Genomic DNA, 113317 nt, shown 5'->3' on the forward strand with positions numbered 1-113317 from the left:
GGAAAGGCCAGCGATACAGGGTGATAGCCCCGTACATGAAAACGACCTTGAAGTGAAATCGAGTAGGGCGGGACACGTGACATCCTGTCTGAATATGGGGGGACCATCCTCCAAGGCTAAATACTCCTGACTGACCGATAGTGAACCAGTACCGTGAGGGAAAGGCGAAAAGAACCCCTGTGAGGGGAGTGAAATAGAACCTGAAACCGTGTACGTACAAGCAGTGGGAGCCCTTCGGGGTGACTGCGTACCTTTTGTATAATGGGTCAGCGACTTACATTTTGTAGCGAGGTTAACCGTATAGGGGAGCCGTAGGGAAACCGAGTCTTAACTGGGCGTCTAGTTGCAAGGTGTAGACCCGAAACCGGGTGATCTAGCCATGGGCAGGTTGAAGGTTGAGTAACATCAACTGGAGGACCGAACCCACTAACGTTGCAAAGTTAGGGGATGACCTGTGGCTGGGGGTGAAAGGCCAATCAAACTCGGAGATAGCTGGTTCTCCCCGAAAGCTATTTAGGTAGCGCCTCGGACGAATACTACTGGGGGTAGAGCACTGTTTGGACTAGGGGGTCATCCCGACTTACCAACTCCATGCAAACTCCGAATACCAGTAAGTACTATCCGGGAGACACACGGCGGGTGCTAACGTCCGTCGTGAAGAGGGAAACAACCCAGACCGCCGGCTAAGGTCCCAAAGTTCTGGTTAAGTGGGAAACGATGTGGGAAGGCTCAGACAGCTAGGATGTTGGCTTAGAAGCAGCCATCATTTAAAGAAAGCGTAATAGCTCACTAGTCGAGTCGGCCTGCGCGGAAGATGTAACGGGGCTCAAACCAGGCACCGAAGCCGCGGATTCACACTTATGTGTGAGTGGTAGGGGAGCGTTCTGTAAGTCTGCGAAGGTGTGTCGAGAGGCATGCTGGAGATATCAGAAGTGCGAATGCTGACGTAAGTAACGATAAAGGGGGTGAAAAGCCTCCTCGCCGGAAGACCAAGGGTTCCTGTCCAACGTTAATCGGGGCAGGGTGAGTCGACCCCTAAGGTGAGGCCGAAAGGCGTAATCGATGGGAAGCAGGTTAATATTCCTGCACGACTTGTAATTGCGATGGGGGGACGGAGAAGGCTAGGTGGGCCAGGCGACGGTTGTCCTGGTGAAAGTGCGTAGGTGGTGTTTCTAGGCAAATCCGGAGACACAACACTGAGACACGAGACGAAGCCACTACGGTGGTGAAGCCATTGATGCCCTGCTTCCAGGAAAAGCCTCTAAGCTTCAGATTACAAGTCATCGTACCCCAAACCGACACAGGTGGTCGGGTAGAGAATACCAAGGCGCTTGAGAGAACTCGGGTGAAGGAACTAGGCAAAATAGAACCGTAACTTCGGGAGAAGGTTCGCTCTTGACAGTGAAGTCCCTTGCGGATGGAGCAGTTGGGAGTCGCAGTGACCAGATGGCTGGGACTGTTTATCAAAAACACAGCACTCTGCAAACACGAAAGTGGACGTATAGGGTGTGACACCTGCCCGGTGCCGGAAGGTTAATTGATGGGGTTAGCGCAAGCGAAGCTCTTGATCGAAGCCCCGGTAAACGGCGGCCGTAACTATAACGGTCCTAAGGTAGCGAAATTCCTTGTCGGGTAAGTTCCGACCTGCACGAATGGTGTAACCATGGCCATGCTGTCTCCACCCGAGACTCAGTGAAATCGAATTCGCCGTGAAGATGCGGTGTACCCGCGGCTAGACGGAAAGACCCCGTGAACCTTTACTACAGCTTGGCACTGAACATTGAACCTACATGTGTAGGATAGGTGGGAGGCTTTGAAGGCGTGACGCCAGTTGCGCTGGAGCCGTCCTTGAAATACCACCCTTGTATGTTTGATGTTCTAACGCAGGGCCCTGAATCGGGCTCGCGGACAGTGCCTGGTGGGTAGTTTGACTGGGGCGGTCTCCTCCCAAAGAGTAACGGAGGAGCACGAAGGTTGGCTAATCCTGGTCGGACATCAGGAGGTTAGTGCAATGGCATAAGCCAGCTTAACTGCGAGACGGACAGGTCGAGCAGGTACGAAAGTAGGTCATAGTGATCCGGTGGTTCTGAATGGAAGGGCCATCGCTCAACGGATAAAAGGTACTCCGGGGATAACAGGCTGATACCGCCCAAGAGTTCATATCGACGGCGGTGTTTGGCACCTCGATGTCGGCTCATCACATCCTGGGGCTGAAGTCGGTCCCAAGGGTATGGCTGTTCGCCATTTAAAGTGGTACGCGAGCTGGGTTCAGAACGTCGTGAGACAGTTCGGTCCCTATCTGCCGTGGGCGTTGGATGATTGAAGGGAGTTGCTCCTAGTACGAGAGGACCGGAGTGAACGAACCTCTGGTGTTCGGGTTGTCACGCCAGTGGCACTGCCCGGTAGCTAAGTTCGGAATCGATAACCGCTGAAAGCATCTAAGCGGGAAGCGAGCCCTGAGATGAGTCATCCCTGACCCCTTGAGGGTCCTAAAGGGCCGTTGGAGACCACAACGTTGATAGGTGGGGTGTGTAAGCGCGGCGACGTGTTGAGCTAACCCATACTAATTACCCGTGAGGCTTAACCATACAACACCCAAGAAGTGTTCTGGGCCTTGTAGCAAGTGTATGAACTACTAACTAATTCAGTGATAGTGATGAAGCCACGAGCGACATCATTACTCACGTCAGCTTTCTAGATTAAGAATTTGCCTGGCGGCCATAGCGCCGTGGAACCACCTGATCCCATGCCGAACTCAGAAGTGAAACGCGGTAGCGCCGATGGTAGTGTGGCATTCGCCATGCGAGAGTAGGACACTGCCAGGCACCCAATTAAACAGTTGTGCACACATTGCATGATTGGCCGAGAGGATGACACCTCGTTGAAACGGCAGACAATTTAGCAAAATGCTAACCAGACAGCGGAGCGGTAGTTCAGTCGGTTAGAATACCGGCCTGTCACGCCGGGGGTCGCGGGTTCGAGTCCCGTCCGCTCCGCCACTACTTAAGAAGCCCAGTCGAAAGACTGGGCTTTTTTTCGTTTCAAGCTCCCCCGAAACACCACAGTCATCATTAAATATCAGTGAATTGCCACATGGCCTCTATTTGTCACCACGGCTCACACGGCTTCCCTGGACACTCCTCCACGTGCATACGAAGTAGAGGGAGGAGCAACTGTCCACTCAACAGACTTGGCTGCTCGGTGAATGAAGAAGTGATGAAGTTGTGTCACTCTGGCGGGCTGAGGTGCTCTGCTTTTCTGCCCTGGGCAATGGATGTTGATTTCGGTCCTGGTGGCCAGGGTCGTCAACGAGGTGCGCGGGAGGCTTCTCGTGCCTGAGGGTGAGGCGATTCAAGCAACAGCTCCGGGGCTGCGCGCCTGGGATGAGCTGAATCGCTGGAGTGCATATAAAGAAAAGGGGACGGCGTTTGCCGTCCCCTCAAGTCATCTCGTCCAGTCCCTGAACTGCCATGCTCCCTGCAATCCTTGACTCTATCCTTTCCTTTGGAATTTCCCCTTCCCATTCCATTGGGGTGTCCTGTGGCCATCCTAGCCTGGCAATCACTCCTGATTGCTTCACCGTCTCCATCCTGGAGGTGTCCATTACCACATCCCGTGGTGTTCCTTGCGTCATCCAGACAGATAACCATCCCGGTGATCTCGCTTCATCCTGAAGCTGTTCCTGCCGCTCCTGCGGGGTTCCTATCATCCTTAAGAGTGACTATCCGTGCCACTCAGCCCCATCCCGAGGTGTCCTGCGACCGCATCCTGCGGTTGTCCTGTCATTCCTTGTGATAACCATCCGGGTTATCAACCTCATCCTGAGGTGTCCTGCCACGTCCTGCGGCTTTTCCTATTTATGCGCTGTTCCTGCATCCTGCCGAACCAGCCGTCCTTGTGAAACTAATACTAAGGCAATCGTGGGCAGGAACAAGGCATGAGAGGCCATCAGATAGCGTCGGATGATAAAAAGGCATCAGCTTTAAATCTGAATTTATGTTATTTATCAGCATGTTATTTAGTTTCTCAGGAAAGCATGAGGCTCTCGGGATAGCTTCACGTACGGCTCGACACTGAGGGGTCTTACAGGAGGAATGGCGGATCTCTCACAACCAAAAACAGGGAGGAAAACGATGGTACAGAAGGTTCAATAAAGGATGTAAGAGTTAAAAATTAATTGAATAATTATGTGTTAAAAACAGACAGAAGCCGAGCTCATGCTCGGCTTCTTATCATTTATCCGATTGTGCTCAGCTGACCCGGGTACCCGGTGTCGGATATGCCTTGCGCAGGGACTCCGGGGCCAATACTTCCAGGTTGCCACTCATGTTGTTCAACCAGGAGCGGAACTCCGGCGTATCCTGGACCTCGGTCTCCACCACCACGCTGCGCTTGTCGTAGCGGGTCATGCGCGGGTTGTGGCCCGGGATCTGCCCATCGATCAGGGTGGGGCAGTTGGCATCGATGCGTCCGACGAAGCGGATCGGGCCGCTGACGTCCTGATAGCCCTGGTCGCGGATCAGCTTCTGGACGTTGAAATCCTTCGGCTGGGTGGCGCTGAAGTTGGTCAGTTCCACGTTCTTGATGTGATCGAACGGGATGCCATAGACCTTGGGATCCAGCTCGGACAGGGTGCAGAGCAGGATGGGGCCATCGGGCTGGTTCAGGATCCCGAGCGGATTGATGCGGTCATAGCAGAGCCACACTGTGCGCTCCTTGATGACACGCTGGATCTCGGCGCTGAACTTGCGACCACGCCAGAGGGCGTCGCGGATCAGGGTGCTGCGGCGGATCTCCGGGTTGCCGGCAAAGGGGCGTGGCGACTGATGCACGCTCTCGAGCCAGCGTTCCGCCAGTTCGCTTTGGCTGTCGCGGATCACCTGGCTGGCCTTGTCGACCAGGGGGTTCAATTCGGTCAATACACTCGCCGGTAGCAGTTGGCTCGCCTGATCACTCCAGGTTTTCAGGGCCACCGCCAGGGAGAGCGGCATGATGTTGGCAAAGTCGTTGAGACCGTGGCGCTCGAAGCACCAGCCGTGTGGTTTGCTGCGCTCATCCGAGGTGAGGTCGAACAGTCCCATGCCGGACATCTCTTCCAGGTCCCGTTGCACGGTACGCAGACTGACGTGAATACCTTCCTCTTCCAGTTTTACCTGGAGTTGGCTGGCGGTCAGCTTGTAAGGGCGGTGCGGGATGCAACGCGCCAAGGTCAGTTGTCGTAACAGCTTCTTACTCATGGTGCATGCCTTCACTGGTTTAGCGTTGAGTGTATCCTAGCCATGGTGTGCGACAGTCTATGTCGCAAGTTTTGCTGCGACAACTGTCGCCATTTTCATACATAACAAGATAAGTAATTGATAAATATCGTTAAACAAAATATGAATGGAGCTTTTTGGAGCCTTATTTTGCCAAAATAAAGTGCTCTTCGTATTTCCCGGTTGTCACGACAGGGGAGAAAAGTGTAGAGAGCCAAGGGAGAGGGGGGCGTTCAGCAGGGGGAAAGAGGTGAGGGGCTGGCCCCTCACCGGCAAAGAGGACGTTCAGGCCAGCCAGGACCAGGCTGACTTGGTGATGGCGGCGCCAATCATGTAACCAAATACCGCGAGGGCGGCAACCCCGGCGACCAGCTTCTGGCCTTGGGCAGGGCGCTTGAGCGCCATGACGCCGAGGCCTATGTAAACCACCAGTGCGATCAGCTTGGCCATCAGCCAGGGTTGCTGGCCCGGGCTCATCTGCAGGGTGACCGCCAGCAGCACGCCAAACAGCAGCAGCAAGGTGTCGTTGATATGGGGCAACACCTTGAGCCACTTCTGTTGCAAGCGCCCGCTGCCAGCCAGCGCCAGGCTCCAGCGGTAGATGAAGAGCAGCAGGCTGACCATGGCCAGGGTCATGTGCAGGTGTTTGAGCATGGGGTAATAGGCAATCATATTGCTTCCTTGTCGTTGTCGGGCAGACCGCTGTTCCAGTTGTGAGCGTGGGTACGCTCCTGTCCTTCCTCGTCGTCTTGCAGCAGATCGGAGAGGATCTCGCGGTATTGCAGGCTCTTGTTGATATAGGTGTGCTCGTCATCCAGGTAGTTGACCTGTTCCCGCAGCAGCCGGTTGTCATACTGCTTGAACACCTGACCCGCACGCCAGGCCTGGTTGGCCCGAAATCCGAGCTGGGTCAGGGCCTCTACACCCAGATCCACGGCCGATCCCAGGGTTTCCCGGTGCACGCTGTCGACTCCGTGACGGAGGATCTCGTGGGCATGGGGCCTGTCCTGGGCGCGGGCCAGTATCTTGAGGTGCGGGAAGTGTTTCTTCACCATCTCGATCACCTCGAGGGAGGTCGCCGGATCGTTGATGGAGAGCACCAGCAGCTTGGCCTTGTGGGCCCCGGCGGCATGGAGCAGGTCGAGCCGGCTGGCATCGCCGTAGAATACCTGATAGCCGTACTTGCGCAGCATTTCTATCTGGCTGGCGTCCTGCTCCAGTATGGTGGTGCCTATGCCGTGGCCGTGCAGCAGGCGCCCCACTATCTGACCGAAGCGGCCGAAGCCGGCGATGATGACGGGGTGCTCGACCAGTTCGGGTTGCTCGTGTTCGGGCTGGTCGGCCTGGTTGCGGTAGTCGAACCAGGGCTGGATCACCCGATCGTTGAGGATCAGCAGGAGCGGCGTCAGCGCCATGGAGAGCGCCACCACCAGGGTCAACAGCGAGATGGTGTCACCGGGCAGCACCTTGTTCTGGGCGGCAAACGAGAACAGCACGAAGGCGAACTCCCCCCCTTGTGCCAGCGCCAGGGCGAAGGTCCAACGCTGGCTCGGCGAGATGCGAATGATCAGGCCGAGCACCATCAGCACCCCCCATTTCAAGAGCATCAGCCCTATCACCAGGGATGGAATGAGCAGGGGATGGGCGGCAAAGAGGCCAAAATCGATGCCAGCCCCCACCGACATGAAGAAGAGGCCGAGCAGCAGCCCCTTGAACGGCTCTATGTCCGCCTCCAGCTCGTGGCGATACTCGCTGTCTGCCAGTACCACGCCGGCGAGGAAGGAGCCAAGGGCGGGGGAGAGCCCCACCGACTCCATCAACACGGCGATGGCGATCACCAGCAGCAGGGCGGCGGCGACGAAGATCTCCCGCATGTGGGACTGGGCTATGGCACGGAACACCGGCCGCATCAGGTAGTGGCCGCCCAGCACTATGCCGGCGATGGCGGCGACCACCAGCAGGCCGTGCTGCCAGCCCGCCAGATCCGGATTGCCGTTGCTGGCGACCGGCGCTATGGCGAGCAGCGGCAGGATCGCCAGTATGGGGATGACGGCGATGTCCTGGAACAGTAGCACCGCGAAGGCGGAGCGCCCGCTCTCGCTCTGCATCAGTTTGCGCTCCTGCAGGCTCTGCAGCACTATGGCGGTGGAGGAGAGCGCCAGAATAAGCCCGATGGCCAACCCCTGTTGCAGCGGCAGACCGATCAGGTGCGCCACGCCAGTCAGGGCGGCGGTAGTGAGCAGCACCTGCAGGCCGCCGGTGCCGAGGATGGGGCCCTTCAGCTGCCACAAGAGGGCCGGACGCAGCTCGAGGCCGACCAGGAACAGCATCAGCACCACCCCGAACTCGGCGAAGTGCATCACGTCCTTCTGCTCCCCCACCAGCCCCAGCAGGAAGGGGCCTATGATGATGCCCGCCAGCAGGTAACCGAGCACTGAACCCAGCCCCCAGCGCTTGGCCAGCGGCACCGCTATCACCGCCGCCGAGAGATAGATCAAGGCGTCAAACAACAATCCGTGCCCCATCAGCCGGCCCTCCGTTCGTCTCTGTTCGTCAGGGCCGGCTGCGCAAGCCCGATGAAAATCCAGCCCGTCGTCATGACAACTCCCCCAGCAGATCCCGCAGATAGGTGCTGCCCGCGAGCTGGGCCGGGGTCAGCCGCTCATCGCGCAGGGCGCAGATCAGCTGGCGGTACTCCTGGCCACAGCGGCGCAGCGCCTCCGGATCCTTGAGCTTGTGGAAGGAGTGCAGCACGAAGGGGGGCAGCCACTGCATGCCGCACAGCTGCGCGGTCTGCTGGAACGGCAGCAGGAAGTCGAGCAGCGGGCGCTGGTTGTAGCCCTCGCTGCAATATGATTCGGGAGCACCCCCCGTGGTGATGGCAGAGAGCCACTGCTTGCCGCTGAGGGCGTGGGCCTCTGGACCGTAGGCGTAGCCGTACTCCAGCACCAGATCCATCCACTCCTTCATGATGGCCGGGCAGGAGTACCAGTAGAAGGGGTGCTGGAAGACGATGATGTCGTGCTCCGACAGCAGGGCCTGCTCCCGCTTCACGTCGATGAACATGTCCGGGTAGTGGTGGTAGAGGTCGTGCAGGGTGATGCCCTCCAGGCCGTCGAGTGCCTGCAGCAGCTGCCTGTTGGCCCTGGAACTCTGCAGGGCCGGATGTGAAAAGATGATCAGAATGCGTTTCATGGGGTCCTAGCCTGAAGAGGGGCCTGGTGCCGATAAAAAAGGGCGGTGAGCTGCGACGTTATCAAGAAGCACCCCGGCTCGCCAGTTCCGGGATCAGGTCGCGCAGCGCCGGATTCAGGGTCTGGTGGGCGGGATAACAGAGCCCGATGCGGCGGAACATCCGGGGTCCGTTCACCGCCACTGTGCGCAGACCCGGCTCATCTTCCACCAGACCGTCGGGCAGGAAGCTGATGCCCACCCCCGCCAGCACCAGCGCCATCACCAGCCCCTTGCTCTCGGCCTTGGCCACCAGATTGAGAGTGAGCCGGTCACAGGCCAGCAGGCCTATGGTCTGCTGATGAGCCTCACAAGGAGGACATTCAATAAAATCATGATGTTGCAGCTCTGCCAGCGGGATCCTCTCGCGACTGGCAAGGGGATGGTCGACCGGGACGCAGAGCACATAGTCCTCCTCCCAGAGCGGCAGGAAGATCTCGTCCTCCCGGCGCAGGGCATCCAGGGTCAGCCGGCAGTCGGCAGGGGTGCCGTAGTCGGAGAGGGTGAGATCCAGCTCCGGCAGCACTCCCTGCACCCGTTGCAGCAGCCCGGCCAGCCGGCGGCGGCTCAAGTCCGGCATGATGGCGATGTTGAGCCTGGCGCGCGTCGCTTTCTGGCGAAACAGGGTCGGCAGGCGGCGCGCCTCCTCCACCAGCTTGACTGCGTGGGGATAGAGATAGTGGGCCGGGTCCTTGGCCTCAACCCCCTTCTTGCCTCTGATGAAGAGGCTGTCACCGAGGGCCTCCTCCAGCTGGCGCAGGCCCGCCGAGAGGGAGGGTTGACTGACGTGGCAGCGTGCCGCCGCCGCCGTGATGTTCTTCTCTTCATAGATGGCGATGAAGAAGCGCAGCAATCTCAGGTCCAGCATAAAACCAACCATAGTTTTTTCAGATGATAACCAGCGGAAAACAATATTTATCACCGATAGATGTGGCGACTATAGTGATTGAGTCCCGTGCTGGCCAGCCCTTGTTTGACTCAGTTCCTCAATGAATCAGAAGGAAATACCCATGTCCAAGTCCCTCGTCGTGATCACCGGTGCTTCCGCTGGGATAGGTGCCGCCATCGCCCGCGCCTTCTCTGCCGCCGGTCACCCTCTGTTGCTGCTGGCCCGCCGTGTCGAGCCCATGCAGGCGCTGAACCTGCCCGATACGCTCTGTGTCGGGGTCGACGTCACCGACACCGCCGCCATGAAGGCAGCCGTCCAGCAGGCGGAAGCCAGATTCGGCCCTGTGGGCTGCCTGGTCAACAACGCGGGCGTCATGCTGCTGGGTCAGGCCGACGTGCAGGATCCCGCCGAGTGGCAGCAGATGCTCAACATCAATGTGATGGGGGTGCTGAACGGCGTGCATGCCGTGCTGGCCGGGATGAAGGCGCGCCGCAGCGGTACCATCATCAACATCAGCTCCATCGCCGGTCGCAAGACCTTCCCGAACCATGCCGCCTACTGCGCCACCAAGTTCGCTGTGCACGCCCTGACCGAGAACATCCGGGAAGAGGTGGCAGACGTCGGCGTGCGCATGGTGACCATAGCCCCGGGGGCGGTGGAAACCGAGTTGCTCAGCCACACCACGGACGAGAGCATCAAGGCCGGCTACCACGGCTGGAAAGAGGAGATGGGAGGCGTCATCGCCCCCGAGGTGATCGCCGAGGCTGTGCTCTATGCCTGGAGCCAGCCCGCCAACGTCTGCGTGCGCGAGATAGTGCTGGCAGCCACCCGCCAGCAACCCTGATGACCATGACGGCGGGGAGGGCTTGACCCTCCCCCTGGGCCAAGGGTTACCATAGGCCCTCTTCGATCACTGAGTCATCCCATGGTTCTGACCCGTCGCCAACTCGCTCGCGCCCGCCGCTGGCTCCCCCTGTGGAGTCTGCTGATGGTGCTGATGTCGTTTGGCAGCCGGGCGGCGACCGATCTCTGTACCCTGACTCCCCATTGCAGCCAGAGCGAACGCACCCTGGAAAAAGCCATGCCTTGCGGCAGCTTCACCTCGGCGCTCGCCATGACGGTGCTCACCGGCGACAGCCTGACGGTGGCCTGGCTTGAGCCCGACATGCCAGCGTTCATTTCCCCCTCCCTCTTCATGCCGGAGGCGCCGCTGGAGCGGCTCGAACGGCCCCCTCGCCAGACAGCTTGAGTCGAGTTACCCGTTTTTTGGGCATTTCTTCTTATCCGAGGTGAGTCATGTACAAGTCTCTGTTACTGGCCGTGCTGGCCGGTACCGTCAGTTTTTCTGCTCTGGCAACCGAGCAGATGACAGTCTACAAGTCCCAGTATTGCGGCTGCTGCAAGACCTGGATCAAGCACATGGAAGAGAACGGCTTTGCGGTCAAGGTCGTCGAAACCGAGCAGCTTGAACCCGTCAAGCAACAGTACGGCATCACTCCGCAGCTGGCTTCCTGCCACACCGGGGTGGTGAACGGCTATGTGGTGGAGGGACATGTGCCCGCCGCCGACGTGCAGAAGCTGCTCAAGGAAAAACCGGCGATCCGCGGTCTGACCATTCCGGGCATGCCCCAGAGTGCGCCGGGCATGGATATTCCGGGTCAGCCCTATCAGGTGCTGAGCATCAGCGAGGAGGGCGCGACCAAGGTCTGGTCGAGCTATCCCGGCTGACGAACACTGGTCATGAGCCGGCACCACTCCATCATGTGAGGCACACCTGAGCGAATCCGTGCCGCTCATGGCCAGAGCAGGAGGGCCACCCTTGTGAGAGGGTGGCCCTTTTTCATGGTTTGGGGCCGAATGTCCGGGGATCACTTGCAACCCAGGGCGACAAGGGGCAGATTGATCGCCAATTTATTTTCTCAGGGGCGATGTTCCGGTTTGCCAGCCTTGTTTCCGCACCGGCGGAGTGAGCGGCGGCGGCTTGATCGTCAATTCATGGCGCTCCCCGCGAGCCTGCCTGCCCTGTTACAGCGCAAAGGATGCGACATGTTCATCTTTCCCCGAGGGTTGCTGCTGCTGGCTTGTCTGGCCGCCGTGCCCTGTACCCATGCCAATGAAGAGCCCGTCATGCCGACAAGCGAAACTCCCATCCTGCCTCCTGTGGCCCCCAAGCACCCCCATACCCTGAAAAAGCACGGGGACGTCCGGATCGACAACTACTACTGGCTGCGTGACGACGAGCGGCAGAAGCCCGAGGTGCTGGATTATCTCAAGGCCGAAAACGCCTACACCGAGGCCATGCTCAAGCCAGTCCAGCCGCTGCGCGACCAGCTCTACAAGGAGATGGTGGCCCGCATCCCCCAGCAGGACGAGTCGGTGCCCTATGTGAAGAACGGCTACCGCTACCAGACCCGCTATGAACCGGGCAAGGAGTACGCCATCTACTCCCGCACCAAGGTGGTGGAGAAGGACGCCAGCCTGATGCTGGACAGCAACCAGCGCGCCGAAGGCCACGAATTCTATGCGCTAGGGGCCCTGGAGGTGAGCCGCAACAACCGCTGGCTGGCGGTGGCGGAAGACTTCCTCTCCCGCCGTCAGTACCAGATCCAGTTCCTCGATCTGGAGAGCGGCACCTGGGCCGCCGACAAGCTTGAGAACACCTCGGGCAACCTGGTGTGGGCCAACGACAGCAAGACGGTGTTCTATGTGCGCAAGCACCCCAAGACATTGCTGCCCTATCAGGTCTATCGCCACGAGCTGGGCAGCGACCCCGCCAAGGACAAGCTGGTCTACGAGGAGAAGGATGACAGCTTCTACGTCAGCCTCTATGCCACCACCTCGGAAGACTTCATCGTCATCGCCCTCTCCAGCACCACCACCAGCGAGGCGCGCCTCATCGACGCCAACACGCCGGTCCAGGCGCCGCGCCTGTTCCTGCCCCGTCAGGTGGATCACGAATACAGCCTGGATCACTACCGCGGCCGCTTCTATGTGCGCTCCAACAAGGACGGCAAGAACTTCGGCCTCTACGAGACCAGGGAGAGCCCGGTGGATCGCTGGAAGGCGGTGATAACCCCCAATCCGGACGTGCTGCTGGAGAGCTATGCCCTGTTCAGGGACTGGCTGGTGCTGGAGGAGCGCAGCAAGGGACTGACCCGGCTGCGCCAGATCAACTGGCAGAGCGGCGAACAGAAAGAGATCGCCTTCGACGATCCGGCCTATGTCACCTGGCTCGCCTACAACCCGGAGCCGGAGACCAGCGCCCTGCGCTATGGCTACTCCTCCATGACCACGCCGTCCTCCACCTATGAGCTGAACCTGGACAGCGGCAAGCGCACCCTGCTCAAGCAGCAGCCGGTGGCGGGTTTCAAGGCCGACAAGTATGCCAGCGAGCGGGTCTGGGTGACCGCCCGCGACGGGGTGGCGGTGCCTGTCTCCCTGGTCTATCGCAAGGATCTGTTCAAGAAGGAGGGCAAGAACCCCCTGCTGGTCTATGGCTACGGCTCCTACGGCGCCAGCATGGATCCCGACTTCAGCAGCTCGCGCCTGAGCCTGCTGGACAGGGGCTTCGTCTACGCCATCGCCCATGTCCGGGGCGGCGAAGAGCTGGGGCGCCCCTGGTATGAAGACGGCAAGCTGCTGAAAAAACAGAATACCTTCCACGACTTCATCGACGTGACCGAGGCGCTGGTGGCCCAGGGCTATGGTGCCAGGGATCAGGTCTACGCCATGGGAGGCAGCGCCGGCGGCCTGCTGATGGGGGCCATCATCAACCAGGCGCCAGCGCTCTATCGCGGCGTGGTCGCTCAGGTGCCCTTCGTCGACGTGGTCACCACCATGCTGGACGAGTCCATCCCCCTCACCACAGGGGAGTACGACGAATGGGGCAACCCGAACCAGAAGCGCTACTACGACTACATGAAGAGCTACAGCCCCTACGATCAGGTCAAGGCGCAAGCCTACCCCAACCTGCTGGTCACCACGGGTCTGCACGACTCCCAGGTACAGTATTGGGAGCCCGCCAAGTGGGTCGCCAAGCTGCGGGAGCTGAAGATGGACGACAACCAGCTGCTGCTCAGCACCGACATGGATGCCGGTCACGGCGGCAAGTCGGGGCGTTTCAAGGCCTACGAAGACATAGCTCTGGAATTCGCCTTTATCCTGGAGCTGGCCAAGCCGAAGGCATAAGGCGGTGGATGAGCCGTTGTGACCGGCCGCAGGCAAGTCGGGCTGTTGCAAGGCCTACGAGGACATAGCCCTGGAGTTCGCCTTTATCCTGGAGCTGGCCAAGCCGAAGGCATAAGGCGGTGGATGAGCCGTTGTGACCGGCCGCAGGCAAGTCGGGCTGTTGCAAGGCCTACGAGGGCATAGCTCTGGAGTTTGCCTTTATTCTGGAGCTGGCCAAACAGAAGGCATAAGGCTGGGTTAACCGCTTGTTGCTGAACCGCGATCCGGGCGCCAGGGATGGCGCCGATTCGCAGATGAGATCAGGCCGGCGAGGGCAACCCGCCGGCCTGTGTCTTGCCCCCTATCCTGACCCTGTCTCGGGCCGCCCTCAGCCAGATGGCAGCCCTTGCCAGTCAAGGGCTACAAAAGAATCCACCCCCTCCATTTCCCCGCTGCCTGCGCACACAAAACCAATTAATCCACGACCGATGAATTGATGATCCAGTTCAAATTTCTCGCTATTTAAATCCACCGTTTTGCCATTTTGTTTGATTTATGTTGGCACTCTGTGCCTAATCAAGGGGTTACAACTTTTGATCCGGCTATTTTGTGGTCGAATCACCCTCAGTCGGCATGACGCTGATTATCTCACCGCAGGATGATGGTGGCTTCTGGAAGGGCGTTCGCCGCTCGACCATTTCCTCGTACGAGGCTGTATAGGCAGACCCAGTCTTGATGCGGGTCCGTCTCATATTCACCCGGGAATCGGGTGAGATAAATCAATGAAAAGGATGAAGAACATGAAAGGATTATCCTTGGCGTGCGCCCTGTCGGCGGCTCTGGTCGGTGCTACTTTCGGTGGTCCGGTGCAAGCGCAGGAGCGCTTCGTGACCATAGGCACCGGCGGTCAGACCGGCGTCTACTACGTGGCGGGCCAGTCCATCTGTCGTTTCCTCAATCGCGGCGCCGCCGATCACCAGATCAAGTGCAACGCGCCGGCCAGTGGCGGTGGCGTGGCCAACGTCAACGGCATCCGCAGCGGTGAGTTCAACTTCGGCATCATGCAGTCCGACCACCAGTACAAGGCGATGAAGGGGCTGCCCCCCTTCCAGGCCGAAGGGGCCATGGATGACATGCGCGCCGTCTTCTCCCTGCAGAGCGAGGTGTTCACCATTCTCGCCCGCCGCGACGCCAAGATCGCCAGCTTCGACGACCTGAAAGGCAAGCGCGTCAACATCGGCAACCCGGGCTCCGGCCAGCGCGACACCATGGAAGAGATCATGGCGGTCAAGGGCTGGAAGAAGGGCGACTTCGGCCTGGTCTCCGAGCTGAAACCGGCGGAGCAGGCCTCCGCCCTGGGTGACAACAACATAGACGCCATGAGCTACTTCGTCGGCCACCCGAACGGTGCCATCCAGGAAGCCTCCACCACCACTGACGCCGTGCTGGTGCCGGTGACCGGCGCCGACATCGACAAGCTGCTGGCCGAGAAGAGCTACTACACCAAGGCCGAGATCCCGGGCGGCATCTACAAGGGCAGCGACCAGCCGACCCCGTCCATCGGTGGCAAGGCGGTGCTCTCCACCAGTGCCAAGGCCGATCCTGAAGTGGTCTACCAGCTGGTGAAATCTGTGTTCGACAATCTGGACCGCTTCAAGCGTCTGCACCCGGCCTTCGCCGATCTGAAAGAGGCCGACATGATCAAGGTGGGTCTCTCCGCGCCCCTGCATGAAGGCGCCGCACGTTACTACAAAGAGCGTGGCTGGCTCTGATTGAAGGCCTGCCGGCCTTCCATCGTTCTCTTCGACACCCGCCCGCCACACCGGCAGCGGGTGTCGTGTCGTTGTACTCGCAGGCAAAAGTTAACCCTATGCAAGAAAAACAACTCTCTACCGAGGAACTGATCGCCCAGGACGTGGGCGCCCGGCTGCCGCTCGGCCTCATGGGCTGGCTGATCACCGGGCTGGCGCTGGCCTGGTCCCTGTTCCAGCTTTGGATCGCCTCTCCGCTGCCCTTTATGCTGGGATTTGGCGTCCTCAATGACACCGAAACCCGCGCCATTCACCTCACCTTCGCCCTGCTGCTGGCCTATCTGGTGTTCCCGGCCTTCCGGCGCTCCCCCAGAGACAGGGTGCCGCTCGGCGACATCGCCCTCGGCCTGATCGCCGCCGGTGCCGCCGCCTATCTGTTCGTCATGTATGAGGCCCTGGCCCAGCGCCCCGGCAACCTCACCACCGCCGATCTGGTCACCGCCTGCATCGGCATACCGCTGCTGCTGGAGGCGACCCGCCGTGCCCTGGGCCCGGCCCTGGCGGTGATCGCCCTGGTGTTTCTCGCCTACAGCCTGGCCGGTCCCTGGATGCCGGGGCTGCTGGCGCACCGCGGGGTGAGTTTCACCGCCCTGGCGAATCACCAGTGGATCACCACTGAGGGGGTGTTCGGCATCGCCCTCGGGGTCTCCACCAGCTTCGTGTTCCTGTTCGTGCTGTTCGGCGCCCTGCTGGAGCGGGCCGGTGCCGGTCACTACTTCATCCAGCTTGCCTTCAGCCTGCTCGGCCACCTGCGTGGCGGCCCGGCCAAGGCGGCCGTGGTGGCCTCGGCCCTGACCGGGGTCATCTCCGGCTCCTCCATCGCCAACGTGGTGACCACGGGCACCTTCACCATCCCCATGATGAAGCGGGTCGGCTTCTCCAAGGAGAAGGCGGGGGCGGTCGAGGTGGCCTCCTCGGTCAACGGCCAGATCATGCCCCCCGTGATGGGGGCGGCGGCCTTCCTGATGGTGGAGTACGTGGGTATTCCCTATGTGGAGATCATCAAGCACGCCTTCCTGCCGGCGGCCATCTCCTACATAGCGCTGCTCTACATAGTCCACCTGGAAGCGCTCAAGCTCGGCATGCAGCCCATCGGTGGCCATCAACCCAAGCCCTGGCTGCGCCGTCTGACCGGCTTCGCCTTCGGTGCCACCCTCATCAGCGGCCTGTCGATGGCGGTCTACTATGGTCTGGGCTGGCTCAAGCCGGCGCTGGGGGACTACGCCCTGCCGGGGATCTCCCTGTTGCTGGCGGCCGTCTATCTGGGTCTGCTGAAGATAGCGGCCAGCAATGCGCCGCTGCCTGCCGAGGATCCGGAGCAGCCCCTCACCGAGCTGCCGAACACCCGCGCCGTGCTGCTCTCCGGCCTGCACTTCCTGCTGCCCGTGGTGGTACTGGTGTGGTGCCTGATGGTGGAGCGCCTCTCGCCCGGGCTGTCGGCCTTCTGGGGCACCGTCATGCTGGTGATCATCCTGCTGACCCAGCGGCCGCTGCTCAACTGGCTGCGCACCGACGGCAAGCATGACTACGGCTCGGCCCGCGACGGTCTGGTGGACTTGAAGGAGGGCCTGGTGGCCGGTGCCCGCAACATGATCGGCATCGGCATCGCCACCGCCACCGCCGGCATCATAGTCGGTGCCGTCTCCCAGACCGGGGTTGGCCTGGTGCTGGCGGATCTGGTGGAGATGCTCTCCATGGGCAACCTGCTGCTGATGCTGCTCCTCACCGCCCTGCTGAGTCTGATCCTCGGCATGGGGCTGCCCACCACAGCCAACTACATAGTGGTCTCCAGCCTGCTGGCCCCCGTGGTGGTGACGCTGGGGCAGCAGAACGGCCTCATAGTGCCGCTCATCGCCGTGCACCTGTTCGTCTTCTATTTCGGCATCATGGCGGACGTGACCCCGCCGGTGGGGCTGGCCTCGTTCGCGGCGGCCGCCGTCTCCAAGGGGGATCCCATCAAGACCGGGATCACCGCCTTCTACTACAGCCTGCGCACCGCGGCGCTGCCCTTCCTGTTCATCTTCAACACGGATCTGCTGCTGATCGATGTGGACTTCGCCCACGGCGTGCTGATCTTCGTGGTGGCCACGGTCGCCATGCTGATCTTCGCCGCCGCCACCCAGGGCTGGTTCCTGGTGAAGAGCCGCTGGTACGAGAATGTGCTGCTGTTGCTGGTGGCCTTCACCCTGTTCCGTCCCGGTTTCTGGATGGACATGGTGCACGATCCCTATCGTGAGACGCCCCCCGCCCAGCTGGCCCAGACCCTGGGCGAGGTGGAAGCGGAGAGCACGCTGCGACTGCGGATCCAGGGGGAGGATGCGGTGGGCAAGCTGCGTCAATCCACAGTGCTGCTGGCGGTACCGGCCGGTGCCGATGGCGAAGCGCGATTGGCTAGCCTGGGGCTGGCCCTGTACGAGCAGGACGGCAAGACCCTGATCGACAACGTCACCTTCGGCAGTCCGGCGGCGGCGGCCGGCATGGAGTTTGACCAGGAGATCCTCTCCGTCAAGGCGCCGACCGAGCGCTGGCACAAGGAGCTGATGTGGATCCCGGGCTTCCTGCTGTTCGGGGCCGTGGTCTGGCTGCAACGGCGACGGGCCATCCGCTCATAGACACCACCAATAAAAACGGCGCCTCGATGGCGCCGTTTTCAATACCGGGCAGGCTAGTTTGACTGGGTCTGCTTCTGCTTTTGCAGCTGATCCAGGGTCTGTTGTTCCTGCGGGCTCAGACCAAGCTGTTCGCACGCTTGTTCGAAGCTGATCCCCAGGTGGCACATCATGATGTCGATGGCTGGCAGGTAGTTGGTCATTGCGTCTTCCATGGTGATCTTCCAGAGCTGTCTCTTATGCCCGAGCCGCGAGCAGGGGGCAATTAGACTTTAGGTGTAGGGTGTCATCTGCTTCACACCCCTGCCACTGGGCGGGGGAATTTGCTACTCTTGCGGGCACTAAAGAGGTTGCCGTGTGACCGCGAGCAATCGGTGAGGAGCAGGGCATGTTATTGAGTTTCTTGATCATCGCATCTGGCTGGTGGCACATCCGCGCGGCTTATGGCTCAGACTCCCGTCAGTTCTACATCAGCAAACCGCTGACCATGCTGTTCATCATCGCCCTGGCCTTTGGCTACCAGAGCGATGACCACAACGGTTCCCACGCCTGGATCCTGCTCGGCCTCTGCCTGTCGCTGGCCGGGGACGTGCTGCTGATGCTGCCACGGGATCGCTTCATCCAGGGATTGGCGGCATTTTTTGTCGCGCACCTCTGCTACATAGTCGGTTTCGCCCAGGGCCCCCTGGTGCTCAAGCTGGTGGATGGCCTGCTGCTGTTGCTGGTGGCCGGCATGGTGTTCGGCCTGTTGTGGGGCAAGCTTGGGGAGATGAAGATCCCTGTGTTCTGCTACATGCTGGTGATCATCGCCATGGCCTGGGTCGCCGCCGGCGCCTGGCACGCCTCTCTCACCGCAGGTTCTGCTGCGGCCCTGGTGGGGGCGCTGATGTTCCTCTTCTCCGACAGCATGCTGGCGCTAGATCGCTTCCGCCGCCCCTTCCCCCATGCCACGGCCTGGATCATGAGCAGCTACTTCGCCGCCCAGTTCCTGATCTCCGCCTCCCTGGCGGGATGAGCAGGCTTCGTCGACCATAAGAAAACGGGCCTAGCGGCCCGTTTCTGATTTCTGGCTTACGCCTCCAGCGGCTCGGCGTCCGAGTTCCTGGGGGCCGGTTGCCTGAGCAGCAGCATCAGGGCGCTGGCGATGAGCAGGAAGATGCCCATCACGTAGAACACCTGGTTGTAGGCCATGATGGCGGCCTCCCGGTTGATGGTATTGGACAGCATGGCCCTGGCCTGCTGTTGGGCGAGCGCGGGATCCGAGCCCTGGGCCATCATGGTCTGGGCCAGCTGCAGCAGGTAGCTCTGTCCCTCTATGCTGGTGGCGGCCAGGGTGCTGCCTATCTGGCTGGCATGGATGCGGGTGTCGTTGTCGATCAGGGTGGCTATGATGGCGATGCCGAAGGCCCCCCCGAGGTTGCGCAGCACGTTGAGCAGGGTGGAGGAGGAGGGGATCTCCTCCGGGGTCAGGCTGGCGGTGGCTACCAGGGAGAGCGGCACCATGATGAAGGGCTGACCCAGGGCCCGCACTATCAGCGACTGGATCAGCTGGGGGCCGGCGTAGTCGGCGCTCATGTTGACGTTCATGAAACAGCTGATGGCAAACACCAGGAAGCCGAAGCTCACCAGGTAGCGCGGATCTATCCGGGTGACCAGCCTGGGCACCAGGGGCAGCACCAGCAACTGGGGCAGGCCCATCCACATCAGCACCTCGCCAATCTCCAGGGCGTTGTAGTTGTGGATCTGCGCCATATAGAGCGGCAGCACATAGATGGACCCCATCAGCGCCATGCCGAGCACCAGGTAGGCGAAGCAGGCCAGGGCGAAGCGCGGGCTGTGCAGCAGCCGCAGATTGACCAGGGGATGGCGGCGCAGCAGCTGGCTGATGACGAAGAACACCAGGGCCACCACAGAGATGACGGTGAGCCGCACTATGAAGCTGGAACCGAACCAGTCCTCCCGGTTGCCCTCCTCCAGCACCACCTCAAGCAGACCCAGCCCCACCGCCATGGTGAGGATGCCGACCAGATCCACCCGTTTTATCACCTCCCAGTCCACCGGCTTCCTGTCCAGACCGTGGGCCAGCATGGCCATCACCAGCAGGCCGGGAGGCACGTTCAGGTAGAAGATGTAGTGCCAGGAGAGCTGCTCCGTCAGCCAGCCCCCGAGGGTCGGACCTATGGCGGGGGCGAAGGTGGCACAGAGGCCGAACAGCGCCATGCCGGTGGCCCGCTTGTGCAGCGGCAGCAGGCTGACGATGAGGGAGAAGGCCATGGGGATCAGGGCCCCGCCGGTGAAGCCCTGCAATGCCCGGAAGACGATCATGCTGGTGAGGTTCCAGCTGAACGAGCAGAGCACGGAGGCGACGATGAAGGCCCCCGTGGTCCACAGCAGGTAACGGCGCACGCTCAGGCCCCGGCTCAACCAGCCGCTCAGGGGGATGGCGATCATCTCCGCCACCAGATAGGAGGTGGAGATCCAGGAGCTCTCGCTCAGGGTGGCCGAGAGGGCCCCCTGAATGTCCTTCAGGGAGGCGTTGGTGATCTGGATGTCGAGTATGGCCATGAAGGCGCCGATGAGGCCCCCCATGACCGCGATCCAGTTGCGACGTGGAATGGGTTCCATCAGTTGGCGGCGACCATGGGCTCAGGATTGCGGGTATCCACTATCACCTCGCTGGAGAGGCCAGGACGCAACTTGCCTGCCAGTGCGCCCGGCTCGGGGATGCGGATCTTGACCGGCACCCGCTGCACTATCTTGGTGAAGTTGCCGGTGGCGTTCTCCGGCGGCAGCAGGGCGAACTTGGCGCCGGTGGCGGGGGCCAGGCTGTCGATGATCCCCTCGACCGGCTGATCCGGATAGGCATCCAGGATCACCTCCACGCGCTGACCCGGTTGCATGTGCTGCAGCTGGGTCTCTTTGAAGTTCGCCTCGACCCACACCTGTTGCAGCGGTACCAGGCTGGCCACCTGCATGCCGGACTGCACATAGAGCCCTTCCCGCAGGCTGCGTTTGCCTATGATGCCGTCCGCCGGGGCCCGCAGCTCTGTGTAGCCGAGCTCCAGCCTGGCCTGTTCGAGCTGGGCTTCACTCAGTGCCAGCCTGGCCTGGTTCTGCTTGGCTTCGGCGTCCAGCACCAGCAGGCGCTCGCGAGCGGCCTGCAGGGCGGCTCTGGCCTCCTGCTCCTGGGCCTGATTGACCTGCAGACCGGCGCGCACCTCGTCCAGACTGTCCTGGGAGCTGTAGTTGCGCTGATTGAGCTGGCTGACCCGGCGCACCTGCTGCTGGGCCCGCACCTGCTCGGCATTGGCCGAGGTGACCCTGGCCTCGGCCTGACGAATGAGGCTCAGCTGCTGGGTACGGGTGGCGGCCAGGTTCTCCGCAGTCGCCTGATTGAGGTGCAGATCGGCCTCGGCCTCGAGCACCCGGGTTCTGTACTCCCTGTCGTCCAGTCTGGCGATGAGCTGGCCGGCCTTGACCTCCTGGTTGTCGGTCACCAGCACCTCGCTGATATAGCCGGGCAGCTTGGAGCCTATGCCGGTCACCTCGCTCTGCAGATAGGCGTTGTCGGTGCTCTGGAAATGGCGGCCGTGCAGATACCAGTAGGCGGCAAACAGCATGCCGAGCAGGGCCAGCAGCAGGGCTGCCAGCAGGGGGATCTTCTTGTGTTGACTCATGATTTTTGCTTTTCCTGAACTGTGGCGGGCAGGCTAACATCGGCAGACTGTTTCGATTAGTATCCATTCATGAGATATACAGTTTCACTGGTGAGACAATGGACTTGAACGCAGCCTTGATTCTGGTGCGCATCGTCGACAAGGGCTCCTTTACCGCCGCCGCCCAGGAGCTGGGCATGACCAAGGCGACGGTGAGCCGCCGCATCGCCGAACTGGAGCAGCACCTCGGCGTGCGGCTGCTCTATCGCTCCACCCGCCAGCTCACCCTGACCGAGGCCGGAGAGCAGTATTACCTGCGCTGCAGCAAGGCGGTGGAGGAGCTGGCCCAGGCCGAGCTGATGCTGAGTGCCAGCCAGCAGGAGGTGACAGGCACCCTCAAGCTGGCGGTTCCCATCGAGACTGGGCAGCTGGTGGTGGGTCGGCTGGTGGCTCACTTTCTGCAAGCCTATCCGGGGCTGCGGGTGGATCTGGAACTGACCAACCGCATAGTGGATCCCATCAGCGAGGGGCTGGATGCCATAGTGCGGATCGGCGACATGAGCGACTCCAACCTGGCGGCACGGCGTCTGTGGAGCACTGGGCGCCTGCTCTGCGCCAGCCCGGATTATCTGGCGCGCAGCCCGGCGATCACCCGACCCGAGGATCTGGTGCGCCATGAAAGGGTCGCGGTGAGCAGCGGTTTTCTCGCCTCCCACTGGTGTTTTGAACTGGATGGCCGGGAAGTGCTGGTGGATCCGCCGTCCCGTTTCCAGGTCAACAACATCACCTGTGCCAGAGAGGCGGCGAAGGCCGGGCTGGGGCTCGCCTCCCTGCCCGCCATGTTGTGCCATGATGAGCTGGCCGACGGCTCTCTGGTGGCTTTGCTGCCGGACTGGCAGCAGCCCAAGGTGCCCATCTATCTGTTGTTTCCCGAGCGTCGGCTGATGCCGCGCAAGTTGAGGGTGTTTATCGATTTTCTGGTGGCCAATGGCCCGACTTACGGCATCGACAACCTGCTGTGAGCGGCAAGGGGTCATGCGGAGGAAGTGTGATGGTCCGTGGGCCGGCGTCGCCGGTGCATCGACTAGGGGTTGCGAGGAGAGGATATATGGAGCAGTGGATTAACTTGTATCGGGCCTCCCACTCGCTGGAGGCGCATGCCTTGAAAGGGGCGCTGGAAGTCGAAGGGGTGCGGGTGCGGCTCAGCGGGGAGGGACTCTCGGGGGCGTTGGGAGAGTTGCCCGTGGATCTGCTGCAGGTCACCCTGATGGTGTGCGAGCAGGATCGCCGGCGGGCAGGCAGGATCATAGAGCGCTACCAGCAGCGCCAGGGCAATGGCTGGCTGTGCGGTCAGTGCGGGGAGGAGAACGGCGCCAACTTCGATATCTGCTGGCGCTGCCATCACGATCCCCAGGATCACTGAGATCTTTCCCTCCCGTCACCCTCAGCGCAGGGTGAAGTCGATGTCCTCCCCCGCGCTGGCATCGTGATAGATCGCCAGATCCAGCTCCTTCTCGCTGCGGGCGATCAGCACCGACACCAGGATGTCGCCGGATACGTTGACAGTGGTACGGGCCATGTCGAGGATCCTGTCTATCCCGGCGATCAGCGCCACCCCTTCCAGCGGCAATCCCACCGCGGTCAGCGTCAGGGTCAGCAGCATGAGCCCGGTGCCCGGCGTGCCGGCCGTGCCTATGCTGGCGAGGGTGGCGATGCTGATGATGGTCAGGTAATCCACCACGTGCAGATCCACCCCGAACGCCTGGGCCACGAACAGCGCCGTCACCCCCTGATAGAGGGCGGTGCCATCCATGTTGATGGTGGCGCCAATCGGCAGCACCTTGGCGGTGATGGCGGGGGAGACCCCCAGCCGGCGCTCGGCGCAGGCCAGGCTGATGGGCAGGGTGCTGCTGCTTGAGCTGCTGGTGAAGGCCACCGCCTGGGCGTCGACGATGCTTTTGAAGTAGTGCAGCGGATTGAGGCGGGCCAGCAGGATCAGCAGGCTGCTGTAGACCCCGAGCACGTGCAGCAGGCAGCCGAGGTAGACGGCGCCTATCACCTTGAGCAGGGGCAGCAGCAGGCTCACCCCGTATTTGCCCGTCATCCAGGCCATCAGGGCGCAGACGCCATAGGGGGCCAGCGCCATCACCATCTGGGTCAGCTTGAACATCCCCTCCGCCAGGGAGGTGAAGAACAGAATGGCAGGGCGACCGCGCCGGCCACTGGCATTGAGGGCCAGGGCGAGGGCCACCGCAAAGACGATCACCTGCAGTATCTTGCCATCCACCATGGCCTGCACCGGGTTGTGGGGCACCAGATGGCTCAGCACGCTGGCCAGGGTCGGCTGCACCATCACGCCGGTCCGTTCGTAGGGCCCCATGTTGGCGCCCATGCCGGGTTCCAGCAGCCAGCCCATCACCAGGCCGATGCAGATGGCGACGGCGGTGGAGCAGAGGTAGAGACCTATGGCCTTGCTGCCGATCCTGTCCAGGGTCTTGCCCTTGAGCAGGGCGGTGAGGCCGGCGATGACGGAGCAGAAGATGAGGGGCACCATCAGCATCTGTATGGTGTTCACGAACAGGACGCCGATGGGCTTGAGCAGCATTGCCTGCTCGCTGAAGCAGAGTCCTAGCCCGATCCCGGTCAGCATGCCGAGCAGTGTCTTCAACCAGAGCGGGCGGCGGGTCCAGATCCGCCAGGGCTTGAAGACCAATCCATGGAACAGCATGACGCCAATGTCCTTATTTTCTGTCTGCGATGGCAAAGGGGCGCTAGTGTAGCCATCCCCCGATCAGGTTGCCACATTATCGACAAAGCGACGCTCGCGGCCAGCCCGGGGAAGTTAAAAAAGGCGTTTTGTTGGCTTATATCAAGATCGGGGGCCGGGGTTCAGGCTCTAATGGACATCTGACATGATGATTAAAGAGGTTTGAGATGTCCCAGTCGATACACGGTCACGAAGTGATGGAGATGATGCTGGAAGAGGGTGGCCATTTTACCCGGGCCAGCCTCAGGGAGGCGATTGAGGCGCGCTTTGGCGCCGATGCCCGCTTCCATACCTGCAGCGCGAGCGAGATGGATGCAGAGGCGCTGATCAGCCTGCTGGCCAAACGCGGCAAGTTCATCGAGTCAGAGCAGGGCTTCCAGACCCGGGCCGACAAGATCTGCAACCACGGCTGATCCCGCGGCGAGCGTACCGAGGCGCTCGCCGAATCCCGCCTCCTTTGTTATATTTCGCCCTCTCCCCCCTCTGTTAAAGGCTTGGCCTGGGCAACGCCCGGGAACCTGTATGGATACTTTCTCCGCTGCCGTCATGTTGTTTCTGATCATGGATCCGCTGGGCAACCTGCCGGTCTTCCTCTCCATACTGCGTCATGTCGATCCCAAGCGGCGGCGCAAGGTGATGATGCGCGAGCTGCTGTTCTCCTTGGCCATCATGCTGGGCTTCCTGTTTGCCGGTCAGCAGATCCTGAGCTTCCTGAACCTGCGCCAGGAGGCGGTCAGCATCGCCGGGGGCATCATATTGTTCCTCATCGCCATCAAGATGATCTTCCCGAGCCCGGGGGGCGTGACCGGGCTGGCGGCGGGGGAGGAGCCCTTCCTGGTGCCCATGGCCATCCCCATGATAGCGGGCCCCTCCATCCTGGCCTCCCTGCTGCTGCTGGCGAACCAGGAGCCGACCCGGATGGCGGACTGGTCCCTGGCCCTGCTGATGGCCTGGGGTGCCAGCGCCGTGATCCTGATGTTCTACGAGCTGTTCAACAAGCTGCTGGGTGAGCGAGGACTCACCGCCGTGGAGCGGCTGATGGGCATGCTGCTGGTGATGATCTCGGTGCAGATGCTGCTGGATGGCGTGCACCACTATCTGGCGGTGACGGGCAAGGGGTAAAAAGAAAGGGGCTGCCAGGCAGCCCCTTTCTTATTGTGCGTTCATGACGGCCAGCGCCTCGTCCGGGCGGGACGGGGCCTCCAGCTTGCCCATGATGAGGGTGAGCAATGTCTCCCGCAGCCAGCGGTGTCCCGGATCCTCCTCGTGGCGCTGATGCCAGATGAGCAGGTGGGAGATGCTGTCCAGGGCGATGGGCAACGGCAGCGGCACCAGCGGATAGACCTGGGTCGCGTGGCGGGCATAGAGCCGTGACAGGGTCACTATCATGTCCGAGTGCATGCCCATGCGCAGTGCCGCCTCGAAGGAGGGCACAGTCGCCTCGATCCGGCGGTAGAGATCCTGCTCCGCCAGCTTGTGATCCAGCATCCAGCGATCCCGTCCCTCGCAATAGGTCTGCACATGGGGATGGGCCAGGTAGCGGGGAAGATCCCACTCGGGTTCGCGCAGGGCCGGGTGATCCCGCTGCACCAGGCAGGTGAGGTCATCGATGGCGAGCAGTCGCTGGCAGATGGCGTTGGGCAGGGTGTCCAGCCTGAAATCCGAGTTGATGCAGTTCTCCCGCACCGTGAAGGCGATGTCCACCTGACCCTGGCTCATCTCGGTCAGGCTGTGCTCTGTCCACTCCTCGTAGCGCAGCCGGATCCCCGGTGCCTGGCGCTTGAGCTCGCTCAGGTAGAGCGGCGCGAACAGGGTGAAGGCGCTGTCCATGCTGGCGATGACGAATTCCCGCTCTGTGCTGGCGGGATCGAAGGCGGGGGGCTGGATCAGGTTGTCCAGGGAGAGCAGTATGGGTTGCAACTGCTGCTGCAGATCGAGGGCGCGCGGGGTGGGATCCAGCCCGTAGGCGGAGCGGACGAACAGGGGATCGTCGAAGGTCTCCCGCAGGCGACCCAGGGCCTTGCTGACGGCCGACTGGCTCAGATGCAGGCGACGGGCGGCCCGGCTGCCATTGCGCTCCTCCAGCAATACTTGCAGGATAATCAACAAATTAAGATCTATGCGCCCGAGCTGTTCCAGCAACATGATATGAATCCTCTTCAATTCTTAGATGAATTTATACCATTTGTTTTCATATCTTGGCGACCCTATGCTCGACCTGTCTCTCGCCTTCATGGCGACTGGTACAGGATGTAGCGGTTGAGGGGACAAGTAGCACCGACTCATACGGCGGCCAAAGGTCGCCGTATCTTTTTATGTTTTTTGACGATTTTCCTGCCAACTTGCGCCTGCCTTGATTTTGCCCAACAATCGTTGCGCCTTCTTTTGATACAAACAACGGGTATCTATCTGTCAGGAGTCGCCCTATGGGACTTGGTGGAATTCATATCTGGCATCTGTTGATCCTGCTGGTGGTGGTCGTCGTGGTGTTTGGCAGCAAACGCCTGGCTGGCGCCGGTGAGGATCTGGGCACCGCCATCAGGGATTTTCGTAAAGCCTTGCGTGACGATGAAGTACATCCGAAATGAGTAGGAGTGGAAGTATGTCTGTAGACGAAAAAGTGGAATTGAATGAAACCTGCGACAGCTGCGGCTGTTTCGCCGAGATCGGCACCATCATAGGTGAAGGCGACGATGTGATGGAGCTGGTGATCGAGGCCGCGGCAGAAGCCGACGCCCGCGCCAAGCTGGCAGCCTATGAGGCGCTGGCCAAGCAGGTGACCGCCGAAGCCGTGATCGACAGCGAACTGACCCAGGGCGCCAACGGCGTGATCCTGAAGGCCCGCCTGCAATTCACCTGCACCGCCGAGAAGTTGATTTTCGAGATGCGTGCCCGCTCTATCTGAGCCCCCCGATGAGACGGCAGGCTTGCCTGCCGTATTGCTTTGCCCCTCGCCTTTTCCCTCTCTTTGCGTTGTATAGTGAGTTATCCCACGGACGATCCGGTTTCAGTCCGGTACCAATCGTTCCGCTGCAGGAAGGTGCCATGATGGCACCCCGTCATGAGTCCCGCGTGTCGGGCCTTGTCCTGCCGAGAATCTCAAGGCGCGAGTCGACCAACAGAAGGTGGCTACCTCATGATGCGATGGATTTGGGCCATGCTGGTCCTCTGTTCTCTCCCTCTGCTGGCGACGGATCTCGGTTCCCAGCCTGGTGATGCCCCTTCGCGCGCCGCGGACGTCAAGCCCAAGCTCCTGCCCCAACCCGGGGATCTCGAACACATACTGCAAAAGAAGGAGCTCAGGGCACTGGTGGTCTATGAACGGGGTTTCTTCTTCTTCGACAAGGGGGCCCAGTACGGCATCCTGGTCAATCAACTGCAAGGCTTCGAGCGCTGGCTGAACCAGACCTATCTCCCCAAGGAGAAGCTCAAGCTCAAGATCATCTATATCCCGGTGCGTCAGGACAAGCTGCTGGACTACCTCACCGAGGGGCGGGGGGATCTGGTGGCGGCCAACCTGACGGTGACGCCGACCCGGCGCGAGCAGGTCACCTTCTCCCAGCCGCTCATCTCGCCCATCGAGGAGTGGGTGGTGAGCCAGCGGGAGCTGACGGGTTTCAACCGCATCACCCAGCTCTCCGGTCGGCGGATCTGGGTGCGGGCCAGCTCAAGCTATTACGAGAGCCTGCATCAGCTCAACTGGCTGTTCCGCGAGCTGGGGCTGCCCCCCGTCTACATAGAGACAGTGCCTGAGTACCTGCAGGACGGGGATCTGCTGGAGATGGTGGCGGCCGGCATCATACCGCTGACCGTCACCGACAGTTTCAAGGGGCGGATCTGGCTCGACATGATAGGGGGCCTCAAGGCCCACAAGCTGATCCCGCTGCGGGACAAGGGGCGCAGCGCCTGGGCACTGCGCAACAACAGCCCCGAGCTGCTCAAGGCGGTGAACGCCTATATCTCGGAGTCGAGCAAACGCACCCTCTACAGCGACATGACCCTGCGTCGCCTGCTGGCCCAGAGTGACAAGATGAGCAACATACTGGCGCCGGATCCCCTGGGGCGGTTGTCGACCATCCGCAAGGTGCTGGAAACCCAGGCCGACAAATATGAGCTCGACTGGCTGATGCTGGCGGCGCTGGCTTACAAGGAGTCGGGGCTCAATCCCAATGTCCGCTCCAACCGCGGGGCTGTCGGCATCATGCAACTGCTGCCGAGCACGGGGGGCGAGGTGGGGATCCGCGGCGCCAGGCTCACCAGCCTGGAAGGCAGTGTGGAGGCGGCCTGCCGTTACATGCGGCTCATTCTCGATACCTACTTCAACGATCCCGGGATGGATAGGCTCAACCGTCACCTGTTCGCCCTGGCGGCCTACAACGCGGGCCCGAACCGGGTGCAGGCGTTGCAGGCCAAGGCCAGGGAGAGGGGGCTGGATCCGAATGTCTGGTTTGGCAACGTGGAGCAGCTGGTGGCCAACGAGGTCGGCCAGGGCCCCATCAACTACGTCGGCACCATCTACAAATACTACGTGGCCTACCGCTTCAGCCTGCCTCAGGTGGAGGGCAAGACAGAGGCCATGGAGGCGGTCCAGCCCTGAGTGCTCAGTGCCGGTCGGGCAGGCCATCCTCGGGGGTAAAGGGGAGGGCTTCCCAGCCCTGATCCCTGTGCTGCCGGTACCAGGGGGTCAGCAGCCTGGCGGGAGTGGGATCCGGCTGACTGGCCTGGGGTCTCTGGCTGAGGCAGGGGTGGTCGCGCACTTCCATCATCGGCTCCTTGACACGCCGCAATCGGGGCTGTTGTCTGGGTTATGCCACCGTCTCATGACAAGGAGATGACCCTTGATCCCCGCCGAATTTGCCTTGCTCGATGATCCCGGCGCCGCTCTCAAGGCTCGCTGCCAGCTGATCCGCGGCGCCCGCAGCCGGATCCAGGCCCAGTATTACAGCTGGGAGGAGGACAGCAGCGGCAAGCTGCTGCTGGCCGAGTTGCTCCATGCGGCGCGGCGCGGGGTCCGGGTCCAGCTGCTCATCGACGATCTCTATGCCGGCGACAACCGCTTCCTGGAGGTGGTGGCGGCAGAGCCTGGCATCGAGGTGCGGCTGTTCAATCCGTTCTGGCTCAGGGGTTGGCGCCCCCTGACCCTGCTGCTGGAAGGCCTGCTCAGCTTCCGGCGCATCAACCACCGCATGCACAACAAGCTGCTGCTGGTGGATGGCCACGAGGCGGTGATCGGTGGCCGCAACATCGGCGATCCTTACTTCGGGCTGGGGGCGTTCCCTCACTTCGTCGATCTGGATCTGGTCTGCCGCGGCCCCCTCTGCCGCCAGGCCGAGCAGGGCTTCGAGCTGTTCTGGCGCAGCCGCTGGAGCCACCCCATCCGGCGCCTGTTGCGGCGCCCCCTGCTGCCCGCCGAGATCCGCGCGGTGAACGACTTCCTGCTGACCCTGACCGACCCGGCGGTGGCCATGGTCTACGATCTGCCCGCCAGCCTGTTTGATGACGCGCCTCTCCCCCTGCGTTGGCATCCTGGGGTCGGGGAGTGCTGGTTTGACAGGCCCGGCAAGGGGCTTATCTCCCGGCCGACCACGGCGCCCCGGCTGGGACGCAAGCTGGCTGGCAACCAGGGGACGCTGCGGTTGGTGAGTCCTTACCTGATCCTGACCCGGAGCCTGCGCCGCCATCTCAAGCGGCTGCGTCAGGCCGAGGTCGGCATCGAGATCCTGACCAACTCCCTGGCCAGCACAGACGTGCCCCTGGTGTATGGCGCCTATCGGCGCCACCGCCCCTGGCTGGAGCGGCAGGGCATAGTGCTGGCCGAGCTGTCGGATGAGGGGCGCAGTCTGCACGCCAAGCTGATCCTGATGGGGGAGGAGGAGGCGCTGCTCGGCAGCTTCAATCTGGATCCCCGCTCCCTGATGCTCAACACCGAGCTGATGCTGCACCTGAGCTGCCCGGCGCTCTGTGCCGAGCTGCGGCACTGGCTCTGCGGTTGGCAACGGGCGGCGGTCCATCCTGTGGTGGCGCCCCCCTCGACGCTGCGGCGCCTGCTGGCGCGACTGAGCGACTGGCTGCCGCTGCGCCGCTGGCTGTGAGTGGGGCCCAGCTTGTGCGAGATCTCGCAAAGCCTTGTGCGCCTTCGAGGATAACGTTTGCCATCCAAAGCCGGATTGAGATTTTATCGTATTGTTTTTAATCACTTTATGTCGATAGGCGATACCTGATGCAGCGCCCTCGCTTGCATACAGGGCCGCATATAACGGTTTTTTATTTTATTTAACTGCGTAGTATTTCGGTTGCAAGGACAAACACGGCGGCTGGTCTGCCGTGTGGGTGAGGGCAGCAAGGGAGTGGGTCGGCCAGCGTGTTCTGGCTGGCAGTGCGGATCGGGAGCGGAAACCCGTGACGCGCATCAGCCCCGTTATTGCCGGATCCCAATATGGAACATGCTATTTGCGAGGGGGTGACATGCGAATGTCGCCCCATTTTTTTATGCCAAAAGATCGCCAGACGCCCATGAAAAGACCGCCAGCGGGCGGTCTTGGGCAATCAGGTCTGTCGGTCAGCCGCCTCAGGCGATGCCGGCCAGCAGGCGACTCCAGTTGCGCTTGGCAACGAGGAAGCCATCCCGCAGGTTGCGATACTCCAGCTGCAGCTTGAGCCTGTCGTAGCGGGCCAGCGCCTTGCGCTTGCGCTGCTCCAGCAATAGCTTGCGGCTGGCGTAGTAGTGCTGGATCTGCAGGCTCAGCTTGTCGTACTCCTCCTGCAGCAGCGCCTGCCACAGCTCCCTGTCCTCTGCCTTGCGCAACCTGGCCTGGGCGCGTTTGAGCTGCATCTCCAGCCTGGCCTGCTCGATCCGCTCCTCAGGACAGGATCTGAGATCCCCGGCCAGCCCGCACCAGGCGGCGGTGCGGATCAGCCACTTGGTGGGGTCGAACTGCCACCAGTGGATGCCGTTGCGGTAGTCGTTCTCGAACAGGTGATGGAAGTTGTGATACCCCTCGCCGAAGGTGAAGAAGGCCAGGATGCCGTTGTCCCGCGCACTGTTGCGATCGGTGAAGGGCTGGCTGCCCCAGATGTGGGCAAGGGAGTTGATGAAGAAGGTGGTGTGGTGGGTCATCACCATGCGCAGCACCCCCGCCAGCAGCAGCATGCCGAGCAGATCCCCATGGATCAGGCCGAGCAGCAGCGGGATGCCGATGTTGGTGGCCAGGGTCAAGGCCAGATAGTGCTTGTGCTGGAAGGCGACCACGGCGTTGTTCTGCAGATCCCGCACATTGCTGTAGTCGTGGTAGATCTCGCGCTGGTATTCCCGCAGCATCCAGCCGATGTGAGAGTACCAGAAGCCGCGGCCCGCGCTGTAGGGATCCTTCTGGTTGTCATCCACGTGGCGGTGGTGACGGCGGTGATCGGACGACCAGTGGAGTGCCGAGTTTTGCAGGGCGAGGGCGCCGCCGATGGCGAAGATCCATTGCAGGGCAGGGTGTGCCTTGTAGGCCTTGTGGGACCAGAGTCGGTGATAACCGGCGGTGATGGAGATGCCGCAGTAGCAGAACAGCAGCAGGAAGCAGCCCCACTGCCAGAGGTCATAGCCATGGGTCAGGCCGTACCAGGGTACCGCAATCAGTGCCGTCAGCCCGGAGAGGGCGAACAGCAGGGTGTTGGTCATGATGATCGGGGGGCGGTCCATTTCACTCGGCTCCATTCAGCGAACAGCTGTCCACTATTCTCCATTGAGCCGGAATGCGGGTCAATGGTAAAAAAGTCGGAGACAAACCTGATCCAGGCCCCGCCTTCGGGTTATCATCTGGCCTCGCTAATCTCAAGGTGACTGTTTTCGTGGGTATTCGCGCGCAACAAAAAGAAAAGACCCGGCGTACGCTGATCGAAGCGGCGTTCAGTCAACTCTGTGCCAACCGCAGCTTCTCCAACCTCAGTCTGCGGGAAGTGGCCAGGGAGGCGGGCATAGCGCCGACCTCCTTCTACCGTCATTTCCGCGACATGGAAGAGCTGGGGCTGACCCTGGTGGACGAGGGCGGCCTGACCCTGCGCCAGTTGATGCGCCAGGCGCGCCAGCGCATCGCCGGTGGTGGCAGCGTCATCAGCACCTCGGTGCAGACCTTCATGGAATTCGTCGAAAACAACCCGAACATCTTCCGGCTGCTGCTCCGTGAGCGCTCCGGCACCTCTGCGGCCTTCCGTCAGGCGGTGGCCCGCGAGATCCAGCACTTCATCGCCGAGCTGACCGATTATCTGGAGGCGACCACGCAGGCGCCACGGGAAGAGGCCTACATCCAGGCCGAAGCCATGGTCACCATAGTCTTCAGCGCCGGTGCCGACGCCCTCGACATGACCCCCGAGGAGTGCCGGGCCCTGTCGGAGCGTACCATCAGCCAGTTGCGGATGATCGCCATGGGCGCCGAGGTCCAGAACCGCAAGCGCCGCGAATCTCTCTCTTAAGTCAAGGATGGACAGTCCCATGCATGAATCGAACGCGATCCCGAAGAAGCCCCTGTTGCTGGCCCTGCTCATCGGCATCTGCGGTGATGCCTTCCTGTCGGTGTTGACCGAGTCGGTCGTGCCCTTCTCCTTCTTCCCCCTGATCGCCCTGCTGCTGGCGGCCTACCAGCTCTATCAGCACTATCGCCACGAGCCCATAGTCGGCAACACCCCCAGCTGCATCCTGCTCTGCTTCTTCATCGGGGCGTTCGGGCACACGGCGCTGCTCAAGGTGCAGTACCCCGAGCTTGGCAGCAACTTCTTCTCCCTGATTGCCATGCTGCTGCTGCTCGCCGTGCTCTCCATCAAGCTCGGCATCAGCCTGGGGAAAAAAGTGAAGGAGTGACATGTCACTCCTTCAGGTTCGATCTGGCGGTCTCGGGTCAGTCAGCCCGGGGCGGGGTTTCTCCCCTCTGCCTGGCGTCTATGATGGCCTGCAGCTTGGCGCGGATCTCCATCATGCCGAACACGCCGAAGATCAGCACCTGGGTGAACTCGAGGCGGGTGATGGCAAAGTAGGGCTTGCAGGCGGCCTTGATCATGCTGGCCTGTACCCAGTGCATCAGTATCACTATGACGCCGCACACCGGCAGAAAACCGTTCAGTTTGCCCGGCAGTGTGCCGAGCAGGGCGAGCACCACGCCGAGCCAGAAGAACAGCAGCACGCCCATCGCCAATAGATTAAACACCCGCTTCATCGCTTATCTCCCGTACATAGAGTTGATAGCAGACCTGACCGGCCTGCTTGTCCTTGAGTTGTTGCTGTTGTCCAAGTTGACAGGGAGTGGCAATCGTTCATTTCCCCTCCCGCCTGGCACTCAAACCGCGGCGTCATCCTTGGTGTCCCGCAGATAGAGCTGGTAGCAGACCTGACCCGCTTGTTTGTCCTTGAGTTGTTGCCAGCTGCCAGGCAGGGGGAGATCGCTCATCTCCTTTTCCCGTTCAAGATAGATGAGGGCATCCGGCGCCAGCCAGCCGCGCTGCTCCAGCAGCTCGCACACCTGGGGCAGCAGTTCACGGCGAAACGGCGGATCCAGGAACACCAGATCGAAGGGGGTGGCCGGGCCTTGCAGCCAGCTCACCGCATCGGCCTGGATCACCTCGCCCTGCTGACTGCCGAGGGCGGCCAGGTTCTTCCTGAGCTGATCGGCGGCTCCCTTGTCCATCTCGACCAGGGTCACCTGCTCGGCGTAGCGCGACAGCGCCTCCAGCCCCAGGCCGCCGCTGCCGGCAAACAGGTCGAGGCAGCGGGCACCGCGGACATGGGGGGCCAGCCAGTTGAAGATGGTCTCCTTGACGCGATCCGTGGTGGGTCTGAGTCCGTCAACATCCCTGACCGGCAGTTTGCGGCCCTTCCACTGGCCGCTGATGATTCTTACCACGCCCGCTCGCCCCTGGGGGGCTGGGCTCTTGCTCGGGCTGTTACGGCTGGATTTCACTCTGGGCATCGCGTTTCGTCGTCAGAAAATAAAGTGGTAGTATAAGGCGGTTCATTTTTATGCCGACCCGCCGAGGGACGGCTATCTTAGCAGTCAGCCAACGAAGTGAGTATTTTTTAGATGGCAAAAGGTTTGTTTTCCTGGCTGGGTTTCGGCCGCAAGAAAGAAGAGGCTGAGGCCGTCCAATCACAGGCCCCTGACGCCACCCCGGCTGTCGCCGAGTCCGAGGCCACCGTTGCCCCCGCTCCCGTCGCTGATGTTTCCCTGACCGAGGCCCCTGCTGTACCGCACGAGGCGCCCCTGGCGACCCCTGACGAAGGCCCTCTGGTGGTGGAGGAACCTGCCTCCGAACTCGAGCCCGTCATCGTCAATGAGGCGCTGATCGCCGCCGAAGCCGAGGCCCAAGCTGCGGAAGCCGCCCGTGTCGCCGCTGAAGCACAAGCCGTCGAAGCTGCCCGTATCGCCGCCGAGGCCCAGGTTGCCGAAGCTGCTCGCGTTGCCGCCGAGGCAGAAGCTGCCGAAGCCGCCCGTGTTGCCGCCGAGGCACAAGCCGCCGAAGCCGCCCGCATTGCCGCCGAGGCAGAAGCTGCGGAAGCTGCCCGTGTTGCTGCCGAGGCACAAGCTGCGGAAGCTGCCCGCATTGCCGCCGAGGCACAGGCTGCGGAAGCCGCTCGCGTTGCCGCCGAGGCAGAGGCTGCGGAAGCTGCCCGTATTGCTGCCGAGGCACAAGCTGCGGAAGCTGCCCGCATTGCCGCCGAGGCAGAGGCTGCGGAAGCTGCCCGCATTGCCGCCGAGGCACAAGCCGCGGAAGCCGCTCGTGTTGCCGCCGAGGCACAGGCTGCCGAGGAAGCCCGTATCGCCAAAGAGGCCCAGCGAGCGGAAGATTTACGCCTGGTCGCCGAGATGGAGGCAGATGCCGCCGCGCTGGCAGCCCTGCCCCTGGCCGCCAAGGTGGACGACGATACTCAGGACAAGCCGCAGCGGGAGGGCTTCTTCGCCCGCCTCAAGCGCAGTCTGGTGCGTACCCGGGAGAATATCGGCTCCGGTTTCTTCGGCCTGTTCCGTGGCAAGAAGATCGACGACGAGCTGTTTGAAGAGCTGGAGACCCAGCTGCTGACCGCCGATCTCGGCGTGGATACCACCAGCCGTATCATCGAAGGGCTGGTGCAGCACGCGGATCGCAAGCAGCTCAAGGATGCCGAGGCGCTCTACGGCCTGCTCAAGCAGGACATGGGGGCAATGCTGACTCAGGTCGAGCAGCCGCTGGTGATCGACACCAGCAAGAAGCCTTACGTGATCCTGATGGTCGGCGTGAACGGCGTCGGCAAGACCACTACCATCGGCAAGCTGGCCAAGCAGTTCCAGGCCGACGGCAAGAGCGTCATGCTGGCGGCGGGGGATACCTTCCGTGCCGCCGCGGTCGAGCAGTTGCAGGTGTGGGGTCAGCGCAACAACATCCCGGTGATCGCCCAGCACACAGGTGCCGACTCCGCCTCCGTCATCTATGACGCCATCGAGGCCGCCCGCTCCCGCGGTGCCGATGTGCTGATCGCCGACACCGCCGGTCGCCTGCAGAACAAGAGCAACCTGATGGAAGAGCTCAAGAAGGTGGTGCGGGTGATGAAGAAGCTGGATGAAGAGGCGCCCCACGAGATCATGCTGACCCTGGATGCAGGCACAGGCCAGAACGCCCTGAGCCAGGCCAAGCTGTTCAGCGAGGCGGTGGGCCTGACCGGCATCACCCTCACCAAGCTGGATGGGACCGCCAAGGGCGGCGTCATCTTCGCGGTGGCCGACAAGTTCCAGATCCCGATCCGTTATATAGGGGTGGGCGAGGGGATCGACGATCTGCGTCCCTTCGTTGCCAACGACTTTATCGAGGCGCTCTTCAGCCGCGAGGAATGAGTCCGGCCGCGATGAGTCAGCTCAGCCGTGATGATCAAGTGTTCCATGCCCCGACTCAGGTCGGGGCTTGTCACTGTCAGGGTATGATTCGTGTCGACCAGGCCGCCAAGGTGCGTGGCTGCGGATCGGCCATTTCATCAAGGGCTTATGTCGCCGCGAAGAGTCAGTGTGCCATGCTTCGATCCCGGTCGGGGCTTGTCACTGTCAGGGTATGATTTGTATCGACAAGACTGACAAGGTGTATTGCTGCGGATCAGCTATTTCATCAAGGCCTGGTGTCGCCGCGAGGAGCCAGCGTGCCATGCTTCGATCCCGGTCGGGGTTGGTCAATCTCAGGGAACCGTTATGATTCGTTTTGACAAGGTCAGCAAGGTATACAGCGGTGGCCATCAGGCGCTGCAGAAGGTCAGCTTCCACCTGCGCAAGGGGGAGATGGCCTTCCTGACCGGCCATTCGGGGGCGGGCAAGAGTACCCTCCTCAAGCTCATCAGCGTGATGGAGCGGCCGACCGATGGTCGCGTCTTCTTCCATGGCGATGACGTCAGCCAGATCCAGCGCAGCCAGATCCCCTATGTGCGCCGCCAGATCGGGATGATCTTTCAGGATCACCGGTTGCTGATGGACAGAACCGTGTTCGACAACGTGGCCCTGCCCCTGGTGATCGATGGCTACAGCCATGCCGACATCAACAAGCGGGTGGCGGCGGCGCTGGACAAGGTCGGCCTGCTCGGCAAGGAGCGTTACCAGCCGCGCATGCTCTCCGGTGGTGAGCAGCAGCGGGTCGGCATCGCCCGCGCCATCGTCAACAAGCCGCCCCTGCTGCTGGCGGATGAGCCAACCGGCAACCTGGATCCCCAGCTCTCCATGGACATCATGCGACTGTTCGAAGAGTTCAACCGCTTCGGGGTCTCTGTGCTGATTGCCACTCACGATCTGGGGCTGATCGCCCGCATGCGCTATCGCACCCTGACCCTGAAGGCCGGGCGCATGTATTCCCAAGAGCAGGAGGAGAGCTGATGGCCATAGTTCGTCATAAACAGCCCCCTCTGTGCCCTCTGATGATGGTCACTCGGATGGATCAGGTCGCCGATATTCGACAGGGGAGGGAGTGCTGATGGCTATTGTCCGTCATAAACAGCCGCCGCTGCGCCGTCTGATGATGTACGGCGTGGATCACGTGCGTCAGGCCTTTGCCAGTCTGGGAGAGCTGTGGCGCAATCCGCTCGCCTCCCTGATGACGCTGGCGGTGCTCGGGGTCAGTCTGGCGCTCCCCTCCTGCTTCCACGTGCTGCTGAAAAACGCCGAAGTGGTGGAAGGGAGCTGGCAGACCAGCTCCCAGATCTCCCTCTATCTGCGCAAGGATCTGCCGGAGCAGAGCATCCTCGACATGAAGCAGCGGATCCTGCTCTATCCCGAGGTGGAGTCCGTCACCTACATGAACCGGGACGAGGCGCTCAAGGAGTTTCGCGAGATCTCCGGCTTCGGCGATGCTCTCGACTACCTCGACAGCAACCCGTTGCCGCCTGTGCTGAGCGTGATCCCGGATCCGCGCTGGCAGAATCCGGAAGGGGCCGCCGAGCTGCTCGCCAAGCTGGAGAATGAGCCCGGCATTGAGCAGGGCAAGCTGGATCTGCAGTGGCTGACCCGGCTGCAGGGGATCATGAATCTGCTGCGCCACACCATCACCGGCATAGCGGTGCTGCTGCTCTCCGCCGTGCTGCTGATCGTCGGCAACACCCTTCGCCTCAATATCCTCAACCAGAGATCCGAGATCGAAGTGCTCAAGCTGGTGGGGGCGACCGACGCCTTCATTCACCGTCCTTTCCTCTACACCGGCATCTGGTTCGGGGTCATCGGCGGCATGCTGGCCTGGTGGCTGACCGAGGTCATGGTGATCTGGAGCGAGGGGGTGGTGAAGGAGCTGGCGGGGCTTTACAACAGCAACTTCCGGCTGGTAGGGATGGGGGCGTTCGACGGCTTCAATCTCATACTGTTGGGGGCCTTGCTGGGGCTGATTGCGTCCTGGTTCTCGGTTCACAGGCACATTCGCGACATAGAACCATCCTGATTAATTTGTCAGCATTTTAAAGCGCTGGATTTTGCGAACTGGATCAAGTAAAAGAGTGGCCCGTTTCTGGCACGGGCTACTTTCTCAGAGTAATCTGAATGAGGCCTGCACCAAGGATCATATTTGGATCCTGTGAACCTTTTGATTTATAAACAGTCTATCTAGTGCAACAGAATTTATACGGGTGTGGCCCCTCTGCCTTGCTCGTCTGACTTGGCAAGCATGTGAAGGTTGCGAGCTCCGCAACAATGGACTTAGCATGCTACTTTTCAGGGGTCCTTCACTGTGACCCCTTTTTTTTGACCGTTCATTTATGATTCATCCCGTCAGCCTAAGATAGCCCGGGTTCATGCTGGGGCCGATGTTTGACTTATGTTTGATGTGGGCCGCAGAATGACCCCCGGTCGGTAGACAGGCCCTCTCAGGGTGTTAGACTGATTCGATTGAAAAGTAAGAGGTAGAACATGGGAACTTCATTGCAACGCACTATGGCTCTGATTCCGCAAGGTAGTCTGGAAGGCTATATCCAAGCCGTCAACTCGATCCCCGTGCTGAGCGCGGAGGAAGAGCGTGAACTGGCGATGCGTTTGCAGCAGGGTGGCGATCTCGAGGCTGCCCGTCAGCTGGTCATGTCGCATCTGCGTTTTGTCGTTCACGTGGCCAAGAGCTACTCCGGCTATGGCCTGCCTCAGGCCGATCTGGTGCAGGAAGGCAATATCGGCCTGATGAAGGCGGTCAAGCGCTTCGACCCGAGCGTCGGGGTGCGTCTGGTCTCCTTCGCCGTGCACTGGATCAAGGCCGAGATCCACGAATATGTGCTGCGCAACTGGCGCATGGTCAAGGTGGCCACCACCAAGGCCCAGCGCAAGCTGTTCTTCAACCTGCGCAAGTCCAAGAAGCGTCTGGGCTGGCTGAATCACGAAGAGGTGCAGGCCGTTGCCGCGGATCTCGGGGTCTCTGCCGCGGACGTCACCGAGATGGAAGCGCGCATGAGCAACTACGATCAGGCCTTCGATCTGGTCGGTGACGATGAGGATGAAGGTGGCTTCGCCCCCGTCCATTATCTGGAAGACAAGTCTTCCGATCTGGCCGCCACCATAGAAAACGACAACTGGGACAGCCACGCCACCCGTCGCCTGAGTGCGGCCATGGCCACCCTGGACGAGCGCAGCCAGCACATCATCCGCGCCCGCTGGCTGGATGAGGAGAGCAAGACCACCTTGCAGGAGCTGGCCGACAACTACGGTGTATCCGCCGAGCGTGTGCGTCAGCTTGAGAAGAACGCGCTCAAGAAGCTGAAGGATGCGATGGCCGCCTGAGGACATTCGCCGAGCCTGTGAACCGCTCAAGAAACTGAAAGACGCCATGGATGCCTGAGGGCATTCTCTTGTAGAAAACAGGGCCTGATGGCCCTGTTTTTGTTTCATCGGGATCTGGTCGGCCTTGCCTTGGTTACCCTTGTGTATGGTATGTTGCCGCCACTGCCACAGTTAGGGAGAGCAGAAGTGAAACTGTTGAACGACCTGTTTACCAATAACCGCGAGTGGGCGGAACGGATCAAGGCCGAAGATCCCGATTTCTTCGCTACCCTCTCCGCCCAGCAGGCGCCCGAGTACCTCTGGATCGGTTGCTCCGACAGTCGGGTTCCCGCCAACCAGCTGATGGGCCTGCTGCCGGGGGATGTCTTCGTCCACCGCAACGTCGCCAATCTGGTGGTACACACCGATTTCAACTGCCTCTCGGTGCTGCAATACGCGGTGGAGGTGCTCAAGGTGAAGCACATCATCGTCTGCGGCCACTACGGTTGCGGCGGCGTCAAGGCGGCGATGCAGAACCAGGAGCTGGGCCTCATCGACAACTGGCTGCGCAACATCAAGGATGTCTATTTCAAGTACGGCGAACAGCTCGAAGCCATCGAGGATGAGCACGAGCGCTTCGACTACCTGTGCGAGCTGAACGTGGCCGAGCAGGTCGCCAACGTCTGCCACACCACCATCATCCAGAATGCCTGGCGCAAGGGGCAGGAGCTGGCGGTGCACGGCTGGATCTACGGCATCAAGGATGGTCTGCTGCACGATCTCGATCTCTGCATCAGCGGCCCGGATCAGATCCCGGACGTCTACCGTGCCTGGCCGGACATGCGTCCGCCTCACCGTCGTCGCTGAGGAACCCATTGGTGGCACCCGCCCTCTATCTGCAGATCAAACAGCACATCCTGGACGGGATCCGCGAACGCCACTATCAGGCAGGCGACAGGATCCCGACCGAGGCCGCCCTGTGCGAGCAGTTTGCCGTGAGCCGGATGACGGTCAACAAGGCGCTGCGTGAACTGGTGGCCGAGGGCTGGCTCAATCGCACCGCCGGCTCCGGCAGCTTCGTGGCGGACAGGCGTGCCGAGTCGCCGCTGCTGGCCATTCGCAACATAGCCGACGAGATCGCCGAGCGGGGCAGCCAGTACAGCGCCCGGGTGATCCGCCTGCAGCGCCAGGCTGCGGACGAGAAGGTGGCGGTGCGACTGGGTTTGCGGGTCGGGGCGCCCACCTTCCACAGCCTCATCGTCCATCAGGCAGATGGGGAGCCGCTGCAACTGGAGGAGCGTTTCGTCGATGCCGAGCGCCTGCCCGGCTATGGGGAGCAGGACTTCACGAAACAGACGCCGAACAGCTATCTGATGGAAGTCTGCCCCCTCTCCGAGATGGAGCACGTGGTGGAGGCTGTGCTGCCGAGCGCCGGCGAGGCAGGCTTGCTGCAGGTGAGGGTCGATACCCCCTGCCTGCTGCTGCATCGGCGCACCTGGTCGGATGGCTTCCTGGTCTCCTACGCCAGGCTGCTCTCGCCAGGCTCCCGCTACAAGCTGAGCTCCAAGACCCGATTGACTTGATTGTATATACATATCTTGTTTTAAGAGCCCACCCATTGGTGGGCTTTTTTGTGCTTAAACTCTAATGAAACCGCTGTTATCAAGATGTGAACTTGATCCTTTCTTTCTCGTCAGAGATCGGCTATAAATTATTGTATATACATTTAGAGGTCGGTATGAACAAGGAACTGTTGAACTGCGAGCGGGTCTGGCTCAACGTGACACCCGCCACCCTGCGCTCCGATCTGGCGGACTACGGTCTGCTGGAACCCCATGCCCTCGGCGTGCATGAAGGCAGGATCCACGCCCTGGTCCCCATGCAGGATCTCAAGGGACCCCATCCCGCCCACTGGCGTGACATGAAGGGCAGGCTGGTGACTCCTGGCCTCATCGATTGCCACACCCACCTCATCTTTGCCGGCAGCCGGGCCGAGGAGTTCGAGCTGCGCCAGCAGGGCGTGCCCTACAGCGACATCGCCCGCAAGGGGGGTGGCATACTATCCACCGTACGGGCCACCCGCGCGGCCAGCGAGGATCAGCTCTATGAGCTGGCGGTGCCGAGGATCAAGTCCCTGATCCGGGAAGGGGTCACCACTGTGGAGATCAAGTCCGGCTATGGCCTCACCCTGGCGGACGAGCTCAAGATGCTGCGGGTCGCCCGTCGCCTGGGGGAGGCGCTGCCCATCCGGGTCAAGACCACCTTGCTGGCCGCCCATGCGGTGCCGCCGGAGTACCGCGACGATCCCGATTCCTGGGTCGAGACCATCTGCCAGGAGATCATCCCGGCGGCCGCCGAGGCGGGTCTGGCGGATGCGGTGGACGTCTTCTGCGAGCATATCGGCTTCTCCCTGGCCCAGACAGAGCAGGTCTATCTGGCGGCGGGTCAATACAACCTCGCGGTGAAGGGGCACATGGAGCAGCTCTCCAACCTGGGGGGAAGCACGCTCGCCGCCAACTTCGGTGCTCTCTCGGTGGATCACCTGGAATATCTGGATCAGGACGGGATCCAGGCGCTGGCCCACCGTGGCGTGGTCGCCACCCTGCTCCCCACCGCCTTCTACTTCCTCAAAGAGACCAAGCTGCCGCCGGTTGCCGCCCTGCGCAAGGCGGGCGTGCCCATGGCGGTCTCCTCCGACATCAACCCGGGTACGGCCCCCATCGTCTCCCTGCGCATGGCCATGAACATGGCCTGCACCCTGTTCGGCCTGACCCCGGTCGAGGCCATGGCCGGGGTGACCCGTCACGCCGCCCGGGCGCTCGGCGAGCAGGAGCGTCTGGGGCAGTTGAGAGTGGGCATGCAGGCCGATTTTCTGGTCTGGAATTGTGCCCACCCCTCGGAGATCAGCTACCTGATCGGGGTCGATCAGCTGGTCAGCCGGGTTCTCAACGGGGAGGAGACGCTCCATGGATAAGTTCAACGTGGCCGACATGTCGGTCTGGCAGGGGCGCCAGGATCCGGAAGATGGTGAACTGGCCCTGCGCTGGCACAACAAGGTGCAACCCTGGCAAGCCGACAGTGAGCCCGGCGTGGTGCTGCTCGGTTTTGCCTGTGACGAAGGGGTGCGCCGCAACAAGGGGCGGGTCGGCGCCGCCGCTGCCCCGCTGGCGGTGCGCAAGCTGCTCGCCAACACCGCCTGGCACCTGGGTCGGCCCGTCCATGACGGCGGCGACGTGCGCTGCGAGGACGGCGATCTCGATGCCGCCCACGACCGTCTGGCGGAGCGGGTCGCCCGTGCGCTGGATCTGGGCCACTTCCCGCTGGTGCTGGGAGGTGGTCACGAGGTGGCCTTCGGTAGCTGGAGCGGCCTCAACCGTCATCTGGGTGGCAAGGGCCGGGTCGGCATCATCAACTTCGATGCCCACTTCGATCTGCGCATGAAGCAGGAGCAGGCGAGCTCGGGCACCCCCTTCTTCCAGATCGCCGAGCAGTGCGCCGCACAGGGCACCCCCTTTACTTACGCCTGCCTCGGGGTGGCCGAGACCGCCAACACGGCGGCGCTCTTTGCCCGCGCCGAGACGCTGGGAGTCTGGCATGTGCTGGACGAGGAGATGACCCAGGCCGAGCTGCCGGTGTTGCTGGCGGGGCTGGACGCCTTTATCGCCCGCTGCGATCACCTCTATCTCACCATAGATTTGGATGTGTTACCCGGCGCCGTCATGCCGGGGGTGAGCGCCCCCGCCGCCCGCGGCGTCGAGCTGGCCGTCATCGAACCCCTGATCGCCCATATCCGGGCCAGCGGCAAGCTCAGGCTCGCCGATCTGGCCGAGTACAACCCGAGTCTGGATCTGGACAACCGCAGCGCCCGCGTGGCCGCCCGGCTGGTCCATCAACTAACCAAGTAGCCGGCCGACTCGCCAGGGGCACTGTGCCCCCGCATGGCGGCTGCATTGATAAACAAGGAGTGTCTATGTCTGTGCAACACCAGGATCCCCGTCACGACCCGAGCCGGGTAATCCGTGCCCCCCGCGGTACCGAGCTGACCGCCAAGAGCTGGCTGACCGAGGCGCCCCTGCGGATGCTGATGAACAACCTGGATCCGGAAGTGGCCGAGCATCCCCAGTCCCTGGTGGTCTATGGCGGTATAGGCCGCGCCGCCCGCAACTGGGCCTGCTACGACAAGATAGTCGAGGTGCTGACCCGTCTCGAGGAAGACCAGACCCTGCTGGTGCAATCCGGCAAGCCGGTCGGGGTGTTCCAGACCCACAAGGACGCGCCGCGGGTGCTGATCGCCAACTCCAACCTGGTGCCCCACTGGGCCAACTGGGAGCACTTCAACGAGCTCGATAAGAAGGGCCTGATGATGTACGGCCAGATGACCGCCGGCTCCTGGATCTACATAGGCACCCAGGGGATAGTGCAGGGCACCTACGAGACCTTCTTCGCGGTGGCGAACCAGCACTTCAACGGGGAACCGAAAGGACGCTGGATCCTCACTGGCGGTCTGGGTGGCATGGGCGGCGCCCAGCCCCTGGCCGCCACCATGGCTGGCTTCTCCATGATTGCCGTGGAGTGCGACGAGACCCGCATCGATTTCCGCTTGAAGACCCGCTACGTCGACAAGAAGGCCCACAGCCTGGATGAGGCGCTGGCCATGGTCGAGGAAGCCAAACGTAGCGGTACCGCCATCTCCGTCGGCCTGCTTGGCAACGCCGCCGACGTCTTTGCCGAACTGGTGGCCCGTGGCATCACCCCGGACGTGGTGACCGACCAGACCTCGGCCCACGATCCCATCCACGGCTACCTGCCCCAGGGCTGGAGCGTCGCCCAGTGGCGTGAGCTGCAAAAATCCGCCCCCCAGGAGGTGAACCAGGCGGCTCGTCACTCCATGGCGCGCCAGGTGGAAGCCATGCTGACCCTGCAAGCCCGCGGTGCAGCCACGCTCGATTACGGGAATAACATCCGCCAGATGGCGCTGGAAGAAGGGGTGAAGAATGCCTTCGACTTCCCGGGCTTCGTACCGGCCTATATTCGCCCGTTGTTCTGCGAGGGGATAGGTCCCTTCCGCTGGGTGGCTCTGTCCGGGGATCCGGAAGACATCTACAAGACCGACCAGAAGGTGAAGGAGCTGATCCCGGACGATCCCCACCTGCACAACTGGCTCGACATGGCCCGCGAGCGCATCGCCTTCCAGGGCCTGCCGGCGCGGATCTGCTGGGTCGGGGTCAAGGATCGGGTGCGCCTGGGCCTGGCCTTCAACGAGATGGTGAAGAATGGCGAGCTGAAAGCGCCCGTGGTCATAGGTCGCGATCACCTGGACTCCGGCTCGGTGGCGAGCCCGAACCGGGAGACCGAATCCATGATGGATGGCTCCGATGCCGTCTCCGACTGGCCGCTGCTCAACGCCCTGCTGAACACCGCAGGTGGCGCGACCTGGGTCTCCCTGCACCACGGTGGTGGCGTCGGCATGGGCTTCTCCCAGCACTCCGGCGTGGTGATCGTCTGTGACGGCAGCGACGACGCCGCCAAGCGGGTCGGCCGGGTGCTGCGCAACGACCCGGCCACAGGCGTGATGCGTCATGCGGACGCTGGCTACGAGATTGCCATCAACTGTGCCCATGAGGCGAAACTGGATCTGCCGATGCTGAACACAGCTGGCAAAGGGGTGAAATAAGATGTTTGAACTCAATCTGCAACCGGGCAAGCTCTGCCTCGCCACCCTGCGCCGCGTCAGCCGCGAGCCTGTCCATCTCAGCCTGGACTCGTCCGCCCTGCCTGGGATCCACGCCTCCGCCGCCGTGGTCACCAAGGTAATCGAGCAAAACCGCGTGGTGTATGGCATCAACACCGGCTTTGGCCTGCTGGCCAACACCCGCATCCCGGTGGAGCAGCTGGATGAACTGCAGCGCTCCATAGTGCTCTCCCACGCCGCCGGGATTGGCGAGTACATGGATGACGCCACCGTGCGGCTGATGATGGTGCTCAAGGTCAACTCGCTGGCGCGGGGCTTCTCCGGCATCCGCCTGACAGTGCTCGAGGCCCTGATGACCCTCATCAACGCCGAAGTCTATCCTGTGGTGCCGAAGAAGGGCTCCGTCGGCGCCTCCGGCGACCTGGCGCCCCTGGCCCACATGAGCTGCTTGTTGATCGGGGAGGGCAAGGCCCGCCACAAGGGCGAGCTGATCGACGCCGCCACTGCACTCAAGATTGCGGGTTTGGAGCCCATCGCTCTGGCACCCAAAGAGGGGCTGGCGCTGCTCAATGGCACCCAGGCCAGCACGGCGTTTGCGCTGGAAGGCCTGTTCCACGCCGAGGATCTGTTCGCCGGCGCCATCACCATAGGTGCCATGAGCGTGGAGGCCGCCCTGGGCAGTCGCCGCCCGTTCGATGCCCGCATCCATGAGGTGCGCGGTCAGCGCGGCCAGATCGAGGCCGCCGCCTGCTACCGCCACCTGCTGGTGGATGGCAGCGAGATCGGTATGTCCCATCACAACTGCGAGAAGGTGCAGGATCCCTACTCACTGCGCTGCCAGCCCCAGGTGATGGGGGCCTGTCTGGCCCAGATCCGCCACGCCGCCGAGGTGCTGGTGTGCGAGGCCAATGCGGTCTCCGACAACCCTCTGGTGTTTGCCGAGGATGAGGAGATCCTCTCCGGCGGCAACTTCCACGCCGAGCCGGTGGCCTTTGCCGCCGATAACCTGGCCCTGGCCATCGCGGAAATTGGCTCGCTGTCCGAGCGACGCATGGCGCTGCTGATCGATTCCCGCATGTCGGGCCTGCCGGCCTTCCTGGTCAACAACGGCGGCGTCAACTCCGGCTTCATGATCGCCCAGGTCACCTCGGCGGCGCTCGCCTCCGAGAACAAGACGCTAGCCCACCCGGCCTCGGTGGACAGCTTGCCCACCTCCGCCAACCAGGAGGATCACGTCTCCATGGCCACCTTCGCCGGTCGCCGTCTGGCCGACATGGCGGAGAACACCCGCGGCATACTGGCGGTCGAGCTGCTCGCCGCCGCCCAAGGGCTGGACTTCCGCGCCCCCCTGCGCAGCACAGAGCTCATCGAGCTGGCCAAGGGACGACTGCGTGAAGAGGTCAGCTTCTATGACAAGGACAGGTACTTCTCGCCGGACATCGAGGCCGCCGCCGCCCTGCTGGGTCGAGCCAGCTACAACGATCTGATCCCGGCCGGGGTGCTGCCGAGTCTCTAAGCGGCTATCCGCCCATAACAAAAGACCGCCCGATGGGCGGTCTTTGCGTTTCTGGCATTGGTTGGATGCGGTTATTCGTGTTCGAACATCAGTAACAGCTAGACCACGAACAGCATCGCTGGGCGCTGGCGCCGGCTATTCGTGCTCGAACATCAGGAACAGATAAACGACGAACAACACCAGGTGGGTGGCGCCATGGAGCACATTGGTGCGGCCACTGCTGAAGGTCACTTTACAGACCATGAGAGTGGTGATGAGCAGCACCATGTCGGCGGCGGAGAGGCCGAGGCGCACCTCCTGCCCGAGCAGGGAGCCGATGAACAGCACAGAGGGGACCGTCAGGGCTATGGTGGCCAGCACGGAACCGAAGTAGAGGTTCATGGCGCGCTGCAACTGGTTGTTGAAGGCGGCCTTGATGGCGCCGACAGCCTCAGGCGCGAGCACTATACAGGCCACGATGAAGCCGCCCAGGGCCGCCGGGGCCTCCAGCACATGGACCCCGTAGTTGATGGGGATCGCCAGCGTCTTGGCCAGCAGTATCACCACCACCAGGTAGGCGAGCAGCAGCAGGGTGTGATAGACGTTGCTGCGTAGTATGCCGTGGTGTTCCTCGTGGTCCTCGTGGTCGCTGTCGACGAAGAAGTGGCTGTGGCTGCGGGTCTGGATCAGCAGGAAGACGCCGTAGAGCAGGACCGAGATGATGATCAGCATCCAGGACATGGCGCTGGACATGCTGCCCAGGGTACCGCCCCGGGTGAAGTTCGGCAGCACCAGGCAGAGCAGGGCCAGGGGAATGATGGCGACCAGGTAGGATTTGACCCCGTCCAGATTGAAGTTCTGGGTGTGATAGCGCCAGCCGCCAAACAGCAGGGTGAAGCCCACCAGGCCGTTGGTCACCAGCATCACCACGGCGAACATGGTGTCGCGGGCCATGGTGGGGTTGGGGTCGCCGGTCAGCATCACGGAGGAGATCATCACCACCTCGAGGGAGATGACCGACAGGGTCAGGATCAGGGTGCCGAAAGGTTCACCCAGCTTGATGGCCAGGGCGTCGGAGTGACGCACGACGGAGAAGATGGCCCAGGTGACGATGGCGAACAGGGCCAGTGACACCGGCAGGTAAACCGCAAGGGGGGTTGCTTCTGTCAGCAGGTCGCTGCCCAGGGTCTTGAAGAAGAGCAGGGTCAGCAGGCCAACGGGCAGGGCAATCTCTTGCCGGATAAATGACTTCATAGGCAGTGGTTCTCATCTCGGGGCGGCCGTGGCCGACGGGTAGGGAGACAACAGGTCGCGCCACGGGGGTGGCGCGCCAGTCCATGATAAAGGGAGTTGTCCCGTCAGAGGAGAATCATTTTGTTGCAAGAGATGAGGATCCCTAGGCGGGGACCCTGATGTTGCTCTCTCACTGCCCGCCGGGCTGGCTCTGCCGCCATGCCAGCAGCCAGATCTTCAACTTGGTCAGGGCCATGGGTTTGGCATAGACATAGCCCTGGATCAGGTGGACTCCATGGCGGTGCAGGTAGTCGACCTGCTCCAGAGTCTCGACCCCCTCGGCTATCATCTCCATGTCGGATTCGTGGCCGAAGGCGATGATGGAGTCCAGCAGGGTGCGCTTGAGATCGTCCGTGCCTATGGTGTCGACGAACATCTTGTCGATCTTGATCTGGCGGATGCCGAGGCGCTGCAGGTAGGCGAAACCGCCATAACCTGTGCCGAAGTCATCCAGCTTGAAGTGATACCCCTTCTCCTGGAGCTGCGCTATCTCCCCCATGGCCGCCTTGATATCGGTGATCGGCTTGCGCTCGGTCAGCTCGAAGGTGAGCCTGGCCGGGGAGGGCCAGTCGTGGCGCTGCAACAGGGGCCGCAGATTGGGTTGCTCCAGGTGGGCGGCCACTATGTTGACGCTGACCCACTGGGTCGGCTCCAGCCAGGGCAGGTCCGCGATGACCCTCTCCAGCAGTTGCTCCGTCATGGGCAGGATCAGCCCCTGCTCCTCCGCATAGTCGATGAAGGTGCCTGGGGGCACCAGCTCCCGACCCCGCTGCCAGCGCAGCAGCGCCTCGAAACCGACCACCTTTCTGCTGCGACTGTCCACTATGGGTTGATAGAAGGGGACGAACTCGCGCCGCACCAGGGCTGCCTGCAGCAGCCCCTTGAGGGAGCGGCGGTAGTTGCGCAGCACCCAGTAGGCGGCGACCAGCAGGAGTCCCAGCGCGCCGCCATACAAGAGGCCATAGTGGCGGGCCTGCCGCTTCGCATACTCCTCCAGCGCCTTGCCCGCCCACAGGGTCTGCCTGATCTGGGGATCCGGATCGAAGAAGCTCAGGCTCTGGTTGCCAGGCTCCTGCTTGATGGACTTGTCGCCACGGGGGAAGAAGGTGGTGACCTTGCCCGGACTCTGCTGGCCAAACTCGAGATAGAAGCAGCCCGGACAGGGGGATTGCAGCTGATCGTGGCTCCAGCTGTTGTTCAGCACCCAATAGGCGACATTGCCACCCTTCCTGTAATAGGCGACGACCTCCTGCTCGGTGTTGAAGCGGGGCTGGGTGGCCGCGAGACCAAACTGCTCCTGCTCGGGATAGGGGGGCAGCTCGACAGTGGCCAGGGGGAAATCCTCCCCCAGACTGGAACAACCGCCGCCGGAGGCGAGCTTGAGCCCCTGTAGCCGGATGTGGCGGCTGTAGAAACGGGGATCCCGCAGCAGGGCCATGTCTGCGGGGCCGCAATCGAAGGCGAACCTGGAGAGCTGGGAGCGAATGCTCTGATCCAGCGCCTCGTGGCGCTCCGCCAGCGCGGCCTCTATCTGCGCCTTCTTCTGTTGCAGCAGCTGGTGGGCCAGGGGGTTGCCCAGCAGCTGGCTGAGGGGCAGGCTCGCCAGCACGGGCAGGCAGAGCAGCAGCAGACTGATCCAGAAGGGAGAGGCTCGTCGCAAGGGGTACCTGCCTGATGGGTGCATGGGATACAAATGGATGGCAACATCATAGCATTAGCTGCATCAATTTGAGTTGTATCGGTCACACTTGGAACAACATTCATAATTCATTGATAAACAACAATATGACAAAACGAGTGGTGAAGATTCAATCGCTGACCTGTCATAAATGACAATTGTCCAGCTTATCTGAAATGGCTAGAGTAGCGGTGCGGTTTGACTCACCGTGTGTTCAATACTCCTGTATCTATTTTTGTCAGTAGCACAGAGTGTTAGTTTTGATATGAGTGTTTCTTTTGGTCCCCGCAGTGGGACCATTTTTCTGTCCGCTGCCCAGCTGGCGGCCCGATTTTCCCCTCCCCCGAGTCTTTTCCCTCACAAGCGGCCCGCCCCCGGGCATGAAGGGCCCTGACGCTTATTTGCAGAAGCGGGATCTTCAACCGTAGGCGGGGTTTGGCCAAGGCTGATACCATGAGGCCTTATGGATGCTGTCGGCTACGGAAAGGCACATGAAACTGACCACTCAACTCGTCTCTTTTATTACGCTGTGCGTGATCTCGGCCATGGCCGTGGTGATGCTCGGCGGGGTATTCAGTTTCCGCCAGATGGGGATGGAGCTGCAGCAAAACCGGGTCGACTCCCTGGTGGAGATCATCGACAAGCAGCTGGGGGTGACCGATGACCAGCAAGCCCTTGCCCGCTGGCTGCCCTCCCTGCTGCGGGCCTCCCACGTGGTCGAGCTGGAGATCCGCCAGGACAGTCAGCGGGTCTACTGGTTTCGCGATGTGCAGCAGCAGACGGACGAGAGTCTGCTGATCCCCTACAGCAAGGCCATTCCCAATCAGGCCGGCATGCAGGCCGAGTTCAAGCTGGACAGGCCCTTCAAGGAGTTCGAGTACTCCATGCAGGCCATGTTCGGCATCTCCCTCGGGGTCTTCATAGTAGTGTTCGGCCTCTGGTACTCCATCCGCTGGCTGCGCCAGCAGTTGCGCGGTGCCGAGCTGCTGGCGGAGCGCGCCCAGCTGATCCTGGATGGCAAGCTGACCAAGCTGGCCCATGATCCCGCCGACGAGTGGCCCCTCTCCGCCAGCCAGGCCCTCACCCATCTGCTGGCCGAACTGGCCGATGCCCGCAAGGAGCGCAGCCGGTTCGACAACTTCATCCGCAGCAACGCCTTCGTCGACAAGACGACCGGCATAGGCAACCGCCTCTTCTTCGACAACCGGCTGGAAAACGCCATCATGGAGGCAAGCGTGATCAGCGGCGGCGTCCTGCTGATCGAGCTGGCGGGGTTGGAGGAGCTGGATCCCGAGCTGAGCGGACGCCCGAGCCAGGATCTGCTGATGGAGGCGAGCGCCTCCATCGGTACCTTCGTGCGCAAGCACAGCGGCGCCCTGCAGGCCCGCTACGCCGGCCAGGTTTTTGCCGTGCTGCTGCCCAACATGTCCGAGAGCGAGATGGTGGATGGCGCCAGCCAGCTGCTCAAGAGCCTGCAACGGCTGCACTGGCCCGAGTCGGTCAATCTGGACACGGCCGTCTACCTCGGCGCCGTCTGTTATCAGGCAGAGGACTCCCTGCTCAAGGTGCAGGAAGAGGCCGAGCTGGCCCTCAAGAGCGCGCGGCTGCAGGGCCACAGCGGCTGGTTCCTCTACGAGAAGTCCCTGGACGAAGAGGCGAGCAACAAGGGGACAGTGCGCTGGCGCACCCTGATCAACCGCCGCATCGAGGAGCAGGGGATCTCCTTCTATCTGCAATCTGTGCAGCAGGAGCGAGATCAGGTGGTGCTGCAACAGGAGCTGCTGATCCGCCTCCATGACGAGCAGGGGCGGGAGTTGCAGGCGGGGGTCTTCATGCCCATGGCGGAGAAGGCCGGCCTGCTGCTGCCGCTGGACCGGCTGGTGATCACCCAGACCCTTCGCCTGCTGCGCCAGCGACCTGAGTCGAGCTGCCCCGTCAGCCTGTCCCTCAGCGCCCAGAACCTGCTCAACCGGGAGTTCCAGCGGGAGCTCTTCTTCGAGCTGTTCCAGTTGCCGCGCAGCATCAATGAGGGGTTGATACTGCAACTGTCCGAGTCCCAGGTGACCCGTCACTACGAAGCGCTCAAGCGGCCACTGCGGGCGCTGCGCATGCTGGGGTGCCGACTGGCCATAGATCACGCGGGCCAGGATGTGGTGAGCACCCAGTACATCAAGGAGTTCGAGATCCACTTCCTCAAGCTGCACCCCAGCCTGGTGCGGGAGATCCACCTTCGTCAGGTCAACCAGATGGCGGTGCGCAGCCTGGTGGGGGGCTGTGCCAATACCCAGGCCCGGGTGATTGCGGTGGGGGTGGAGAGCGGCGACGAGTGGAAGATGCTGCGCCACCTCGGCGTGCACGCGGGCCAGGGGCCCTGGTTCGCCGAACCTGAGCGGCTGGTGATGCCCACATGACGGAGCCTGTCCGCCGCTAAGGGCCTGACTTCCTGCCTGCTGGGCAGCCCCAGTCCCAAGGGCGACCGAATGGCCCTGGCTTACAGCCTGCCCTGCTCCCTGAGACCCGCCAGCCCCTGCAGGCCGCCGGTGTGGATGAAGACGACCTGGCTGCCGCGGGGGATCCGGCCTGCGGCCAGCTCCCGAAACAGTCCCCACATCGCCTTGCCACTGTAGATGGGCTCCAGCGGCAGGCCTGTGTGGGCACTGAAGGCCTGCACCCATTGCCACAGGGCCGGGCTGAACCTGGCGTAACCGCCGTCGTGGTGCTCCTGGGCTATCCGCCAGCCGCCGGTGGTGGCCGCCGCCGGATTAAGCCGGCACACCTCATCGTGGAGGAAGGCGCCCCCCTTGAGCACGGCGATGGCGAGGATCTGCTCCCGTTCCCGCTTGCCCGCGATGAGCCCCGCCAGGGTGCCGCCGCTGGCACAGGGCAGCACCCAGAGATCCGGCGAGAAGGGCACCTCGGCCACCAGCTCGGCCACCCCGGGGATGGCGAGCGGGCTGCTGCCCCCCTCGGGGACGATCAGGGTGTCCGGCGCCTTGAACTGGGCCAGCCAGTCCGGATCCTGGCGCCGCCGATAGCTCTGGCGGTCCACAAAAACGAGACCCATTCCCCAGCCTTTGGCCGCACTCAGGGTTGCGTTGCTGACGGTGTCGGCTTCACCGCGTATGATGCCCGTGGTGCGCAGCCCGGACCTGAGTCCGGCCGCTGCCAGGGCGTGGATGTGATTGGAGTAGGCCCCCCCAAACGACAGCAGGTGGGTCTTGCCCTGCACCTGCGCCTGTTGCAGGTGGTACTTGAGCTTGCGCCACTTGTTGCCGGAGAGGGTCGGGTGGATCAGATCATCCCGCTTGCACCAGAGCCGCACACCCTGGGCATCCAGCAGAGGATGGTGGACGGGGTGCAGGGGCGAGGGGAGCTGAGCGGGGGCCAGGATGGCATCCCCTAAGGACGCCCTCTTGGCGGTCAATGCATCGTTTGTCATAAATATGGAGGCTAATGGCCTGTTTATGTTAAGGTTTAGTCCGTTTCATGCGGTCAGGTCCAGGTCTCGATGAAGTCACTTTTCCGACGTTCGCCCCCCAGCCATCAGGTGGGACTCCTGCTGGCCAGCGATCGCATCCTGCTGGCTTGTGTGGAACCCGTCCCCATCTTTACCAGTCGCGCCATCAATGGTCCCCACGACTGGCCCAAGGCCATGGGGGAGCTGTTTGCCCAGCATGGCCTGGCCAAGTCTAAGGTGCGGGTGGCCCTGGCCGCCAGCCTTTATCAGCAGATCCAGATCGACAAGCCCGCCGTGCCCGACGCCGAGATGGCGGGGGCCCTGCCCTGGGCCATCAAGGATTTCGTCAACGAACCCGTGTTGCAGCTCGCCATGGATTATGTGGATCTGCCGACCCCCCCTGCGGGCCGGCCCAGGATCAACGTGATCTGCGTTCCCAAGAGCCGGGTGCAGCAGCTGGCGGACGCGGTCAACGGCGTGGCGACCCTGGAGGCCATCGTCAGCGACGAGCTGGCCATGACGGCCCTCTACGAGGCGGACCAGACGGTGCGCATGCTGCTCTGGCAGCCCAGGGGGCAGGAGCTGCAACTGCTGGTCTTTTATCGGGGAGGTCTCTGCTTCTCGCGCCCGCTGCGCGGCTTTGTCAGCCTCACCGGTGCCCATGAGCCCGATCAGGGGATGCTCGACGGGCTGACGCTGGAGATCCAGCGCTCCCTCGACTACCTGGCGGGTCAGCTCAAGCTGCCTGAGCCGGGCCAGATGCAGCTCGCCATCGGCTCCCCCTTCATCGGCACCCTGGTGCGCCACCTGGAGCAGGCGTTCGGCTTCCCTGTGTCCGCCATGGCCAACAAGGCGGTGCTGGCCGGCGTCGAGTATCTCTCCGCTTACGGCGCCGCCCTTGGCAGGAGCGAAGGATGAAACACCATATCAACCTCTATGGCGCCGAATTCAGGCCAAGGCGCCTGTGGGCCAGCCTCAATCAGATGGCCCTGGTCTGGGGCGGCTGTCTGCTGCTGCTGATTGCGGCCACCTTTTTCTATGGCTGGCAACAGAGGGGCGTCGACCGTGAGCTGGCCCAGGTACGTGCGGTGCTCGATGTGCAGCGCAGTGAGGCATCACGGCTCGATGCCGCGTTGGCGCGCCATCAGGCGGACGGTCAGCTGCAACAGCAGCTGGTCAACAAGCGTGAGGAGCTGGCCGCCAAGCAGGCGCTGATACGCCAGCTCGGCAGCCTCTCCCTGCAAAAATCCCAGGGCTACGCCAGCGTGATGGCGGATCTGGCCCGTCTGCGGGATGCCCGCCTCTCCCTGCAACGGATCGAGATAAGTGACGGGCACATCAACCTCTCCGGGGTGGCCGAGCGCAGTCAGGATGTACCTGCCTGGGTGAACCGCTTCAAGCAGACCCCGTCCCTGGCGGGCAAGCAGTTTGGCGAGCTGACCCTGAGCCGGGACAAGGCAGGCCAGCTGGCCTTCCAGCTCAGCGGCATAGCACGGGAGGCCCCATGATGGAGATGACGGCACAGTGGCGGGCCTGGGCACAGCGCGTGGCGGCCCTCAGCCTGCGGGAGCGGGTCTTGATCCTGCTGACGGGCACCATACTGCTGGGGGCGGCCGGGATCTACGGCTGGCTGGATGCTGCCGATACCCGGCTGAGCCAGGAGCGGCAGGCGCTGACGGCGGCGCAACGGGATCTGGAGATCCTGATCCTGGAGAACCAGGGCAAGCAGGCCCGGCTGGGGCGGGATCCCAACGCCCAGGTGCGCCAGCAACTGGCCGGCGTGGAGGCGTCCCTCGGCCGGCTGGACGCCGAGCTCAAGGCCCAGACGGTGGATCTGATCCCGGCCCACGAGATGCCGGCCGTGCTGGAAGCCTTGTTGTCTCGCTCCGCCAACCTGCATATGCTGGCGCTCACTTCCCTCAAGCCCGAGCCGCTGATGGCCGGCGAGCAGAAAGCCAACCTGTTCAAGCACGGGATCCGGCTCCAGCTGGAGGGGGGCTATTTCGATGTCTACCAGTACCTGAAGGCGCTGGAAGCACTGCCCCGCCACTTCTACTGGAAAGGGTTCGACTACAGGGTGGTCGAGCACCCCAAGGCGGCGGTGGAGATGGAGATCTACACCCTGAGCACCAGCAAGGAGTTCATTCGTGGCTAAGTGGCTGACATTGTTGTGCTGCCTGCTGGGCCCGCTGGCCCAGGCGGAGGTGTTGCAGGATCCGACCGCCCCTCTGGCCGGCAGTGGCGCGGCGGCGAGCCCCAGCAAGGGGGCCGGTCTGCCCAGGTTGCAGAGCGTCATCCTGGGTAACGGACCGGCGCTGGCGGTGCTCAACGGTCAGAGCTATCGGGTGGGCCAGCGGATAGACGGTTTCCTGCTGGTGGGCATCAGCGCCGATGCCGTGGTACTGGAGAAGGCGGGCAAGCGTCAGACACTGACCCTGTTTGGCAGCAAGATCCGGATGTGAAGTCGGTTCCGCGCGGGATGCTGCGGGCCAGGTTTGTCGAGTTTCATTGCGAGTCAGGTGCACCAATAACATGAAAAAACACCATTTCTGTCTGCTTCCCCTCGCATTGGCGGTGGCGGCTTGTACCAGCTATCAGCACCCCGAACCGGTGCAGGCCAAAGACGCCCTCAAGCAGGCCATGAAGGAGCAGACCCCGACCGCGCCGCTGACCACTTTGCCTCCCTCGGTGCAGAGCGAACTGCTGCAGCTCAATCGTCCCCAGCAGCCCCTGGCCGTTCCGGAGAAACGGCTGCGCATCGCGGCCCATGATGTCGATGCGGTGGAGTTCTTCGGTTCCCTGTTCAAGGGCTCCCGCTACAGCGTCGCCGTTCATCCCGGGGTGGCCGGTGCCATCTCGGTGGAATTGAAAGACGTGACCCTGCAGGAGGCGCTGGCCACGGTCGGCGACATGTACGGCTTCGACGTGCAGCGCAAGGGCAATGTGTTTCACGTCTATCCGGCGGGCCTTCGCACCGAGACAATCCCGGTCAACTACCTGATGATGGCCCGCCGCGGCCTCTCCCGTACCTCGGTCAGTACCGGCGGGGTGACGGCCAACGACAACAACAATAACGGCAACAACAACTTCGACAGCAGCGGCAACAATAACAACGGCAACAACAACCTCGGCTCCTCCAACGGGGACAACGGCAACAGCAACAACAGCAACGGCACCCGGATCGAGACGGACAGCAACAACGACTACTGGAGCGATCTGCGGGACGCCCTGCAGACCCTGATCGGCACAGGCGAGGGCCGGGCCGTCATCACCAGCCCCCAGGCGGGTCTGGTCACTGTGCGTGCCTATCCGAAGGAGCTGAAAGCGGTGCGCGAGTTCCTGGATCAGTCCGGTGAACACCTCAAGCGCCAGGTGGTGCTGGAGGCGCGGATCCTGGAGGTGGCCCTCAACGAGGGGTACGAACAGGGGGTGGACTGGAGCGGTCTCTCCGCCAGCTGGGACGGCAACAAGGGCATCACGGGGGGCGGCTCCCTGCTCGACAGCCCCATCGCCTCGACCCCCAACCAGATCTTCAGGGCCCTGGGGGGCGGCGCCGGCTTCACCATCTCCGATGGCAACTTCAACGTGGCGGTCAGCCTGCTCAAGACCCAGGGGGACGTGAACACCCTCTCGAGCCCGCGCGTCACCGCCACCAACAACCAGAAGGCGGTGATCAAGGTGGGGACGGACGAATACTTCGTCACCAACGCCTCGACCACCACCACCACCTCGGGCAACTCGGCGCCCATAGTGACGCCGAACGTGGAGCTGACCCCCTTCTTCTCCGGCATAGCCCTGGACGTGACCCCGCAGATCGACGAGGCCGGCCGGGTACTGCTGCACATCCACCCCTCCGTCATCGACACCGAGGAGCAGAGCAAGACCATCAACGTCGGCACTGCGGATCCCCTGGTGCTGCCGCTGGCCAAGAGCTCCATTCGTGAATCGGATACCGTAGTGCAGGCCAACAATGGCGACATCATCGTCATCGGCGGCCTGATGAAGACCGACAAGCAGGAGATCGTCAGCAAGGTGCCGCTGCTGGGGGACATTCCCTGGGTCGGCGAAGCCTTTACCAACCGCCGGGAGAGCACCAAGAAGGTGGAGCTGGTGATCCTGCTCAAGCCGACAGTGGTGGAGAAAGACACCTGGCAGAAAGAGCTGCAACGCTCCTCCGAGCTGCTCGACAAATGGTATCCGCCCAAGGGCTAAGCCATGATGCTTAATCGGTCTATTCCCGGTGTTTCCCTGCCGCGAGCCTCTGAGCTCTGCCTGGGGGGGGCGTCCTCATGTACCTGAACCATGTTGTTTTGCAGGTGTTCTCCTTCGGCCTGATCGGCGTTGGCCGTGACGGGGACTGGGAGGGGATATGTACCTGAACCATTTCGGTTTGCAGGAGGCCCCCTTTGGCCTGACCCCGAATACCGGCTTCTACTACGGCCTGCCTCCCCACGAGGAGGCCATGCAGGTGCTGAACTGGGCGCTGGCCCAGGGGGAGGGTTTCATCAAGGTGACCGGCGAGGTGGGCACCGGCAAGACACTGCTCTGCCGCAAGCTGCTGAGCGAGCTCGGCTCCGAGGCGTGCCCGGTGCGCCTGGCCTGGCTGCCCAATCCCCACCTCACCCCGGGTGAGCTGCGCACCGCCCTGGCCCTGGAGCTGGGACTGGCGGTGCAGGGGGGCAGCGAGCTGGATCTCACGGATCGCATCCATCGCCACCTCATCGCCCTGCACCAGCAGGGGAGCCGGGTGGTGGTGCTGATCGACGAGGCGCAGGCCCTGCCGGACGAGACCCTGGAGGCCATCCGGCTGTTCGGCAACCTGGAGACCGAGTCCAGCAAGCTGCTGCAAATCGTGCTGTTCGGCCAACCCGAGCTGGATGTCCGGCTGGCCAGACCCCACTTGCGCCAGCTGCGTCAGCGCATCGGCTTCTCCTACTGCCTGCGCCCCTTGCGGTGCGACGAAACCCGGGCCTATCTGGAGCACAGGCTGCACGTCTCGGGTTATCGCGGGGCGACGCTGTTTGGCGGCCTGGCCCTGCGCCTGCTGTGGCGGGCATCCCGCGGCATTCCGCGGCTCATCAACGTGCTGGCCCAGAAGTGTCTGATGCTGGCCTACGGCCGCGGGACGCGGCGGATCGACAGCGCCCTGGTGCGCCTCGCCATTCGCGATACCGATGACGCCCGCGGTGGCTCATTCGTACGCTGGTGGCCCCTGTTGTTGTTGCTGGGCACTGCCCTGGCCTATGGAGTCTGGTCATGAGCGTGATCAATCAGATGCTCAAAGATCTGGAGCAGCGCCAGCCAGGATCCGATGGCGCCGCCGTCTATGTGGCGCCGACGCGTCAGCAGGGGTGGTGGATGCTGGTGCTGACCCTGCTCTGCACCCTGGCGCTGGTCATCCTCGGCTGGCGCACCTGGATCTACTGGCAGCAGAGCCAGCGCACGGCGCAGCCGATGGTTCAATTGACGACCGAGCTCGCCCCGGCGAGCCAGGCGCAGACGCAGTCTGCCTCCTCTGCCACCGAGGTGGTCGCGGCGCCCCCCGAGCCCCAGGGGGCCGCCTCCGGGGCTGTCGCTCTGGATGTTGCCCCAGTGGCCGCCATGGCAAGGGCCAGCGCGCCCGCCGGGGTGGCAGAGGGATCTTCCGCGACCGAGGTGCTCGCCGACGAGGCCCCGGTGTCAGAAACCCTGGCCGAGACGCAGCCGGAGGATGAGGTCACGCCGAGCGACGAAGAGTTGCAGCCGGATCTTTATGCCGAGCTGGCGGCAGAGCAGGAGGCGGCCCCCCAGGAGGTAGCCGCTGCTCCCCGCAAACCCGGCGTGCTGAAGATAGAGACGGTGGATCTCTCCGAGCCCGAGCTGGCGGCCCTGGCCGAGCGCAAGGCGACTACCGCCATGGCCAAGGGGCAGATGCGGGAGGCCCAGGACAACTATTACCAGGTGCTGGTCCATGATCCGCACAATCAGGGGGCGCGCGAGCAGCTCGCGGGCCTGCTCTACGGCGAGGGTCGGCTGACCGAGGCCAGCCAGGTGCTGGAAGAGGGGTTGAGGCTGGATCCGGCGCAGGCCGATCTGCGGCTGCTGCTGGCCCGGGTGGCCATCAGCGGCGGCGATCGCCAGAAGGCGCTGGATTGGCTCACCGGCTATCAGCCGGATCTGGCCGCCAATCTGGACTATTACGCCACCTGGGCGGGGCTAGCCCAGGAGCTGGGCCAGCCCGCCCAGGCGTCCGAGCTCTACGTCAAGTTGTTGCGCCAGCAGCCGGATCAGGGGCGCTGGTGGCTGGGGCTGGGGGTGGCCGAGGATGGTCAGGGCCACCGCCAGCGGGCGCTGGACGCCTATGGCAATGCCCAGTTGCACGGGAACCTCGGCGAGGCATCGACCCGCTGGCTGGAACAGCGGATCGCCGAGCTGACGCCTTGACACAACAACCCCTTCCCGGCCTCCCCCTTCGAAAGGGGGAGGAGTAGTTCGCTCCCTCCCCTTACCAAGGGGAGGGCTGGGGTGGGGTTGTTGCGACCCCTGGGTTCGATTAGCCGCGCAGCGGCGTAATCGGACGAGGTGACGGATTCTGGTACCCAATTCGCCATCGAATGTGGCAACAGGTTTGAATGACGTGCAATCACAGGAATCGGAGTAACAATGGCACAACCCAGACTGAAAATGCGCCTCGGCGACCTGCTGGTACAGGAGCAGATCATCTCGGATGATCAGTTGCAGCTCGCCCTGCAGCAGCAGCGTCAGACCGGGCGCAAGCTGGGGACCACCCTCATCGATCTCGGCTTCATCAGCGAGGTGCAACTGTTGCAGTTCCTCGCCCGCCAGCTGGACGTGCCCTTCTTCGATCTCAACAACCTCACCATAGACGCCTCGGCCGTGACCCTGTTGCCCGAGGTGCAGGCCCGCCGTTATCGTGCGCTGGCGGTCAACCTCAGCGACGACAAGGTGACTGTGGCCATGTCGGATCCCGCCGACCTGAGCGCCCTGGATGCCATAGCTGCCCTGCTCAGCCCCCGCGAAATGGTGCTGGCGGTGGCGCGGGAAGGCCAGCTGTTGGAGTATTTCGACCGCCTCTATCGCCGTACCCGGGAGATAGAGAGCTTCGCCGAGCAGCTGCACGAAGAGTATCAGGACGCCGGCTTCGAGCTGGGTGCCGGCAATCTCGGGGCCGGTGACGAGGGGGAGGCGACGGTGGCCAAGCTGCTGCGCTCCCTGTTCGAGGACGCTGTGCAGGTGGGGGCCTCCGACATCCACATAGAGCCGGACGAGAAGGTGCTGCGCATTCGCCAGCGCATCGACGGCGTGCTGCACGAAAACATACTGAACGAGGTACGCATCGCCCAGGCGCTGGTGCTGCGCCTCAAGCTGGTTGCCGGGCTCGACATCTCCGAGAAGCGGCTGCCCCAGGATGGCCGTTTCGCCATGAAGGTGCGCGGCCGGGACGTGGATGTGCGTATGTCCACCATGCCGGTGCAGTACGGTGAATCCGTGGTGATGCGACTGCTGGATCAATCCTCCGGCATCTTGTCGCTGGCGGAAACCGGCATGCCACCGGCGATCCTTGCGCGGTTTCGCCGCCAGCTCAAACGCCCCCACGGCATGATTTTGGTGACGGGCCCCACCGGCAGCGGCAAGACCACGACGCTCTACGGCGCCCTCTCCGAGCTCAACCAGGCCAGCCACAAGATCATCACGGTGGAAGATCCTGTGGAATACCGGCTGCCGCGGGTCAACCAGGTGCAGGTCAACCCCAAGATAGGGCTCACCTTCTCCCAGGTGCTGCGCTCCACCCTGCGTCAGGATCCCGACATCCTGCTGGTGGGGGAGATGCGGGACAACGAGACGGTGGAGATAGGCCTGCGCGGCGCCATCACCGGCCACCTGGTGCTGACCACATTGCACACCAATGACGCCGTCACCAGCGCCCTGCGTCTCATCGACATGGGGGCCCCCGGCTATCTGGTGGCGAGCGCCCTGCGGGCCGTGGTGGCCCAGCGCCTGGTGCGACGGGTGTGTGAACACTGCGCCTGCGAGACGGCGCCGGACCAGGGGCAGGCCACCTGGCTCACCATGCTCTCCGGCGAGGCACCCGGCCAGCATGTCTATCGCAAGGGGCGTGGCTGCCAGAGCTGCAACTTCACCGGTTATGCGGGCCGGATCGGGGTCTACGAGCTGCTGGAGCTGGATCAACCCATGATGGATGCCCTGCGCCGCAACGATGCGGAGGGCTTTGCCCGGGCGGCGCGCGAGCACGAGCACTACAGGCCCCTGGCCCTGACGGCACTCGATTATGCCCGTGAGGGGATCACCTCGGTGGATGAGGTGCTCAGGCTGGCCGAGGATCTGGGATAAGCCATGGGCAGCTTCAACTACAAGGGGCGCGACAGTCAGGGCCAGGCCGTCAGCGGCATGGTGGAGGCCGCCAGCGAGCTGGCCGCCGCCGAACAGCTGATGCGCCGTGGCGTGATGCCCACCGAGCTCAAAGCGGGCAAGGCCAAGTCTGCCGGCATCGACTGGTCGCTGCTGCTGGAGGGGAGCGTCAAGCTGGAGGAGCTGGTGGTGTTCAGCCGCCAGATGTATGCCCTGACCCGGGCGGGCATTCCCATACTGCGCGCCATCGCCGGGCTGGAGGAGAGCGCCCACAGCAAGCCCCTCAAGCGGGCACTGCACGCCTTGGGGGAGGATCTCGGCAACGGGCGGCCGCTGTCGAGCTCGATGCAGGCGCACCCCAAGGTGTTCAACAGCCTGTTCGTCGCCATCATCCACGTCGGCGAGAACACAGGCCAGCTGGAGGAGGCCTTCCTGCAGCTCGCCAACTATTTCGATCTGGAGCTGGAGACCCGCAAGCGGATCAAGACCGCCATGCGCTACCCCAGCTTCGTGATGATTGCCATCGGCATCGCCATGGTGATCCTCAACATCATGGTGATCCCTGTCTTCGCCGGCATGTTTGCCAAGTTCGGGGTCGAGCTGCCGCTGGCGACCCGGATCCTGCTCGCCACCTCCCACTTCTTTGTCCACTACTGGTGGCTGCTGCTGGCCATCCTGGCGGGCATGGTGTTTGGCTGGCGCCGCTGGGTCGCCAGCACCCAGGGCAAGCTGACCTGGCATCGCTGGCAGCTCAGGCTGCCCATAGTCGGCACCATCATAGAGCGCTCCCTGCTGGCCAGATTTGCCCGCAGCTTCTCCATGATGCTCAAGGCCGGGGTGCCGCTCAACACGGCGCTGACCCTGGTGGCCGATGCGGTAGACAACGCCTATATGGCGGGGCAGATCCGCGACATGCGGGCGGGCATAGAGCGGGGGGAGAGCCTGCTGCGCACCGCCGGTGCCAGCGGCCTGTTCACCCCCCTGGTGATGCAGATGATTGCTGTGGGGGAAGAGACGGGCCAGGTGGACGAGCTGCTGCACGAGGCGGCCGAATACTACGAGCGGGAGGTGGATTATGACCTCAAGAGCCTCACCGCCCGCATCGAGCCCATCCTCATCGGCATAGTGGCCGTCATGGTGCTGGTGCTGGCGCTCGGTATCTTTACGCCCATGTGGGACATGATGCGTGCCGTTCGCGGTCAGTGACAGGCCACCGCATCCTCACTCCCCTGATGGTGGGGCATGATGAAGCGTGCGGTTTGCGGTAGACAAGATGCGGGAGAGGCATGAGCAGACAGTCCGAGCAGGATGAGCGCTGGCTGGGAGGCTACAGGCGGATGGTCGCCTGTCTCCTGCTGCTGGTCATCCTTGCCACCCTGGCCCTGAGCTATCGCAGCCACAGGGAGGAGGCGCTGGCGGTCAGCCTGAGCCTGCTGGGGGAGCAATTTGCCGAGCGGGCCCAGCGACTGCACGGGCGCTGGCTCGATGAGCGGCGCCCCGAGGTGCTGCATGCAGAAGGGGTGGCCTGGCAGTTCGATGGGCGGGGCTGGCCGCTGGCGGTGCTGCCGCTGCAGTCACCCTCCGCCAACTGCCGTCAGCTCTGGCTGAGGCTGATCGGCCCCGAGGATCCGGGGTTGCCGTCCTGGCAGGCTCTCGCCAGCCAGCATGGGGACGGCTGCGAGTTTGGTTGGGAAGGGCACTGGCTGTTCTACCGTTTCAGCGATGGCCGGGTACTGACGAAGCCTTGAGTCGATCTCTCAAGTACTTCAGCGACATGATTTTTTTCTATCTGCATGAAATAATGCGGAACATTACGGAGGCAGCATGGCAGCAAAGAGAGTGAGCGCCGGCCAGGGACCAGGTCAGATGACCGGTTTTTCCCTGATCGAGCTGGTGATCGTCATCGTGATTCTGGGGATCCTGGCCGTCACCGCCTTGCCCCGTTTTCTCGACGTGACCGACGAGGCGAAGAAGGCCAGCGTGGAAGGGGTATCGGGCGGCTTCGCCACAGCGGTCTCCCTGGTGCGGGCCCAGTGGGAAGCCGAGGGGCGTGCCAAGCAGGACAGCCTCAACACTGTGCTGTACGACGGTTCCCGTTTCTATCTGACCACGCCGACCGACAGCCAGGTCAGCAATGGCGAGCTCTCCCCCGGTTATCCCATGGACACGGCGGCGAGCGGCGCTCCCGATGTGGATCCGGCCAATCTGACGGCGGCCCGCTGTCTCAATATTTGGGAGGGCTTGTTGCAGAATCCTCCCAAGGCGACTGCCAACTTTGACGAGGTGCGCGGTAGCGGCAATGACCTGAAGTTCTATGCCACGGTGAGCAACAATGGACTGGATTCGGTCTGCCGTTACTATCTGGTCAACAGCCTGAGCAAGGGAAGTGATGGGCGCTATCAGGACCCGCAAGGGAGCACCGATGCCTACATGAGTTTCAGTTACCGCCCGGCCTCCGGCCAGGTGACTACCAATATCAATTGATAAACAGAGGAAAATGTAATGAAAAAGCAGGCGGGTTTTACCCTGATCGAACTGGTGATCGTGATCATCATCCTGGGCATTCTGGCGGTCACCGCCGCGCCCAAGTTCCTGAATCTGCAGGATGATGCTAAGAAGTCTGCCGCGCAGGGCGTGCAGGCAGCGTTGTCCAGCGCTGCCAATCTGGTCTATAGCAAGGCAGCTCTGAATGGGCAGGAAAAGGCATCTGCGGCAGGTGGTACAGACTTGACTGGGATGACCGGTGTCAAGGTTATCTATGGCTACCCGACCGCTGATACCATTTCCGCTGCTGTAACCCTGGACGGCTGGGTTGCAGCTTCTGGCGCAACTGCTCTCGAGTCAACTTTTGCCCCTGCTAATACCAGTGGCAATACTTGTACCGTAAAATACACAGCCGCAACCAGTGATACTGTTCCTTTCAAAACCGAGTTGCAAAACTGTAAGTAATACGTGTTGACAAGCGAGGCTTCGGCCTCGCTTTTTCATTATTCAATGAGCAACCAAATGCCGAGAAACAAGGGCTTTACCCTGATAGAACTGGTTATCGTAATCCTGTTGCTCGGGATTCTGGCCGCCTTTGCCGTGCCCAAGTGGCTGGGCAAAGGCGGCTTTGAAACCCATACCCTGCGTGACGAGCTGGTGACCCGGTTGCGGCTGGTGCAGACCATGAACATGCATGAAGGGGAGGCGCGCTGCACCCAGCTGGTGCTGGAGCAGAGTCGCTTCGCTCACCTGACCCAGACGGGCAGCTGTGCGCCCGGGTCCATCATAGATAAATGGAGTGCAGACGAGCGGAGCCGGGGGCGCGTTGTCACGGCCTCCGGCGACATCTCCCTGCCGCAAGGTAGCTTCTCTTTCGACAAGCGCAGCGGCCGTCCACTCTCACCGTCCACCTGCGTCAATGGCTGCAACCTGGTGGTGAGCAGCGGGCAGGAGAGCGCCCGACTGCGCATAGAGCCGGAAGGTTATATCCATGCCCTCCCTTAAGGCCCGTCGCGGCTTCACCCTGATCGAATTCGTGGTCGGCATTGTGCTGCTGGCCATCGCCCTGACCGGGATCCTGGGGCTTCTCATCAATCAGGCCCCCCAGGGGGTGGATCCGGTGCTGCAGGTGCGGGGCGCCCAGCTGGCCCAGCGGATCCTCGGCGAGGTGCTGCAAAAATCCTTCGATGAACACTCGGATCACAATGGCGGCCGTTTTCGCTGCGGCGAGACGGTCGGCACCCCTGCGGTGACCTATCCCGCCTGCACCCCGGTCGCCGATTACGGCCCGGATGGCGGCGAGACGCGCCCCTACGAGTTCAACGACGTGGATGACTTCGATACCGCGGGCAACTGGGTGGACGCCAACCAGTTTACCCAGACGAATGCCGAGGGCGTCAGCGACGAGGAGTATCGCCACTATCAGGTCAGGATCGCCGTCACCCCGGATACCCTGTTCGGGAGCTCAGGCCTGGGGGCCGAGTCCATCGGCAAGCGCGTCGCCCTGACAGTGCGCCTGCCGGACCAGAGCGAGCTGGCTTTCACCCTCTACCGGGGGAATTACTGATGGACAAGCCGCATTCCCGTTATGCCGCGTCCGATGACGCATCCGTTACCACAACCCGTTACCGCGTCCGACCTGGGCGGGCACGAGGCTTCACCCTGGTGGAACTGGTGATGGTGATCTTGCTGCTCGGGGTGATGGCCACCTTTACCAGCCAGTTTATCGGCATCGGCACCCAGATTTACGGGGATGCCAGCCGCCGGGAGCAGCTGATGAGCGATGCCCGCTTCGCCCTGGAGCGGCTCAACCGCGAGCTGCGCGATGCGGTGCCTGGCTCGGTGCGCATCGAGGATGCGGCGGGTAACCCTCTGGATCAGGGGGCCTGCCTGCGCTTCTGGCCCATTGCCACCGCCAGCCGTTATCTGGGCTCAGCGGCCAGCGGCGGGCTCACCATAGTGGAGCCCGAGATGCTGCCCCGGGAGGAGGACCAGGCCATCGTCTACCCCCTTGCCGATCCGGCTCTCAACCTGGAGCAGGGGTGCCTCCATGGCAACTGCGTGGCCAGGGTTATTTCGGTGGGCAGCCCTGTCTCGGGAGCCTTGCCGCTGACGGTGGATGGCGCCTTCACCAAGGAGTCGCCGGGGCAGCGCATCTATTTTTCCCGCCAACAGGTGCGCTACTGCGTGACGAATGCAGCCCTGACCCGGGCCAGCGCCGCCATAGGCACTGACTTTCACGAGAGCACGCCGGCCCTGATGGCCGAGCATGTCCGCCCTGCGCCCTATTATTTCTACCGTGAGCCAGCCGCCTTCAGCCAGAGCGAGGTGGGGCTGCGGATGGAGCTTGAGCAGCGCGGCGAGCGCGTTCTCTTCAACCACAAGCTGGAGACGCTCAATGTTCCCTAGGCCTCCCCGCAGGTTGGCGCCCCAGCGCGGCAGCGCCATCATGATCGCCCTCTTCGTCATTGTAATCATGGCCCTGCTGGCGGCGGCCATGGGCCGCTTCCTGGTGGACAGCGGCGAGAAGAATACGGTGGAGGTGCGCGGGGTGCGTGCCCTGATGGCGGCCCAGAGTGGGCTGGAAATCGCCCTCTATCAGCTGTTTCCCAATCGCAGTGGCGCCGAGTTGCCCGCCGCCTGCACCAGGGTGGCGGCGTCCCGGGTATTCGACAAGGATCCCGGCCTGAGCGGGTGTCGGGTCTCGGTGAGCTGCAACGAGATCCAGGCCAGTCAGGGGGGAGAGACCAGCACCACCTACCGACTCACCAGTCTGGGCACCTGTGGTACAGAAGCTCAGGCGGGTGCCAACCCGGATTTTGCCGTCAGCCGCACCCTGGTGGCGGAAGCCTTTGATGGAGTGACACAGTGAGATCCCCAATGAGGAGTGAGCACCCATGATGCCCCGCTTGAGTTCAGGCCTGTGGCTGGCGCTGCTCTGGTGCACCGCCTCGGTGCAGGCCGCCAGCCAGTGTACTGCGGCCTTCACCTACCCGGTTCAGAGCCATGCTTCTCCAGGTCGGCTAGCCATGAGTGGCGAGAGCCGGATCACCAGCGCCACCATGGACACCAATTACCCCTTCCTTGGCAAAACCATCCAGCCCAACGCCAATTGCAATAACGGCGGTTACTGGAACGGGGGTACCTGGATTTCCAGCTGCAACGTCAGCGGCGCTCTGGCCAGTCCACTCAAGGATCTCGCATTCATCGGCGATCCGGATGATTTCCCGCCCGAGCCAGGCGATTTCCCCACCTTTAGTGGCCAGAACAACCTGGCGTGTACCAGCGCTTTCACCCCCGCACCCGGTAATTACAAGAATGCCTCCTGGAGCAGCGGCAACTGCCTGGCCACCCTGCAATCCGGGCAAACCTATCGCTTCAACACCCTGTCGCTCTCCGACGGGGCCGTGCTCAACCTCAATGGTGCGACCGTTTATGCCAAGACGGTGCAGGTCACGGGGTACTCGGATGGCATCAAGGGGAGTGGCAACCTGCACGTCAATGAGCTGACGGTCTCCGGCAACGGCAAGCTCTCCGGTGCGAACGTCACCGTCTACGACAGCCTGGCGCTGTCGACCAGCTCGATTGGCAACGTCACGGCCCGCTTCCAGCCCCACTATGCCGAGGCTGTCGCCCTGAGCGGGCAGAGCCAGATGCCCATGGCGGCGGGGGACTGGGCCATCAGGGAACTGACGGTCGAGGACAACAGCGTCATGACGCTGGAGGGGCAGAGTACCCTCAGTGTCTACGAGCTAGATATGGAGGGACAGGGCAAGATCACGGCGGCGGGCAGTCGCAGCGATCTGACCCTCAAACTGCATCAGACCCTGGAGGTGAGCGACAACGGCGTCATCAATGGCTACTTGCAGGCAAATTACGTCAAGACCTTCAAGCATCAGAGCACGTCCGACATCCGGCTCTACTTCCGCGGCGGCAGCCACTGGATCGACAAGCTCGAGCTTGGTCGCAACGATGAGCTGATCTTCGATACCGGCTTTGCGGCCCAGCTCTACCTCAAGAGTGACCTGACCCTGAGCGACCAGATGGAGGTCAATGCCGGGGGCAAAGCCAATGACCTGAGGCTCTACCACTTTGGCAAGGTCACCATGAGCGACAATGCCAAACTCAACGCCATTCTCTATGTGAATGCGGGCGATCTGGCCATGAGCGGACAAGCCCAGCTGACGGGGGCCGTGTCGGCGGTGAATATCACCATGACGAATAACAGCAAGGTCATCCATGAGCCCTTTAGCGGTGACTGGCCCGGTATCTGTGAAGAGGATCTGACCTGCTTCAGTGACGACTTCTCCGCCAGCACCCTCAGCAACAACTGGGTGGTGGCTCGCAGCAGCGGCGACTTTACCCCCGCCATCGTCAATGGCCGGCTCGGCATGACCCAGGCCAGCCCCAAGCAATCCACCTCGGCGACTTACCAGCGGCTCTTCCCCGCCGCCAACAACCTGGTGACCATAGAGTTCGACCAGTATGCCCACGGTGGCAACGGGGCGGACGGCATGGCGGTGGTGCTCTCCGATGCCAGGGTGACCCCCCAACCGGGCGCCTTCGGTGGGCCCCTCGGGTATGGTTTCAAGCCAGGGGTCAACGGCTTTGCTGGTGGCTGGCTCGGGGTGGGCATAGATGAGTACGGCAACTTCTCGGGTGAAGGCGGGGCGACCAACAAGGGGCGACGCAAGCAGTCCGTGGTGGTGCGTGGCTCGGGCTCTGGCACCAGCGGCTACAACTACCTCAAGGGCACCTGCAACAACGGCGCCGAGAATACCGGCGGAAATTGCCTGTCACCGACCGTGGATAGCGGCTCGGACAGCAATCGCCCCCATCGCTATCGCCTGACTATCGACTCGCGCATCGGCGGCCAGTCCCTGGTCAAGGTGGAGCGCAATACCGGAGGGGTTTACAGCACCCTTATCGACAGCTTCAATGCCGCCGCCCAGAGCGGCCAGGCAGCGATCCCGGAGAACCTTCTGTTGTCACTGACCGGCTCGACCGGGGATGCGACCAACGCCCACCAGATCGACAACGTCCGGATTTGCGCCCTCAAATCCAATCCGGTGGGGACCCAGATCGATCACTTCGAGTTCGATCACTCCGGCCAGGCCCTGACCTGCAACCCGGAGACCCTCATCATCCGGGCCTGCGCCAACGCCAGCTGCAGCCAGCTGTTCACGGACCCGGTGAGCGCTACCCTGACGCCGCTTAAAAATGGCAGCAATGGCTGGATAGCCGATAGCCAGGTGAGCTACAGCGGCAACACAGCGACCGTGAATTTCAGCGACGGCACCACCAAATTGCAGCTGCGCAACAATCTGGCGAGTGCCATGAGGGTGGGGGTGAGTGGCTCTATTCCCTCCACCAAGCCGCTTAGCGAGACGCTTTGCCGGGCGGGCAGCGGTGCCCTGAGCGCCGCCGCCTGTACCCTCAGCTTTGCCGACAGCGGCTTTGTGTTCAACGTGCTGGATACCTTGGCCAACAAACCCCAGCAAGTGGTGATGACGGCGGTCAGGAAGGACAACACGAGCCAGCTGTGCGTGCCCGGCTTTCAGAAGCAGACTAAAAGAATCACGTTCTGGAGTGATTACAACGTGCCTGCGACCAATCTCTTTGGCAGCCAGATAAGGATTGATAAGACGGCCATAGCCACCACGGCGGGGGCTCCCACTGCCATGGATCTCTATTTCAATGAGCTGGGCGAAACCACGCTGAAGGATGTGAGTTACCCGGATGCGGGCCAGATGCGGCTCAATGCCCGCCACGATGGCAGCGGCGACACCGCGGGCCTGGTGATGACGGGCTCGGATCTGTTCGTCAGCCGCCCGGTCGGGCTCTGCATCACGCCCGCCCAAGGGGCCTGCGCGGCAGGGGATGCCAGTTGCCCTGTGTTCAAGAAGACCGGTGAAGCGTTCCAGCTGAATATCAAAGGGGTGGCCTGGCAAGCGGACGATGACAAGGACCTGTGCAGCGGCAATCTGGCGACTCCCAACTTCGCGCTGGCCAATATTGCGCTGGGCAGCGAGCTGGTGGCGCCCAAACCCGGGGAAGAGGCGGTGGTCGGCACACCCCGTTATGACCATTCCAACCAGAAGGGCAGCAACAACCTCAACGGCGTCGGTCAGTCGGTCAACGAGGTCGGGGTGTTCCGGATGACGGCGACGCCACCGACAGCAGGTTATTTCAACTACACCATACCCCCCGCTACCAGCGTGCCGATGGGGCGCTTTTTTCCGGTGGATTTCAATCTGGTGAGCGGTGACATAGTGCCCGCCTGCAGTGAGTGGTCCTATATGGGTCAGCCCTTCCTGGCGGAGTTGAATATTCAGGCCCGCAATCAGTTTGGCGAGACAACCCAAAACTATCGAGGGGATTTCGCCAAGGGGGATGCCTACCTGAGTGCGGCCAACAACAGAGACGGGGTATCGCTCTCCGCCCGGTTACGCAGTCTGGGGGATCTGCCCTGGAAGGCAGGAGAGGCTGATTTCAACGGGCCGACCGAGTTTGCCCGCCGCACCGATGGTCAGCCAGACGGCCCCTATCGCGCGCTTCTGTTTGGTCTTTATATGCGGGACAACGATGGGGAACAGACCCTGATCGCCAATCCCGACTTCAACGACGGACAGCCTGGGTCATGCAGTGGCGCCAGTTGTAATGCCAGGCTCATCGACGAGGTGCCCATGGAGGCGTACTTCGGTCGGGTGCAGGCGGGCACCCGCCAAGGGGTGGCCACGGCCGGGCTGGCGGTGCCGCTGCAACTGCAATATCACGAGGCTGGCGCCTGGCATGCCATGAAGGCGGACCAATGTACCCGGCTCTCCCTGCAAGATGGGGGTGTCGAGTTCACCGATGGCAGTCAGAGTTTCGATGGGGGAAGCGGCGATCTGGCGCTGGATGGCAACACTCGTATCCGGCTCGGCCTTGGCCCGATCGCCCCCGGCGCCATGATCCAGAGGGCGAAGGATGGGGTCATCACCCTGCAGTTTGCTGCCCCGGACAGGGCGGTACGCATTCCTTTCCGGATCGATCTGGCCAGGCAGCCGGAGTCAGAACAGCAACCCGGGCGGCGACCGCTCTGGCTTTCCGACCCTGACAGTCTGGATGGCATGGCGATTTTCGGGCTGGGCCGGGGCAACGATCGCATTATTTATCGCCGCGAAGTGATGCCCTGAAAATGATATGGGGACAAGGAGAGGGGCGCTTTGGGGTGGGCCTGCGTCTTATCTCCTTGTTTCGTAGTGTTTGTCGGCCTGAGCGGGTGAGTGATGACTCGCATTTTTGTCGCGCCTGATTGACTGGCGACAGTTTGAGCGCTTGCCCATTGGGGTGGGCATTGGTAAAGTTAGCCGGTTTTCTGCACCTCCAAATTCTTAGGATTTCCCGTAGCCATGTTCAAAAAGCTCAGAGGCGTCTTTTCCAACGATCTGTCGATCGATTTGGGAACTGCCAACACCCTGATCTACGTAAAAGATCAAGGGATCGTCCTTAACGAACCCTCAGTTGTCGCCATTCGCCAAGAGCGCGGGAACGCCAAATCGGTCGCTGCCGTCGGTCATGCCGCCAAGCAGATGCTGGGTCGTACCCCTGGTAACATCTCAGCCATTCGTCCGATGAAGGACGGCGTGATCGCCGACTTCTACGTGACCGAGAAGATGCTGCAGCACTTCATCAAGCAGGTTCACGACAACAACTATTTCCGCCCCAGCCCCCGTGTGCTGGTGTGCGTGCCGTGCGGCTCCACCCAGGTCGAGCGCCGTGCCATCAAGGAATCCGCGCTGGGCGCCGGTGCCCGCGAGGTTTACCTGATCGACGAACCCATGGCCGCCGCCATCGGTGCCGGCTTGCCGGTTTCCGAAGCAACAGGTTCCATGGTGGTTGACATCGGTGGTGGTACCACTGAAGTGGCCATCATCTCCCTGAACGGCGTGGTCTACTCCCAGTCAGTGCGTATCGGTGGCGACAAGTTTGATGAAGCCATCATCAGCTACGTGCGCCGCAACTACGGCAGCCTGATCGGGGAAGCCACCGCCGAGCGCATCAAGCACGAGATCGGCTCCGCCTACCCGGGCGAAGAGGTGCGCGAGATTGAAGTTCGTGGTCGTAACCTGGCCGAGGGTGTGCCCCGTAGCTTCACCCTGAACTCCAACGAGATCCTGGAAGCGCTGCAAGAGCCGCTGTCCGGCATCGTCTCCGCCGTCATGGTGGCCCTGGAGCAGTCCCCGCCCGAGCTGGCGTCCGACATCTCCGAGCGCGGCATGGTGCTGACCGGTGGCGGCGCCCTGCTCAAAGACATCGACCGTCTGCTGATGGAAGAGACCGGCATCCCGGTCGTCGTGGCTGAAGATCCCCTCACCTGTGTCGCCCGTGGCGGTGGCAAGGCGCTGGAGCTGATCGATATGCACGGTGGCGATCTGTTCCACTACGAATAAGACCCAAAGCCGGCCGAGCGCCGGCTCTTTTTTGACGACTCATGAAACCCATCTTTGGTAGAGGCCCTTCGCTTCAGTTACGGTTGTTTCTCGCCGTCATCATCTCTGTCGCTGCCATCGTCGCGGATTCCCGCTTCGGTGTGTTCACGCACGTCCGCGTCTATCTGAGTTCCCTCGTCAGCCCGCTGCAATACATCGCCAATGCGCCAGGTACCCTGCTCGACACCATGTCGACCCAGGTGCAGACCCGATCCAGCCTGATTGAGCAGACCAAGCAGCAGGAGCAGCAGCTGTTCACCCTGCGCTCCCGCTTGCTCAAGCTGGATCAGCTGGAGCACGAGAACCAGCGCCTGCGCGAGCTGCTCGGTTCGCCGGTGCACAAGGAGTCCCGCAAGATGGTGGCCGAGCTGCTGTCGGTGGATTCCGACCCCTTCAGCCATCAGGTGCTGATCAACAAGGGGGCGCTGGACGGCGTCTATAACGGCCAGCCGGTGATCAACGATCAGGGGGTGGTCGGCCAGGTGCTCCACGTGGGCTCCACCACCAGCCGCGTCCTGCTCATCACCGACTCCAGCCACGGCATTCCGGTGCGGGTGCTGCGCAACGATCTGCGCGCCATCGCCTCCGGCAGCGGCGAGCTGGACAAGCTGGAGCTGCGCAACCTGCCGCGCAACACCGACGTCCAGGTCGGCGATCTGCTGGTCACCTCGGGCCTCGGCGGCCGCTTCCCGGAAGGTTATCCGGTGGCGACCGTGACCCGATCCGATTACGTGGAGGGCAAGCCCTTCGCCCAGATCGAGGCCAGGCCCCTGGTGGCGCTGGACAGGCTGCGTTACCTGCTGCTGCTGTGGACCGACAAGAAGCCGGAAGTGCATGACGACGAGGCCATGACGCCGGCGGCGGCGCCCTCTGCGGCGACGGCCACCTCGGCGGCGGAGGCGACGCGCTGATGCTGCAACCCGCCAGCGGCAGGATCTGGATCTGGATCTCGATCCTGCTGGCCCTGTGCCTCTCGATCCTGCCGCTTCCCTTTCAATTCGAACCCTTCAGGCCGGACTGGCTCGCCATGGTGCTCATCTACTGGGCGCTGGCGTTGCCGCACCGCACCAACGTCGGCACCGCCTGGGTGGCGGGCCTGCTGCTGGATGTGCTGCTCGGCAGCACCCTCGGCGTGCGGGCCATGGCCATGGCCATCACCACCTATCTGGCGGCCTTCCAGTTCCAGAAGATCCGCAACTTCTCCCTCTGGCAGCAGGCGCTGATCATCGGTCTGCTCTCCCTGGTGGGCAAGATCACCGTGTTCTGGGCCGAGCATCTGTTCAGCCGTGCCAGCCTCAACCTGGCCTATTTTTGGTCGACGTTGACAACGATGTTAATATGGCCCTGGATTTTTATGGTCTTGCGCAAGGTACGCCGTCGCTTCAATATCAAGTGAACATGAGCAAAAACAACGGATTGTAACTGCGTCTCATCTCATTGAGTGAATATGAACAAGCACAACGAACTGCAACTCTATCTCGCCTCGGGCTCGCCCCGCCGGCATGAACTGCTGACCCAGCTGGGCTACCGTTTCGAGGTGCTCAGGCTGGATGTGCCCGAGCAGCGGGAAGCGGGCGAAAAGCCCCAGGATTACGTCTGCCGGCTCGCCCGTGACAAGGCGATGGCCGGTGTGGCCGCGGCCCCGACCGCATTGCCTGTGCTGGGCGCCGACACCATAGTGGTGCTGGGGGACAGGGTGCTGGAGAAACCCTCCGACCTGCTCGATGCCAAAGACATGCTGGAGGCGCTCTCCGGCAAGGTCCATCAGGTGATGACGGCGGTGGCACTGGCCACCCCGGAGCGCTGCGACGTGCGGCTGGTGACTACCAATGTGGCGTTTCGCAAGCTGGACGAGGCCGAGATCGAGGCCTACTGGCGCACGGGTGAACCCTGCGACAAGGCCGGTGCCTATGCCATCCAGGGAATAGCCGGCAAGTTCGTCAGCCGCATCGAGGGGAGCTACAGCGCCGTGGTCGGCCTGCCCCTGCTGGAGACGGATCTGTTGATCAAGCAGCACCTCGAGCAGACTCGGTAATCCCCTCGTCAGCAGTTCGCTGCTGAGTTACCCATTGTTCGTCGTGCCAGAATTCAAAACTAGAAAGGCAAGGTAACTTATGTCAGTAGAACTGCTGGTGAACGTCACCCCCTCAGAGACCCGGGTCGCCTTGGTCGAGAACGGGCTGCTGCAGGAAGTGCATGTAGAACGTCAGGCCAAGCGCGGCATAGTGGGCAACATCTACAAGGGCAAGATCAGCCGTGTGCTGCCCGGCATGCAGGCCGCCTTCGTCGACATCGGCATGGACAAGGCCGCCTTCCTGCACGCCTCCGACATAGTGCCCCACACCGAGTGCGTGGCGATCAAGGAGAAGGAGCAGTTCCAGGCGGGCAACATCGCCGAGCTGGTGCGCCAGGGCCAGGACATCATGGTGCAGGTGGTGAAAGATCCCCTGGGCACCAAGGGGGCCCGCCTCACCACCGACATCACACTGCCGTCCCGCTACCTGGTCTTCATGCCGGGCAGTGCCCACGTCGGCGTCTCCCAGCGCATCGAGTCCGAAGCTGAGCGGGAACGCCTCAAGCGCACTGTGGCGGGCTATGTGGACGAGCTGGGTGGCTACATCATCCGCACCGCCGCCGAAGGGGTGGGGGAGCAGGAGCTGGAGCAGGACGCCGCCTTCCTCAAGCGGTTGTGGCGCAAGATCCTGGAGCGCAAGCAGAAGTACCCGCCCTGCAAGATCCTCTACGAGGATCCCAGCCTGGCCTTCCGGGTGGTGCGCGACTTCGTCGGCGCCGAGCTCGACAAGATCCGGGTCGACTCGCGCCAGAGCTTCGAGCTGCTCTCGCACTTCACCGGGGAGTATGTGCCCGAGCTCGCGAACAAGCTGGAGTACTACTCCGGCGAGTCGCCCATCTTCGATCTCTACGACGTGGAGAACGAGATCCAGCGCGCCCTGGAGCGCAAGGTGGAGCTGAAATCCGGCGGCTACCTCATCATCGACCAGACCGAAGCCATGACCACGGTGGACATCAACACAGGTGCCTTCGTGGGCCATCGCAACCTGGAAGAGACCATCTTCAACACCAACGTCGAGGCCACCGCCGCCATCGCCCGCCACCTGCGGTTGCGCAACCTCGGCGGCATCATCATCATCGACTTCATCGACATGCAGTCCGAGGATCACCGCCGCCGGGTGCTCCACAGCCTGGAGCTGGCGCTGGCGAAAGACCGCGCCAAGACCAACGTCAACGGCTTCTCCCAGCTCGGGCTGGTGGAGATGACCCGCAAGCGCACCCGGGAGAGCCTGGAGCACGTGCTCTGCTCCGAATGCCCCGAGTGCAAGGGGCGTGGCCGGGTCAAGACGGTGGAGTCGGTCTGCTTCGAGATCCTGCGGGAGATCATCCGGGTCAACCGCGCCTACGATGCGGATCAGTTCACCGTCTATGCGGCCCCCTCGGTGGCCGATTACCTGCGGGGGGAGGAGTCCCACAGTCTGGCCGAGCTGGAAGTCTTCATCGGCAAGCAGGTCAGGGTGGTGACGGAGCCGCTCTGTGGGCAGGAACAATTCGATGTGGTGATGATGTAATTGATCTACCGCTGGCTGAGTCGGGGCTGGTTAGCCCTCGGGGTCTTCTTCGTGCTGCTGGCCATCCTGGTCAGCGTGGTACGCCTTGGCGGCCCCCTGCTCAACCAGCACAGGCAGGCACTGATCGCCACCCTGCTCGGCGACAGCCAGCTGGAGGTGAGCGTCGAGCACGTCGGGTTGAGCTGGACCCAGCGCGGCCCGGCCCTCGAGCTGCAAGGGCTGGCCATCGCACCCGATTCGGGGCGCTTCTCCCTGCGCCTTGGCAAGGTGTGGGCCCACCTCGACTTCTGGCGCTCCCTCAACGACTGGAAACCGGTGTTCGGCCAGCTGTTGCTGAGCGACGGCGACATAGCGCTGGATCTGGCGCAGCCAGCCGCCCCGACCGGCGAGAAGAGCCCGGATCAGCAGCGGGCCCTGCTGCGCTTCCTGCTGACCCAGCTCTCCACCTTCGACATTCATGACAGCCGCCTGAGCGTGACCACGGCGCTCGGAGAGGTGCGCGCCCTCAACATCGCCCAGCTGCGCTGGCAGAATCGCGGCAAGCGCCATCAGGGGGTGGGCAAGGCCTACCTCATCAACGGGGTGGGCGAGAGCGCCATCGATCTCATCATCGACGTGGATGCCCCGCAAGTGCGCCTCGACAGGCTCAAGGGCCAGCTCTACCTGGGGGCCAGCGAGCTGGACATCAGCCCCATGCTGGCGCGGATCCACGCCGGCGAACCCAAGGTGACCGGCCAGCTCGACTTCCAGCTGTGGAGCGAGTTTGAGGGGGGCAGGCTCGGCAACTCCCTGCTGGCCTTTGGCAACAACCACCTGATCTGGAAGGACGAGCTCAAGGGCGAGCCGCACCGGCTCGATCTGCAGGGGGGCAAGATCCAGCTGCGGCGCGACGGTGAGGAGTGGCAGCTCGCCAGCCATTACGTGACCTTCAAGCTCGATGGGGCGACCTGGCTGCAGAGCCGGTTGCAGCTCGAGCGGGTCGGCTCCCGCATCCAGGGCTATGTGCCCGCCATCGATCTCAACCAGATGGCCAACCTGAGCCAGCTGGTCTCGGGCCTCTATCCCGGCCTGGCCGAGACCCTCAAGCACACCCAGCCCAAGGGCAAGGTGCAGGAGCTGGTGCTGCAGGCCGATGGCGACTGGCAGGGGCTCTCCCTGAGCGGGCAGCTCAGGGGCTTCGAGACCAAGGCCTGGCACGACGTGCCAGGGCTGCAGAAACTGGATGGCGACTTCTGGCTGACCCCGGCCGGGGGCAGCGCCCGCCTGACCCTGGGCAAGGGCAAGGTGGATCCCGCCCGTCACTTCAAGGTGCCTATCCCGGTCGACAGCCTCTTTGCGCGCCTCGACTGGTGGCGCGAGACGCAAGGCTGGGTGCTCTACGGCCAGGATATAGCGCTGGATAACGAGGACTTGACCCTCGCCAGCCGCTTCCGTCTCGAGCTGTTCGAGCACCCCTTCCTCGCCCTGACCGGCCGCATCGACGTGAAGAATGCGGCCCATGCGGATCGCTACTATCCGCTGGCCGTGATGAGCGACGGCCTGGTGGACTACCTGAGCGGCGCCATCAAGGGGGGCAAGGCCAAGGGGGCCGATCTGCTCTGGTATGGGGAGTTCCGCGACTTCCCCTACGACAACGGCAAGGGGGTCTTCCAGGTCGCCGTGCCGCTGGAGCAGGCCACCTACGAGTTCTTCCCCGGTTGGCTGCCGCTCACCGAGCTGCAGATAGACCTCCTGTTCCAGAACGCGGGTCTGGACATGCGCAGCAGCGCCACCCGGCTCGGCAAGGCCAGATCCGACGCTGTGCATGCCTGGATCCCGGATCTCTCCCCCGGGGCGCACCTCTACGTGGATGCCAAGGTCCAGGGGGAGGGGCAGGCCATCAGCGGTTACCTGCAGGACTCTCCCCTCGCGGGCTCCGTGGGTCAGGCGCTGCGGGAGATCGAGATCCGCGGCCCCATGGATGGCACGGTCAAGCTGGACATACCGCTGGGTGGCAAGGGCGAGGTCAAGGCCAGCGGAGAGGCGAACTTCCATGACAACAGCGTCAGGATCGCCACCCTGGATCTGCCCCTGGAGAAGGTGCAGGGACGGCTCGAATATGACAACGAGCACACGCACTTCAGCAACCTCAAGGCCAGCCTGTGGAACCAGCCGCTGACCCTGGATTACCGGGGCAAGCAGCTGCCCCACGGCTATCAGGCGGATCTCAAGTTCAAGGGACTCTGGGACAGCAGTCGCCAGCGCCAGGACATTCCCGCCCTCGAGATGCTCAAGGGGCGCAGCAACTGGACGGGGACCCTGGGGCTGACCCTGCCCGAGAACAAGGCCTTCAGCTTCCAGCTGGCGCTGGACTCCAACCTGCAGGGGATGGGGCTGGATCTGCCGGTGCCGCTGACCAAGGCGCCCGGGAGCCGGCTCCCCCTCAAGGTGACGGCACGGGGCCGCGACGGCAGTGCCGACATTCGCGCCGTGCTGGGGGCCGATGTGGATATGCAGAGCCGGCTGGTGTACGGCGAGGGGGCTCCCTACCTCAGCCGGGTGCGGGTCAACGTCGGTCAGCCCGGGGCCAGGGTGCTGCAAGACAAGCCCATGCTGCTCGCCATCAATCAGCCCCAGGCCGACGTGGCCGGCTGGCTGGCACGGCTCACGCGCTGGTTGCCGGGCAAGGGGGCGGGGAGCAGCGGCAATGCGGTGGTCGGCCCCGCCTTCCTGCCTCAGGAGTGGTGGGTCGATGGTCTGCTCGCCCGGGCCGATATCGGCAGCGCCAACCTCAAGGCGGTGCACTTCACTGTGGGGCCGGTGAACCTGGCCACCGAGGTGATGATCGACAGCCCCGAGGTGATGGGGGTAGTGCGCATTCCCGTGACGGACAGGCAGCCCATAGACGCCAAGTTCGCCCGTATTCACTGGTCAGGCAAGGGATCCGATCTCAGCCCCGAGCCCGATGCGAGGCAGGACAAGGCCATCATGGATGCCATTCCCTGGCTCACCTTCAGCTGCGTGGATTGTCGCTTCGGCGCCTTGCCGCTCGGGGAGCTCAAAGGGGAACTGGTGCCAGGCGCCAACCGGCTCGCTCTCAAGGAGCTGGAGATGCGGCTCGCCGGCAGCACCCTGAGCGGCAGCGCCGAGTGGCTGGCGCAGCCCGGCCAGATGCAGACCCGGGCCCGCGCCCACCTCAGCACCCAGAACAGCGAGTTGCTGCTCAAGCGGCTCGGCTTCACCTCGCCCATAGGCGACGCGCCTGGCAAGCTGGCACTGGATCTGAGCTGGCGTGACGTGCCCTACCGGCTGGACTTGCCGACCCTGGCAGGCAGTGCAGATTACCAGCTGGAGGGGGGCACACTGCGGGAGGTCAACGACAAGGGCGCGCGCCTGCTCTCCCTGCTGAGCCTCGACTCCCTGATGCGCAAGCTGCGCCTCGATTTTCGCGATGTGTTCGACAAGGGTTTCTACTTCGAGTCCATGTCGGCCTCCGCCAAGATCAAGCAGGGGGTGGTGGAGAACAACGATTTCTACATGAAGGGGGCCGCGGGCAACCTGCGTGGCGAGGGCATCGCCGATCTGGTGCGCTGGCGTCTCGATTACGATCTGAGCTTCTCCCCGAACCTGGGCGGCACACTGCCGGTGGTGGCTGCGTTCTCGCTGACCCCGATCACCGGGCTCTATGTGCTGGCGCTCTCCAAGCTGCTGGAGCCTGTGGTGGATGTGGTGACCCGCATCGACTTCCGGGTCTCGGGCCCGCTGGACTCCCCCAAGCTGATCGAGGCCGGCCGGGATCGCGCCCGCATCAAGCTCAACCAGCAGCAGAAGCAGGCGGTGGATGCGGTGGCGCCCAACCTGCCCGCCGAGGAGGTCAGCCCCTTCCTGCTGACCCCCAAGCACGGCGGGCCAGCCCAGCGCTGAGGAGTGGCGTCCGGTGCCAAAATCCTTTCGTCCCGGGCCCGAACCCCTCATAGTGCTGGGAGTCCCCCGCGAGCCGAGGATGCAGAGTCCGGCGGCTTGCCCCATCACAAGGAGCGCGTCATGTGGCTAGCCGCCATACAGTTGATCTCGGGCCGTCACTGGCAGGATAACAAGGCACAGATTGCCGCCGAGCTGGCGGCGCTGCCCAAGGAGCGCCCCTTGTTGGTGCTGCTGCCGGAAAACTTCGCCCTGTTCGGCGAGCGCCAGGGCTATCTGGATGGGGCCGAACCCCTGGGAGATGGCCCAATCCAGCAGCAACTGGCCAATTGGGCCAAAACCCACGGCATCTGGCTGGTGGCCGGGGCCATGCCCACCACCATCGCCGGTTCCGACCATATCCACACCAGCTCCCTGGTGTTCGCTCCCGACGGCGAGCTCAAAGGCCACTACCACAAGATCCACCTGTTCGACGTGGACGTGGCGGACAACCACGGCCGCTACCGGGAGTCGGAGACCTTCAGCCCCGGTCAGGAGTACGTGGTGGTGGACTCTCCCTTTGGTCCCCTCGGCCTCTCTATCTGTTATGATCTGCGCTTCCCCGAGCTCTATCGCCAGCTGGCCCGTGCCGGTGCCCGGGTGCTGCTGGTGCCTGCCGCCTTCACCGCCGTGACCGGGGAGGCGCACTGGGAGCCGCTGCTGCGGGCCCGCGCCATCGAGAACCAGTGCTATGTGGTGGCCGCCAATCAGGGGGGCAGCCACGAGACGGGGCGTCAGACCTGGGGCCACAGCATGGTGATCGATCCCTGGGGCCGGGTGCTGGCCTGCCAGGATTCGGGCACAGCCACTGTGCTGGTGAAGATGGAGCCCGGCCTTGTCGACGAATTGAAACGCACCATGCCCGTGCTGCAACACGCCCGGTTGCTGTGATTCTGGGGTGTTGATTGACCTAGGGTGCAACAAGCGAAGCGCATTGCACCTGTGTCGATCTTGGGGTTGGCGATGGACTTCACTTCGTTCATTGCACCCGACGAATACGAACTTGTCACCGGGCCACACCGGATGAATTCACCGTTACGACGTCTCGCATCGAGAGTGGAGAGAAAGATTGAGTCTATTGAGCCAGGTTAGTGCCTCCTTGTTGGCCCCGAACGATCTCGACGAAGGGCGCCTGCAGCAGTTGCTCGGCAGCCTGATGAGCCATCAGGTGGAGTTCGGCGACCTCTATTTCCAGCGCAGCTGGCACGAGTCCTGGATGCTGGAAGACGGCATCGTCAAGGATGGCAGCTACAACATCGACCAAGGGGTCGGGGTGCGCGCCGTCAGCGGCGAGAAGACCGGCTTCGCCTACTCGGACGAGCTGAGCCTGCTGGCCCTGCAACAGTCGGTGACCGCCGCCCGCGGCATAGCCGCCGCCGGCGCCCAGGGCAAGGTGAAGGCCTGGGCTCGCACCGAGGCCAACCTGCTCTATCCCGCCATGGACCCGCTGCAGACCCTCGACAAGCAGCAGAAGATTGCCCTGCTGGAGCAGATGGACAAGTTCGCCAGAAGCCTGGATCCCGCCATCAATCAGGTGATGGCCTCCATCAGCGGCGTCTATGAAGAGATACTGGTGGCCGCCACCGATGGCACCCTGGCCGCCGACGTGCGCCCCCTGGTGCGCCTCTCGGTGACCGTCATCGCCGAGAAGGGGGATCGCCGGGAGCGCGGCAGCGCCGGCGGCGGTGGCCGCTTCGGTTACGACTATTTCCTGGAGCTGGACGGGCTGGAGAGCCGCGCCTTCGGCTATGTGCGCGAAGCGGTGCGCCAGGCGCTGGTGAACCTCGAGGCCATAGATGCGCCGGCCGGCACCATGCCGGTGGTGCTGGGGGCCGGCTGGCCCGGTGTGCTGCTGCACGAGGCGGTGGGCCACGGCCTGGAGGGGGACTTCAACCGCAAGGGCTCGTCCGCCTTCGCCGGTCGCATCGGCGAGCAGGTCGCCTCCAGGCACTGCACCATAGTCGATGATGGTACCCTGGTGGGCCGACGCGGCTCCGTCTCAATCGACGACGAGGGCACCCCGGGGGGCTACAACGTGCTGATCGAGAACGGCATCCTCAAGGGCTACCTGCAGGACAAGCAGAACGCCCGGCTGATGGGGGTGCCACTCACCGGCAACGGTCGCCGCGAATCCTACGCCGCCCTGCCGATGCCGCGCATGACCAACACTTACATGCTGGCGGGTCAGCACGATCCGGCGGAGATCATCGCCTCGGTGAAGAAGGGCATCTATGCCCCCAACTTCGGTGGCGGTCAGGTGGACATCACCTCCGGCAAGTTCGTCTTCTCCGCCTCCGAGGCCTACCTCATCGAGGATGGCAAGATCACCGCCCCCATCAAGGGCGCAACGCTTATCGGCAACGGCCCAGAGGCCATGAGCCAGGTCTCCATGGTGGGCAGCGATCTTGCGCTGGATCGCGGGGTCGGGGTCTGTGGCAAGGAGGGGCAGAGCGTGCCGGTCGGCGTCGGTCAGCCCACGCTCAAGCTGGATCAGCTCACAGTGGGCGGCACTTCCTAGGTTGGTTTGGCCGCGCAGTGGCATGACCCTACACCACCAAACCCCGGCCGCAGCCGGGGTTTTGTTTTCTCTGGGGCGCACAAATAAAAACCCCGGTCAGTGGACCGGGGTGGGTGAAGGGGGTTGATGGGGCTCAGTTGGCCGATATGGCACGGGCGTCGATATAGAATCGCGCGTTGCCCTGGGGATCTATCCTGATCTGGGCGACCAGCCGATCGCTTCGCTTGTATTCCCACCTGCTCTTGATCCGGGTCAGGGCGGGGCTGACGGCCCCGACCACGTTCAGATATTCGTGAAACAGGCTGTAGCTTCCAATCTCGGTCAGCATCTTTTCCATTTGCATGTCTCCTCAAGTGATTGGGTCTGCGCGGGTCACGTTAGCAGCGACCCTCTGAACCTTGCCTGTACAAAAAACACACTACTCCATCCGTGGGCAGGCAACATGATCAGGCGCAAGTTCGGCGACGATCCTCGAGCTGAGATGACAGCGTTTTCAGTCAGGGCTGGCGCGCGGCGGGCAGATGATCGAGGGCGGCGGATGCGTGTGACTGCGCCGGGGCCGTCTGCACAGCGGGCGCACCGTGGAACACGGGATCCTGCGCCACCTCCTTGATGCCGTTGATGCAGAACTGCATGCCCATGCACACCAGCAGGAAGCCCATGATGCGGGTCATGGCGTCTATGCCTGTGGCACCGAGGATCTTGCAGACCGGATCCGCCAGCTTGAGCACCCCCCAGCTGAGCAGGCTCATCAGGGCGAAGGCGGTCACCATGGCGGCATAGATGACGAAACGGTTGTACTCGTCGGGCAGCTCGGCAATCTGGGCGGCGCCGCTGATCACCAGGGCCATGGTGCCCGGCCCGCACATGCTGGGCATGGTGAGCGGCACGAAGGCGATGCTCTGGTTGATGTCGACCCCGGCGGACTGGCTGGGGGCGGGGAACAGCATGCGAAAACCGATGAAAGCGATGATGAGGCCACCGGCCAGCCGCAGGCCGGGAATGGAGATCCCGAACAGATCCAGGATGGAGGAGCCGATGAAGAAGCTGACGCAGAGGGTGGCGAACAGATAGATGGCGGCCAGGTTGATCTGGCGGCGTACGTGCTCACGGGACATGCCCTTGCTCAATCCCAGCAGCAGGGTAGCCGTGGTGGGGGGATTGACCATGGGCAGCAGCGCGAGCAAGGCGATGAATACGACCTGGAAAAACATCTTGCACCTCGGGGTGGTTGAAAAACAACAGGGCCAGACGCGGGTCTGGCCTTAAGGGGGGGCTACTCTACGGCAGCCAGGCTGAATATAGCCGGAACGAAGGGGCCCCGACAGTCCGGGGCCCGCATCTGTCAGGCGGTTTGTGGCGTGACCTGACGCTGAGTGCGCTGGCGCAGCCAGAGCCAGAGACCCAGCACGAAGCCGAGGGCCGCCAGACTGACCACATAGTGGGAGGGCGCCAGCACGTCGTTCTTCATCCACAGCGTCACCAGCATGGGAGTGAGTCCGCCGAAGATGGCGTAGGCCACGTTGTAGGAGAACGACAGCCCGGAGAAGCGCACCACGGGCGGGAAGGCGTTGACCATGACATAGGGCACGGCGCCGACTATCCCCACCGCAAAGCCTGCCAGTATGTAGAGCGGCACCAGCTGATCCATGCCCGCCGCCAGGCCGTGGTAGAAGGCATAGGTGGCACCGGCCAGCAGCAATGAGCCCAGGACGAAGGTGGGGCCGCTGCCGAGGCTGTCTATCAGGCGGCCGTAGAAGATGCAGCCCAGGGTGAGGGCGACTATGGCCAGGGAGTTGGCGGTCAGGGCATCGGCCGGGCTGATGCCGTGGACCTTCTGCAGATAGGTCGGGGTCATCAGGATCACCACCACTATGCCGGCGGAGAGCAGCCAGGTCAGCAGCATGGAGACGATGACGCTGCCCTTGTGTTCACGGAGCACCGTCTTGAGGGGCAGCTCCTCGGCCAGGGCCTTGTTGGCCTGCATCTCGGCGAAGACAGGGGTCTCGTGCAGCCAGCGGCGCAGGTACATGGCGACTATGCCGAACACACCGCCGAGCACGAAGGCCAGACGCCAGCCCCACTCGCTCACCTCCACCGGGCTCATGCCGCGGTTGATGGCGGTGGCCACCAGAGAGCCGAGCAGTATGCCGGCGGTCAGCCCTGCGGTGAGGGTGCCGCAGGCGACGCCGACCCGACGGGCGGGCACGTGTTCGGCCACGAAGACCCAGGCCCCCGGGACCTCGCCCCCGATGGCGGCCCCTTGCAGGATCCGCAGCAGCAGCAACAGCAGCGGGGCGGCGATGCCGAGGGTGGCATAGGTGGGCAGCAGGCCGATCAGCAGGGTCGGCAGCGCCATCAAGATGATGCTGAGGGTGAACATGCGCTTGCGGCCGATGAGATCGCCGAAGTGGGCCATGATGATGCCCCCCAGCGGGCGGGCCAGGTAACCGGCGGCGAAGATGCCGAAGGTCTGGAACTGGCGCAACCACTCGGGGATGTCGGCCGGGAAGAAGAGCTCGCCTATCACCACGGCGAAGAAGACGAAGATGATGAAGTCGTAGAATTCGAGGGCGCCGCCCAGTGCCGCCAGGCTTAAGGTCTTGTAATCCTGTCGGTTGAGGGGGCGATTGTGATCGTGTGTGCCGGTAACTGTGGTCATATCCTTATGTTTCCCATCGTTTTTTTAGTTATTCTCCCCCATGCTCTGCGGGGATACGCTCACCCACGAGGGTATGCTTTTGTATCCCAGGAAGTAAATCGCACAATTCGCAACACTGTCTTGCAGCACCTTGCGGCAAGGGATTGGAGAGGTCATGACGAAGAAAAAGGTACTGCTCTCCTGGAGCAGCGGAAAAGACAGCGCCTGGGCCCTGCATCGCTTGCGCCAGGATCCGGCGATCGAGGTGGTGGGGCTCTTCACCACCCTGAATCAGGCGTTCGAGCGGGTGGCCATGCACGGGGTGCGCAAGCAGTTGCTGACGGAGCAGGCCGCGTGCGTGGGGTTGCCACTGCACTGCATCGATCTGCCCTGGCCCTGCAGCAACGAGGACTATGGCCGGGTCATGGCCAGCTTCATCGAGGATGTGCTGGCCATGGGGATCCGCCACATGGCATTCGGGGATCTCTTCCTCGAGGATGTGCGCGCCTATAGAGAGAAACAGCTGGCGGGCACGGGCATAGCGCCGCTGTTCCCGCTCTGGGGCAGCGACACGAGGGAGCTGGCGCAGCAGATGATGGCCGCTGGCCTCAAGGCCAGGGTCTGCACCCTGGATCCCGGCAAGCTGGATGCCAGCCTGGGTGGGCACGAGTTCGATCCGACCCTGCTGGCGGCCCTGCCCGCCGGGGTGGATCCCTGCGGCGAGAACGGCGAGTTCCACACCCTGGCCTTTGATGGCCCCATGTTCCAGCGGCCCCTGGCCATCCGGGTGGGGGAGACAGTGGTGCGGGACGGCTTCGTCTTTACCGATCTGCTGCCAGGCGAGGCCCCCTGAGGGCTAGTTGCCCGGGAGGGCGGCAGACCCATCTCCCGTCTGCTGAATGCAACAAGGCCGGATCCCTGGGGATCCGGCCTTGTCGTCTGGCCCGGCTCAGCGGGCGGCGAAGGTGTCGCAGCTGGCGGGCTTGCCGCTGTCGAAGCCCTTCTTGAACCAGGCGAGGCGCTGGGCCGAGCTGCCGTGGGTGAAGCTGTCCGGCACCACCCGGCCCTGACCCCGCTGCTGCAGGCGGTCGTCACCTATGGCCTGGGCGGCGTTGAGGGCCTCCTCCAGATCGCCGTGCTCCAGCACCTGTTCCCGCTCCATATGGTGGCCCCAGACGCCGGCGAAGCAGTCGGCCTGCAGCTCGAGTTTGACCGACAGCCTGTTCTGCGCGGCCTGGCTCAACCCCTGCTGTTGCTGACGCACCTTGGTCGAGATGCCGAGCAGGTGCTGCACGTGGTGGCCCACCTCGTGGGCGACCACATAGCCCTGGGCGAAGTCGCCATCGGCCCCCAGCTTGTCGCGCATGTCCTGATAGAAGGAGAGATCTATGTAGACAGTGCTGTCCGCCGGGCAGTAGAAGGGGCCCATCACCGACTGGCCCTGGCCGCAGCCGGTCTGGGTGGCGCCGCGATAGAGCACCAGCCTGGGAGGCTGATACTGGCTGCCGCTTTGGGAGAAGATCGCGCCCCAGGTATCTTCGGTGGAGGCGAGCATCACTGAGGTGAATCTGGCCAGGGGATCGCTGGCCGGCTGAGACACATTCTGGCGCGGCGCCTGGCTCTGCTGGGACGGTTCGTCGAGCAAGGGGCTGAGATCCACGCCGTAGTAACCCGCCACCATCACCACCACGATCAGGATGAGGCGCCCCTTGCCACCTATGGGCAGGCCGCCGCCCCCGCTGCCACCGCCTTCCTGGCGCCTGTCCTCCACATTGCTGCTCTCACGGCGATTTTGCCAGCGCATATCTGCCTACTCCCGTCATTGGTGGTGGCAGTAATGATAATGGCTGGTCGTCCGCCTTGCCTGATGAGGGGCGTTATTCGGCCCAGGGCATCTCGGGCAGGCTGTCGAGAAACTCGGCGTAGCGGGTCAGGTTGAAGGGGCCCTGATCCGCCTCCATGGCCATCAGCTCGGCACCCAGGGCGCAGGCGATGTATTGCAGCGCCTCGTCCCGCGGGGTGCCCTTCATCACCAGCCGCATCAGGGTGGCTTTCACCTGCAGGGGATGGCCGTCGGCGAGCTGGTTTTCAACCATTTCCAGCAGCGTCTGTTCGTCAAAGAATTCGGTGTCGTCCGTCATGGGGAATGTCCTGCTTGTTGTTCTGTGGGATAGGGCGGGCAGTATAGCCGGAACCGCCGCGCGACTCATGTGGCAGGGACTAAATGTCGGCTGCGGTCGGCCGGCTTGCGGTCCATGACGGCCTCCTTTTGGCCGGGGATCTTGCCAAGCGCCCGTCATGGGGGCAGTCTTGATGGCTGTTGTTCCCACCACACGAGCCTTTGCCATGATCCTCTCCGAGCGCCTCGCCCTGCGCGAATTAACCACGGTTGACGCCCCCTTTATCCTCGAGTTGCTCAACGACGGCGACTTCCACCGCTACATAGGCGATCGCGGGGTGCGCACCCTGAGTGACGCCGAAGAGTACATACAACAGGGGCCGGCGGTCAGCTATGCCCGTCATGGGCATGGTCTCTATCTGGTGATGCGACGGGAAGACGAGGCCAGGATCGGCATCTGCGGGCTCATCAAGCGCGATACCCTGCCGTGCGAAGACATAGGCTACGCCTTCCTGCCTGCCTATCGCGGTCAGGGTTACGGCATAGAGGCGGCACGGGCGGCGTTGCTGGATGGGCGGGAGCGGCTCGGCATCGAGCGGGTCATCGCCATCGTCACCCCGGGCAACCAGCGATCTGTGGCGCTGCTGGGCAAGCTGGGTCTGGTGCGCAGCCGTCTGGTCAGGTTGAGCGAGGATGCCGACGAGTGTCTGTTGCTGGAAGCGGCCGATATCCAGGCCTGCACTGTCTGAGGGATGGCAGGGCCGTCAATCAGAAGAGGGGATCACAAGGCTGGAGGCGAGGGAGACAAGGGGGCCGCCGTGAGTTGCGGCCTGTCTGCATCTGAGGCTGCCGGTGGGCAGGATCAGTTGAGCTCTTCGATGGAGAACTCGCCAGGGATACCATCACAGGAGATGGCGAAGCCACCGCTGGAGCGGGTGCTGAACTGGATCAGAAACGCATCATAGTCATGCTCTTGCACGGGCAGGTTGATGGGTTTGCTGCGACGCAGGGGTTTGTGTGTCTGTACGGCTTTCATCATGGTATTTCTCTATATAAATTAAATAGTTGCTCCTTGTTTGGCAAATGTTAGGTCAATAGACGCGGTCAGAATCCGCGCAGGAATACCCAGCCCGAGTCACGGGCGTCTGCACTATCAAGGAATATGCGGATGCATAGTTCAAATTGGGTGGGCAGATCGGGTCTGCACCGTGAGAGCCGGGCAACGCAGGCAGACAGCCTGACGGTTCTCAAGGCGAGTAAATCAGAGGAAGGTTATGTGGGTACTGGCAGGATTCATCTAACGTTGAAGCATTGCGAACATAAACAGGGCTGATTAACTAGCCGGCGCGCATTCTCTCCTCGAAATGAATAAAAAGCAAACACTAATTGTGAGATGTCGTGACGGTGGCACATTTTTCACTGCCACGCCACCAACGAAAAGGGCTCCCGAGGGAGCCCTTCTGCTGTTGCCAGTCACTGCCTGCGACTGACTCAGTAGTCGCCGCTGGCCTTCTTGGCGGCGGTGATCATGGGGGTGATGGTCATGCCCTGTACCACTATGGAGAACATCACCACAGAATAGGTCATCACCAGGATCACCTCCCGCAGATCGACGCCGTGCTCCGGCAGCACCATGACGCCCGAGGGCAGCGCCAGTGCCATGGCCATGGCCAGACCGCCGCGCAGGCCGCCCCAGGTGAGGATGCGCACCGAGAAGCGGTTGTAGCTGCGGAACTTGCGGAAGGCCACATAGGGCAGGGAGACGCTGATGAAGCGGGCGGCCAGGCAGAGCGGCACTGCTATGACCAGCAGGATCCAGTCTTGCCAGGCGAGATCCAGCAGCACCAGGGCCAGGCCGATCAGCAGGAACAGCAGGGCGTTGAGGAACTGATCCATCAACTCCCAGAAGTGATCCAGGTGGTGGCGGCTCTGCTCGGAGAAGCCGGACTGGCGGGTCCAGTTGCCTATCATGATGCCGGTGACCACCATGGCCAGGGCGCCGGAGACGCCTATCATGTTGGCAAAGGCGAAGCCTGCGGTCGGGATGCAGAGGGTCAGCAGCAGCTCCAGGGAGCCGTCGTCTGTGGCGCTGATCATCACGTGGGCGATGAGGCCCAGCACGGCGCCGAACAGTATGCCGCCGAGGGCTTCATGCAGGAACAGGCCGGCCACGCTGGTGAAGGTGGGCTCGACACCGCCAAAGGCCACGGCGAAGACGGTGGCGAAGATCACCAGGCCGACCCCGTCGTTGAACAGGGACTCCCCTTCGATCTGGATGGCGATCTGGGGCGGCGCCTTCATCTTCTTGACGATGGCGAGCACGGCAATGGGGTCTGTGGGGGAGATCAGGGCACCGAACAGCATGCAATAGACCAGCGGCAGCTCCCAGCCCAGCAGCTTGGCGATGAACCAGAAGCCATAGCCGATGATGAAGGTGGAGAGCAGGGTCGCCGCTATGGAGAGAATGGTGATCTCCCACTTCTGGCTGCGCAATGCCTTCAGATTGATGCCGAGACCGCCGGCAAACAGCAGGAATCCGAGGATCCCCTTCAGCAGGAAGTTCTGGAAGTCGATGCTTTCCATGGTCTCGACGGCCAGAGGTTCCAGATTGAACCAACCCAACTTACCAAACAGCACCATCAGGGCGGAGATCAGCATGGATCCGGCTGTGATGGCGATGGTGGTCTGGATCTTCACGACATACTGGTTGGCAAAGGCGATGAAGATCGCCAAGGCTGCCAAGAAACAGAGTGTGTAGTAGACGCTCATAGTTATTTTTCTCTTTAGTAAACAGCAAGCACGTATCCCCGTTGAGGACGGGCATAGGGTACTCTCGGGCCACATCTTACTCATTACCCATTTGTGAGTATATGCTCGAGATTTCGGACAGATAGACGGCTAGATTTCCATTTGATTTTTTTGCTGCTAGGATGGAGCTCACGCAGTTGCATGGATGTAAGGGGTAGAAGCGGTGTCGAGCATAGAGTCGAGCAAGAAGTCGGACGTAACAAAGAAACTGGAAGCCTGTCTCAGGGAGCGGATCCTGATCATCGACGGTGCCATGGGCACCATGATCCAGGGTTACAGGCTCGGTGAATCGGATTACCGCGGCGAGCGCTTCGCCGACTGGCATACCGACATCAAGGGCAACAACGATCTGCTGGTGCTGACCCGGCCGGCGGTGATCCGCGAGATCCACGATCAATATTGTGCCGCCGGGGCCGACATCCTCGAGACCAACACCTTCAACGCCACTCGCATCGCCATGGCCGATTACGAGATGGAAGCCTTCTCCGCCGAGATCAACCGCGAGGCGGCCCGTCTGGCCCGCGCCGTGGCGGACGAGTGGACGGCCAAGGATCCCGCCAGGCCGCGTTTCGTGGCAGGCGTCCTGGGCCCCACCAACCGCACCTGCTCCATCTCGCCGGATGTGAACGACCCTGGCAAGCGCAACGTCACCTATGACCAGCTGGTGGCCGCCTACACCGAATCGACTCACGCCCTGATCGAGGGAGGCGCAGACCTCATCCTCATAGAGACCATCTTCGACACCCTGAACGCCAAGGCGGCCGCCTTCGCGGTGGATCTGGTGTTCGAGGAGCTGGGCTACAGCCTGCCGGTGATGATCTCAGGCACCATCACGGATGCCTCGGGCCGCACCCTCTCGGGCCAGACCACGGAAGCCTTCTATCACTCCCTGCGTCATGTCAAACCCATCTCCTTCGGCCTCAACTGTGCGCTGGGCCCGGACGAGCTGCGCCAGTATGTGGAGGAGCTGTCGCGCATCAGCGAGACCTTTGTGAGCGCCCACCCCAACGCCGGGTTGCCCAATGCCTTCGGCGAGTACGATCTCGATGCGGGTGAGATGGCAGAGCATATCCGCGAGTGGGCCCAAAGCGGCTTCCTCAACCTGGTGGGGGGCTGCTGCGGCACCACCCCGACCCATATTCGTGCCATGGCGGACGCTGTGGCGGGCATCAAGCCGCGCCCCCTGCCCGAGCTGCCGGTGGCCTGCCGGCTGTCCGGCCTCGAGCCCCTCATCATCACGGCGGAGTCCATGTTCGTGAACGTGGGGGAGCGCACCAACGTCACAGGTTCCGCCAAGTTCAAGCGGCTGATCAAGGAGGGGCTCTATGACGAGGCCCTGGATGTGGCCAAGCAGCAGGTGGAGAGCGGCGCCCAGATCATCGACATCAACATGGACGAGGGGATGCTGGACGCCGAGGCGGCCATGGTGCGCTTCTTGAACCTCATCGCCGGCGAGCCGGACATCGCCCGGGTGCCCGTGATGATCGACTCCTCCAAGTGGGAGGTGCTGGAGGCGGGTCTCAAGTGCGTGCAGGGCAAGCCTGTGGTCAACTCCATCTCCATGAAGGAGGGGGAGGCCAAGTTCATCGAGCAGGCCAAACTGCTGCGTCGCTATGGCGCCGCCGTCATCGTGATGGCGTTCGACGAGGTGGGTCAGGCCGATACCCGTGCCCGCAAGTTCGAGATCTGCCAGCGCGCCTACCGGATCCTGGTGGACAGGGTCGGCTTCCCGCCGGAAGACATCATCTTCGACCCCAACATCTTCGCGGTGGCGACCGGCATCGACGAGCACAACAACTACGCGGTGGACTTCATCGAGGCGGTGAAGGATATCAAGGAGCACCTGCCCCACGCCATGATCTCCGGCGGCGTCTCCAACGTCTCCTTCTCCTTCCGGGGCAACGAGCCGGTGCGGGAAGCGATTCACGCCGTCTTCCTCTACCACGCCATCCGCAGCGGCATGGACATGGGGATAGTCAACGCCGGTCAGCTCGCCATCTACGAAGACATTCCGGCGGAGCTGAAGGCCAAGGTCGAGGCCGTGGTGCTCAACTTGAGTGACAGTGCCACCGAGGATCTGCTGGCCATCGCCGAGAAGTATCGCGGTGCCGGCGCCCAGGCCGAGGATCCCCGGGATCAGGAGTGGCGCAGTTGGCCCGTGGGCAAGCGCCTTGAGCATGCCCTGGTCAAGGGCATCACCGACTTCATCGAGGAGGACACCGAAGAGGCGCGGGCCGGGGCCGAGAAGCCGCTGCACGTGATCGAAGGGCCGCTGATGGACGGCATGAACGTGGTGGGCGACTTGTTTGGCGCCGGCAAGATGTTCCTGCCCCAGGTGGTGAAGTCGGCGCGGGTGATGAAGCGGGCGGTCGCCTACCTGCAACCCTACATAGAGGCGGAGAAGTCCGGCGGCTCCAGCAACGGCAAAATAGTGATGGCCACCGTCAAGGGGGACGTGCACGACATCGGCAAGAACATCGTCGGCGTGGTGCTGCAGTGCAACAACTACGAGATCGTCGATCTCGGGGTCATGGTCTCCTGCGAGACCATCCTCAAGACGGCGCGGGAAGTGGGGGCCGACATCATAGGCCTGTCGGGCCTCATCACTCCGTCCCTGGACGAGATGGTGCACGTGGCGAAAGAGATGGAGCGCCAGGGCTTCAAGTTGCCGCTGCTGATCGGCGGCGCCACCACCTCCAAGGCCCACACAGCGGTGAAGATAGAGCAGAACTACTCCGAACCCGTGGTCTATGTGTCGAACGCCTCCCGCGCGGTGGGGGTGGCCCAGAGCCTGCTGAACCCCGAGCTCAAGCCCGCCTTCGTCGCCCGCATCGACAAGGAGTACGAAATAGCGCGGGATCAGCATGCCCGCAAGCAACCGCGCTCCAAGCCGGTTTCCCTGGCCCACGCCCGCGCCAATCGCCAGCAGCTGGACTGGGTCGGCTATGAACCGCCCAAGCCCAGGGCGCCGGGTGTGCAAACCTTCGAGGACGTGCCCGTCTCTGTGCTGCGCCCCTACATCGACTGGACGCCGTTTTTCCTGAGCTGGGAGCTGGCGGGCAAGTATCCGCGCATCCTGGAGGACGAGATCATAGGTGAGGAGGCGACCAAGCTGTTTGCCGATGCCAACGCCATGCTCGACCAGCTGGAGCAGGACAAGAGCGTGCGCTGCGCCGGCATCATAGGCTTGTTCCCGGCCAACGGGGTGGGGGACAGCATAGAGGTCTATACCGACGAGTCGCGTACCGAGGTCATCAAGGTGCTGCACCACCTGCGCCAGCAGAGCGAGAAGCAGGGCTTCCCGAACTACTGTCTGGCGGACTATGTGGCCCCCAAGGAGAGCGGCAAGGCGGACTGGATCGGCGCCTTTGCGGTGACCGGCGGTATCGGCGAGGAGGCCATAGCGCAAGCCTACAAGGCGGATCACGACGACTACAACGCCATCCTGATCCAGGCGGTGTGCGACCGTCTCGCCGAGGCCTTCGCCGAATACCTGCACGAGCAGGTGCGCAAAGTGCACTGGGGCTATGCCCCCGATGAAGCGCTCTCCAACGAGGAGCTCATTCGCGAGAACTATCGCGGCATACGGCCGGCGCCGGGTTACCCCGCCTGCCCGGAGCACACCGAGAAGGGCAGCATCTGGGAGCTGCTGGGTGTGGAGCAGGCCATCGGCATGAAGCTCACCGAGTCCTACGCCATGTGGCCGGGGGCGGCGGTGTCCGGCTGGTACTTCTCCCACCCCGAGAGCAAGTATTTCGCGGTGGCGCAGATCCAGCCCGATCAGGTGGAAGACTATGCCCAGCGCAAAGGCATGACGCTGGTGGAGGCCGAGCGCTGGCTGGGGCCGAACCTGAATTGATCCCGTTGCCCGGCCTGAACTGGCCCACGCAAGCTGAGGTGCTATGAAGATTGGATTCGTTGGCCTGGGGGCAGTGGTGGAGACCGCCTATCTGCCAGCATTGCGGGCCCTGGCGCCAGAGATGGCGATCTGGGGATTTGACCCCGCCCGCAGCCTGCCGGGAGTGAGATCGTTGCCGACCCTGGAGGCCCTGCTGGCGCTGCCCCTGGATCGGCTGGTCATTGCCACCCCCTCCCTGCTGCACCTGCCGGTGCTGGAGCAGGCGCTGGCAAGCTCCATCCCCTTGATTTTGGTGGAGAAGCCTGTGGTGGCGACCCTGGCCCAGCAGGCTCGCCTGCAGGCCCTGCTGGCGGATCCCGGGGTCGCCCCCCGGGTGCTGGCGCTGGATCACTGGATGGCCCGCAACGCCGTCCAGCGGCTGCTCAGCGGCGGGCTGGGGGATGATTGGCGGACGCAAGCCGGGCAGACCGGCCCCATTTCGCCGGTCACCCTGGCCGACGTGGCCTCGGTGGAGGGCTTCCTGCTGGAGCCCTGCGGCCTTGACGAGCAGGGGCACCCCTATGCCCTCAACTTCGCCACCGGCGAGCCGGATCGGCGGGTCCTGCGTCATCCCGACGGGGTGATCCTCGACATCGGCACCCATCTGCTGGCGATGATCCGCGAGCTGCTGGTGGCCCTCGGCGGGGATGACAGCTTGACGCTGGTGGCTGACGGGGTAGCCGACAGGCTGGGCCAGCCCATCCCCAGTGGTGATCTCGAAACCGCCGAGGGGCGCGCCTGTCTGCGCGGCGAGGCGGCCGGGGTGCCCCTGAGGCTCTGGCTCGACAAGTACGCAGGATCCGGGGTCGAGAAGAAGGGGTTATGCCTGCATCTCAAGGATGGGCGGCGCATAGAGCTGCTTCGCAGCGGCAATCTGGAGTGGCTGCATTTTCACGGCGTCGATGGTATGCGGGGCTGGCAACATGAGGGGCCCCTCTATCGCGACTGCATAGCCCAAACCCTGCTGGCGCCTGTGCCGGTGGGCGGCTGGGCCAGGACCACGGCGCGCCGGTTGCAGGAGGTGGCGCTGCTGCTGAGCCTGCAGCAGGCGTTGCGTGGTCCTCATTGAATCTGGTATTCAGCGGTTCTTGCAGAACGCCGAATGGTGAGGGGAAAGGATTGGCGTTGCCAGTCGTTCATGGCACCTTATACTCTCCAGTCCGATTATCAGGTCTGTCATTTCCATGAATATTGCCATTTTATCCCGCGAGCCCAACAACTACTCCACCCGCCGTCTGGTCGAGGTGGCGCAGGCGCGCGGGCATCAGGTCGAGGTGCTCGACACCCTGCGCTGCTACATGAACATCGCCTCCCACAGCCCCTCCATCCACTACGAAGGACGGGAACTGGAGAGCTATGACGCCGTGATCCCGCGCATCGGTGCCAGCATCACCTTCTATGGCACCGCCGTGCTGCGCCAGTTCGAGATGATGAATACCATGGCCCTCAACAGCTCGGTGGCCATCAGCCGCTCCCGGGACAAGCTGCGCGCCATGCAGTTGCTCTCCCGCCACGGCATAGGCCTGCCCATCACCGGCTATGCCCACAGCACCCACGACGTGCCCGACCTCATCACCATGGTCGGCGGGGCGCCGCTGGTGGTGAAGCTGTTGGAGGGGACCCAGGGGATAGGCGTGGTGCTGTGCGAGACCCAGAAGGCTGCCGAGAGCGTGATCGAGGCTTTCATCCAGACCAACAACAACATCTTGGTGCAGGAGTACATCCGCGAGGCCAATGGCGCCGACATTCGCTGCGTGGTGGTGGGTGGCAAGGTGGTGGCGGCCATGCGTCGTCAGGCCCAGCCGGGGGAGTTTCGCTCCAACCTGCACCGTGGCGGCGAGGCGTCGGCCATCAAGATCACCCCGGAAGAGCGGGCGACTGCGGTGCAGGCCGCCAAGATCATGGGGCTGGACGTGGCCGGGGTGGATATCTTGCGCAGTGCCCGTGGCCCCCTGGTATTGGAGGTGAACTCCTCCCCCGGTCTGCAAGGGGTCGAAGCCGCTTCCGGCAAGGATGTGGCGGGCAAGATCATCGATTTTTTGGAGCTCAAGGCGAGTCGCAAGCACAAGCCGGCGGAATAAGCCGCCCTCCTATCCTCTGCAAACAAGGCGCCCTCGGGCGCCTTGTTGTTATCTGGCTTGTTGGCTTGCCGGGGAGTGCGTTGTCTCCCTTCTCCCCTTGCGGGAGAAGGGTCGGGGATGAGGGGGGAACTATGCCTGCGTGAGGTCGGGGGCGTTCATCGCCAGCCTGGCGCTGAAAACGCCATCCTCCAGCCGGGTCTCTATCTGCCAGCCCAGCTTCTCGCAGATGCGCTGGATGATGGTGAGGCCGCAGCCGTAGCCCAGGATCTGATCCGGCGCCGCCGCGGTGGGATTGCTGATGGTGAGTACCTGCCCCTGAAGCGCGATCTCGATATGGCCCTCGGCGTAGCTCAGGGCATTCTTCAGCAGGTTGCCCAGGGCGATGGCGAGCAGGGAGAGAGGGGCCAGCACCTCGCTCTGCTCGTCCAGATTGAGGCGGATATCCAGGCTCTCGCGCTGCAGCAGGGGGGCGAGGCGCGCCAGCTCCCGCTGGATCAGCGGTGCCACCAATTGCCGGGGGCGCTCGACCGCCTCCTTGCGGCCCAGCAGCAGGAAGGTCTCGGTGAGCAGGGCCATCTCGTCGCTGGCGGCCCGAATGCGGCTGGCGGCCCGGGCGGCGGGGGCGGGCAGGTCGCTCACCTTGCCGAGCAGGGCGGCCGAGCCCTGGATCACCATGTTGGGGGTGCGCAGCTCGTGGCTGGCGAAGCGGCTGAACTCCTGCTCCCGGGCGAACACGGCGGCCACCTCATGCTTGCCCGCCAGCAGCGCCAGCTCGATCTCTCGCAGCTCCTGCCAGGGGGCGTCCGGCACGAAGTCGACCTGATCCGGGGTGAGGTGGGCGACGCGCTGGCGCAGCCTGTCCAGGGGCCGGGTGATGTGGCGCACCAGCCAGATGCCGAACGCTATGCAGCCGAGCAACAGGGCCAGCCCGATCAGCCGGGTGACCAGGTGCAGCCTGTCTTCGTAAGGATCCAGGTAGTCGTCTGCGTCGTCGTTGAACACCAGATAGAGCAGGCCCTGGCCCGAGGGGTGAGCGCGCACCAGAAAGTGTTTGTCCTCCTCCCCCAGCTGGTGCTCGAAGAAACCGGGGGTCTGGTAGGGTTTGAGCCATACGGGCAGGCGCCCCGCCTCTGTCCAGTAGCTGGAGAACTGGCGCGGGCTGGGGGCGGGCGCCACCTGGCCGAGCCGCAGCCAGTCATCGTTGTAGCGGGTGACCTCGGCCTCCAGCCAGTGGCGCAGGCTGAGCTCCTCCATCTTGTTCTCGGCCACCACCATCAGCAGGCTCAGGATCAGCAGCAGCAGCAAGCCGGCCCCGCCCAGCGCCAGGATCAGGCGCTTGCGCAGGCTCGGCAGGCTCAAGGCTGGCTGGCTCGGGGAGGCCGGGAGGCTCATGGTTTGACCAGCCGGTAACCCTGGCCGTGCACTGTCTCCAGCATGGGGCTGGGGAAGGGCTTGTCCAGGGCATTGCGCAGGGCGTAGATGTGGCTGCGCAAGGCGTCCGAGTCGGGCTCCTCATCCCCCCAGACGGTGTCGAGCACCTCCTGGCGCGTCACCAGCTGGGGGGCACGCCTGACCAGCAGGGTGAGGATCTGGAAGGGGATCTTGCCGAGTTTGAGCTCCACCCCGGCGCGGGTGGCACGGCCCGCGCCGGGATCCACCGCCAGCTCGCCAAATGCCAGCGCCCCCATGTCGCTGCGGGGGCCGCGCAGGGCCAGGGCCTGCAACCGCACCTCCAGCTCCTCCATGGCGAACGGCTTGACCAGGTAGTCGTCGCCCCCCGCCTTGAAACCTGCCAGCTTGTCGTCCAGGCTGTCGCGGGCGGTGAGAAAGAGCACAGGGGTGGCGATGCCGTCCGAGCGCAGCCGCTCGACGGTGCGCAGGCCGTCGAGGCGCGGCATCATGACGTCCATGATGATGACGTCGAAGCGCTGCTCCGCCAGCAGTTGCAGGGCGGCCTGGCCGTGATAGGCGCAGTCCACCCTGTGCCCGGCCAGCTCCAGATAATCCATGACGGTCTCAGCCACCTGGGGACTGTCTTCCACCACCAGTATTTTCATGCTCTGATCTCCTGGTTTGGGCCGAGATTTCACGGCCATTTCACACCGGATGAGACATCCTGTGTGCCAGTGTAACCCCGAGGATCCCCGATGAAGAAGTCTCTCTGCGCCCTCTGGCTATTGATTTTATTGCCCTTTGGTCTGGTGCAGGCGGCCGAGTTCAAGCTGACCGGCCGCACCAGCTGGCAACTGGGCCAGTTGATGGTCAACGGCATTCCCTTCGTGATCGATGAGCAGACCCGCTTCAAGGACGGTCTGGACGAAGACGATCTCGGCGGCACCTGGGTCGATCTGGAAGGGGTGATAGAGGGAGACAGGCGGCTGGTCCGCGAGGTGGAGCCGTTGGAAGAAAAGCATGAGATGGAGCTGGAAGGGCCTGTGGAGCAGGGGCGGATATGGGGTTATGTCACCTCGGACGACAGCCTGGCCCCCTTCGAGGGACGCTGGCTGGAGCTGGAGTGCCGCTTCGACGGCATGCGTCTGAGCCGCTGTCGGGAGGACGACTGATCCGCCGCACCAGTGAACCGGAAAAATTACCCGTCCAGGCCCATAGTTAAACCTCCTCGCTGGGTTGACCATGGGCCTGCTTGCTATGACCAGAACCGCATTGTTCCTGCTGCTCTCCTTTCACGCCCTTGCCGACGAGCCCGAGCTCTGGCTGGTGGAGCTGGAGCACAACGACGGCATCCGCCTGCAATTTCAGGGGGCCGAGCTCGAGCTCGGCAGCGCCGCCCTGGTCGGAGCGGCGCAGTTTGACGATCTCAGGCCCGGCATGCAGCTCGCCATCCAGAGCCGGTACGGCGTGGCCGAGCAGATCCAGGTACTCGCAACTGGGCCGGATCCGGCCCAGAGCAGCCAGTGGTTGCGGGCGGATGACAGGCTGGTCGCCACCGCAGGAGAGAGCCTGCTGATGCAGCAGCTGGGTGTGCTGGTGTTTGATGCCGGCACCCGCTGGGTGAACGGCAGCCTCGCCGATCTGCAACCGGGCCGCAGGCTGGTGCTGAGCCGGGATGATGAGGGCCGTCTGACCGAGATCCTGATCCCCAACCCGGAGGAAACACTCGATTCCGATGAGTGAGCCGTGTCCTTGGCTGGTTGTTCTTTCCCCTTGTTAATGACTTGTACTTTAAAATTCCCCACTTATACTGGCGCACATCTTGTCGGAGTGCTGACCGTCGAACGACGCAAAGCTGAGACCGTTAATTCGGGATCCGTGGAACCTGATCAGGTTAAGACCTGCGAAGGGAAACAAGGGTAACTTGCGAGTTGCCGCGCCGGGGGAGTAGCCACTTCCCCCTTGCCTTGAGGGGAACCCCCGGGCAAGGGCTGGCGCACAGGAGGGAGGTCGTCCCGCCGCTTGCCCGTCAGGGCGGCGAATGTCCCCACAAGGGGGATGGGACGGCAGAGCAGGGATGATCCATCCCGTGCTCGCTCCCTCCTGAGAGCGCACCCAGACTGCAAGTTCATCACTTCTCCTCGAACTCCAGACAAGCAAACACCCATAACTTCAACCAGTTAATGTGAGTTTTGCTATGTCTACCTCTTCTGAAAACAGCAAGTCCGTGCCCGCCAGCCGCCGGGAGCAGCGCTCCAGTGCCCAGGCCTTTATCGACAACCTCAAGGGCATGGCCCACCCCAACTCCAGACGCATCTTCATCGAAGGTTCCCGTCCCGACATCCGGGTAGGGCTGCGGGAGATAGTCCTGGCCGACACCCTGGTCGGCGGCAGCAAGGAAGACCCCCAGTTCGAGCCCAACGATCCCGTGCCCGTCTACGACACCTCGGGGGCCTATGGGGATGAGAGTGCCGAGATAGACGTGCGCCGCGGCCTGCCGCGCCTGCGTGAAAACTGGGTGCTGGAGCGTGGCGACACCGAAGCGCTCGAGGGTCTGAGCTCCGCCTTCACCCAGGAGCGCCTCGCCGACGAGGGGCTGGATCACCTGCGCTTCGATAATTTGCCCAAGCCGCTGCGTGCCAGGCCGGGCCGCCGGGTGACCCAGCTGCACTATGCCCGTCAGGGGATGGTCACCCCTGAGATGGAGTTCATCGCCATTCGCGAGAACATGGGTCGCGAGCGGGTGCGCTCCGAGCTGCTGCTGCGCCAGCATCCGGGCCAGGGCTTCGGCGCCCGCCTGCCGGAAAACATCACCCCCGAATTCGTGCGCGATGAGGTGGCCGCCGGCCGCGCCATCATCCCCAGCAACATCAACCACCCGGAAGCCGAGCCCATGATCATCGGCCGCAACTTCCTGGTGAAGATCAACGCCAACATAGGCAACTCGGCGGTCACCTCCAGCATCGAGGAGGAGGTGGAGAAGCTGGTCTGGTCCACCCGTTGGGGCGCCGACACCGTCATGGATCTCTCCACCGGCCGCTACATCCACGAGACCCGGGAGTGGATACTGCGCAACAGTCCTGTGCCCATAGGCACTGTGCCCATCTATCAGGCGCTGGAGAAGACCAACGGCATCGCCGAGGATCTCACTTGGGAGCTGTTCCGCGACACCCTGCTGGAGCAGGCCGAACAGGGGGTGGACTACTTCACCATCCACGCCGGCGTCTTGCTGCGCTACGTGCCCATGACCGCCAAGCGCCTCACCGGCATCGTCTCCCGTGGCGGCAGCATCATGGCCAAGTGGTGCCTCTCCCACCACAAGGAGAACTTCCTCTACCAGCATTTTCGCGAGATCTGCGAGATCTGCGCCGCCTATGACGTGGCCCTCTCCCTCGGTGACGGCCTGCGTCCGGGCTCCGTCTATGACGCCAACGACGAGGCCCAGTTCGCCGAGCTGCACACCCTGGGGGAGCTCACCAAGATCGCCTGGGAGTACGATGTGCAGGTGATGATCGAGGGGCCGGGTCACGTGCCCATGCACATGATAGAGCGCAACATGACGGAGCAACTGGAGCACTGCCACGAGGCACCCTTCTATACGCTAGGCCCGCTCACCACAGACATAGCCCCCGGCTACGATCACTTCACCTCCGGCATAGGCGCCGCCATGATCGGCTGGTATGGCTGCGCCATGCTCTGCTACGTCACCCCCAAGGAGCACCTGGGGCTGCCGAACAAGGAGGACGTGAAGCAGGGGCTCATCACCTACAAGATCGCCGCCCACGCCGCCGATCTTGCCAAGGGTCACCCGGGCGCCCAGATCCGCGACAACGCCATGTCCAAGGCGCGCTTCGAGTTCCGCTGGGAGGATCAGTTCAATCTGGCGCTGGATCCCGAAACCGCCCGTGCCTATCACGATGAGACCCTGCCCCAGGAGTCCGGCAAGGTGGCCCACTTCTGCTCCATGTGCGGCCCCAAGTTCTGCTCAATGAAGATCACCCAGGATGTGCGCGACTACGCCGCCAAGCTCGAGGCGGTGGAGATCAAGCTGGTGGGCATGGATGGCCAGCAGGAGCGAGTGGTGGCCGAGGTGGAAAGCGGTATGAACCGTATGGCCGAGACCTTCAAGGAGAAGGGGGGCGAGCTCTACCATCAGGCGGCGGCCCTCAAAGAGGAGCGGGAAGAAGCATGAGCACCAAGCCCATCGTCTGGACCATAGCCGGTTCCGACTCGGGGGGCGGTGCCGGCATTCAGGCCGATCTGCACACCTTGCACGCCCTCGGCGTGCACGGCTGCTCCGTCATCTCCGCCATCACGGCCCAGAATTCGGTGGCGGTGAAGATGGTGGATCCCGTGCTGATGCAGACCTTCTGCGCCCAGATCGACGCCCTCGGCGTCGATCTGCCCCCGGCCGCCATCAAGATCGGTCTGCTGCCGACCCGGCTCCATGTGGAGGTGCTGGCCCGGCGGCTCGATACGTTAAGCGCCCCCTTCGTGGTCTATGACCCCGTGGCCATCGCCAGCACAGGCACCCCCATGGCGGAGCCCAACATGCTGGCGGCGGTGCGCGAGCATCTGCTGCCCCGTCTGTCGCTTATCACCCCCAACGGCCCCGAGCTGGAAGCATTGACCGGCATTCCGGCGACCAGCCCTGCGCTGGTGCGGGCGGGAGCGGTGCGACTGCGTGAACTCGGCGCCCGCGCCGTGCTGGTCAAGGGGGGGCACCTTGAGTGGAGCGGGGATCTCTGTCTCGATTACTACCAGGATGCAGAGCGGGAGTTCTGGCTCGCCGCGCCGCGGCTCGACACCCGCCACGGCCACGGCACCGGCTGCTGCTACGCCAGCGCCATCGCCGCGGTCCAGGCGTTGGATTACCCGGTGGAAGACGCTATCACCCTGGCGCGTGCCTATCTGCAGCAAGGGCTGGCAGAGGCGCAGGGGGTAGGGGCAGGCCCCGGCCCCATAGCCCACCTCGGCTGGCCAACCAGTCTCGCCCACTTCCCCCGGGCCGTGCTGGCGGGATCAAGCCTGGATCGTCGCTTCGGTCTTTATGAGGTGAGTACCACCCGTCTGCCCCAGGGGCCCTTTGCCCCGACCGAACAGAGTCTCGGCCTCTATCCGGTGGTGGATTCGGTGCAGTGGCTGGAGCGGCTGCTGGAAGCCGGGGTCAGGACACTGCAACTGCGCATCAAGGATCTGTCCGCCGAAGAGGTGATGCCCGCCATTGCGGCGGCGGTGGCCCTGGGTCGCCGCTTCGGGGCGCGGCTCTTTATCAACGATTACTGGCAACAGGCCATAGCGGCCGGTGCCTATGGGGTGCATCTGGGGCAGGAGGATATGGGATCAGCCGATCTCGCCGCCATTCAGGCTGCTGGTCTGCGTCTTGGCATCTCCACCCACGGCTACTTCGAGCTGATGCGGGCCCGGGAGCTGGCACCCTCCTATATAGCCTTGGGTCATATCTTCCCCACCAACACCAAGCAGATGCCCTCCCGCCCCCAGGGGCTGGTGCGGCTGCACCACTACCGCGCCCTGATGCAGGACTGGCCCACTGTCGCCATCGGCGGCATCAGCGAGGAGCGGGTGGCAGCGGTCAAGGAGAGCGGGGTGGGCAGCATTGCCCTGGTCTCCGCCATCACAGGGAGCGACGACTGGCAGGGGGCCACGGCCCGATTGCTGGCCGCCGTGGGGGCCGGGGATCCGGCGCGCTCCGCCATAGCAGTGCAGGAGGTGGCACATGCGCACTGACGAGGCGTCTCTTCGTGACGAAGAGTATCTGCGCTATGGCAGGCAACTGATGCTCGCCGAGATCGGGGAGGAGGGGCAGGCGCGGCTCAAGGGCGCCTCCGTGCTGATCGTCGGTCTCGGTGGGCTCGGCTCGCCGCTGGCGCTCTATCTCGCCGGGGCCGGAGTCGGGACGCTGTGGCTCGCCGACGGCGACATCCTGGATTCCAGCAACCTGCCGCGCCAGATCTTGTTCGATGGCGAGGGCCTGCGCCGCTCCAAGGCCGAGCTGGCCCGGGAGCGGTTGGCGGCTCACAACCCCCATGTGGAGCTGATCGCCATCAACCAGCGTCTCGACGCCCATAGCCTACCAGCCTTCGTGGCCGAGGTGGACCTGGTTGTCGACTGCTGCGACAACCTAGCCAGCCGCCATGTCATCAACGCCGCCTGCGTAGTGCAGGGCAAACCCTGGATCTCGGCCGCCGCCGTCGGCTGGCAAGGGCAACTGATGGTGCGAAGCGCGCCTGAGCACCCCTGCTACGCCTGCCTCTACCCGGCGGACACCGAGATTAAAGAGAGTTGCCAGCGCAGCGGCGTCACCGGCCCCCTGGTCGGCGTGATGGGCTCCTTGCAGGCGCTGGAGGCGCTCAAACTGCTGCTCGGGCGCCCCAGCCCGGTGGCGGGCACATTGCGCCGTTTCGATGCCCTGGCCCACGAGTGGCAGTGCCTGCAGCTGCCCCCCGATCCCGACTGCCCGGTGTGTGGCAGCCATAAGGATGACCAATGAATATTCGATTGAACGATATCGAGCTGACGCTGCCCACCGGCCAGAGCCTGACCGAGCTGCTGGCGGTGCAGGAGATTGCCCCCCAGGGGGTGGCGGTGGCCCTCAACGGCGCCGTGCTGCCCCGCAGCCGCTGGCCAGAGACCCGCCTCAATGACGGGGACGAGATCCACCTTTTCACTGCCATCGCCGGAGGCTGAGATGCTGACCATTGCCAATCACACCTTCTCATCGCGCCTCTTTACCGGCACCGGCAAGTTTGCCCACCCCGAGCTGATGGCCGCCGCCATAGCGGCGAGCGGCTCCCAGCTGGTGACCATGGCCATCAAGCGCCTGGAGCCGGGCAAGCGCCACGACGACATCCTCACTCCGCTGCTGGCCCTCGGGGTCAAGCTGCTGCCCAACACCTCCGGTGCCAAGACAGCCGCCGAAGCGGTGTTTGCCGCCCACCTGGCCCGGGAGGCGCTCGGCACCAACTGGCTCAAGCTCGAGATCCACCCCGATCCCAAGTACCTGCTGCCAGACCCCATAGAGACCCTCAAGGCCGCCGAACAGCTGGTGAAAGAGGGCTTCGTGGTGCTGCCTTACTGCGGGGCCGATCCCGTGCTCTGCAAGCGGCTCGAAGAAGTGGGCTGCGCCGCCGTCATGCCGCTGGGCGCTCCCATCGGCTCCAATCAGGGGCTGGTGACCCGGGATTTCCTCTCCATCATCGTCGAGCAGGCCAATGTGCCCGTGGTGGTGGATGCGGGGATCGGGGCCCCCAGCCATGCGGCGGCGGCCTTCGAACTGGGTGCCGACGCCGTGCTGGTGAACACGGCCATCGCGGTGTGCGGGGATCCGGTCGCCATGGGCCGCGCCTTCGCGCTCGCCTGCGAGGCCGGTCGCAGCGCCTATGAGGCGGGCCTCGGGGCACGCGGCAGCCAGGCCCAGGCTTCCAGCCCCCTGACCGATTTTCTGGGGGCGTTATGAGCCAGGGTTTAGAGGTGATAGATGCTGCAGCTATGGGTTCTGTACCACAAACTCAGCCAAGTGTTTGCCCCCCTCTCCCTTTGGGAGAGGGGCTGGGGGTGAGGGGCGAGGCTGACTCGGCTCTTGAATGGGGCGAGCCCTGCGCTCCTCCCCCTCCCAAGGGGGAGGCCGGGAGGGGGTTGGATTTTGCCGACCGCTGGCGCGAGCTGGAGTGGGACGACGTGGGCATGAGTATCCGCGCCAAGACGGCCCGGGACGTGGAGCGGGCGCTGGCCAATCCACGTCGCACCCTGCAGGACTTTATGGCGCTTATCTCCCCGGCCGCCGAGCCCTTCCTGCCCCGGATGGCCCAGCTGGCGGAGCGCCTCACCCGCCAGCGTTTCGGCAATACGGTCGGCTTTTACGTGCCCCTCTATCTGTCGAACCTGTGCGCCAACGATTGCAGCTATTGCGGTTTCTCCATGAGCAACCGCTTGAAGCGCAAGACCTTGAATAGCGAGGAAATTGAGCGCGAGTGCCTGGCCCTCAAGGCGCGCGGCTTCGACAGCGTGCTGCTGGTGACCGGCGAGCACGAGACCAAGGTGGGCATGGACTACTTTCGTGAGCACCTGCCGCGGATCCGCCGCCACTTCAGCACCCTGGCGATGGAGGTGCAGCCGCTGTCCGAGGCCGAATACGCCGAGCTCAAGACCCTGGGGCTGGATGCGGTCATGGTCTACCAGGAGACCTATCACGCCCCCGCCTACGCTCGCCACCACCTGCGCGGCAACAAGCAGGATATCGGGTGGCGTCTCGCCACCCCGGATCGGCTGGGACGCGCCGGCATCGACAAGATTGGTTTGGGGGCCCTGATCGGCCTGTCGCCTGACTGGCGCGCCGACAGCTATTTTGTCGCCGAGCACCTGAGCTGGCTGGAGCGCCACCACTGGCAGAGCCGCTATTCGCTCTCCTTCCCGCGGCTGCGCCCCTGCACCGGGGGGCTGGAGCCCGAGGTATGCATGTCGGATCGCCAGCTGGTGCAGCTGATCTGCGCCTGGCGCCTCTTCTCGCCGACCCTGGACTTGTCGCTCTCCACCCGGGAATCCCCGGCGTTTCGCAACGGCGCCCTGCGCCTTGGCATCACCCAGATGTCGGCGGAATCGCGCACCCAGCCCGGCGGCTATGCGGAGGGAGACAAGGAGGAGCTGGAGCAGTTCGCCATCCACGACGACAGATCCTTAGGGGAGGTGGCCGATGCCGTGCGGCAGGCAGGGTTGCAGCCGGTGTTTAAGGACTGGGAGGCGTTTTTGGGCCGATAGGGGCGGCCAGGCCCCCTTTGTCGGTGGCATCCGGGCGTCCAGCCAGACTCTGTGCCTGTGGCGAGAGGGCACGGCTGCGCCGTGCAATTGTAGGGTCGATTAGCCGTCAGGCGTAATCGTCCGTTCCGAGGTATGGTGTTGGCGGCAGGAGCCGTTGTGTGGTGGCACGGCCTTGCCGAGCAGGACGCGAGGCTGCTGGCCTCGACGGGGTTTCGCCCGCCCTTCGGGCCTGGGCGAGTAACTTTTCTTTGCGTGGCCAAAGAAAAGTCACCAAAAGAAAGGCCACCCCCGACAATCCGACCGCTGTGCGGTTGCCCTCGGATCAGGAGCAAGGTCGGACGGACCGCCGCAGACGGCACATCCCTGTGCCGGCTGCGTCTGCGCCATCATCCCTGATGGCGCTCCTGACCTTGCCCCTTCCCCTCGGCGGACTGGAGGGGGAACCAAAACCGTGCCCACCATAACCTCAGGGGGTAGTCGTAGGGTGCAATAAGCGGAGCGCATTGCACCGCTTTTGTGGCAAGAGGTGCAATTCACGTTGTTCATTGCACCCTACGTTTTGCCTCGTTTGGACCACATTTAACGACACGGTTGATTGTGGGTTGGGCAAGAAATGGCGAATTACAAACGGGCATGGCAACCGGGGGGAACCTGGTTTTTTACGGTCGTGCTGGCTGAACGTCAGAACAACCATCTACTGGTCGAACGGATTGATCTGTTGAGGAAGGTTGTCAGGGAGGTACAAGAGAGCCATCCATTCCGGATCCACGGCTGGGTAGTCTTGCCCGAACATCTGCATGCCTTGCTGGAGTTACCAGAAGGGGATACCAATTTTCCGTTGCGCTGGCGCCAAATCAAAAGCAGGTTTTCACGAGCAATCCCCAATTCAGAAGCTCGCTCAGAATCTCGTTGGCAGCGTGGCGAGCGGGGGATTTGGCAGCGACGTTATTGGGAGCATCTGATCCGCGATCAGGAAGATTTCAATCATCATCTCGATTACATACATATCAATCCCGTCAAACATGGATTGGTGATGGCACCAAGGGATTGGCCCTATTCCACTTTCCAGCGCTGGGTTAAACAGGGCAGATATCCCTTGTCATGGGGAGACACCGCCACGCCAGCATATGAAATACCACGCGACAATACATAAGCGGTATCAACGTAGGGTGCAATAAGCGGAGCGCATTGCACCATTTTCGGTACCTTGTGGTTGGGTGTATTGAGGTGCAATTCACTTCGTTCATTGCACCCTACGGTACTTCTTATTAGCCCTCTCTCTCCAGCTCCGTAATATCCCCGCCGCCAATCAGCTTTAAGTTCAGGCTGATCTGCTCCACCGGCCAATTCCACCAGGCGAGATTGTTGAGGCGGGCTATGGTGTCGTCGTCGAAGCGGTAGCGGATCACTTTGGCGGGGTTGCCGCCGACGATGGCGTAGTCGGGTACGTCGCCTGTGACCACGGAGCGGGCGGCGATGATGGCGCCGTTGCCGACCTTGACGCCCGGCATGATCAGGGCGTCATAGCCAATCCAGACGTCGTTGCCGATGACGGTATCCCCCTTGTAAGGGAGGCTGCCCGGTGCGGGGGCTGCGCTCTCCCAGCCGTTGCCGAAGATAAAGAAGGGGTAGGTGGAGAAGCCGGAGCTCTGATGGTTGGCGCCGTTCATGATGAACTTGACCCCGCGGGCGATGGCGCAGAACTTGCCGATGATGAGCTTGTCGCCGATGAAGGGGAAGTGGTAGAGGACGTTGCGCTCAAAGCCTGCGGAATCCTCCGGGTCGTCGTAGTAGCTGTAGTCGCCCACCTCGATATTGGGCCCCTTGATGGTGTTCTTGATAAAGCACACCTGGGGAAAGCCCTTCATGGGGTGGGGGTTGGCGGGGTCGGGTCCGTGCATGGGGTGCTCCTCTGGGGTCTGGGCTCAAGCTACCCTAACGGAACCGGAAGGACCCTTGCCACCTTTTTGTATGCCCCGGTTCGCCAGCCTTTGTCGCCCCCGGCCCATGTGCGCATCGACCCGGGGCCGGTTTGTCTCTAGCATGGGAGGGATGCGGGGCTGGTGCTCCGCCCCCACGGGCTTTTGGCGAAGTCCGTCCTGCGGACTTCTGGTGGAGAGAAAAGATGAAGCTGCGTTCCTTGTTGATGGTGGGTGCCCTCTTGCTGGGCGGCTGTGCGGTCAATCCCTATGGAAGCACCCCGGCGCCGGTCGGCGAGCCGGACAAGCCGGTGAGCCAGCCAGAGAAACCTGTGGCCGAGCCCGACAAGGCAGAGCCTGTGCCTGCGCCCGAACCCGTGGCCCCGACCGGGCTGGCACTCGCCATGGCGGATGCCTTTCTGAAGGCCCCGGAGGTGCAGGCGTTGAGCCAGGATGGCAGCCCTGTGCTGCTGCTGATGGCGCCCCAGAACGGCACGGGTGAACCCTTCAGTACCCAGCCCATGGCGGTGGCCATGAGCCAGCGCATTCAGGCAAACAGCGGCTTTCGCTTCGCCGATCCCGGCCAGGTGGCGGCCATCACGGGTCAGCTCGAGTACCAGCAGGGGGGCATGAATCCGGCCTCTTTGGTGCGCCTGGGTCGCCAGACCGGGGCCGGCTACATGCTCTACGGGGATCTGCTCTCCGAGGGGAGCCGCTACCGCCTCGCCATGAGCCTGATGGATCTGAAGAGCGGCGAGCTGCTCTGGAGCGGGAGCCGCTCCGCCAGCCGCTGATCCCGCCATCCCGGCCACCGAAAACGCCATCGAGCCCCTCTCGATGGCGTTTTCGTATCAAGGCACCGGGGAGCTGGGGGAGGGCAAGGCGCGCGCCTTGGCGCTCGGCGTCCCCCTCGTGCCCTAGTCCCGCCGCTTCTTCAGGAAGTAGGTGATATGCCCGGGCGGCATGTCCGGCAGCTCGCCGAACACGGCGTAGCCCTGTTTCTGGTAGAAGGGCAGCGCCTGGAAGCTGGTGGTTTCCAGATGGACATTGGTGATGCCCTTGCTCTCGGCATACTGCTCCATGGTGGCGAGCAGGCGGCCGCCCCAGCCCTCCTTGCGAATGCGCTCGTCAATCCAGAGCCAGTCGATGTGCAGCCAGCCCCACTTGATGTCGGCGAGTATGCCGCCCAGCACAAGCCCCTGTTCATCCTTGATAAAGCTGGCTACCTGCTCGCGCAGATGGCTGCCGGCAACCGCCTGGTTGTAGCCTGACAGGCCGATGCGCAGGGCGTCGAGATCCCGCTCAATCGGGGGCAGGGGTGGGGTGAGTTTCATCTAGGGGCCTCCTGGGGCAGGCAAATCCCATTAATATCCAAACGGCATCCACCAGGTCAAGGCTGGCGGCGGTTTGCCACGGCATTCTGGCCGTATGCGATACTGAACGGGTCGTGTATAACAGACAACACAGGGCCCTCCCCGCAGATAAAAAGGAGCACCTATGGCTCTCTCAGTGGCACAACTCTATGAAGTGATGACCCAGTTGCCCGACCCCGTCTTCATCCTCAGTGAAGATGGTCACTACATCGAATACATAGGCGGGGTGGAGCAGCAGTCATATCAGGATGGCAACCCCCTGATCGGCAAGCGGTTGTTCGATGTGCTGCCGGCAGACAAGGCGTTCTGGGTGATGGAGCAGGTGGCGCGCGCCCTGGCCAGCGGCCAGGTGCAGGTGGTGGAGTACGATCTCTCTCCCGCCGAGGTGGAGGGCATAGATGCCGAGGCGGGGCCCCAGGGGATGCAGCGCTTCGAGGGCAAGATAGCGCCGCTGCCCTCCCTCTACGACGGCAAGCGGGCGGTGGCCTGGATGACCCGCAACATCACCCGCCAGCACGAGCTGCAACTGCGGCTCAAGCGGCTCGGGGAGACGGATCAGCTGACCGGCCTCTACAATCGCCACTTCTTCTTCGATCAATATCACCAGAGGGTGCAGGGCCAGCCGCTCACCGGCCTCATCATGCTGGATCTCGATCACTTCAAGCAGATCAACGATCGCTACGGTCACCAGACCGGGGACAGGGTGCTGTGCCGCGTCTGCGACTGCGTCTCTGCCCAACTGCGGGGGGAGGATCTGTTCGTGCGCAGCGGCGGCGAGGAGTTTCTGATCCTGCTGCCGCAGATAGACGAGGGGATATTGCTGAAGGTGGCGGAGCGGATCCGCGCCGCTGTGGCGGCCATGGCGCCGGATCCGGCCCCCGTCACAGTCAGTCTGGGCACCACCTTGATCCGGCCGGGGGAGGAGCTCAGCGCCGTGCTGGCCCGGGCGGACGAGTGGCTTTATCGGGCCAAGCGGGGGGGGCGCAACCAGGTGGCCCACGACGGGGATCCCTGAAGAGTGCTCTGGCTTGCAACGAACGAGGGCGACACTGTGTCGCCCTCGTTGTTATCTGTCGCTACCCGGCCTTGGCCAAAGTGTCGCCTTGGTGCTTGTTTGCCGAGCCTTAGCCAAACAGGGTCGAGATGTTCTGGCCCGCCATCAGCAGACCTATGGCCAGCACGCTGAACCAGACCAGGGTGGCGCTGACCAGGGCGTAGCCGAGGGCGACGAAGAGGCCGTCCCGTTGCAGCATGCCGATGGACAGCAGCAGTATGGCCCAGGCGGGCATGGCGTTGGTGAAGGGAATGGCGCCGAGCGGCAGCATCAGCAGCAGGGCCGCCAGCATGATCAGCAGGCCGTTGCAGCGATTGATGGCGGAGCTGCCGGTCAGCAGCAGCAGGCGCGGCCGGATCAAGCGATCGATGCGGGCCAGCAGATCGGCCCCCTTGTGCAGGGCCGGTTTGAGGTGCTCGGCGGCGAAGCGACGCTCCATCAGGACGGCGGGCAGCCAGGGCACCCGGTTGAGGGTGATGCCGATGCCGATAAAGAGGATCAAGAGCCCAAAGGGCGTGCTGACGCCGGGAATGGAGACAGGCAACAGGAAGGGGACTGTGAGCAGCACGCAAAACAGCAGCATGCCCTGTTCGCCCACCAGGGCCAGCATCTCCCTGAGGCTGATGTGGCTCTCCTCGATGGCGTGGGCTGTGGCCCGCAGGGTATCGGAGAGCTTGCTTTGTGGGTCGTTGAGTTGCGCGGCAACCATTCCTGAGATCCTCGTCCTGTTGACGCCACCTCTGTGGCGCCGCCAGCTTACGTGGCAGAGGTTAATCCCAGATGAATAATGTGAGCCTGCGCAAGCTTTGATGGAAATCGAGGGCAGGGAGGGGGGGCGGGTCGCCAAAATGGGGCGATACAGCCCCCGTCAAGGGTCGGATGGAACAGGCTCTGATATGCTTTTGACGCAATCCATGCAACCAGGGAGAAGAGCGTGACGCGAGCGACCATGATGCTGCTGGGACTGTGCTTGCCGCTGACGGGCGGGGCGGCCGAGTCCGCCACCTCGGGCTGGCAGCTGACCCCTTTCCTGGGTTACAGCTCGTCCATCGACTTCGAGGCCATGGATGAACCCGCCCCCACGCCGCACTCGACCGGCATCGACTCACTGCAAGGGGAGAGCTCGGGCAACTGGGGTCTCTTCATCAGCCGGGAGGTGGATGATCCCGGCATGGTGGAGCTGCTCTACAGCCATCAGTCCACCCCCATCTCCCCGGATCAGCCTGACAGGCTGACGGTGGATACCCTGCACTTCGCCGGTGCCCTCACCCTCTCGGACAACCTGATGGCGCCCTATATAGGTGCCGGGATCGGGGTGACCCGCTTCGATGCCTATGACAGCGAGACGGCCCCCTCCATGTCCCTGGCGCTCGGGGTGCAGCCGCGCCTGGGGGAACATCTGGCGCTGCGGGCCGAGGTGCGCGGCTACGGCTCTCTGCTCAATGACGACAGCGCCTTTCTCTGCAACCCACAGGTCTGCGCCTTCCGGGTGCGGGGGGATCTGCTCACCCAGTGGCAGGCCAATATCGGCTTGACCCTGAGGTTCTGAGCTCGCTTTCCGGGCCGGTTTATGGGATGCCGAAGGTGATGCGGCTCAGGGGCTCGTTCACGTCAAACAGCTTGAACTGCACCTCGCTGGCGCCCATGGCGAGTACCCGCTGCTCGTGCATCCTGGCCCACGCCGACTTGCTGGCAGGGAAGAGCGGATCCGCAGCGGCCAGCGCTAGCCCCCTCAGCGAGCCCGCAGCAGCCAGCCACTGATCCGGTTCGTCGCCAGCAGCCGGCAGGCGAGCAGGGAGAGCGCCAGCAGTACCGGCACCTTGACCAGCTCCCACCACAGCAGCTTGCCCTGGGGGCCGAACACCATCAGCCAGACCACCAGCATCATGTGCAGACAGTAAAGACCCAACACTTTGGGGGCCTGGCGTTCCAGCCAGCTGCCCTTGCCCCAGCTTGGGTTGGCCAGCAGCAGGCCGAACAGGCCGAGGGCCCAGGGCAGGGAGCCCAGCAGGAAGTCATGACGGTTGAGGGGCACGGCGGCGAAACGCAGCAGGCCCGCGGCCTCCAGGGCATAGAGACCCATACCCGCCACCATCAGCAGGGCGCTGCGCCGGGCATCGGGTTGCCAGCCACGCAGGCGCAGCTCGGCGCCGAGCGCCACAAACAAGAGCGAGAAGAAGGGGCCGTTGCGGGTCAGCAGGGCCCACTCGCCCCCTAGCAGCGAGCCATAGGAGCCGCCGATCAGGGCAAGCCCGTAGAGCAGGGCACCCGCCACCAGAGCCAGTCGGGGCAGCCTGATCCGCCAGCAGAGGGCCATCAGCAGGACGGCCAGCATCAGGGCGGGCAGGAACCAGAGGTGGATCATACCGCCCACCCACCAGGCGTTGAGGGGATCCCCCAGCTGCATCTGCCACTGGCCCGCCATGGCGGGCAGATAGCCTTCCGTCATGGCCGCGACCGGGTTGAAGGGCACCACCAGATAGAGCAGGCTCCAGGCCAGCCAGAGCCCCAGCAGGGGGCGGCAGTAGCGCAGCGCCACCGCCATAGGCTTGCCTGCGGCCAGGGCGGGTTGCAGGAAGTAGCCGGCGCAGAGGAAGAAGAGCGGCACCGCGAAGCGGCAGAGCTGGTTGATGATGGCCCCGAGCCAGAGGTAGGGGGTGCCGTCCCAGAGGGTGGGATCGA

At 63.2% G+C, this 113317-nt stretch carries 100 protein-coding genes, 1 tRNA gene, 2 rRNA genes, 1 pseudogene and 1 riboswitch (2 of these 105 cut by a window edge); of the genes and pseudogenes, 73 read left to right on the plus strand and 31 right to left on the minus strand.

The window, feature by feature from the left end; all coding sequences use genetic code 11:
• The 3 genes from ACFWHB_RS01335 to ACFWHB_RS01345 all read left to right on the plus strand — a co-directional run.
• Positions 1-2588, plus strand: a 23S ribosomal RNA gene (locus tag ACFWHB_RS01335) (it extends 302 nt beyond the left edge of the window).
• 122 nt (positions 2589-2710) lie between these two features.
• A 5S ribosomal RNA gene (rrf, locus tag ACFWHB_RS01340) occupies positions 2711-2825 on the plus strand.
• A gap of 97 nt (positions 2826-2922) precedes the next feature.
• A tRNA-Asp gene (locus ACFWHB_RS01345) sits at positions 2923-2999 on the plus strand.
• Positions 3000-4250: 1251 nt separating this feature from the next.
• Here the strand turns inward: ACFWHB_RS01345 and ACFWHB_RS01350 are convergent.
• The 5 genes from ACFWHB_RS01350 to ACFWHB_RS01370 all read right to left on the minus strand — a co-directional run bounded on the left by ACFWHB_RS01350 (position 4251) and on the right by ACFWHB_RS01370 (position 9354).
• Positions 4251-5237: a helix-turn-helix transcriptional regulator gene (locus tag ACFWHB_RS01350; protein WP_025325391.1), complete on the minus strand. Its 987-nt coding sequence runs from the start codon at positions 5235-5237 to the stop codon at positions 4251-4253.
• A gap of 303 nt (positions 5238-5540) precedes the next feature.
• On the minus strand, positions 5541-5927 hold the full coding sequence (locus ACFWHB_RS01355; RefSeq protein ID WP_395949310.1) for a SirB2 family protein: 387 nt from the start codon (positions 5925-5927) through the stop codon (positions 5541-5543).
• On the minus strand, positions 5924-7780 hold the full coding sequence (locus ACFWHB_RS01360; RefSeq protein ID WP_106885230.1) for a monovalent cation:proton antiporter-2 (CPA2) family protein: 1857 nt from the start codon (positions 7778-7780) through the stop codon (positions 5924-5926). The genes ACFWHB_RS01355 and ACFWHB_RS01360 overlap by 4 nt, the downstream gene beginning before the upstream one ends.
• Before the next feature lie 70 nt (positions 7781-7850).
• Positions 7851-8450, minus strand: a complete 600-nt coding sequence (locus ACFWHB_RS01365) for a glutathione-regulated potassium-efflux system oxidoreductase KefF (RefSeq protein ID WP_025325394.1) — start codon at positions 8448-8450, stop codon at positions 7851-7853.
• A gap of 61 nt (positions 8451-8511) precedes the next feature.
• Positions 8512-9354: a LysR family transcriptional regulator gene (locus ACFWHB_RS01370; protein WP_395949311.1), complete on the minus strand. Its 843-nt coding sequence runs from the start codon at positions 9352-9354 to the stop codon at positions 8512-8514.
• A gap of 142 nt (positions 9355-9496) precedes the next feature.
• Between ACFWHB_RS01370 and ACFWHB_RS01375 the strand changes: the two genes are divergently transcribed.
• The 6 genes from ACFWHB_RS01375 to ACFWHB_RS01400 all read left to right on the plus strand — a co-directional run bounded on the left by ACFWHB_RS01375 (position 9497) and on the right by ACFWHB_RS01400 (position 17965).
• Positions 9497-10219 (plus strand): SDR family oxidoreductase, encoded by a 723-nt coding sequence (locus ACFWHB_RS01375; RefSeq protein ID WP_106885228.1) that lies wholly within the window; start codon positions 9497-9499, stop codon positions 10217-10219.
• An 81-nt stretch (positions 10220-10300) separates the two neighbouring features.
• Positions 10301-10624, plus strand: coding sequence for a hypothetical protein (locus tag ACFWHB_RS01380; RefSeq protein ID WP_139745802.1), 324 nt, complete (start codon positions 10301-10303; stop codon positions 10622-10624).
• Between the two features lie 47 nt (positions 10625-10671).
• Complete coding sequence (locus ACFWHB_RS01385) at positions 10672-11103, plus strand: DUF411 domain-containing protein (RefSeq protein WP_139745803.1); 432 nt, start codon at positions 10672-10674, stop codon at positions 11101-11103.
• A gap of 318 nt (positions 11104-11421) precedes the next feature.
• Positions 11422-13563, plus strand: a complete 2142-nt coding sequence (locus ACFWHB_RS01390; RefSeq protein WP_395949312.1) for a S9 family peptidase — start codon at positions 11422-11424, stop codon at positions 13561-13563.
• A gap of 779 nt (positions 13564-14342) precedes the next feature.
• Entirely contained in the window at positions 14343-15314 is a 972-nt protein-coding gene (locus tag ACFWHB_RS01395) for a TAXI family TRAP transporter solute-binding subunit (RefSeq protein WP_106887813.1), read from the plus strand.
• A gap of 98 nt (positions 15315-15412) precedes the next feature.
• A complete protein-coding gene (locus ACFWHB_RS01400) occupies positions 15413-17965 on the plus strand; it encodes a TRAP transporter permease (protein ID WP_395949313.1) in 2553 nt (850 codons plus the stop codon).
• 53 nt (positions 17966-18018) lie between these two features.
• Here the strand turns inward: ACFWHB_RS01400 and ACFWHB_RS01405 are convergent, their stop codons facing one another.
• Positions 18019-18177 carry a hypothetical protein gene (locus ACFWHB_RS01405; RefSeq protein ID WP_005332188.1) on the minus strand — a complete coding sequence of 53 codons (159 nt, stop codon included), beginning with the start codon at positions 18175-18177 and terminating at the stop codon, positions 18019-18021.
• Between the two features lie 173 nt (positions 18178-18350).
• Between ACFWHB_RS01405 and ACFWHB_RS01410 the strand changes: the two genes are divergently transcribed.
• A complete protein-coding gene (locus tag ACFWHB_RS01410) occupies positions 18351-18977 on the plus strand; it encodes a lysoplasmalogenase (RefSeq protein ID WP_395949314.1) in 627 nt (208 codons plus the stop codon).
• 56 nt (positions 18978-19033) lie between these two features.
• Here ACFWHB_RS01410 and ACFWHB_RS01415 read toward each other — a convergent pair whose 3' ends face one another.
• On the minus strand, positions 19034-20587 hold the full coding sequence (locus ACFWHB_RS01415; protein WP_395949315.1) for a DHA2 family efflux MFS transporter permease subunit: 1554 nt from the start codon (positions 20585-20587) through the stop codon (positions 19034-19036).
• On the minus strand, positions 20587-21639 hold the full coding sequence (locus ACFWHB_RS01420; protein WP_395949316.1) for an HlyD family secretion protein: 1053 nt from the start codon (positions 21637-21639) through the stop codon (positions 20587-20589). Before ACFWHB_RS01420 ends, ACFWHB_RS01415 begins: the two co-directional genes overlap by 1 nt.
• A gap of 98 nt (positions 21640-21737) precedes the next feature.
• On the opposite strand from ACFWHB_RS01420, the gene ACFWHB_RS01425 reads away from it, so the two are divergent.
• Positions 21738-22640 (plus strand): LysR family transcriptional regulator, encoded by a 903-nt coding sequence (locus ACFWHB_RS01425; protein WP_106885221.1) that lies wholly within the window; start codon positions 21738-21740, stop codon positions 22638-22640.
• An 86-nt stretch (positions 22641-22726) separates the two neighbouring features.
• Positions 22727-23041, plus strand: coding sequence for a putative signal transducing protein (locus ACFWHB_RS01430; RefSeq protein ID WP_025325406.1), 315 nt, complete (start codon positions 22727-22729; stop codon positions 23039-23041).
• A gap of 21 nt (positions 23042-23062) precedes the next feature.
• Here ACFWHB_RS01430 and ACFWHB_RS01435 read toward each other — a convergent pair whose 3' ends face one another.
• Positions 23063-24346 carry a dicarboxylate/amino acid:cation symporter gene (locus tag ACFWHB_RS01435; RefSeq protein ID WP_162520185.1) on the minus strand — a complete coding sequence of 428 codons (1284 nt, stop codon included), beginning with the start codon at positions 24344-24346 and terminating at the stop codon, positions 23063-23065.
• Between the two features lie 206 nt (positions 24347-24552).
• Here ACFWHB_RS01435 and ACFWHB_RS01440 point away from each other — a divergent pair, with 206 nt between their 5' ends.
• Positions 24553-24798: a YecH family metal-binding protein gene (locus ACFWHB_RS01440; RefSeq protein WP_025325408.1), complete on the plus strand. Its 246-nt coding sequence runs from the start codon at positions 24553-24555 to the stop codon at positions 24796-24798.
• A gap of 109 nt (positions 24799-24907) precedes the next feature.
• A complete protein-coding gene (locus tag ACFWHB_RS01445; protein WP_163155507.1) occupies positions 24908-25507 on the plus strand; it encodes a YhgN family NAAT transporter in 600 nt (199 codons plus the stop codon).
• 30 nt (positions 25508-25537) lie between these two features.
• On the opposite strand, the gene ACFWHB_RS01450 is transcribed toward ACFWHB_RS01445, so the two are convergent.
• On the minus strand, positions 25538-26530 hold the full coding sequence (locus ACFWHB_RS01450; protein WP_395949317.1) for a LysR substrate-binding domain-containing protein: 993 nt from the start codon (positions 26528-26530) through the stop codon (positions 25538-25540).
• 281 nt (positions 26531-26811) lie between these two features.
• Between ACFWHB_RS01450 and tatA the strand changes: the two genes are divergently transcribed.
• The 3 genes from tatA (at position 26812) to ACFWHB_RS01465 (ending at position 28982) form a co-directional block, all read left to right on the plus strand.
• Positions 26812-26973 (plus strand): twin-arginine translocase TatA/TatE family subunit, encoded by a 162-nt coding sequence (tatA, locus tag ACFWHB_RS01455; protein ID WP_005323446.1) that lies wholly within the window; start codon positions 26812-26814, stop codon positions 26971-26973.
• Positions 26974-26987: 14 nt separating this feature from the next.
• Complete coding sequence (locus tag ACFWHB_RS01460) at positions 26988-27290, plus strand: YfcZ/YiiS family protein (RefSeq protein WP_113069474.1); 303 nt, start codon at positions 26988-26990, stop codon at positions 27288-27290.
• Positions 27291-27521: 231 nt separating this feature from the next.
• A complete protein-coding gene (locus ACFWHB_RS01465) occupies positions 27522-28982 on the plus strand; it encodes a transglycosylase SLT domain-containing protein (protein WP_395949318.1) in 1461 nt (486 codons plus the stop codon).
• 4 nt (positions 28983-28986) lie between these two features.
• Here the strand turns inward: ACFWHB_RS01465 and ACFWHB_RS01470 are convergent, their stop codons facing one another.
• Positions 28987-29148 carry a hypothetical protein gene (locus tag ACFWHB_RS01470; protein WP_395949319.1) on the minus strand — a complete coding sequence of 54 codons (162 nt, stop codon included), beginning with the start codon at positions 29146-29148 and terminating at the stop codon, positions 28987-28989.
• 75 nt (positions 29149-29223) lie between these two features.
• Between ACFWHB_RS01470 and ACFWHB_RS01475 the strand changes: the two genes are divergently transcribed.
• Positions 29224-30477, plus strand: coding sequence for a phospholipase D-like domain-containing protein (locus ACFWHB_RS01475; RefSeq protein WP_395949320.1), 1254 nt, complete (start codon positions 29224-29226; stop codon positions 30475-30477).
• 476 nt (positions 30478-30953) lie between these two features.
• Here the strand turns inward: ACFWHB_RS01475 and ACFWHB_RS01480 are convergent, their stop codons facing one another.
• Entirely contained in the window at positions 30954-32072 is a 1119-nt protein-coding gene (locus ACFWHB_RS01480) for a fatty acid desaturase (RefSeq protein ID WP_234678253.1), read from the minus strand.
• A gap of 149 nt (positions 32073-32221) precedes the next feature.
• Here ACFWHB_RS01480 and fabR point away from each other — a divergent pair, with 149 nt between their 5' ends.
• Positions 32222-32842: an HTH-type transcriptional repressor FabR gene (gene fabR, locus ACFWHB_RS01485; RefSeq protein ID WP_025325415.1), complete on the plus strand. Its 621-nt coding sequence runs from the start codon at positions 32222-32224 to the stop codon at positions 32840-32842.
• A 19-nt stretch (positions 32843-32861) separates the two neighbouring features.
• Positions 32862-33227 (plus strand): YijD family membrane protein, encoded by a 366-nt coding sequence (locus ACFWHB_RS01490; protein WP_111910783.1) that lies wholly within the window; start codon positions 32862-32864, stop codon positions 33225-33227.
• Between the two features lie 37 nt (positions 33228-33264).
• Here ACFWHB_RS01490 and ACFWHB_RS01495 read toward each other — a convergent pair whose 3' ends face one another.
• Both ACFWHB_RS01495 and rsmD read right to left on the minus strand, forming a co-directional pair.
• Positions 33265-33579 (minus strand): DUF1145 domain-containing protein, encoded by a 315-nt coding sequence (locus tag ACFWHB_RS01495; protein ID WP_025325417.1) that lies wholly within the window; start codon positions 33577-33579, stop codon positions 33265-33267.
• A gap of 120 nt (positions 33580-33699) precedes the next feature.
• Entirely contained in the window at positions 33700-34329 is a 630-nt protein-coding gene (rsmD, locus tag ACFWHB_RS01500) for a 16S rRNA (guanine(966)-N(2))-methyltransferase RsmD (RefSeq protein WP_290029573.1), read from the minus strand.
• A gap of 111 nt (positions 34330-34440) precedes the next feature.
• On the opposite strand from rsmD, the gene ftsY reads away from it, so the two are divergent.
• The 10 genes from ftsY to hutH all read left to right on the plus strand — a co-directional run bounded on the left by ftsY (position 34441) and on the right by hutH (position 46799).
• Positions 34441-36225 carry a signal recognition particle-docking protein FtsY gene (gene ftsY / locus ACFWHB_RS01505; RefSeq protein ID WP_395949321.1) on the plus strand — a complete coding sequence of 595 codons (1785 nt, stop codon included), beginning with the start codon at positions 34441-34443 and terminating at the stop codon, positions 36223-36225.
• Between the two features lie 345 nt (positions 36226-36570).
• Positions 36571-37242, plus strand: coding sequence for a cell division ATP-binding protein FtsE (gene ftsE / locus ACFWHB_RS01510; RefSeq protein ID WP_106885210.1), 672 nt, complete (start codon positions 36571-36573; stop codon positions 37240-37242).
• Positions 37243-37339: 97 nt separating this feature from the next.
• Complete coding sequence (gene ftsX, locus ACFWHB_RS01515) at positions 37340-38293, plus strand: permease-like cell division protein FtsX (RefSeq protein WP_005323432.1); 954 nt, start codon at positions 37340-37342, stop codon at positions 38291-38293.
• Positions 38294-38757: 464 nt separating this feature from the next.
• Positions 38758-39612, plus strand: a complete 855-nt coding sequence (rpoH, locus tag ACFWHB_RS01520; protein WP_025325421.1) for an RNA polymerase sigma factor RpoH — start codon at positions 38758-38760, stop codon at positions 39610-39612.
• Positions 39613-39798: 186 nt separating this feature from the next.
• Complete coding sequence (gene can, locus ACFWHB_RS01525; protein WP_025325422.1) at positions 39799-40458, plus strand: carbonate dehydratase; 660 nt, start codon at positions 39799-39801, stop codon at positions 40456-40458.
• Between the two features lie 11 nt (positions 40459-40469).
• The gene (gene hutC / locus ACFWHB_RS01530) at positions 40470-41174 is read left to right on the plus strand and encodes a histidine utilization repressor (protein ID WP_106887812.1); all 705 of its coding nucleotides are present in this window, start codon (positions 40470-40472) and stop codon (positions 41172-41174) included.
• Between the two features lie 155 nt (positions 41175-41329).
• Positions 41330-42565, plus strand: coding sequence for an imidazolonepropionase (gene hutI / locus ACFWHB_RS01535; protein WP_394294423.1), 1236 nt, complete (start codon positions 41330-41332; stop codon positions 42563-42565).
• On the plus strand, positions 42558-43496 hold the full coding sequence (gene hutG / locus ACFWHB_RS01540) for a formimidoylglutamase (protein ID WP_163155495.1): 939 nt from the start codon (positions 42558-42560) through the stop codon (positions 43494-43496). Before hutI ends, hutG begins: the two co-directional genes overlap by 8 nt.
• A gap of 65 nt (positions 43497-43561) precedes the next feature.
• Entirely contained in the window at positions 43562-45265 is a 1704-nt protein-coding gene (hutU, locus tag ACFWHB_RS01545) for a urocanate hydratase (RefSeq protein WP_395949322.1), read from the plus strand.
• Position 45266: 1 nt separating this feature from the next.
• Positions 45267-46799 (plus strand): histidine ammonia-lyase, encoded by a 1533-nt coding sequence (gene hutH, locus ACFWHB_RS01550; RefSeq protein ID WP_395949324.1) that lies wholly within the window; start codon positions 45267-45269, stop codon positions 46797-46799.
• Positions 46800-46934: 135 nt separating this feature from the next.
• Here the strand turns inward: hutH and ACFWHB_RS01555 are convergent, their stop codons facing one another.
• Positions 46935-48032 (minus strand): calcium:proton antiporter, encoded by a 1098-nt coding sequence (locus ACFWHB_RS01555; protein WP_395949325.1) that lies wholly within the window; start codon positions 48030-48032, stop codon positions 46935-46937.
• A 169-nt stretch (positions 48033-48201) separates the two neighbouring features.
• Entirely contained in the window at positions 48202-49731 is a 1530-nt protein-coding gene (locus ACFWHB_RS01560) for an EAL domain-containing protein (protein ID WP_395949326.1), read from the minus strand.
• 509 nt (positions 49732-50240) lie between these two features.
• Here ACFWHB_RS01560 and ACFWHB_RS01565 point away from each other — a divergent pair.
• Positions 50241-52160, plus strand: a complete 1920-nt coding sequence (locus ACFWHB_RS01565; RefSeq protein ID WP_395949327.1) for an EAL domain-containing protein — start codon at positions 50241-50243, stop codon at positions 52158-52160.
• An 80-nt stretch (positions 52161-52240) separates the two neighbouring features.
• Here the strand turns inward: ACFWHB_RS01565 and ACFWHB_RS01570 are convergent, their stop codons facing one another.
• Complete coding sequence (locus ACFWHB_RS01570; RefSeq protein WP_395949328.1) at positions 52241-53188, minus strand: 1-aminocyclopropane-1-carboxylate deaminase/D-cysteine desulfhydrase; 948 nt, start codon at positions 53186-53188, stop codon at positions 52241-52243.
• A 69-nt stretch (positions 53189-53257) separates the two neighbouring features.
• On the opposite strand from ACFWHB_RS01570, the gene ACFWHB_RS01575 reads away from it, so the two are divergent.
• The 25 genes from ACFWHB_RS01575 to tldD all read left to right on the plus strand — a co-directional run bounded on the left by ACFWHB_RS01575 (position 53258) and on the right by tldD (position 82575).
• The gene (locus tag ACFWHB_RS01575; RefSeq protein WP_163137286.1) at positions 53258-54124 is read left to right on the plus strand and encodes an MSHA biogenesis protein MshI; all 867 of its coding nucleotides are present in this window, start codon (positions 53258-53260) and stop codon (positions 54122-54124) included.
• Entirely contained in the window at positions 54121-54714 is a 594-nt protein-coding gene (locus ACFWHB_RS01580) for a PilN domain-containing protein (RefSeq protein WP_395949329.1), read from the plus strand. Before ACFWHB_RS01575 ends, ACFWHB_RS01580 begins: the two co-directional genes overlap by 4 nt.
• Positions 54714-55361 carry an MSHA biogenesis protein MshJ gene (locus tag ACFWHB_RS01585; RefSeq protein ID WP_395950160.1) on the plus strand — a complete coding sequence of 216 codons (648 nt, stop codon included), beginning with the start codon at positions 54714-54716 and terminating at the stop codon, positions 55359-55361. The genes ACFWHB_RS01580 and ACFWHB_RS01585 overlap by 1 nt, the downstream gene beginning before the upstream one ends.
• Positions 55354-55668 carry a SctD/MshK family protein gene (locus tag ACFWHB_RS01590; RefSeq protein ID WP_043129479.1) on the plus strand — a complete coding sequence of 105 codons (315 nt, stop codon included), beginning with the start codon at positions 55354-55356 and terminating at the stop codon, positions 55666-55668. The genes ACFWHB_RS01585 and ACFWHB_RS01590 overlap by 8 nt, the downstream gene beginning before the upstream one ends.
• Positions 55669-55738: 70 nt before the next feature.
• Positions 55739-57418: a pilus (MSHA type) biogenesis protein MshL gene (gene mshL, locus ACFWHB_RS01595; RefSeq protein WP_106885199.1), complete on the plus strand. Its 1680-nt coding sequence runs from the start codon at positions 55739-55741 to the stop codon at positions 57416-57418.
• 157 nt (positions 57419-57575) lie between these two features.
• A complete protein-coding gene (locus ACFWHB_RS01600) occupies positions 57576-58466 on the plus strand; it encodes an ExeA family protein (protein ID WP_139744575.1) in 891 nt (296 codons plus the stop codon).
• The gene (locus tag ACFWHB_RS01605) at positions 58463-59629 is read left to right on the plus strand and encodes a tetratricopeptide repeat protein (RefSeq protein WP_395949330.1); all 1167 of its coding nucleotides are present in this window, start codon (positions 58463-58465) and stop codon (positions 59627-59629) included. The genes ACFWHB_RS01600 and ACFWHB_RS01605 overlap by 4 nt, the downstream gene beginning before the upstream one ends.
• A 219-nt stretch (positions 59630-59848) precedes the next feature.
• Positions 59849-61558: an MSHA fimbrial ATPase MshE gene (mshE, locus tag ACFWHB_RS01610; protein ID WP_395949331.1), complete on the plus strand. Its 1710-nt coding sequence runs from the start codon at positions 59849-59851 to the stop codon at positions 61556-61558.
• A 3-nt stretch (positions 61559-61561) separates the two neighbouring features.
• Positions 61562-62782 (plus strand): type II secretion system F family protein, encoded by a 1221-nt coding sequence (locus ACFWHB_RS01615; protein WP_395949332.1) that lies wholly within the window; start codon positions 61562-61564, stop codon positions 62780-62782.
• An 80-nt stretch (positions 62783-62862) separates the two neighbouring features.
• The gene (locus tag ACFWHB_RS01620; protein WP_395949333.1) at positions 62863-63324 is read left to right on the plus strand and encodes a hypothetical protein; all 462 of its coding nucleotides are present in this window, start codon (positions 62863-62865) and stop codon (positions 63322-63324) included.
• Positions 63325-63400: 76 nt separating this feature from the next.
• Positions 63401-64060: a type II secretion system protein gene (locus ACFWHB_RS01625; RefSeq protein ID WP_262112973.1), complete on the plus strand. Its 660-nt coding sequence runs from the start codon at positions 63401-63403 to the stop codon at positions 64058-64060.
• A gap of 18 nt (positions 64061-64078) precedes the next feature.
• The gene (locus ACFWHB_RS01630) at positions 64079-64525 is read left to right on the plus strand and encodes a prepilin-type N-terminal cleavage/methylation domain-containing protein (protein WP_395949334.1); all 447 of its coding nucleotides are present in this window, start codon (positions 64079-64081) and stop codon (positions 64523-64525) included.
• 57 nt (positions 64526-64582) lie between these two features.
• Positions 64583-65065, plus strand: coding sequence for a pilus assembly FimT family protein (locus ACFWHB_RS01635; protein WP_395949335.1), 483 nt, complete (start codon positions 64583-64585; stop codon positions 65063-65065).
• Positions 65052-65627 (plus strand): type IV pilus modification PilV family protein, encoded by a 576-nt coding sequence (locus tag ACFWHB_RS01640; RefSeq protein ID WP_395949336.1) that lies wholly within the window; start codon positions 65052-65054, stop codon positions 65625-65627. Before ACFWHB_RS01635 ends, ACFWHB_RS01640 begins: the two co-directional genes overlap by 14 nt.
• Complete coding sequence (locus ACFWHB_RS01645) at positions 65627-66469, plus strand: PilW family protein (protein WP_395949337.1); 843 nt, start codon at positions 65627-65629, stop codon at positions 66467-66469. Before ACFWHB_RS01640 ends, ACFWHB_RS01645 begins: the two co-directional genes overlap by 1 nt.
• Positions 66459-66932 carry an MSHA biogenesis protein MshP gene (locus ACFWHB_RS01650; protein ID WP_395949338.1) on the plus strand — a complete coding sequence of 158 codons (474 nt, stop codon included), beginning with the start codon at positions 66459-66461 and terminating at the stop codon, positions 66930-66932. The genes ACFWHB_RS01645 and ACFWHB_RS01650 overlap by 11 nt, the downstream gene beginning before the upstream one ends.
• Before the next feature lie 25 nt (positions 66933-66957).
• Positions 66958-71238 carry a DUF6701 domain-containing protein gene (locus ACFWHB_RS01655; protein ID WP_395949339.1) on the plus strand — a complete coding sequence of 1427 codons (4281 nt, stop codon included), beginning with the start codon at positions 66958-66960 and terminating at the stop codon, positions 71236-71238.
• Between the two features lie 216 nt (positions 71239-71454).
• The gene (locus ACFWHB_RS01660) at positions 71455-72495 is read left to right on the plus strand and encodes a rod shape-determining protein (RefSeq protein ID WP_005308111.1); all 1041 of its coding nucleotides are present in this window, start codon (positions 71455-71457) and stop codon (positions 72493-72495) included.
• A gap of 41 nt (positions 72496-72536) precedes the next feature.
• Complete coding sequence (mreC, locus tag ACFWHB_RS01665) at positions 72537-73445, plus strand: rod shape-determining protein MreC (protein WP_234569464.1); 909 nt, start codon at positions 72537-72539, stop codon at positions 73443-73445.
• Complete coding sequence (mreD, locus tag ACFWHB_RS01670; RefSeq protein WP_025325450.1) at positions 73445-73930, plus strand: rod shape-determining protein MreD; 486 nt, start codon at positions 73445-73447, stop codon at positions 73928-73930. Before mreC ends, mreD begins: the two co-directional genes overlap by 1 nt.
• A 51-nt stretch (positions 73931-73981) precedes the next feature.
• Positions 73982-74569, plus strand: coding sequence for a Maf family protein (locus ACFWHB_RS01675; protein ID WP_106885186.1), 588 nt, complete (start codon positions 73982-73984; stop codon positions 74567-74569).
• Positions 74570-74648: 79 nt separating this feature from the next.
• Complete coding sequence (gene rng / locus ACFWHB_RS01680) at positions 74649-76118, plus strand: ribonuclease G (protein WP_025325452.1); 1470 nt, start codon at positions 74649-74651, stop codon at positions 76116-76118.
• A complete protein-coding gene (locus tag ACFWHB_RS01685) occupies positions 76119-80021 on the plus strand; it encodes a YhdP family protein (protein ID WP_395949340.1) in 3903 nt (1300 codons plus the stop codon).
• Between the two features lie 120 nt (positions 80022-80141).
• A complete protein-coding gene (locus tag ACFWHB_RS01690; RefSeq protein WP_395949341.1) occupies positions 80142-80948 on the plus strand; it encodes a carbon-nitrogen hydrolase family protein in 807 nt (268 codons plus the stop codon).
• 178 nt (positions 80949-81126) lie between these two features.
• On the plus strand, positions 81127-82575 hold the full coding sequence (gene tldD / locus ACFWHB_RS01695) for a metalloprotease TldD (RefSeq protein WP_168236258.1): 1449 nt from the start codon (positions 81127-81129) through the stop codon (positions 82573-82575).
• Positions 82576-82708: 133 nt separating this feature from the next.
• On the opposite strand, the gene ACFWHB_RS01700 is transcribed toward tldD, so the two are convergent.
• From ACFWHB_RS01700 to ACFWHB_RS01710, 3 genes are all read right to left on the minus strand, one after another.
• Positions 82709-82912: a hypothetical protein gene (locus ACFWHB_RS01700; RefSeq protein WP_025325456.1), complete on the minus strand. Its 204-nt coding sequence runs from the start codon at positions 82910-82912 to the stop codon at positions 82709-82711.
• 160 nt (positions 82913-83072) lie between these two features.
• Positions 83073-83789: a MarC family NAAT transporter gene (locus tag ACFWHB_RS01705; RefSeq protein ID WP_106885181.1), complete on the minus strand. Its 717-nt coding sequence runs from the start codon at positions 83787-83789 to the stop codon at positions 83073-83075.
• Between the two features lie 131 nt (positions 83790-83920).
• Positions 83921-85237: an MFS transporter gene (locus ACFWHB_RS01710; RefSeq protein ID WP_395949343.1), complete on the minus strand. Its 1317-nt coding sequence runs from the start codon at positions 85235-85237 to the stop codon at positions 83921-83923.
• A 154-nt stretch (positions 85238-85391) separates the two neighbouring features.
• On the opposite strand from ACFWHB_RS01710, the gene ACFWHB_RS01715 reads away from it, so the two are divergent.
• The gene (locus ACFWHB_RS01715) at positions 85392-86069 is read left to right on the plus strand and encodes an ATP-binding protein (RefSeq protein ID WP_395949344.1); all 678 of its coding nucleotides are present in this window, start codon (positions 85392-85394) and stop codon (positions 86067-86069) included.
• A 96-nt stretch (positions 86070-86165) separates the two neighbouring features.
• On the opposite strand, the gene ACFWHB_RS01720 is transcribed toward ACFWHB_RS01715, so the two are convergent.
• Complete coding sequence (locus tag ACFWHB_RS01720) at positions 86166-87020, minus strand: KPN_02809 family neutral zinc metallopeptidase (RefSeq protein ID WP_303806813.1); 855 nt, start codon at positions 87018-87020, stop codon at positions 86166-86168.
• Positions 87021-87093: 73 nt separating this feature from the next.
• Positions 87094-87357 carry a hypothetical protein gene (locus tag ACFWHB_RS01725; protein WP_106885177.1) on the minus strand — a complete coding sequence of 88 codons (264 nt, stop codon included), beginning with the start codon at positions 87355-87357 and terminating at the stop codon, positions 87094-87096.
• Positions 87358-87562: 205 nt separating this feature from the next.
• Here ACFWHB_RS01725 and ACFWHB_RS01730 point away from each other — a divergent pair, with 205 nt between their 5' ends.
• Positions 87563-88084: a GNAT family N-acetyltransferase gene (locus ACFWHB_RS01730; RefSeq protein WP_395950161.1), complete on the plus strand. Its 522-nt coding sequence runs from the start codon at positions 87563-87565 to the stop codon at positions 88082-88084.
• A gap of 113 nt (positions 88085-88197) precedes the next feature.
• Here the strand turns inward: ACFWHB_RS01730 and ACFWHB_RS01735 are convergent, their stop codons facing one another.
• Complete coding sequence (locus ACFWHB_RS01735; RefSeq protein WP_005326732.1) at positions 88198-88374, minus strand: hypothetical protein; 177 nt, start codon at positions 88372-88374, stop codon at positions 88198-88200.
• Positions 88375-88826: 452 nt separating this feature from the next.
• Positions 88827-90104: a cation:proton antiporter gene (locus tag ACFWHB_RS01740; RefSeq protein WP_106885175.1), complete on the minus strand. Its 1278-nt coding sequence runs from the start codon at positions 90102-90104 to the stop codon at positions 88827-88829.
• A gap of 202 nt (positions 90105-90306) precedes the next feature.
• On the opposite strand from ACFWHB_RS01740, the gene metH reads away from it, so the two are divergent.
• The 3 genes from metH (at position 90307) to rimK (ending at position 96122) form a co-directional block, all read left to right on the plus strand.
• A complete protein-coding gene (gene metH, locus ACFWHB_RS01745; RefSeq protein ID WP_395949345.1) occupies positions 90307-94002 on the plus strand; it encodes a methionine synthase in 3696 nt (1231 codons plus the stop codon).
• A 43-nt stretch (positions 94003-94045) separates the two neighbouring features.
• Positions 94046-95110 (plus strand): Gfo/Idh/MocA family oxidoreductase, encoded by a 1065-nt coding sequence (locus ACFWHB_RS01750; RefSeq protein WP_395949346.1) that lies wholly within the window; start codon positions 94046-94048, stop codon positions 95108-95110.
• Positions 95111-95225: 115 nt separating this feature from the next.
• The gene (gene rimK / locus ACFWHB_RS01755; RefSeq protein ID WP_025325466.1) at positions 95226-96122 is read left to right on the plus strand and encodes a 30S ribosomal protein S6--L-glutamate ligase; all 897 of its coding nucleotides are present in this window, start codon (positions 95226-95228) and stop codon (positions 96120-96122) included.
• Positions 96123-96251: 129 nt separating this feature from the next.
• On the opposite strand, the gene ACFWHB_RS01760 is transcribed toward rimK, so the two are convergent.
• Together ACFWHB_RS01760 and ACFWHB_RS01765 are read right to left on the minus strand one after the other, a co-directional pair.
• Complete coding sequence (locus ACFWHB_RS01760; RefSeq protein WP_395950162.1) at positions 96252-97481, minus strand: sensor histidine kinase; 1230 nt, start codon at positions 97479-97481, stop codon at positions 96252-96254.
• A gap of 29 nt (positions 97482-97510) precedes the next feature.
• Complete coding sequence (locus tag ACFWHB_RS01765; protein WP_106885170.1) at positions 97511-98179, minus strand: response regulator transcription factor; 669 nt, start codon at positions 98177-98179, stop codon at positions 97511-97513.
• 90 nt (positions 98180-98269) lie between these two features.
• Here ACFWHB_RS01765 and ACFWHB_RS01770 point away from each other — a divergent pair, with 90 nt between their 5' ends.
• The 9 genes from ACFWHB_RS01770 (at position 98270) to ACFWHB_RS01810 (ending at position 107442) form a co-directional block, all read left to right on the plus strand.
• A complete protein-coding gene (locus tag ACFWHB_RS01770) occupies positions 98270-98686 on the plus strand; it encodes a hypothetical protein (protein WP_163135869.1) in 417 nt (138 codons plus the stop codon).
• Between the two features lie 85 nt (positions 98687-98771).
• Positions 98772-99257 (plus strand): hypothetical protein, encoded by a 486-nt coding sequence (locus ACFWHB_RS01775; RefSeq protein WP_395949347.1) that lies wholly within the window; start codon positions 98772-98774, stop codon positions 99255-99257.
• A gap of 73 nt (positions 99258-99330) precedes the next feature.
• A riboswitch (TPP riboswitch) is annotated at positions 99331-99444 on the plus strand.
• A 267-nt stretch (positions 99445-99711) separates the two neighbouring features.
• The gene (gene thiC / locus ACFWHB_RS01780; protein ID WP_395949348.1) at positions 99712-101706 is read left to right on the plus strand and encodes a phosphomethylpyrimidine synthase ThiC; all 1995 of its coding nucleotides are present in this window, start codon (positions 99712-99714) and stop codon (positions 101704-101706) included.
• The gene (gene thiE / locus ACFWHB_RS01785; RefSeq protein WP_395949350.1) at positions 101703-103262 is read left to right on the plus strand and encodes a thiamine phosphate synthase; all 1560 of its coding nucleotides are present in this window, start codon (positions 101703-101705) and stop codon (positions 103260-103262) included. Before thiC ends, thiE begins: the two co-directional genes overlap by 4 nt.
• The gene (locus ACFWHB_RS01790; protein ID WP_395949351.1) at positions 103252-104025 is read left to right on the plus strand and encodes a HesA/MoeB/ThiF family protein; all 774 of its coding nucleotides are present in this window, start codon (positions 103252-103254) and stop codon (positions 104023-104025) included. Before thiE ends, ACFWHB_RS01790 begins: the two co-directional genes overlap by 11 nt.
• Positions 104022-104222, plus strand: coding sequence for a sulfur carrier protein ThiS (thiS, locus tag ACFWHB_RS01795; protein WP_395949352.1), 201 nt, complete (start codon positions 104022-104024; stop codon positions 104220-104222). The genes ACFWHB_RS01790 and thiS overlap by 4 nt, the downstream gene beginning before the upstream one ends.
• A 1-nt stretch (position 104223) precedes the next feature.
• Positions 104224-104991 (plus strand): thiazole synthase, encoded by a 768-nt coding sequence (locus ACFWHB_RS01800; RefSeq protein WP_395949353.1) that lies wholly within the window; start codon positions 104224-104226, stop codon positions 104989-104991.
• A 32-nt stretch (positions 104992-105023) separates the two neighbouring features.
• Positions 105024-106289: a 2-iminoacetate synthase ThiH gene (thiH, locus tag ACFWHB_RS01805; protein ID WP_395949354.1), complete on the plus strand. Its 1266-nt coding sequence runs from the start codon at positions 105024-105026 to the stop codon at positions 106287-106289.
• Between the two features lie 613 nt (positions 106290-106902).
• Entirely contained in the window at positions 106903-107442 is a 540-nt protein-coding gene (locus ACFWHB_RS01810) for an REP-associated tyrosine transposase (protein WP_395949355.1), read from the plus strand.
• A 115-nt stretch (positions 107443-107557) separates the two neighbouring features.
• Here the strand turns inward: ACFWHB_RS01810 and ACFWHB_RS01815 are convergent, their stop codons facing one another.
• Positions 107558-108190 (minus strand): Vat family streptogramin A O-acetyltransferase, encoded by a 633-nt coding sequence (locus ACFWHB_RS01815; protein WP_395949356.1) that lies wholly within the window; start codon positions 108188-108190, stop codon positions 107558-107560.
• Between the two features lie 224 nt (positions 108191-108414).
• Between ACFWHB_RS01815 and ACFWHB_RS01820 the strand changes: the two genes are divergently transcribed.
• Positions 108415-109002, plus strand: coding sequence for a penicillin-binding protein activator LpoB (locus tag ACFWHB_RS01820; protein WP_168236284.1), 588 nt, complete (start codon positions 108415-108417; stop codon positions 109000-109002).
• 123 nt (positions 109003-109125) lie between these two features.
• Here the strand turns inward: ACFWHB_RS01820 and ACFWHB_RS01825 are convergent, their stop codons facing one another.
• Positions 109126-109542: a GNAT family N-acetyltransferase gene (locus tag ACFWHB_RS01825; RefSeq protein ID WP_395949357.1), complete on the minus strand. Its 417-nt coding sequence runs from the start codon at positions 109540-109542 to the stop codon at positions 109126-109128.
• A gap of 163 nt (positions 109543-109705) precedes the next feature.
• Between ACFWHB_RS01825 and ACFWHB_RS01830 the strand changes: the two genes are divergently transcribed.
• The gene (locus ACFWHB_RS01830; RefSeq protein ID WP_171276976.1) at positions 109706-110596 is read left to right on the plus strand and encodes a sensor domain-containing diguanylate cyclase; all 891 of its coding nucleotides are present in this window, start codon (positions 109706-109708) and stop codon (positions 110594-110596) included.
• A gap of 109 nt (positions 110597-110705) precedes the next feature.
• On the opposite strand, the gene ACFWHB_RS01835 is transcribed toward ACFWHB_RS01830, so the two are convergent.
• A complete protein-coding gene (locus tag ACFWHB_RS01835; protein WP_395949358.1) occupies positions 110706-111344 on the minus strand; it encodes an exopolysaccharide biosynthesis protein in 639 nt (212 codons plus the stop codon).
• A gap of 243 nt (positions 111345-111587) precedes the next feature.
• Here ACFWHB_RS01835 and ACFWHB_RS01840 point away from each other — a divergent pair, with 243 nt between their 5' ends.
• Entirely contained in the window at positions 111588-112184 is a 597-nt protein-coding gene (locus ACFWHB_RS01840; RefSeq protein WP_395950163.1) for an outer membrane beta-barrel protein, read from the plus strand.
• 19 nt (positions 112185-112203) lie between these two features.
• Here ACFWHB_RS01840 and ACFWHB_RS01845 read toward each other — a convergent pair.
• Both ACFWHB_RS01845 and ACFWHB_RS01850 read right to left on the minus strand, forming a co-directional pair.
• Positions 112204-112329, minus strand: a pseudogene (locus ACFWHB_RS01845) (YdhR family protein); the annotation flags it as partial.
• A 38-nt stretch (positions 112330-112367) separates the two neighbouring features.
• Positions 112368-113317: the 3' portion of an acyltransferase gene (locus ACFWHB_RS01850; RefSeq protein WP_395949359.1), read on the minus strand. Its footprint extends 85 nt past the window's final position; the window shows 950 of its 1035 coding nt (coding positions 86-1035); the start codon falls outside the window, past its right edge — the gene reads right to left on this strand; the stop codon is at positions 112368-112370.

This window comes from Aeromonas mytilicola subsp. aquatica (assembly GCF_044336385.1).
Classification (GTDB): Bacteria; Pseudomonadota; Gammaproteobacteria; order Enterobacterales; family Aeromonadaceae; genus Aeromonas; species Aeromonas rivipollensis.

Bases quoted from the DNA above. Each gene is read 5' to 3' on its own strand.
- ACFWHB_RS01350 (WP_025325391.1), bottom strand. From the start codon at position 5,237: ATGAGTAAGAAGCTGTTACGACAACTGACCTTGGCGCGTTGCATCCCG.
- ACFWHB_RS01355 (WP_395949310.1), bottom strand. From the start codon at position 5,927: ATGATTGCCTATTACCCCATGCTCAAACACCTGCACATGACCCTGGCC.
- ACFWHB_RS01360 (WP_106885230.1), bottom strand. From the start codon at position 7,780: ATGGGGCACGGATTGTTGTTTGACGCCTTGATCTATCTCTCGGCGGCG.
- ACFWHB_RS01365 (WP_025325394.1), bottom strand. From the start codon at position 8,450: ATGAAACGCATTCTGATCATCTTTTCACATCCGGCCCTGCAGAGTTCC.
- ACFWHB_RS01370 (WP_395949311.1), bottom strand. From the start codon at position 9,354: ATGCTGGACCTGAGATTGCTGCGCTTCTTCATCGCCATCTATGAAGAG.
- ACFWHB_RS01375 (WP_106885228.1), top strand. From the start codon at position 9,497: ATGTCCAAGTCCCTCGTCGTGATCACCGGTGCTTCCGCTGGGATAGGT.
- ACFWHB_RS01380 (WP_139745802.1), top strand. From the start codon at position 10,301: ATGGTTCTGACCCGTCGCCAACTCGCTCGCGCCCGCCGCTGGCTCCCC.
- ACFWHB_RS01385 (WP_139745803.1), top strand. From the start codon at position 10,672: ATGTACAAGTCTCTGTTACTGGCCGTGCTGGCCGGTACCGTCAGTTTT.
- ACFWHB_RS01390 (WP_395949312.1), top strand. From the start codon at position 11,422: ATGTTCATCTTTCCCCGAGGGTTGCTGCTGCTGGCTTGTCTGGCCGCC.
- ACFWHB_RS01395 (WP_106887813.1), top strand. From the start codon at position 14,343: ATGAAAGGATTATCCTTGGCGTGCGCCCTGTCGGCGGCTCTGGTCGGT.
- ACFWHB_RS01400 (WP_395949313.1), top strand. From the start codon at position 15,413: ATGCAAGAAAAACAACTCTCTACCGAGGAACTGATCGCCCAGGACGTG.
- ACFWHB_RS01405 (WP_005332188.1), bottom strand. From the start codon at position 18,177: ATGGAAGACGCAATGACCAACTACCTGCCAGCCATCGACATCATGATG.
- ACFWHB_RS01410 (WP_395949314.1), top strand. From the start codon at position 18,351: ATGTTATTGAGTTTCTTGATCATCGCATCTGGCTGGTGGCACATCCGC.
- ACFWHB_RS01415 (WP_395949315.1), bottom strand. From the start codon at position 20,587: ATGGAACCCATTCCACGTCGCAACTGGATCGCGGTCATGGGGGGCCTC.
- ACFWHB_RS01420 (WP_395949316.1), bottom strand. From the start codon at position 21,639: ATGAGTCAACACAAGAAGATCCCCCTGCTGGCAGCCCTGCTGCTGGCC.
- ACFWHB_RS01425 (WP_106885221.1), top strand. From the start codon at position 21,738: ATGGACTTGAACGCAGCCTTGATTCTGGTGCGCATCGTCGACAAGGGC.
- ACFWHB_RS01430 (WP_025325406.1), top strand. From the start codon at position 22,727: ATGGAGCAGTGGATTAACTTGTATCGGGCCTCCCACTCGCTGGAGGCG.
- ACFWHB_RS01435 (WP_162520185.1), bottom strand. From the start codon at position 24,346: ATGCTGTTCCATGGATTGGTCTTCAAGCCCTGGCGGATCTGGACCCGC.
- ACFWHB_RS01440 (WP_025325408.1), top strand. From the start codon at position 24,553: ATGTCCCAGTCGATACACGGTCACGAAGTGATGGAGATGATGCTGGAA.
- ACFWHB_RS01445 (WP_163155507.1), top strand. From the start codon at position 24,908: ATGGATACTTTCTCCGCTGCCGTCATGTTGTTTCTGATCATGGATCCG.
- ACFWHB_RS01450 (WP_395949317.1), bottom strand. From the start codon at position 26,530: ATGTTGCTGGAACAGCTCGGGCGCATAGATCTTAATTTGTTGATTATC.
- tatA (WP_005323446.1), top strand. From the start codon at position 26,812: ATGGGACTTGGTGGAATTCATATCTGGCATCTGTTGATCCTGCTGGTG.
- ACFWHB_RS01460 (WP_113069474.1), top strand. From the start codon at position 26,988: ATGTCTGTAGACGAAAAAGTGGAATTGAATGAAACCTGCGACAGCTGC.
- ACFWHB_RS01465 (WP_395949318.1), top strand. From the start codon at position 27,522: ATGATGCGATGGATTTGGGCCATGCTGGTCCTCTGTTCTCTCCCTCTG.
- ACFWHB_RS01470 (WP_395949319.1), bottom strand. From the start codon at position 29,148: ATGGAAGTGCGCGACCACCCCTGCCTCAGCCAGAGACCCCAGGCCAGT.
- ACFWHB_RS01480 (WP_234678253.1), bottom strand. From the start codon at position 32,072: ATGGACCGCCCCCCGATCATCATGACCAACACCCTGCTGTTCGCCCTC.
- ACFWHB_RS01490 (WP_111910783.1), top strand. From the start codon at position 32,862: ATGCATGAATCGAACGCGATCCCGAAGAAGCCCCTGTTGCTGGCCCTG.
- ACFWHB_RS01495 (WP_025325417.1), bottom strand. From the start codon at position 33,579: ATGAAGCGGGTGTTTAATCTATTGGCGATGGGCGTGCTGCTGTTCTTC.
- rsmD (WP_290029573.1), bottom strand. From the start codon at position 34,329: ATGCCCAGAGTGAAATCCAGCCGTAACAGCCCGAGCAAGAGCCCAGCC.
- ftsY (WP_395949321.1), top strand. From the start codon at position 34,441: ATGGCAAAAGGTTTGTTTTCCTGGCTGGGTTTCGGCCGCAAGAAAGAA.
- ftsE (WP_106885210.1), top strand. From the start codon at position 36,571: ATGATTCGTTTTGACAAGGTCAGCAAGGTATACAGCGGTGGCCATCAG.
- ftsX (WP_005323432.1), top strand. From the start codon at position 37,340: ATGGCTATTGTCCGTCATAAACAGCCGCCGCTGCGCCGTCTGATGATG.
- rpoH (WP_025325421.1), top strand. From the start codon at position 38,758: ATGGGAACTTCATTGCAACGCACTATGGCTCTGATTCCGCAAGGTAGT.
- hutI (WP_394294423.1), top strand. From the start codon at position 41,330: ATGAACAAGGAACTGTTGAACTGCGAGCGGGTCTGGCTCAACGTGACA.
- hutG (WP_163155495.1), top strand. From the start codon at position 42,558: ATGGATAAGTTCAACGTGGCCGACATGTCGGTCTGGCAGGGGCGCCAG.
- hutU (WP_395949322.1), top strand. From the start codon at position 43,562: ATGTCTGTGCAACACCAGGATCCCCGTCACGACCCGAGCCGGGTAATC.
- hutH (WP_395949324.1), top strand. From the start codon at position 45,267: ATGTTTGAACTCAATCTGCAACCGGGCAAGCTCTGCCTCGCCACCCTG.
- ACFWHB_RS01555 (WP_395949325.1), bottom strand. From the start codon at position 48,032: ATGAAGTCATTTATCCGGCAAGAGATTGCCCTGCCCGTTGGCCTGCTG.
- ACFWHB_RS01565 (WP_395949327.1), top strand. From the start codon at position 50,241: ATGAAACTGACCACTCAACTCGTCTCTTTTATTACGCTGTGCGTGATC.
- ACFWHB_RS01570 (WP_395949328.1), bottom strand. From the start codon at position 53,188: ATGACAAACGATGCATTGACCGCCAAGAGGGCGTCCTTAGGGGATGCC.
- ACFWHB_RS01575 (WP_163137286.1), top strand. From the start codon at position 53,258: ATGAAGTCACTTTTCCGACGTTCGCCCCCCAGCCATCAGGTGGGACTC.
- ACFWHB_RS01580 (WP_395949329.1), top strand. From the start codon at position 54,121: ATGAAACACCATATCAACCTCTATGGCGCCGAATTCAGGCCAAGGCGC.
- ACFWHB_RS01585 (WP_395950160.1), top strand. From the start codon at position 54,714: ATGGAGATGACGGCACAGTGGCGGGCCTGGGCACAGCGCGTGGCGGCC.
- mshL (WP_106885199.1), top strand. From the start codon at position 55,739: ATGAAAAAACACCATTTCTGTCTGCTTCCCCTCGCATTGGCGGTGGCG.
- ACFWHB_RS01600 (WP_139744575.1), top strand. From the start codon at position 57,576: ATGTACCTGAACCATTTCGGTTTGCAGGAGGCCCCCTTTGGCCTGACC.
- ACFWHB_RS01605 (WP_395949330.1), top strand. From the start codon at position 58,463: ATGAGCGTGATCAATCAGATGCTCAAAGATCTGGAGCAGCGCCAGCCA.
- mshE (WP_395949331.1), top strand. From the start codon at position 59,849: ATGGCACAACCCAGACTGAAAATGCGCCTCGGCGACCTGCTGGTACAG.
- ACFWHB_RS01615 (WP_395949332.1), top strand. From the start codon at position 61,562: ATGGGCAGCTTCAACTACAAGGGGCGCGACAGTCAGGGCCAGGCCGTC.
- ACFWHB_RS01620 (WP_395949333.1), top strand. From the start codon at position 62,863: ATGAGCAGACAGTCCGAGCAGGATGAGCGCTGGCTGGGAGGCTACAGG.
- ACFWHB_RS01625 (WP_262112973.1), top strand. From the start codon at position 63,401: ATGGCAGCAAAGAGAGTGAGCGCCGGCCAGGGACCAGGTCAGATGACC.
- ACFWHB_RS01630 (WP_395949334.1), top strand. From the start codon at position 64,079: ATGAAAAAGCAGGCGGGTTTTACCCTGATCGAACTGGTGATCGTGATC.
- ACFWHB_RS01635 (WP_395949335.1), top strand. From the start codon at position 64,583: ATGCCGAGAAACAAGGGCTTTACCCTGATAGAACTGGTTATCGTAATC.
- ACFWHB_RS01640 (WP_395949336.1), top strand. From the start codon at position 65,052: ATGCCCTCCCTTAAGGCCCGTCGCGGCTTCACCCTGATCGAATTCGTG.
- ACFWHB_RS01645 (WP_395949337.1), top strand. From the start codon at position 65,627: ATGGACAAGCCGCATTCCCGTTATGCCGCGTCCGATGACGCATCCGTT.
- ACFWHB_RS01650 (WP_395949338.1), top strand. From the start codon at position 66,459: ATGTTCCCTAGGCCTCCCCGCAGGTTGGCGCCCCAGCGCGGCAGCGCC.
- ACFWHB_RS01655 (WP_395949339.1), top strand. From the start codon at position 66,958: ATGATGCCCCGCTTGAGTTCAGGCCTGTGGCTGGCGCTGCTCTGGTGC.
- ACFWHB_RS01660 (WP_005308111.1), top strand. From the start codon at position 71,455: ATGTTCAAAAAGCTCAGAGGCGTCTTTTCCAACGATCTGTCGATCGAT.
- mreC (WP_234569464.1), top strand. From the start codon at position 72,537: ATGAAACCCATCTTTGGTAGAGGCCCTTCGCTTCAGTTACGGTTGTTT.
- mreD (WP_025325450.1), top strand. From the start codon at position 73,445: ATGCTGCAACCCGCCAGCGGCAGGATCTGGATCTGGATCTCGATCCTG.
- ACFWHB_RS01675 (WP_106885186.1), top strand. From the start codon at position 73,982: ATGAACAAGCACAACGAACTGCAACTCTATCTCGCCTCGGGCTCGCCC.
- rng (WP_025325452.1), top strand. From the start codon at position 74,649: ATGTCAGTAGAACTGCTGGTGAACGTCACCCCCTCAGAGACCCGGGTC.
- ACFWHB_RS01690 (WP_395949341.1), top strand. From the start codon at position 80,142: ATGTGGCTAGCCGCCATACAGTTGATCTCGGGCCGTCACTGGCAGGAT.
- ACFWHB_RS01700 (WP_025325456.1), bottom strand. From the start codon at position 82,912: ATGGAAAAGATGCTGACCGAGATTGGAAGCTACAGCCTGTTTCACGAA.
- ACFWHB_RS01705 (WP_106885181.1), bottom strand. From the start codon at position 83,789: ATGTTTTTCCAGGTCGTATTCATCGCCTTGCTCGCGCTGCTGCCCATG.
- ACFWHB_RS01710 (WP_395949343.1), bottom strand. From the start codon at position 85,237: ATGACCACAGTTACCGGCACACACGATCACAATCGCCCCCTCAACCGA.
- ACFWHB_RS01715 (WP_395949344.1), top strand. From the start codon at position 85,392: ATGACGAAGAAAAAGGTACTGCTCTCCTGGAGCAGCGGAAAAGACAGC.
- ACFWHB_RS01720 (WP_303806813.1), bottom strand. From the start codon at position 87,020: ATGCGCTGGCAAAATCGCCGTGAGAGCAGCAATGTGGAGGACAGGCGC.
- ACFWHB_RS01725 (WP_106885177.1), bottom strand. From the start codon at position 87,357: ATGACGGACGACACCGAATTCTTTGACGAACAGACGCTGCTGGAAATG.
- ACFWHB_RS01730 (WP_395950161.1), top strand. From the start codon at position 87,563: ATGATCCTCTCCGAGCGCCTCGCCCTGCGCGAATTAACCACGGTTGAC.
- ACFWHB_RS01735 (WP_005326732.1), bottom strand. From the start codon at position 88,374: ATGATGAAAGCCGTACAGACACACAAACCCCTGCGTCGCAGCAAACCC.
- ACFWHB_RS01740 (WP_106885175.1), bottom strand. From the start codon at position 90,104: ATGAGCGTCTACTACACACTCTGTTTCTTGGCAGCCTTGGCGATCTTC.
- ACFWHB_RS01750 (WP_395949346.1), top strand. From the start codon at position 94,046: ATGAAGATTGGATTCGTTGGCCTGGGGGCAGTGGTGGAGACCGCCTAT.
- rimK (WP_025325466.1), top strand. From the start codon at position 95,226: ATGAATATTGCCATTTTATCCCGCGAGCCCAACAACTACTCCACCCGC.
- ACFWHB_RS01765 (WP_106885170.1), bottom strand. From the start codon at position 98,179: ATGAAAATACTGGTGGTGGAAGACAGTCCCCAGGTGGCTGAGACCGTC.
- ACFWHB_RS01770 (WP_163135869.1), top strand. From the start codon at position 98,270: ATGAAGAAGTCTCTCTGCGCCCTCTGGCTATTGATTTTATTGCCCTTT.
- ACFWHB_RS01775 (WP_395949347.1), top strand. From the start codon at position 98,772: ATGACCAGAACCGCATTGTTCCTGCTGCTCTCCTTTCACGCCCTTGCC.
- thiC (WP_395949348.1), top strand. From the start codon at position 99,712: ATGTCTACCTCTTCTGAAAACAGCAAGTCCGTGCCCGCCAGCCGCCGG.
- thiE (WP_395949350.1), top strand. From the start codon at position 101,703: ATGAGCACCAAGCCCATCGTCTGGACCATAGCCGGTTCCGACTCGGGG.
- ACFWHB_RS01790 (WP_395949351.1), top strand. From the start codon at position 103,252: ATGCGCACTGACGAGGCGTCTCTTCGTGACGAAGAGTATCTGCGCTAT.
- thiS (WP_395949352.1), top strand. From the start codon at position 104,022: ATGAATATTCGATTGAACGATATCGAGCTGACGCTGCCCACCGGCCAG.
- ACFWHB_RS01800 (WP_395949353.1), top strand. From the start codon at position 104,224: ATGCTGACCATTGCCAATCACACCTTCTCATCGCGCCTCTTTACCGGC.
- thiH (WP_395949354.1), top strand. From the start codon at position 105,024: ATGGGTTCTGTACCACAAACTCAGCCAAGTGTTTGCCCCCCTCTCCCT.
- ACFWHB_RS01810 (WP_395949355.1), top strand. From the start codon at position 106,903: ATGGCGAATTACAAACGGGCATGGCAACCGGGGGGAACCTGGTTTTTT.
- ACFWHB_RS01815 (WP_395949356.1), bottom strand. From the start codon at position 108,190: ATGCACGGACCCGACCCCGCCAACCCCCACCCCATGAAGGGCTTTCCC.
- ACFWHB_RS01820 (WP_168236284.1), top strand. From the start codon at position 108,415: ATGAAGCTGCGTTCCTTGTTGATGGTGGGTGCCCTCTTGCTGGGCGGC.
- ACFWHB_RS01825 (WP_395949357.1), bottom strand. From the start codon at position 109,542: ATGAAACTCACCCCACCCCTGCCCCCGATTGAGCGGGATCTCGACGCC.
- ACFWHB_RS01830 (WP_171276976.1), top strand. From the start codon at position 109,706: ATGGCTCTCTCAGTGGCACAACTCTATGAAGTGATGACCCAGTTGCCC.
- ACFWHB_RS01835 (WP_395949358.1), bottom strand. From the start codon at position 111,344: ATGGTTGCCGCGCAACTCAACGACCCACAAAGCAAGCTCTCCGATACC.
- ACFWHB_RS01840 (WP_395950163.1), top strand. From the start codon at position 111,588: ATGCTGCTGGGACTGTGCTTGCCGCTGACGGGCGGGGCGGCCGAGTCC.